This window comes from Vogesella fluminis (assembly GCF_014652335.1).
In the GTDB taxonomy this organism is placed as follows: Bacteria; Pseudomonadota; Gammaproteobacteria; order Burkholderiales; family Chromobacteriaceae; genus Vogesella; species Vogesella fluminis.
Genome location: NZ_BMYP01000004.1, coordinates 1 through 111,882 on the forward strand (window position 1 = coordinate 1; position 111,882 = coordinate 111,882).

A 111,882-nucleotide genomic window follows, 5' to 3' on the forward strand; every position below is an offset into this window, starting at 1 on the left:
GGACACTGCCAGACGCCCCTTAAACAAAGCCCAGCTCAATCGAGCTGGGCTTTGTGCTTTGCGGCGCGCGCAAAACGCGGAATACAGCAAGCCCGGCCTGGCGGCCGGGCTTGGCTTTGGGATAACTGCGGCCAACCTTGTGCTCCGCATTTCCCGTTGACGACCAATTCCCCTTGATAAGTAGCACCGTGGCGTGCTTCTGCCTGGCGGTTCGTGCCCGCTTCCTGTTGCTGGAAAGCGTTACAAAAGCCGGTTGAGCAGGCGGTCGAGGCGGATGCGTTTGAGGCGACCGAGCAGGGTTTTGACTGCGGCGGGATAGTCGCGCAGCGTTTCCAGCTGGCGATAGTGTTGCAGTAGCCGGGTGTGATGGCGGATGTTGTCGAGCTCGGCGGCGCTTTGCGGCGCCAGCTGTCCGGCGGGATCGTGCAGCAGCAGGCCGTTTTCGAGATCGAGACGGAAGGCGCGCGGGTTGAGGTTGTTGCCGGTGACCAGCTGCCAGTCCTGGTCGATCCAGACCCCCTTCAGGTGGTAGCTGTTGTGCTCGTGCTGCCACAGGCGTAGCTGCAGTTTGCCCTGTGCGATTGCGCTCTGGTTGCGTTTGGCGAAGCGGCGCAGATTGCTCTCGTACAGGTAGGGCAGCGCCGAAATGACGCGGAATGGCTCGCTGGGCGGGATGTAGAAGTCGTTGGCGGTCTTGTCGCCGACAATGATCTCGACCTGTAGTCCGTTCCTGATCTGCTTTTGCAGGATGCGCAGGATGCTCTTCGGCGGGTTGAAGTAGGGCGTGCACAGGATGATACGATGCTGGGCGCTGCTCAATAGCTGTTCGATGCGCTGGTTGAAGCGGTTGTCCTTGCCGACGCCGCTCAGCGGCGTGATGCTGATGCGGCCGCGCTCGGCTGTTGCCGGCGCCGGCAGGTAGTCGTAGCCGGCCAGCCGTTGTCGCAGCGACCTGATGTCTTCCTTGGCGGGACGTGGCAGACCGGGGAGATCCAGGCGCTGCACGCCGGGGGAGGGCAGCAGCTGCTGGCACAGGTAGTGCGAAAAGCTGTCGGCCAGCCCGCGATCCCTGATCAGGTGGTAACGGTCGAAGCGGTAGCGTTCGCCGACATGCAGATAGACGTTGTTGAGGCTGGCGCCGCTGTAAATCAGCCAGTCGTCGATCACGAAGCCCTTCAGGTGCAGCACGCCGAACAGCTCCCGTGTCTGTACCGGCACGCCGTAGATCGGGACCTGTTCGCGGCCGAAACGGGCGCTGACCTCCTGGTACCATTGCGCGTTGCCGGCTTGCTTGCCGGCGCCGATCAGGCCGCGTCGCGCACGGTGAAAATCGACAAACACGCGGATGTCCAGCTGTGGTCGTTGCTGCTTGGCTTGATGCAGTGCCAGTAGGATCGATTCGCCACCCTCGTCGTGCTGCAGGTACAGGCTACACAGGTGGATACGCTGCTGCGCCTGTGCAATCTGCAGCAGCAGTTGCTGATGAAAACTCTTGGCGTCGTGCAGCACATGGATGTTGGCCGCATCAACGGCAAAGCCGTTGCCGGCGGGGGCCGGACGGCGGGATGAAAAAAGCGGCATGCTGGCGAGTGGTGTCCGTGAAGATTGCAGTTGCCATTGTGAATGAAAAAAGGCCGGAATGTTCCGGCCTTTTTGCTTGTGTGGCGCTTATTTGCGGGTCTTGAATTCCTGCCACAGGCGGGTAGTCAGACGCTGGATTTTCGGATCCATCGGCAGCATCACGAAGCTCTTGGCCATCACTTCCTTGCTCGGGAAGATCGACGGGTTGGCCAGGTTGGCCTTGTCGATGAACTTGCGGGCCGGCAGGCTGCCCGGCGCGTAGGTCACGGCATTGGCGTTGGCCGCGGCCACCTTGGCGTCCAGGCTGTAGTTGATGAACTTGTAGGCGTTGTCGGCGTTCTTGGCGTCTTTCGGGATCACCATGCTGTCGATCCAGATGCCGACGCCTTCTTTCGGCACCAGTGCCTGCACCTTGACGCCGCTCTTCACTTCCACGGCGCGGGTACGGGCGATGTTGATGTCGCCGCCGTAGCCCAGCACCAGGCACAGCGAGCCACCGGACAACTCATTGATGTAGCCGGAGGAGGAGAAGCGGGTCACGTGCGGACGGATGGTTTTCAGCAAGTCGGCCGCGGCGCGGTAGTCGGCTTCGTTCTTGCTGGCCGGGTCCTTGCCCATGTAGTGCAGTACGATCGGGAATACTTCCGCCGGGGAGTCGAGCATGCTCACGCCACAGCTTTTCAGCTTGGCCGCGTGTTCAGGCTTGAACAGCATGTCCCACTGGTTGGCCGGCAGCTTGCCGCCCAGTGCCTTGGTGGCGCGGTCGGTGTTGATGCCGATGGTGTTGATGCCCCAGAAGTACGGTACCGCGAACTTGTTGCCCGGGTCGAACTTGGTCATCAGCTTCATCAGCTCCGGGTCCAGGTCCTTGTAGTTCGGCAGTTTGCTCTTGTCCAGCGGCAGGTACAGGTTGGCCTGGATTTGCTTGGCGAGGAAGGTGTTGGACGGCACGACGATGTCGTAGCCGGATTTGCCGGTCAGCATCTTGGCCTGCAGGATTTCGTTACTGTCGTAGACGTCGTAACGGACCTTGACGCCGGTTGCCTTCTGGAAGCCGGGGATGGTGCTTTCCGCGATGTAATCCGACCAGTTGTAGATGTTCAGTTCGTTGCTGGCAGCTACGGCGCTACCGGCGTAGGCGGCGCTGATGGCGCCCAGAAGCAGGGTGCGGGCAAATCGTTTCATTCAAGTTTCTCCTGGCGATGCGGTTCAGGTAATCGAACACGTTATTTTGACGGCAAAACGCTACTTAAAACCAGTGCTTATTAAACCCCCGCGGCCGGCCGGCCGGCAAGCCGCGACGCGAGGCTGCCGGCTCATGCCTGCTGTAGTAACTGCTGGCGTTCCCATGGTGTAATGGTACGCGCGAATGTCTGCCATTCAACCTCTTTCAGTGCACAGAAGCTGGCCACGAACTGCGGATGCAGCAGCGGGTGCAGAGCCACTTCGTCGCGCAGGGCGCTGATCGCCTGCGGCAGGCTGGTGGGCAGGGTGGCCGCCATGCCGTAGGCACTGCCGGATAGCGGCGTGCCGGGGGCGATGACCTGTTCCATGCCAAGCAAGCCGCAGGCCAGCGTGGCGGCGATGGCGAGGTAGGGATTGCAGTCCATGCCGGGCAGGCGGTTTTCCACGCGCCGCGCCGCCGGGCTGCTGTCCGGCACGCGCAGGCCGCAGCTGCGATTGTCGATACCCCACTCGACATTGATCGGCGCCGCGCTGTGCGGACACAGGCGGCGGTAGGCGTTGGGGTTGGCCGCCAGCAGCAGCATCGCCGCCGGCAGGTAGCGTTGCAGGCCGCCCAGGTAGTGCCAGAAGCACGGTGCGGCGCTGCCGTCCGGCTGGCTGAACAGGTTGTGGCCGTGGGCATCGACCAGGCTCTGGTGGATGTGCATCGCGCTGCCGGCGTCGTCGGCGAACGGCTTGGCCATGAAGGTGGCCAGCAAGCCGTGGCGTGCGGCCAACGTTTTGGCGCTGCGCTTGAACAGGAATACCTGGTCGGCCAGCGCCAGCGCGTCGCCGTGCTGCAGGTTGATCTCGAACTGGCCATTGCCGACTTCGCCGAGCATGGTGTCGCTGGCGATGTGCTGCTGTGCGCACAGCTGCTCCAGCTCGGCGAAGAAGGCGGCGTGGGCCGGCGCGTGAACCACGCTGTAGGGCTGGCGCGTGGCGTTAAGCGGCTGGCCGTCGGCGGCGAGCAGGTAGAACTCGATCTCGGGCGCGACCACCGGCTGCCAGCCGCGCTGCCGGTAGGCGGCCAGCACACGCTGCAGTACGTTGCGCGGCGCGAACGGGATCGGCTCACCGTCGGCGTCGAGACAGTCGTGGATCAGCTGCGCGACGCGCTGGCCGTTGCCGCTGTCCGGCTTCAGGCACAGGGTGCGCGGATCGGCGCGCAGGCGCATGTCGGGGTCGCTGTCGGCGACCAGTTGCTGTTGCGGATCGCCGTCCAGGGTCTGGATCAGGCTGACCTGTGGGAAGCGCTGTTCGGCGCTGTCGAGATAGCTGTGGCAGGGAATGAGTTTGCCGCGCACCTGGCCGTTGAGATCGGGAAACAGGCACTCGATGTGGCTGACGCGTTGCTCGCTCAGCCATTGCTGCAGATCGGACATGTCGGATACCTTTGCTGCGTGAGTTGTCGGGAAACGGACAATTCAGCGCGGGCGGCCGTAGGTACTGAGCGGCTGCTCAAAGACGCCCAGCGGCAGCCGGATCTGGCTGGCGGCAACGGGCGTGGTGCAGCAATAGGGCATCGTGGACTCCGGGCGGCGGGTCGTGTGTTTATTTTTTTAACCTAAAAATCGCAAAAACGTCAATTTTATTTAACGATGGCCTCCGACGATGGGCGCCGGCGCCACACCTTGCTCATGGCGGCTACCGGCAAAATGTGCAAAAATCCGGTCAACTAACGATATTGCAGGTTTTGTCATGCTGGACCGGGACGGATACCGCCCCAATGTCGGAATCATCCTCGTCAATCATCATAACGAGGTGTTCTGGGGCAAGCGCGTGCGCGAGCACTCGTGGCAGTTTCCACAGGGCGGCATCAAGCCGGGCGAAAGCCCGGAAGCCGCCATGTATCGTGAACTGGAAGAAGAAGTCGGCCTGTTGCCGCAGCACGTCAAGATTCTGGGGCGTACCCGCGACTGGTTGCGCTACGACGTGCCTACCAACTGGGTGCGCCGCGAGTGGCGCGGCAGCTATCGCGGCCAGAAGCAGATCTGGTTCCTGTTGCGGCTCACCGGCCGCGATTGCGACGTGTGCCTGCGCGCCACCAACCATCCGGAGTTCGACGGCTGGCGCTGGAGCGACTACTGGGAACCGATCGACAACGTGATCGAATTCAAGCGCGACGTGTACGAGCGCGCGCTCACCGAGCTGATGCGCTTCATCAAGGGCGTGGAAAGCCGTGGCGAATATCTGGGGCGGGTGGCTGGCAGCCGGCACCGGCAACCGGACGGGAGCTAATCCTTGAGCAATTCGATGCCTTCGCGGCCACGCACTGCATTTGCAGGCGTGGCCGTTGTTGCTGCCTGGTCGGCATGGCTGCCGGCCGACGTCGCGGTGTGGTGGATGGAAGCGCTGCCGGCGGTGGTCGGCCTGCCGCTGGTCTGGCTGCTGTGGCGGCGTTTTCCGTGGACAAGGTTGGCCGCATGGGCGATGGCGCTGCACGCGGTGGTGCTGCTGGTCGGCGCACACTACACCTACGCCGAAACCCCGCTCGGCTTCTGGCTGCAGGAGGCCTTCGACTTTAGCCGCAACCACTACGACCGCATCGGCCATATCGCGCAGGGCTTCTTCCCGGCGCTGCTGGCGCGCGAGGTGCTCAGCCGCAAGACGCCATTGCGTGGCGGCTGGCTGGCCTTTCTCGCTACCTGTTTCTGCCTGGCCTTCTCCGCGCTGTACGAGCTGATCGAATGGTGGGCGGCGCTGGCCCTGGGCGCCGGTGCCGATGCCTTTCTCGCCACCCAGGGCGACCCGTGGGATACGCAGTGGGACATGTTCCTGGCGCTGTGCGGCGCCGTGCTGGCGCAGCTGACACTGGCGCCGCTCCACAACCGACAACTCGCGACGCTGCAGGCGGCGCGTTACTGAATCTCTGAATAGAGCAACCATGACGCAACAGAATTACGACGAATCCTCGGTCCGGGTACTCAAGGGGCTGGAGCCGGTCAAGGAACGGCCCGGCATGTACACCCGCACCACCGACCCCACCCACATCTGCCAGGAAGTGATCGACAACGCCGCCGACGAGGCGCTGGGCGGCTTCGCGCGCAAGATCGCGGTCACCGTGCACCTGGACGGCTCGCTGAGCGTGGAAGACGACGGCCGCGGCATCCCGGTCGGCCTGCATCCGCAGGAAGGCGTGCCGGTGGTGGAACTGGTGTTCACCCGCCTGCACGCCGGCGGCAAGTTTAACAAGAAGGACGGCGGCGCCTACGCTTTCTCCGGCGGCCTGCACGGCGTCGGCGTGTCGGTGACCAACGCGCTGTCGACGCGGCTGGAAGTGGAGGTCAAGCGCGAGGGCGGCGTGCACCGACTGGTATTCGCCGGCGGCGATGTGATCGAAGCGCTGGCGCGCATCGGCGACTGCGGCCCGCGCACCAGCGGCACCCGCGTGCGGGTGTGGCCGGACGGCAAGTATTTCGAAAGCCCGCGCTACTCGATGCAGGAGCTGGAACGCCTGCTGCGCGCCAAGGCGGTGCTGCTGCCGGGCGTGGCGGTGACGCTGACGGTGGAGCGCCCGGGCGGCGACGAGGTCAAGGTGTGGCAGTACCCAGAAGGGCTAAAGAGCTATCTGGCCGAACTGTGCGGCGACGACGAGCCTATCGCGCCGCTGTTCGCCGGCGAAGCCTACATCGGCGACGACCACGAGCAGTTCGCCCGCGGTGAGGGCGTGCAGTGGGCGATGGCCTGGTTCGAGGACGGCGCCAGCGGCGAGAGCTACGTCAACCTGATCCCGACCCCGGTGGGCGGCACCCACGAGGCCGGCCTGCGCGCCGGCGTGTTCGACGCGGTGAAGAGCTTCATCGACCACCACAACCTGCTGCCGCGCGGCGTGAAAATCATGGCCGAGGACGTGTGGAGCCGCGTGCGCTTCGTGCTGTCCGCCCGTGTGCTGGACCCGCAGTTCCAGGGCCAGACCAAGGACAAGCTCACCAGCCGCGATGCGCTGAAGCTGATCTCGGGCCTGGCGCGCGACCCGGTGGAGCTGTGGCTGAACCAGCACGTGGAAGCCGGCAAAAGAATCGCCGAGCTGGCCATCCGCCAGGCGCAGAGCCGCCTGAAGTCGGTGAAGAAGGTGGAGAAGAAAAAAGGCTCCGGCGTGGCGGTGCTGCCGGGCAAGCTCACCGACTGTGAGAGCGAGGACATCGAGCGCAACGAGCTGTTCCTGGTGGAGGGCGACTCCGCCGGCGGCTCGGCCAAGCTGGCGCGCGACAAGGAATACCAAGCCATTCTGCCGCTGCGCGGCAAGGTGCTCAACAGCTGGGAGACCGACCGCGACCAGCTGTTCTCCAATGCCGAGATCCACGACATCGCCGTGGCCATCGGCGTGGACCCGCACGGCGTGGACGACACGCCGGACCTGTCCGGCCTGCGCTACGGCAAGATCGCCATCCTGTCCGACGCCGACGTGGACGGCTCGCACATCCAGGTGCTGCTGCTGACGCTGTTCTTCCGCCACTTCCCGCGCCTGGTCGACAACGGCAACATCTACATCGCCCAGCCGCCGCTGTTCCGCGTCGACGTGCCGGGCCAGGGCAAGAACCGGCCGCCGCGCAAGTTGTACGCGCTGGACGAGGGCGAGATGACCGCGATCCTCGACCGCCTGCGCAGCGAAGGGGTGAAGGAAAACGCGTGGAGCATCTCGCGCTTCAAGGGCCTGGGCGAGATGAACCCGGAGCAGCTGAAGGACACCACCATGAACCCGGACACCCGCCGCCTGTCGCGGGTGCGGGTGCGCGCCGGCGCCTTTGCCGAAACGCGCGACATGTTCGTGATGCTGATGGGCAAGGGTGAGGCCTCCAGCCGCCGCAGCTGGATGGAAGCCAAGGGCAACGAGGTCGAAGCCGACATCTGAGCCGTATCGGCGCCGCAAGGTTGGCCGCAAGCCCGTCCGGGCTGGCGGCCTTTTGGTTGCGGTCAACCTTGCGCGCCAGCGGCAGCAGGGCTGGCTACAATTCGGCTATAGCCACCACGAGAAGCATCATGTCCCGTCTGCTCTACTTGCAGTCCGGCGGCCCCAGCGCCGTGCTCAACAGCTCCGCCCAGGGCGTGATCGAGGCCGCGCGTGCGCGCGGCGTGGCGGTGTGCGCCGCCGCCGACGGCCTCGCCGGGCTGCGTGCCGGGCGGCTGCTGGATCTGGACGCCGCCGGCGCCGACGATATCGCCCGCCTCGGTAGCCTGCCGGGGGCGGCGTTCGGCAGCAGCCGCGACATCCTGGCGCCGTTCGAGGACGATGCCGCCGGCTGGCAACAGCTGGCCGAGGTGCTGCGCCGCTTCGACATCGGCCAGGTGCTGCTCAACGGCGGCAACGGCTCGATGGAGACGGCGCAGCTGCTGCAGCAGCTGGGCGAGCGTTTCGCGCTGTCGCTGCAGGTGGTCGGCATTCCGAAGACCATCGACAACGATCTGGAGGGCACCGATTTCAGCCCCGGTTTCCCGTCGGCGGCGAAGTATCTGGCCAGCAGCCTGCGCGAGGTGACGCTGGACGTGCTGAGCATGGCGCAGCAGCGGGTGTTCATCATGGAGACCATGGGCCGCCACGTCGGCTGGCTGACTGCGGCCTGCGCGCTGGCGGCGTTGCCGGGCGAGGAGGCACCGTTGTTGTTGCTGCCGGAGGTGGCGTTCGACGAGGCGCGGCTGCTGGCAGCGGTGCGGCAGCGGCTGGCGGCGCGCGGCTGCTGCGTGATCGCGGTGTCGGAGGGGCTGCGCCATGCCGACGGCCGTTTCGTGGCGCAACTGCAGGCCGATGCGGTGTACGGCCACGAGCACCTCGGCGGCGCCGGCATGTGGCTGGCGCAACGGCTGCAACAGCAACTGGGGGTGAAGGCGCACGTGGCGCTGGTGGACTGCCTGCAGCGCGCGGCGCGGCATCTGGTGTCGGCGGTCGATGCGCAGCAGGCTTACCGACTGGGACAGCAGGCGGTGGCGATGGCGCTGGCCGGGCAGGGCGGGGTGATGCTGGCGCTGCAGCGGCAGCAGGGCGCCGCCGGCGTCGACTGGCAAGTGTCGCCGCTGCCGCTGGACGAGGTTGCCAACCGCGAGCGCGCGCTGCCGGCGGACTTCATCGCCGCCGACGGCCTGTCGGTGACGCCGGCGTTCGACGCCTATTTGCGGCCGTTGCTGCAGGGCGAGCAGCCGCTGGCCTTTGTCGACGGCCTGCCGGACCTGCGCTGTCCGGCGTGGCCGCCGCTGCTGTCCTGACGCCCTGACTCCGGTCAGGCCTGTGCGGTGGCGTTCAGCTTCGCGCGCAGGCGCTTGGTGACGTTCACCATCGCCTGCAATGCGGCCTCGGTTTCCGGCCAGCCGCGCGTTTTCAGGCCGCAGTCCGGGTTCACCCACAGCCGCTCGGCCGGGATCACCTGCAGCGCCTTGTCCAGCAGCTTGTCCAGTTCGGCTTCGGTCGGAAGGCGCGGGCTGTGGATGTCGTAGACGCCCGGCCCGATCTCGTTCGGGTAGCGGAAGCTGCCGAAGTCGCGCAGCAATTCCATGTCCGAGCGCGAGGTCTCGATGGTGATCACGTCGGCGTCGAGCGCGGCGATGGCCGGCAGGATGTCGCCGAATTCCGAGTAGCACATGTGGGTGTGGATCTGGGTGCTGTCGTCGACGCCGGCGCAGGACAGGCGGAACGCCTCGCCGGCCCAGGCAAGGTAGCCGTCCCGGTCGCCGCGCTTGAGCGGCAGGCCCTCGCGCACCGCCGGCTCGTCGATCTGGATCACCTTGATGCCGGCGTTTTCCAGGTCCAGCACCTCGTCGTTGATCGCCAGCGCGATCTGCTTGCACACCGCGCTGCGCGGCAGGTCGTCACGCACGAAGCTCCACTGCAGGATGGTGACCGGGCCGGTGAGCATGCCCTTCACCGGGCGGCTGGTCAGACTCTGCGCGTACACCGCCCAGCTGACCGTCATCGGTGTCGGCCGTGCCACGTCGCCGTAGATCAGCGGCGGCTTCACGCAGCGGCTGCCGTAGCTCTGCACCCAGCCGTACTCGGTGAAGGCGAAACCGGCCAGCTGCTCGCCGAAGTACTCCACCATGTCGTTGCGCTCCGCCTCGCCGTGCACCAGCACGTCGATGTCCAGCTGCTCCTGCTTGCGGATCACCAGCTCGATCTCGGCCTGCATCGCCGCCTCGTAGCTGGCCGCATCGAGCTCGCCGCGCTTGAACGCGGCGCGCGCGGCGCGGATCTCGCTGGTCTGCGGGAAGGAACCGATGGTGGTGGTCGGCAGCAGCGGCAGCTTCAGCCACGCGTGCTGCTGCGCGGCGCGCTGCGCGAACGGGCTGGCGCGGCGGTCGCTGCCGGCCGGCAGTGCGGCCAACCTTTGCGCGACCTCGGCGCGGTGGATGCGCGGGCTGCTGCGGCGCTGCTCGCGGGCGTAGTTGCTGGCCGAGAGCTCGTTCTCGATGCTGGCGCGCCCCTGCTGCAGGCCGCGCTTGAGCAGCTTCAGCTCGTTCAGCTTCTGCACCGCGAACGCGAGCCAGCTCTTGAGATCCACGTCCAGCTTGATTTCCTGCGCCAGGTCGAACGGGCTGTGCAGCAGCGAGCAGCTGGGCGCGAGCCACAGCCTGTCGCCCAGCTGCGCGTGCAGCTGCTCGGCCTGCCGCAGCACCGCGTCGAGGTCGGCGCGCCAGATGTTGCGACCGTCGATGACGCCGGCGGACAGGATCTTGTCCTGCGGCCAACCCTGGCTGAATGCGGCCAGCTGTTGCGGCGCGCGCACCAGGTCCAGGTGCAGGCCGGCCACCGGCAGCGCCTTCAGCCATTCCGCGTGGGTGGAGACGTCGCCGAAGTAGGTGGCCAGCAGCAGCTTGAGCGGGCTGGCGGCCAGCTGTTCGTAGGCGGGGGCGAAGGCCGCCAGCCACTCGGCCGGCAGGTCCAGCGCCAGGATGGGCTCGTCCAGCTGCACCCAGTCCACTTTTGCGGCATTGAGGGCCGCGAGCAGGTCCTGATAGGTTTGCAGCAGCGCCGGCAGCAGGCTCAGGCGGTCGAAGGCACTGCCCTTGCACTTGCCCAGCCACAGCAGGGTCAGCGGCCCGATCAGCACCGGCTTGGCCTTGATGCCCAGCGCCTGCGCCTCGGCGATCTGCGCCAACAGCGGTGCCGGGTTGGCCGCAAACGCGGTGTCGGCGTGCCACTCCGGGACCAGGTAGTGGTAGTTGCTGTCGAACCACTTGGTCATCTCGATGGCGTGCTGGCTGCGGTTGCCGCGTGCCAGCTGGAAGTACTCGGCGCTGGAAAGGCTGGCCGCGTCGAAGCCGAAGCGGCGCGGGATGGCGCCGACCAGCACCTGCGCGTCGAGCACGTGGTCGTACAGCGAGAAGTCGCCGACCGGGCTGAGGTCGAGACCGGCGCCTTTCTGCAGCAGCCAGTGCTTCTGGCGCAGCTCGCGCGCGCCGGCCTGCAGCGCGGCGTCGTCGATCTCGTTTTTCCAGAACTGCTCGACCAGGAATTTCAGTTCGCGTTTGGCGCCGATGCGGGGGAAGCCGGCAAGATGAATGGTGCTCATGTTGGTGTCTTTCTGTATGAAATTTGTGCATTGATCATGCGATAATCATCGGCATGAGACAAATTCATTATTTTGCTACTTCACATGAGGCTGATTCATGACTCAGAGCCTGCTGGAACTACGCCACCTGAAGACGCTGCTGGCACTGGCCGAGACCGGCAGCGTGTCGCAGGCGGCGAAACGGGTGTTCCTGACGCAATCGGCGCTGTCGCACCAGATCAAGGCGTTGGAGGCGCACTACGGCCTCAGCCTGTTCGAGCGCAAGACGCAGCCGCTGCGGCTGACGCCGGCCGGCGAGCGCCTGCTGCTGCTGGCGCGCGAGGTGCACGCCAGCATCGGCGCCGCCGAGCGCGACCTGGCGCGGCTGCGCGAGGGCGAGGCCGGCGAGCTGCGCATCGCGGTGGAGTGCCACACCTGCTTCGACTGGCTGATGCCGGCGATGGACAGCTTCCGCCGGCACTGGCCGGCGGTGGAGCTGGACATCGTGTCCGGCTTCCATGCCGATCCGGTGGGCCTGCTGCTGACCGGGCGCGCCGATCTGGCCATCGTGGCCGAGGCGGAGGCGCACCCCGGCGTCACGCACCAGCCGCTGTTCGGCTACGAGATGGTGGTCATCGCCGCGCACGACCATCCGCTGGCGGCGCAGCCGGTGTGGCGGGCCGAGGATTTTGCCGCCGAGACGCTGATCAGCTACCCGGTGCCGGACACGATGCTGGACCTGGTGCGCAAGATACTGAAGCCGGCCGGCATCAACCCGGCGCGGCGCACCTCGGAACTGACCATCGCCATCATCCAGCTGGTGGCCAGCCGCCGCGGCGTGGCGGCGCTGCCGTTCTGGGCGGTGAAGCCCTATCTGGAACGCGGCTACGTCAGCGCCGCGCGCATCGGCGAGGCCGGCCTGCACAGCGAGCTGTACGCGGCGCTGCGCAGCGACGACGCCAAGCTGGCCTATATGCAGGACTTCCTCGCCACGGTGCGCGAGCAGAGCTTCGCCACGCTGCCGGGGCTGAGCGTGCTGGGGTGACATGCTTGCGGCCAACCTTGTGCCGGTCGCGCAAGGTTGGCCGCAAGATGGACAGGGTTCAGCGCCGCAGCAGCGCCTTTTCCGCCTCGATCAGCAGGAAGGCGAGCACGCCGCTGGCCGCGATCAGCCCCCAGTGCGCGAGCGCCGGCGACGCGGTGCCGAACAGGGTGTGCAGCCAAGGCAGGTAGCTGAACGCCAGCTGCAGCACGATCAGGATGGCCACGCACCACAGCGCGATGCGGTTGCCGCCCAGCACGCGCAGCGTCAGCGCGCTGCTGTGCTGGTGGCGGCTGTTGAACAGGTAGGCGATCTCGATCGCCACCATGCTGTTCACCGCCAGCGTGCTGGCCAGTGCCTGCGAGTGGCCGCCGTCCAGCGCCCACAGGTAGAGCGCGAACGGCAGCGTCACCATCAGCACGCCGACGAAGGCCAGCCGCCACACGAACAGCGCGTCGATCAGCCCGGCCCGTGGCGGCCGCGGCGGGCGCCGCATCACGCCATGCTCGGTCGGCTCGAAGGCGAAGGCCAGCGCCAGCGTCACCGCCGACACCATGTTCACCCACAGGATCTGCACCGGGCTGATCGGCAGCGCCACGCCGAACAGGATGGCGGCGATGATGATCAGCGCCTGGCCGACGTTGGTGGGCAGGATGAACAGGATGGCCTTTTTCAGGTTGTCGTACACGGTGCGGCCCTCGCGCACCGCCAGCGCCAGGGTGGCGAAATTGTCGTCGGTGATCACCATCTCCGCCGCCTCCTTGGCCGCCTCGGTGCCCTTGCCGCCCATGGCGACGCCGACGTCGGCCTGTTTCAGCGCCGGCGCGTCGTTGACGCCGTCACCGGTCATCGCCACCACCTCGCCGTTGTGCTTCAGCGCGGCGATCAGGCGCAGCTTGTGTTCCGGGCTGGCACGGGCGAACACGTCGATATCGCGTACCGCCTGCGCCAGCGCCGCGTCGTCCAGCGCGTCGATGTCGCTGCCGCTCAGCGCGCGCCGTCCGTCGCCGATGCCGAGGCGGCCGCCGATGGCGGCGGCGGTGCCGGCGTGGTCGCCGGTGATCATCTTGATGCGGATGCCGGCGCTCTGGCACAGCGCCACCGCCTGCGCCGCCTCCTCGCGCGGCGGGTCGATCAGGCCGACCAGGCCGAGCAGCAGCAGCTGGGCCTCGGTGTCGGCAAAGTCCAGCTCGCTGCTGCAGTGCGCCTGGCGCCGCTCGGCGATGGCCAGCACGCGGTAGCCGTCGGCGGCCAACGCTTGCGCCTGCTGCTGCCAGAACGCCGCCTCCAGATCGGCGATGCCGTGCTCATGCTGCTGGTGGCTGGCACGGGCCAGCAGCACCTCGGGCGCGCCCTTGAGCAGGATCAGGCGGTGGCCGTCGTGGTCGTGGTGCAGGGTGGCCATGAAGCGGTGTTCCGATTCGAACGGGATCGCGTCCTGCCGCGGCAGGCTGTGCAGCAGGCTGGCCAGCGGCAGCTGCGCCTTGTGCGCCAGCGTCAGCAGCGCGCCCTCGGTCGGGTCGCCGCTGAGCTGCCACTGGCCGGCAACGTGCTGCAGGCTGGCGTCGTTGCACAGCGCCGCCGCGCGCAGCAGCGCGTCCAGCGGCGCGTGCTGGCCGTAGTGCAGCGGCGCGTCGTCGTGGAACAGGCCGCCTTCCGGCGCGTAGCCGACGCCGCTGACGCGCAGCTGGCGCTCGCGGGTGACGATACGGCCGGCGGTCATCTCGTTGCAGGTCAGGGTGCCGGTCTTGTCGGAGCAGATCACCGTCACCGCGCCCAGCGTCTCCACTGCCGGCAGCTTGCGCATGATGGCGCGCTGGCGGGCCATGCGCTCGATGCCGATGGCCAGCGTGATGGTGACGATGGCGGGCAGCCCTTCCGGAATCGCCGCCACCGCCAGCCCGACACCGGCCATGAACATGTCCTGCCAGCCATAACCGCGCCAGTACACGCCCAGCAGCAGGGTGAGGCCGGCCACCAGCAGCGTGGCGCCGGTCAGCCAGCGCGCGAACTGGTCCAGCTGCCGCATCAGCGGCGTGACGTTGTCGCCGACCTGGTCGAGCATCGCGTTGATGCGCCCAAGCTCGGTGTCGCGACCGGTGGCGATCACCAGCCCGCGTGCCTGGCCGGAGCTGACCAGGGTGCCGGCGTAGGCCATGTTGCGGTGCTCGGCCAGCGGCGTCGCCGCCGGCAGCGCGGCAAAATCCTTGCTCACCGGCAGTGATTCGCCGGTCAGCGCCGCCTCGTCGAGGCGCAGCGAACGGCCGTCGAGCAGGCGCAGGTCGGCCGGCACCTTGTCGCCGCTTTGCAACAGCACGATGTCACCGGGCACCAGCATGCTGGCGTCGACATCGTGGCGTTCGCCGTCGCGGATCACCGTCGCCTGCAGCGCCAGCATGTTGCGGATCGCTGCCAGCGCGCTCTCGGCACGCCCTTCCTGGATGGTGCCGATCACGGCATTGATCAGCACCACGCCGAAGATCACCGCGCTGTCCACGTAGTCGGCCAGCAGCAGGGTGCCCAGCGCGGCGGCGAGCAGCACGTAGATCAGCAGGTTGTGGAATTGCAGCACAAAGCACAGCCACGGGCTCTTCGTGGCCGCCTGCGGCAGGCTGTTGCGGCCGTAGCGTTGCAGCCGCTGCGCCGCCGCCTGCCGGCTGAGACCGTCGTCGCTGCTTTGCCAGTACCGCATTGCCTCGGTGCTGTCCTGGGCATGCCAGTGCGGGGCGGGTGTTGCAGGCTTCATGGACAGGCTATCCTTGAGTGAACTGCACGCAGTGTAGAGTGGTGCAGCCGGTGCATGGTTTCCATGCCGGAGTATGTCTTGATGGATCGCAAAGATTGCCGCAAAACTTTCCGCAGCCGGTGGCGTCAATGAGATGATCTGCCCGCACGGGTAGGCAGCTTGCTGACGGCATGTCGGTGCCGGAGACTGCCGGCGTATTGAAACAAAAGGAATGCGGTGATGATGAAGAAGATTCTGCTGGTGCTCGATAGCGGCGACAGCGCCCTGCTGGCGCGTGACTATGCGCTGCAGCTGGCCAAACGGCACCAGTGTGCGCTGACGGCGCTGGCGCTGATCGACGGTGCCCCGCTGCTGGAAGGCGAGGCGATGCCGCCGGGGGCTTTCGCCTATCGCATGGCGCGCGATGCCAGCATGGAGCAGCGCTGGCTGGACAACGCGCGCGGCCTGCTCGACAGTGCGCGCGCGCAGGCCGGCGAGCTGGATATCGAACTGGCCAGCGTGCTGGCCGAGGACGGCCGCCCGGAGGACGAGCTGGCCAGGCACGCACCGCGGCACGACCTGCTGGTGGTGTCCACCGACAGCCACCTGGGCGAGAGCCAGCGCCCGCACGACAGCCGCTGGCTGGAAAACTACCTGCTGAATCCGGCGCGGCCGATGTTGCTGTTCTCGGCGGACACCGTGGTGCCCGAGCATCCGCGCTGCGTGGTGCTGGCCTACGACGGCAGCCCGTGCGCCGCCCGCGCGCTGCAGCAGTTCGTGTTCCTCGGCCTCGCCCACGATCTGCCGCGCAAGGTGATCGCCAACCACACCGATCCGCAGGAGGCAGAGCGCCTGGCCTGCGAAGGCGCCGCCTATCTCGCCGGCCACGGCCTGCCGGCGGAGCCGGTGGCGCTGACCGCGCGCGGCTCCACCTCGCAAACCCTGATCGCCGCCGCCGACAGCCACGGTGCCGCGCTGCTGGTGATGGGCGCCTTCGGCCACAACAGCTGGAAGGAGCGCCTGTTCGGCTCCACCACCCGCACGCTGATGAAGCATAGCCACGTGCCGCTGCTGATGTTCCACTGAGCCGCGAGGCGCAACAAAACGGTCAGCCGTCCATGCGACGGCTGGCCGTTTTGTTGTCGGCCGCGGCGGGCGGCGGCCTCAGTCGCCGCCGTGTTCCAGCCCCAGTTCCTGGATCTTGCGCGTCAGCGTGTTGCGGCCCCAGCCCAGCAGGTTGGCCGCTTCCACCTTGCGCCCGCCGGTGTGGGCGAGGCCGCTCCGGATACAGGTGCTTTCGAAGCGGGCGGTGAGGTCGTCGATGATGCCGGTTTCACCTGCGGCCAACCTTTGCGCCACCTCGCGCGCCAGCAGCATGGTCCAGTCGCCTGCCGGTTGCGGTGCAGGCCCGCCTTCTGCGGCGAGCGGCAGCTCGATGGTGCCGCCGCTGCCAGCGATCAGCTCGGGGCGGAATTCCGGTGGCAGGTCCTGCATCTCCACCGACTGCCCCGGCGCCATCACCGTGATCCACTGGCACAGGTTTTCCAGCTGGCGCACGTTGCCGGGAAAGGCGTAGTGCTGCACCAGCGCCATCGCCGCCTCGGACAGCCGCTTCGGCTCCACGCCAAGGTTGGCCGCACTGCGCGCGAGGAAGTGGCGCACCAGCAGCGGGATGTCCTCGTTGCGCTCGCGCAAGGGCGGCAGGCGCAGGCGGATCACGTTGAGGCGGTGGAACAGGTCTTCGCGGAACTGGCCGAGCTTGACGCGCTCTTCCAGATGCTGGTGGGTGGCGGCGATCACGCGCACATTGGCCTTGATCGGGGTGTGACCGCCGACGCGGTAGAAGTGGCCGTCGGACAGCACGCGCAAGAGCCGCGTCTGCAGCTCGGTCGGCATGTCGCCGATCTCGTCCAGGAACAGGGTGCCACCTTCAGCTTCTTCGAAGCGGCCGCGGCGGGTGCCCAGCGCGCCGGTAAAGGCGCCTTTCTCGTGGCCGAACAGCTCCGACTCCAGCAGGTCTTTCGGAATCGCCGCGGTGTTGAGCGCGATGAACGGTTTGGCCGAGCGTACCGAGTGGCGGTGCAGCGCCTCGGCGACGCGCTCCTTGCCGGTGCCGGATTCGCCGGTGATCAGCACCGTGACGCTGGATTGCGACAGGCGGCCGATGGCGCGGAACACGTCCTGCATCGCCGGTGCCTGGCCCAGCAGCGCCGGCATCGCCTCGGCGTCCTCGCTGGCCGCCTCGCTGCTGCGACTCTCCGCCAGCGCGCGCTCGATCAGCGCCACCGCCTGGTCGACGTCGAAGGGCTTGGGCAGGTATTCGAAGGCGCCGCCCTGGAATGCCGCCACCGCCGAGTCGAGATCGGAGTGCGCGGTCATGATGATCACCGGCAGCGCCGGATGCTCCTGCTTCACCTTGCCGAGGAATTTCAGGCCGTCGGTGCCCGGCATGCGGATGTCGCTGATGATCACGCTGGGGCAGGCGTCGTACAGCGCGTTGAGCGCGTCGTCCGCGCTGGAGAAGCTCTGGTAGGCGATACCGCTGCGCGCCAGCGATTTTTCCAGTACCCAGCGGATCGCCTTGTCGTCGTCAATGATCCAGACCGCTTGCGTCATGCTTGTTCGCCTTGAAGTAGTTTTATTGGTCCGGGCCGAATGGCATCAGTACCGTAAAGCAGGTGTTGCCCGGACGGGATTCGAATTCGATGGTGCCGCCGTGCTGGTGTACGAAGGTCTGCGCCAGCGTCAGGCCCAGGCCGGTACCCTCGGCGCGCCCGGTGACCAGCGGGTAGAACACGTGGTCGCGGATGTCGTCGGGGATGCCGGGGCCGTTGTCGATGACTTGCAATTTCAGTGCCAGGTTGTGGCGCTTGCGGGCGAGGGTGACCTGGCGCGCGACGCGGGTGCGCAGGATGATCTCGCCGCTGCCCTTCATCGCCTGCACCGCGTTCTTGGCGATGTTGAGCACCACCTGGATCAGCTGTTCCTTGTCGGCGGCCAGCATCGGCAGGCTGACGTCGTAGTCGCGGCGTACCGTCAGCCCCTGCGGGTACTCGGCCAGCAGGATGCTGCGTACCCGCTCCAGTACTTCGTGGATGTTGACGTCGCTGGCGATGTGGCGGCGGTGCGGCGCCAGCAGGCGGTCGACCAGATGCTGCAGCCGCAGCGCCTCCTCGCGGATCACGCCGGTGTATTCCAGCAGCTCGGGGCGGTCGGCGATCTCGTGCTCCAGCAGCTGCGCCGCGCCGCGGATGCCGCCGAGCGGGTTCTTGATCTCGTGCGCCAGGTTGCGGATCAGCTCGCGGTTGGCCTGTTGCTGCAGCAGCAGCCGTTCCTCGTTGGCGATGCGCAGCTGCTGGTCGATCGGGCGCAGCTCGACCAGCGCCAGGCGCGGCGGGCTGTCGATCGGGGTCACGGTGAGGCCGATGTGCAGCGGGATGCCGCCCTCCGGTACCAGCTCCAGATCGTGCTCGATATAGCTGCCGGCATGATCCAGCGCCATCTGCACCGCGTTCTTCAGCGCACGCGCGTCATGGAACAGCGCGTACAGCGAGTGCTTTTGCAGCTCCTTGCGGCCAACCTTGAGCAGGCTTTCGCAGGCCGGGTTGGCGAACAGCAGCCGGCCGTTGCGCTCGACGATCATCACCGGTGTTTCCAGCAACTCCAGACCGGCGTACTGCTGCGGATAGTTTGGGGGTGTCATGGGAGCATTCCACATTGCCTGTACCGGTATTAGCAAGAAACAAGCCCGGGCGGGAACGGTCTGGCGACCGCCATGCGATATAGTTTGCCCTGTTTTGGTGCGTCCGTGTCGTTTTGGTGCTAGTTGGCGTTGCCCAGTTCCTGCTTTAGCGCCGCGATATTGCGTTCGCGGTCGGTGACCGCATCGCGCAGGCGCTGCAATTGGGCGGGCGGAGTGCCGGCTTTCTTGCCGGCGTCCTGCAGGCTTTGCCGCGCTTCGCCCAGTGCGCGCTGCTCGTTGTCCAGCTCGGTCTGCAGGATGCGGCGGCGGCCGGCGTCACGCTGGCGCTGGGTGCCGCTGTCCACCGGCGGAATGTGCGCCGGGCCACTGTCTGCCCGCGGATTGCGGCTGCGGGGTGTCGCCGGGCGTACTGCAGTCGTGGCCGGGGTGAGCTGGATGGCGTGCGCCCCGCGCAGTGGCACATCGGTGAAGGTGACATGGCCATCCTTGTCGACATATTTGTAAATGGCGGCGGCGCTGGCCGCAGTGGCAGCGCTGCACAGCAGCAGTAAAGCGAAAAGCAGGCGCGGCATGACGTCACCAGGGAAAACGGACCAGTGCCGATGATAGTGAAAGTTGCGGGCCAAGTCAGCGTGATGGTGTCCTGCGCCGGCAGGCGTGCTGGCGGTTGCGGCCAACGTTGGCCGCAGGCCGTGGCCGCACAATGAAAAACCCGCAGCGCCGGTGGCGCTGCGGGTTGGTGCGGCAGGTTCCGGACGGCGCCGGAACGCGCGTCAGCTTACAGCGAGTAGTACATCGCGAATTCCACCGGGTGGGTGGTCATGCGGGTCAGGTTCACTTCCTTCATCTTCAGCTCGATGTAGGCGTCGATCCACTCGTTGGAGAACACACCGCCACGGGTCAGGAACTCGCGGTCTGCGTCCAGTGCAGCCAGCGCTTCGTCCAGCGACGCGCACACGGTCGGGATCAGCTTGTCTTCTTCCGGCGGCAGGTCGTACAGGTTCTTGTCGGCGGCATCGCCCGGGTGGATCTTGTTCTGGATGCCGTCGAGGCCCGCCATCAGCAGGGCGGAGAAGCACAGGTACGGGTTGGCCAGCGGATCCGGGAAGCGGGCCTCGATACGACGGCCTTTCGGGTTGGCCACGTGCGGGATGCGGATCGAGGCGGAACGGTTCTTGGCGGAGTAGGCCAGTTTCACCGGTGCTTCGTAGTGCGGAACCAGACGCTTGTAGGAGTTGGTGCCCGGGTTGGTGATCGCGTTCAGGGCCTTGGCGTGCTTGATGATACCGCCGATATAGTACAGGGCGATGTCGGACAGGCCGGCGTAGCCGTCACCGGCGAACAGGTTCTTGCCGTCTTTCCAGATCGACTGGTGCACATGCATGCCGGAACCGTTGTCGCCAACGATAGGCTTGGGCATGAAGGTCGCGGTCTTGCCGTAGCTGTGCGCCACGTTGTGTACCACGTACTTCAGGATCTGGGTCCAGTCGGCACGCTGGGTCAGGGTGCTGAACTTGGTGCCGATTTCGTTCTGGCCGGCGGTGGCCACTTCGTGGTGGTGGACTTCGACCGGTACACCCAGTTCTTCCAGCAGCAGCACCATGGCTGAGCGGATGTCTTGCGAGGAGTCAACCGGCGGAACCGGGAAGTAGCCGCCCTTCACGCCCGGACGGTGGCCGGTATTGCCGCCTTCGAATTCTTCAGCGGAAGCCCAAGCCGCTTCTTCGGCCTTGATCTTCACGAAGCAGCCGGACATGTCGGTGCCCCAGGTGATGCTGTCGAAGATGAAGAATTCCGGTTCCGGGCCGAAGAATGCAGTGTCACCGATGCCGGAGGCCTTGAGGTAGGCTTCGGCGCGCTTGGCCACCGAGCGCGGGCAGCGGTCATAACCCTTGCCGTCGGCCGGGTCGATCACGTCGCAGGACATGAATACAGTCGGCTCGTCGAAGAATGGGTCGATCTTGGCAGTGGCAGGGTCAGCCATCAGCAGCATGTCGGAGGCCTGGATGCCTTTCCAGCCGGCGATGGAGGAGCCGTCGAACGCGTGGCCGTTCTCGAACCATGCATCGGCATCGTCCAGCACGACGTGAGCAGGAATGGTCACGTGCTGTTCTTTACCCATTGTGTCGGTAAAGCGCAGGTCGACAAATTTTACGTCGTTTTCGGTGATGAGCTTGACTACGTCTGCAACCGCCATGGTGATCTCCTAAATGAGCTAGCTAAGTGCATCGATCTGGATGGCACAAATTTATGTGCCGGGATAAAAGCATGAAGCGTGCCAGCCGCAACCGGGTCTGGGAACGCCCATTTTGCCACATTTGCCGGCATCTGCCGTGCCGCGATTGCACGGGCATGGTGCCATTATTGTGCAGATTGCGCCATGTTGGTGCATTGTGTCGTTCGTGACTGCGCCGGGGCGTATTCACGGTACCGGCCGCGGGATGACAGTCATTGAACACTGCATTACTGTAGCGGTCTGATCATTATTGGCGCATGACGCAGGAGCCTCCTCATGACCGTAGAAACCATTTTGGCAACAGCGCAGGCGCGCGGCAGTGAACTGGGGCTGACCTATAGCGGCGCGCTGACACCGCCGGAGGCATGGGCGGTGCGCCAGTCGCTGCCGCAGGCGGTGATCGTTGATGTGCGCAGCGCGGCGGAGTGGCAGTTTGTCGGCGTGGTGCCGGAGGCGGTGCGCGTCGAGCTGCGTACCTACCCCGGCATGGTGCCGAATGCCGTCTTTGTCGAGCAACTGCAGCAGCAGGTCGGCAAGGACAAGGCGGTGCTGTTCATCTGCCGCTCCGGCGTGCGCTCGGACGAGGCGGCAAGGTTGGCCGCAGAGGCAGGTTATGCCGAGGTTTACAATATCCTGGAAGGTTTCGAGGGCGATCGCGACGCCGAGCAGCATCGCGGCCGCGTCAATGGCTGGAAGGCGCACGGCCTGCCGTGGATTCAGGGCTGAGCCACGGCTTGCAGTTTCCGGCCTGACAAGGCAAAGTGTGTTTCTGGCCGAGCGGCTGCCACCGGCTTTGCCTTATTCCTATCCTGAAAGATGTAAATCATGACTGATCGTTACGCCGTGATCGGCAACCCCATATCGCACAGCCAGTCGCCGTTCATCCATGCCGAGTTCGCCCAGGCCACCGGGCAGGACATGAACTACGAAAAGCTGTTTGCCGAGCTTGACCGGTTCGAGCCGGTGGTGCAGGCCTTCTTCGCCAATGGCGGCAAGGGGCTTAACGTGACGCTGCCGTTCAAGGGCGACGCCTTCCGCTTTGCCGACGAGGTGACCGAGGCGGCGCGTCTGGCCGAGGCGGTCAATACCCTGACGCTGCGCGACGGCAAGATCTACGGTGACAATACCGACGGTACCGGCCTGGTGCGCGACATCGCCGACAACCTCGACGTGCCGATTGCCGGCCAGCGCGTGCTGCTGCTGGGCGCCGGCGGTGCGGTGCGCGGCGTGCTGCAGCCACTGCTGGCACAGCAGCCGCAGGCGCTGACCATTGCCAACCGCACCGTGATCAAGGCGGAATCGCTGGCCTACCAGTTCCGCGCGCTGGGCGACATCGAGGCGGTCGGCTATGACGCGCTGCAGGGCCGCCAGTTCGACATCGTCATCAACGGCACCTCGACCAGCCTGTCCAACGAGCTGCCACCGATCCCGGCCGGCATCTTCAGCGGCCGTTCGCTGGCCTACGACATGGTGTACAGCCGCGGCCTGACCCCGTTCCTGCGCCGCGCACAGTCCGAGAATAGCGGCATGCTGGCCGACGGCCTCGGCATGCTGGTGGAACAGGCGGCGGAGTCGTTCCGCATCTGGCGCGGCATCCAGCCGGCCACGCGCAAGGTCACCAATATGCTGCGCGAGGTACTGGCCTGAGTCATGCGCTGGTTCCTTAAGATCGGAGCGGTCGTGCTGACCGCTCTTTTTTTGTACTACCTGTGGATCTTCGGTCATATCGTCTACTGGCGGCATGCCAATCCGTCGAGCAGTTCGTTCATGGACGCGCAGCTGTCGCGGCTGCAGGAAGACGATCCCGATGCCGAACTGCGCCATCGCTGGGTGGCGTATGACCGCATCTCCGGCAACCTGAAGCGGGCGGTGATCGCGGCCGAGGACGCCAGGTTTGTCGACCATGAGGGTTTTGACTGGGAAGGCATCGAGGTCGCCTTCGAGAAGAACCTGAAGCAGGGGCGCATCGTCGCCGGCGGCTCCACCATCAGCCAGCAGCTGGCGAAGAACCTGTTCCTGTCCAGCAAGAAGACGCCGTGGCGCAAGATAGACGAGGCGTTCATCACCGTGATGCTGGAGGCGGTGCTCGACAAGCGCCGCATCCTGGAGATCTACCTCAACGTGATCGAGTGGGGCGACGGCGTGTTCGGCGCCGAGGCTGCCGCGCGTCACTACTACCGCACCTCTGCCGCCCGGCTGTCGAGCGGCCAGGCGGCCAGGCTGGCGGCGATGGTACCCAACCCGCGCTACTACGACACCCACCGCAATGCCCAGGGTCTGGCCCGCAAGACCCGCATCATCCAGCGCCGCATGTCGCAGGCGCTTGCTCCCTGAGCCGGTGACGGCCGGCCGTCGCGGTGGCTGGCTGTCACATTCGCATGCTACAATTTCGGCTTCTTTCGTGATCGCTGCGAGACGCGCAGCTGAAACGCATGGACTTACCCAGTTATCTCATAACCACCACTACCTTTTTGGCTAGTCAATAACCCCGCCTGTTACCGGATTGCACTCACTCCGCCACGGGCGGCAGGAGACGTGCATGACGGTTATCGACAAAAAACAACCAACCGATCGTCTGCAGGATAACCTCAGCCAGGTGCAGCGCCTCATCGAGCGCCAGCGACTGGTCGAGGACCTCGTACATCGCCAGGACATGCCCAAGCATGACCTGGTGGAATCGCTCGTCCACAAGCAGAACCTGGTCGAGCTGGAACACAAGCTCGAATCGTTGCACCCGGCGGATATCGCCTACATCCTTGAAGCCCTGCCGCTGGACGACCGCCTGCTGGTGTGGGATCTGGTCGACAGCGAGGATGAAGGCGAAATCCTGCTGGAAGTGTCGGACGCGGTGCGCGAATCGCTGATCGAGTCGATGGAGCAGCACGAGCTGGTGGCCGCCGCCGAACAGCTCGACGCCGACGATCTTGCCGACCTCGCCCCGGACCTGCCGCGGCAGGTGGTGTACGAGGTGATGGGCGGCCTCGACGAAGAAGAGCGCCAGCAGCTGCAATCGGCACTATCCTATGAAGAGGGACAGGTCGGCGCGCTGATGGACTACGAGCTGGTCAAGATCCGCCCGGATGTCAGCTGCGAAGTGGTACTGCGCTACCTGCGCCGTTTCGACGAATTGCCGAGCCAGACCGACAAGATTTTCGTGGTCGACGAAGACGGCGTGCTCAAGGGTGTGCTGCCGGTGCGCCGCCTGCTGGTGTGCGATCCGGAGCGGCTGGTGGAGGAGGTGATGGCGACCGAGGTGGTCAGCTTCCATCCCGACGAGGACGCGGCCGATGCTGCGCTGGCGTTCGAGCGCTACGACCTGGTCACCGCGCCGGTGGTCGACGAGCACGGCATGCTGGTCGGCCGCCTCACCGTCGACGAGATGGTGGACGTGATTCGCGAGGAGTCGGAAACCGAGGCGCTGAACCTCGCCGGCCTGAAGGAAGAGGAAGACCTGTTCGCGCCGGTGATCGACTCGGTGAAAAACCGCTGGGCGTGGCTGGCGATCAACCTGTGCACCGCCTTCGTGGCCAGCCGCGTGATCGGCGCCTTCGAAGGCTCGATCGAGAAGCTGGTGGCACTGGCGGCGCTGATGCCCATTGTGGCCGGCATCGGCGGCAATTCCGGCAACCAGACCATCACCATGATCGTGCGGGCGCTGGCGATGGGGCAGTTGCAGCCGGGGCAGGCACAGCGCCTGTGGCGCAAGGAGCTGGGCGTCAGCGTCATCAACGGCCTGGTGTGGGGCTCGGCGCTGGGCGTGCTGGCGTGGCTGCTGTACGGCAATTTCTCGCTGGGGCTGGTGATGCTGGCGGCGACCACCCTCAACCTGATGCTGGCGGCGTCGATGGGGGTGCTGATCCCGACCATGATGGAGCGTTTCGGCAAGGATCCGGCAGTCGGCTCCAGCGTGCTGATTACCGCCTGTACCGATTCCGGCGGCTTTTTCATTTTTCTCGGCCTCGCCAGCCTGTTCCTGCTCTAGACGATGAAGACGATCAACGAGGCCTTGCGCCATTTCGAACTGCCCCGCCTGGAGGCGCGGCTGCTGCTGTCGGCGGTGACCGGCTTCAGTCACGCCGAGCTGGTGTCGTTCGCCACCGACGAGCTGACCTTGCAGCAGTGGCAGGCGTTTACCGCGCTGGCGCAACGGCGGCTGGCCGGCGAGCCGGTGGCCTATCTGCTCGGCGAGCGCGAGTTCTACGGCCGTGCGTTTCGCGTCAGCCCTGCGGTGCTGATCCCGCGCCCGGAAACCGAACACCTGGTCGAGGCGGCGCTGGACAAGGTTGGCCGCAACCGTCGTGCGCGGGTGGTCGATCTTGGCACCGGTAGTGGTGCCATCGCGGTGACGCTGGCGCTGGAGGCGCCGCAGTGGCAAGTCAGTGCCGTGGATCTGTCGCCGGCGGCGCTGGCGGTGGCGCAGCACAATGCGGCCAACCTTGGTGCCAGCGTCAGCTTCCATCTGGGCAGCTGGCTGGCGCCGCTGCCTGATGGGGCGATGTTCGATGCCATCGTCAGCAATCCGCCGTATATCGACGCGCAGGATCACCATCTGGACGAGGGCGACGTCCGCTTCGAGCCGCGCATGGCGCTGACCGACGGCAACGACGGCCTGGATTGCCTGCGCGAGATCGCGGCGCAGGCGCCGGCGCGGCTGGTCGCCAGCGGCTGGCTGCTGGTGGAGCATGGCTACGACCAGGGCGCGGCCTGCCGTGCGCTGTTTACCGCGGCCGGGCTGCAGCAGGTGGCGACGCTGCCGGATCTGGCCGGCAATGACCGTGTGACGCTGGGCTGCCGCGCGTGAGTCGCGGCTTTGTCGCCGTGTGCGCACTGCTGGCGCTGTTGCTATTGCTGAGCGGCGGCAACCAGGTGCTGTTTTTGCAGTTGCACCACGCCGGTGCGGTATTGCCGCCGGTCATGTGGCGCCTGCTCAGCATGTTCGGCGAGTGGTCGCTGGTGATCGCCGCCTTGCTGCTGCTGGCGCAGCGGCGTCCCTCGCGATTCCCATCGCTGGTGGTGGCGGTGCTGCTGGGCATCGCCAGTGCCATCCTGCTCAAGGCGGCGTTCGCCGTGCCGCGTCCGTTTCTGGTGTTGCCGGCGGGTAGCGTGCAGTTGCTGGATGTGCTGCCGGGCAACGGTGCCTTTCCCTCCGGCCATGCCATCGCCAGCGCGTTGCTGGCCGGCGTGCTGGCACAGGGGCGGCGCTGGTGGTGGCAGGCGGGGCTGATGGGCCTGGTGTTGCTGGTGTGCTGGTCGCGTATCGCCATCGGCGTGCACTGGCCGCTGGATGTGCTGGTCGGTGCCGCATTGGGCTGGGCCATCGCGCTGTTTTGCGTACGACGGCAGTGGCCGGCCTGGCCGGCTGCATGGACGCCGTCGCTGTTGCGCGGCCTGGGGTTGGTGCTGCTGCTGTATAGTGGCTGGAAACTGTGGAGCCAGTCCCCGAACGAGGCCTATGTGCTGTTCAATTTGCTGACATCGCTGACCGCGCTGCAATTGCTGCGGCCAAAGAAAAACGGGGCCTGAGCCCCGTTTTGTCGTGCACGTCAGGCGCGGCTTAGTGGTGGTGACCGTGCTCGCCGTGGGCGTGGCCGTGAGTCACTTCTTCTTCCGATGCCGGGCGTACTTCGGCCACGGTGGCAACGAAGCGGATGGTCAGACCGGCCAGTGGGTGGTTGCCGTCCAGGACTGCCTTGCCGTCGGCCACGTCGGTCACGCGGAACAGGATCACGTCACCGGTTTCCGGGTCGTCAGCTTCGAACATCATGCCGATTTCGACTTCTTCCGGCAGTACGTCCAGTGGCTCGATGCGAACCAGCTCTTCTTCCGGCTCGCCAAAAGCGTCGTCAGGAGTCATGGTGACGGTGATGGACTCGCCCACGTTCTTGCCGTGCAGCGCTTCTTCCACCAGCGGGAAAATGCCATCGTAGCCGCCATGCAGGTAGGCGATCGGCTCTTCCGTCTTGTCGAGCAGGTTGTTGTCAGCGTCGTACATTTCGTAGTGGATGGTGACAACGGAGTTTTTGACGATTTGCATGTGGCGGTACCGTAAAGATAAAAAATGATAGCGATGCCGAACCCGGCGCCGGACGCTGCCGGCATCAAGGGCCGTAATCGGCACTATTGTAAACCATTGCCAGAAGGCACAACGAGATTCTGACATGAGTACGCGGGTTGGCCGCATCCTGTTGTCGTCCGGCCCGGGTATTGTATGTCGCTGCCGTTTTTCGGGGTATTGACAGGCGGCACCGATGCCGTATCCGTTGTGTGAGGTTGTGGACAGATGACTCACGGCGGAGGCCGCTGCTGCGAAGGCCGGGGGCTGACAGTGTTGATTCTTTACGTTCATGACATGTTGTAGTGCAGCAATGGATTGCTGCCTGTACCGATAAACAATGTTGCCGGGTGGCAACAGCCAGCCTGCCGGCCCTGCCCATGGTCATGGCAGTGATGTCTTTATTATTAGAAGGTTATTCTGTGGGTGAGTGGCAGGTGGTCAGTGTGGGCGGGAAAAGGATATTGTCCGCAATGTTGCAGATGGTGGACAGGTTGTGTATATTGTTTTGTCTCTAAATTGTTCTGTTGTTGCATTGCCGCAGAACCATGTCCGATATCCGCAATAAATTATTGTTTACCCCCTTTTCAGCAAATTTTTTCGTGCTACAATTCGCGCACTGATTAAATCTGCACTACTTCCTCATCACACTTTTCTTGCTTGAGAAAGTAGTAGTTTAAACGTCTTGTTCAACACTCGCTTTCAAAGGTATTTACAAATGAAACAGTCGCTCCTCGTTGCTGCCCTGCTGGCCGTTGCTCTGTCCGCTTGCGGCAAAAAAGAAGAGGCTCCGGTTGAAGCTTCCGCTCCAGCTGTTGAAGCTTCCGCTCCTGAAGTTGTTGAAGCTTCCGCTCCGGCAGTTGACGCTTCCGCTGCTGACGCTTCGGCTCCAGCTGCTTCCGCTGCTCAGTAATTCTGAGTTGGCAAGAAAAACCGGCGCTAGCGCCGGTTTTTTTACGTCTGTCGCCGCTGCCATGTAGCGGACTGGCAAGCAAAAAGCCCGCAATTGCGGGCTTTTTGCTTGCCTGATGGTGCTTACTGCAGTTCGCTGAGCAGTTTCTGCTGTAGCGTCTGCAGCTGCTTGGCCGACAGCGGTGTGCCCTGGCTGTTGCGGATGCTGATCCGGGTGCCAGCATCGCTCGGCTTCAGTTCGATGCGCAACTGCTCGCGCATCGGCTCGGCCGCTTTTTCCTTATCCTGCCAGAAGGCCAGTGAGGACCAGATGCCGCCGCTGCTGTTCTCGGTCGCCTTCAGTGCTTCGTCCTGTACCGGGCTGACGAAGTAGATGCCCATCGAACGGTCGCGATCGACGATGGCCAGACCCTGGCGTTCCAGTGCTAGACCGACGCGGCGCCAGCTGCGCTCGAAGCTGTCGGCAAGAATGATGTCGCCGCCTTCGCTGCGAACCTTGCTGCTGGCGACCGGATTGGCGGTAGCCTCCAGCTTGCGGGCATTCTGCGCGACGGTGGCTTCATCCACGCCAAGGCGGACCAGGAAGCGCGACAGGAACACCGCTTCCAGCTCCGGATCGGCCGGGCGTGGCTGCCAGCGGGTGGCATCCTTCGCTTCGTTGATGTAGATCTCGTACATGCCGCGATGGGTGAAGAACACGTCGGTGCCGGTGGCGGACTGCTCGACGCGGATGCGGAAGCGGTCACGCTCCGGGGTGGACAGCACCGAACCCAGGCCGATGTTTTCCAGCAGGTTGCGCACCGGGTCGCGGCCCAGCTTGGCGCGGTTTTCCGCCCAGTCGGTTTCCATCAGGCCGATATCCGGCTCCTCGGTCTGGATCACGAAGCCGTTATCCTGCCAGAAGGCCTTCAGCAGCGGCCAGACTTGTGCCGGGCTTTTGCCTTCCACACTGATCCAGCGCTGGCTGCCGGCGCGTTCGATCTGCGCCTTGGCTTTCTGGTCGGCGCTGAGTACCACGTTGGCCGCAACCTTGTTGTTGAGGGCGACCTCGGCGGGGGCGGTGCTGCTGCCGTTGCTGTTGACTACCGGCAGCGGGTAACGGTCTTGCTGTTGCGGTGCGCTCAGGTCCGGCGGGACTTCCAGCGAGCGTTTGGCCGCCGGAGCATCGGACTTGTAGGCGATGGCACTGTCCGGACCGCTGCTGGCGCAGCCGGAGATCAGTGCCGAGGAGACGATTCCGGTGAGCAGGGCTTTCTTCATCATGGCATTCACGGCTTACAGCACCTCTGCTTGTTGCATCGCTTGTTCGACGAGTGGCGCGCTGGCGGCGGTGAGCGGCGTCAGCGGCAGGCGCAGGCCGGCCGGCATCAGGCCGAGGCGGTGCAGTGCCCATTTTGCCGGGATCGGGTTCGGTTCGACGAACAGGAACTTGTGCAGGCCCTGCAGCTTGTCATTGATGCGGCGTGCTCCGGCGGCATCGCCGGCAAGGGCGGCCTGGCACATGGCGCTCATCAGCTTGGGGGCCACGTTGGAGGTGACCGAGATCACGCCGTTGCCGCCGCACAGCATGAAGGCCATGCCGGTTGGATCGTCGCCGGAATAGAGGCCGAAGCCTTGCGGTACGCGCTTGATCAGGTCGCAGGCGCGGCCGATGTCGCCGGTGGCGTCCTTCAGGCCGACGATGTTGTCGATTTCGCTCAGGCGCAGCACGGTGCCGTTGCTCATGTCGGCCACGGTGCGGCCCGGTACGTTGTACAGGATGACCGGCAGTTCCACCGCTTCGGCGATCTTGCGGAAGTGCTGGTAGATGCCTTCCTGGGTCGGCTTGTTGTAGTAGGGGACGACTGACAGCGAATGGCTGGCGCCGGCCTGTTTGGCGAGGGCAGCCAGTTCGATGGCCTCACTGGTGGAGTTGCCACCCGTGCCGGCGATGACGGTGATGCGGCCGGCGGCGTGCCGGGCCACGGCCGCCACGACCTTGATGTGTTCTTCCACGCCCAGGGTGGCGGATTCGCCGGTGGTGCCCACGGCCACGATGCCGTCGGTACCGTTATCGATGTGGAAATCTACGAGACGTTTCAGCGATTCAAAATCGACCTGGCCGTCCTCGAACATCGGGGTGACCAGCGCAACGAGGCTACCGGTAAGCATAAGATCTGCCTATTCTGGTTAAGGGTTTAAATGGTGTCCGATTGTAGCGGAATTCCGTGGTAGCTGCGAAAGCAAAGATGTACCGGCCGCAAGGCCCTGATTGCAGAGGGTGTTTGTGGTAAAATGCCGGGTTTTCCGGTACATGCAGTGACTGGCTGAGGAATGATCGAGTGATTACGACAAGCAACATTACCATGCAGTTCGGCGCCAAGCCGCTTTTCGAGAAGGTTTCCGTCAAGTTCGGTGAAGGTAACCGTTATGGCCTGATCGGCGCCAACGGTTCCGGTAAATCGACTTTCATGAAAATTCTCGGGGGCGACCTCGAGCAAACCAGCGGCGAAGTGGCCATCGAGAACGGCCTGCGCCTGGGCAAGTTGCGCCAGGACCAGTTCGGCTATGAAGACCAGCGCGTGATCGATGTGGTGATGATGGGCCACACCGAGATGTGGGCGGCGATGAGTGAGCGCGACGCCATCTATGCCAACCTGGAGGCCACCGAAGACGATTACATGCACGCGGCCGAGCTGGAGGCCAAGTTTGCCGAGTACGACGGTTATACCGCCGAGGCACGCGCCGGCGAACTGCTGATGGGGGTGGGCATTCCGGTGGAGCAGCACTTCGGCCCGATGAGCGAAGTGGCCCCCGGCTGGAAACTGCGCGTGCTGCTGGCACAGGCGCTGTTCTCCAATCCGGACATCCTGTTGCTGGACGAGCCGACCAACAACCTGGACATCAACACCATCCGCTGGCTGGAGCACGTGCTGAACGAGCGCAACTCCACCATGATCATCATCTCGCACGACCGTCACTTCCTGAACTCGGTCTGCACCCACATGGCGGATCTGGACTACAACACCATCCGTATCTACCCGGGTAACTACGATGACTACATGCTGGCATCCACCCAGGCGCGTGAACGTCAGCTCAGCTCCAATGCCAAGGCCAAGGAGCGTATCCAGGAACTGCAGGAATTTGCCGCCCGCTTCTCCGCCAACAAGTCCAAGGCCCGCCAGGCCACCTCGCGCCTGAAGCAAGTCGACAAGCTGAAGTCGGAAATGGTGGAAGTGAAGCCTTCCAGCCGCCAGAGCCCGTTCATCCGCTTCGAGATGGACGAGCGCTTCAAGCTGCATCGTCAGGCAGTGGAAGTGCAGTCGCTGAGCAAGGCCTACGACAACAAGGTGCTGTTCAAGGACATGAGCTTCATCCTCGAGGCCGGCGCCCGCCTCGCCATCATCGGCCCCAACGGCGCCGGTAAGACCTCGCTGGTGAAAATGCTGGCCGGTGCCTTCGATCCGGCACTGGCGGAAGGCCTGACTGCGGATTACGGCACGGTGAAATGGGCGGAAAAGGCGCAGATCGGCTACTTTGCCCAAGATCACGAGGCCGAGTTCGACAGTGACCGCACGCTGACCGAGTGGATGCGCGAGTGGGGTCAGGACGGCGACGACGAGCAGGTGATCCGCGGTACCCTCGGCCGTCTGCTGTTCGGCGGTAACGATGTGGAAAAAGCGGTACGCGTGCTGTCCGGTGGTGAAAAGGGCCGCATGCTGTACGGCAAGCTGCTGCTGCAGAAGCCGAACGTGATGATCATGGACGAACCGACCAACCATATGGATATGGAGTCGATCGAAGCCCTGAACATGGCGCTGGAAAAGTACAAGGGTACACTGATTTTCGTGTCGCACGACCGCCAGTTCGTCAGCTCGCTGGCCACCCAGATCCTGGAACTGGACGGCAAGGGTGGTTACGACTACTACACCGGCGATTACGAGGAATACCTGTCCAGCAAGGGCCTGGAGTAATCTGTCGCAACTCCGTGCAAAACAGGTGGCTGATGCCGCCTGTTTTTTTTTATGTGCAGGTTGGCCGCAACAGCTGTTGCCGCCGGCGTCAGCTTCTTGGAGCGATTGCTTTACGTTGGCGGCAGCCTTGCGCTATATTGCAGCGCAAGATATTTTGCACTGCAAAACGGGATGCCGCAGTGCAACGTAATAACCATAACAAAAAGACAGAGAACGACAGGGACTTGAATCTCGAAGGTCGGTGGTGGAGGAATATCCGTTCGACAATCGGGTTGCCTGCAACCTAGCAAAGGAAAAATCATGCGCTTGAAAGGGAAAGTCTCCATCATCACCGGTGGTGCCAGTGGTATCGGTAAGGCCACTGCAGAGAAATTCATCAAGGAAGGCGCCATCGTAGCGGTTTGCGACATCAATATGGATGCCGTCAATGCCGTGGTGGCAGAGCTGAAAGCGCTGGGTGGCGAAGCCGTCGGCTATCAGGTGGACGTGACCAACAAGGCGCAGATCGCCGACATGGTTGGCGCACTGAAAGCGCAGTTCGGCCGTATCGATGTGCTGGTCAACAATGCCGGCATCGTGATGGATGCGCAGCTGATCAAGATGAGTGAAGACCAGTTTGACAAGGTAATTGATATCAACCTGAAGGGCGTTTACAACTGCACCAAGGCCGTGGTTGACACCATGATCGAGCAGGGTGCCGGTGTGATCCTCAACGCGTCCTCGGTCGTCGGCGTGTACGGCAACTTCGGCCAGACCAACTACGCCGCCTCCAAGTTCGGCGTCATCGGTTTCGTCAAGACCTGGGCCAAGGAGCTGGGCAAGAAGGGCATTCGCGCCAACGCGGTGTGCCCGGGTTTTGTCGCCACTCCGATCCTGAAGTCGATGCCGGAAAAGGTGATCCAGGCGATGGAAGACAAGGTGCCGATGAAGCGCATGGCGCAGCCGGAAGAAATCGCCAACGTCTACGCTTGGCTTGCTTCCGATGAGGCCAGCTACATCAACGGCGCCGCCATCGAAGTGACCGGTGGCCTGACACTGTAAGCCGCCTGCTGCGGCAGCCTGTCGCACGCAAAAAAGGTTGGCCGCAATTGCGGCCAACCTTTTTTCATGCCTCATGCCACATCAGGCAAGCTTAGGTCAGGCCTCGTGCTCCAGCATGGTGACGCCGCCCAGGCCAGAGCGGAACACCGCCTGCTGCAGCGTGTGGATTGCCTGCTTGCGGAAAAACTGCTTGCGGGTGACCAGTAGCACGCGACGCTGCGGCACCGGCGCGGCAAACGGGATGATGGATAGCAGACCTTCGTCTGCCGGCGACACCGAGGTCTGTGGCAGCACGGTAACGCCCATGCCGCTGGCCACCATGTGACGGACGGTGTTGAGCGAGCTGCCCTGCAGCGACGCGGCCAGACCATTGTTCTGGTGCTGGCGGCTGGCCACCTCGCTGCAGGCCTGCAGCACGTGATCGCGGAAACAGTTGCCCTGCGACAGCAGCAGCACGCTTTCGCTGGCCAGATCGGACGAGCGCACCGTGTCGCGCTTCTCCCACGGGTGGCCCTTGGGCGTGGCGACGACGAATTCTTCGTCGTACAGCGGCACCGCCACCGTGCCGGCTTCGTCGAACGGGTCGGCGACGATGATGGCGTCCACTTCGCCGCGCTTGAGCATTTCTGCCAGCCGCGCAGTGTAGTTTTCTTCCAGGATCAGCGGCATTTCCGGCGCCAGGATGCGCAGCGCCGGGATCAGCTTTGGCAGCAGATAGGGGCTGATGGTGAAGATCACGCCCAGCTTCAGCGGCCCGGCCAGTTCGTTCTGGTGTTCGCCAGCCAGGCGCTTCACCGTCTCCGCCTCTTCCAGCACCCGCTGCGACTGTTCGATGATGCGTTCGCCGATTTCGGTGACGCTCACCTCCTGGCCGCCGCGCTCGAACAGGGTGACGCCCAGCTCGTCTTCCAGTTTCTTGATCGCGATCGACAACGTCGGCTGGCTGACGAAGCAGCTCTGGGCCGCCCGCCCGAAGTGGCGCTCGCGCGCCACCGCGACGATATAACGCAGTTCGGTCAGGGTCATGGTGTCAGCGCTGGTGTTCCGGCAGGACGATGTTTACTTCCAGGACCTCGAAGTTATCTTGGCGTTCCAGGTGCACCTTGATGTCGTCCTTGTTGACGGCCACGTACTTGGAGATCACTTCCATCAGCTCGCGCTGCAGCGCTGGCAGGTAGTCCGGTGCGCCGGTCTTGCCGTCGCGTTCATGTGCCAGGATGATCTGCAGGCGTTCGCGGGCGATGGAGGCCGTTTTCTGGCGCTTGCCAAAAAGCATATCGATCAGGGACATGATTAGCCTCCAAACAGTCGTTTCAGGAAGCCGATTTTTTCTGCTTCCAGAAAGCGCATCGGACTGTCCTCGCCAAGGAAGCGGGCCACCACGTCACCGTAAGCCTCGGCGGCATCGGAACCCTTGATGTGGATCGCCGGGGTGCCGGAGTTGGATGCCTGCAGGATGGCCTGCGATTCCGGAATCACGCCGATCAGCGGGATGCGCAGGATTTCCTTCACGTCGTCTACCGACAGCATCTCGCCCTTGTCGACACGGGCTGGCGAATAGCGGGTAATCAGCAGGTGCTCCTTCACCGGCTCGCGGCCTTCTTCGGCGCGGCGCGATTTCGACGACAGGATGCCGAGAATGCGGTCGGAGTCGCGTACCGACGATACTTCCGGGTTGGTGACCACGATGGCTTCGTCGGCAAAGTACAGCGACATCAGCGCGCCTTTTTCGATGCCGGCCGGCGAGTCGCAAACGATGAACTCGAAGCCCATCTCGTCCAGGTTCTTCAGCACCGTTTCCACGCCTTCACGGCTGAGCGAATCCTTGTCGCGGGTCTGCGATGCCGGCATCACGTACAGGTTGTCGCAGTGCTTGTCCTTGATCAGTGCCTGGTTGAGGCTGGCTTCGCCATTGATCACGTTGATCAGGTCGTACACCACGCGACGTTCGCAGCCCATGATCAGGTCCAGGTTGCGCAGGCCGACGTCGAAGTCGATCACAGCGGTCTTGTGGCCGCGCAGGGCGAGGCCGGATGCAAAGCTGGCACTGGTGGTGGTTTTGCCGACACCACCCTTGCCGGAGGTTACAACGATGATTTTTGCCACAATATCGATCCTTGGAATAACAATGCCGGTTACTTGTCGAGCGGGATCATGACCACGCGCTCTTGTTCGAGATAAATCTGGGTCGGCTTGCCCTTGATGCTTTGCGGCAAGTCCTGTTCGATGGTGCGGTACACGCCGGCGATGGAAACCAGCTCGGCCTCCATGCTCTTGACGAAGATGCGTGCCGCGGTATTGCCGCGGGCGCCAGCCAGTGCCCGGCCACGCAGCGGCGCGTAGACATGGATGCTGCCGTCGGCGATCAGTTCCGCACCGGCGCTGACCATTTCCAGTACCACCAGATCGCCGCCTTTGGCGTAGATCTGCTGTCCGGCGCGCACCGGGCGGTCGATGATCATGGTCGGTGTTGGCAGGCTGCTGTCCACCACGGGTACCGCCGCTACCGGCGCGCTGACGCTGTCCGCGCTGCTCTTGCCGCTGCCACTGATGAACGGCAGGCCCAGGCGGTGGGCGAGGGCGGCGTACTGCGCGTCGCGGTGACGGACGGCGGCAAGGTGCAGGCCGTGCTGCTGCAGCATGGCGCAGACGGGGGCCAGCGTGTCGCTATCCGGCGCCGGCAGCTGCTCGATATCCAGCACGAACGGCTCGGGTTCGTGGCTGTTGAAGCGTTGCTGGATGGCGTCTTGCAGGGCGGGCAGCTCGGTGCTGCGCAGCACGATGGCCAGCAGGTCAAGACTGGCGGATTTGATGTCGAAAAGGTTGGCCGCAGGACTCATTGGTTTTATCGCCGGATGGATAGATTTATTTTATGGCTGGAGTGTATCGCTTTGTCCTGAGCCTTTCAATCAACAGCGAGGCCATCTGCTGTCGTACAAGGGGGAATCGTGAGTGGGATGGTGGGCGGTTACGGATGGTGACTGCGCTTTATCGGCCGGCGGTCGGGAAATTGACATGCGGATGTAATGCTTGGCTGTCATGATGAATGTGTTTGCTGTTGTAAAAATAGCGACTTAGAAATGTTGCGACGCAGCAAAATGATTGACATTGGTGCGGTGCAGCACAATAATGCGCCCTGTTGCAATGCGGCAACGACGAGTTTTCCAGACGATATTGCTGCTGAGTGTTTCATTTTTCGAAAAGGATTAATCATGTTTACTACTGCACAAGAGTTTTCCGCTTTCGGTCAGTCGCAGTTCGACAAAGCCGTTCGTTTTTCCGGCATCCTGCTGGCCAGCGCCGAGCGCCTGGCTACCCTGCAGCTGGAAATGTCGCGCAAGCTGCTGGCCGAGAACGCCCAGACGCTGAAACAGCTGTCGGCGATCAAGGACCCGAAAGCGCTGGCCGAATTCCAGACCAGCCTGACCCAGCCTAGCCTGGACAAGGCCTTCGCCGCGGCGCGTGAAGTCTACGATGTCACGCTGGCAACCCAGACCGAGCTGACTTCCTTCGTGGAAGAGCAGGTTGCCGAAACCAACAAGAATGTGCTGGATGTGATTGACCGTCTGGCGAAAAACGCCCCGACCGGTTCCGATGCTGCGGTGCAGGCACTGAAAAATATGGTGACCTCCAGTAATGCGGCCTTTGAGAGTGCGGCCAAGACTGCCAAGAAAGTCGGCTCCGAGTTTGCCGAGGCCAGCGTTGAAGCTGCGGAAACCTCGGCCAAGGCGGCCAGCGCTGCAGTCAGCCGCACCCGTAAGGCGACGCCGTCCGCTTCTGCCTGATTCCACACAGTCTCCTGCTTGACCGAAACCTCCCGTGCCGGCACGGGAGGTTTTCATTTCTGCTTTTCCCATGCGATTGACGGCATTGTTGTATCGCACTTGATGCTTATCAAAGCATTATTATCCCCAATGATTATGCTTACGGTATTGATTGCATTGGTGCAGCAATACCATTTGCTTGATTCGTCTTTGTTGACGGCGAGCAAGCCGGGTATCGGCCAGGGATGATCCGGGCTGTCTGGCAGGCAATGTTTCTCCTTTTGATGTGTGTGTTTGGGGTACGGTGGTGGGCCGTACCCCTTTTTTTTTTGCCTGCGGCAGATGCGGGTCGTGCATTGCGGCCAGCGTTGGGTGCAATGCCTGGGTGGCGAGCCTTTTTCCGGCCTGCACTGGTGGCATGGCAGATGCCGTCAGTGCTGTCAGTGGTATGCGGGCATCAGATTCATAAAATTTGAACGAAACGTTCAGTATCCTTCGCTATTAATTGAATTAGACCAGTCGTATAGTTACATCATTGCTCCTCTGGTCATTACCAACAAGGGTCCGGTTGAGTTCCTTGTCCATGAGCACCATAAGATAGCTATACAAATTATTCGAATTAAATGCTGGAACAATCAAAGCAACCAATTTAAGTAAAAGGATATTGATCATGAAAAAGCTGCTCATTACTGCCATCACTGTCGTACTGGCCAGTGCCGTTGCCCCGGTTTATGCCGCCCCCGCTGCCGTGCAACAGCAGGACGCCGAGATGATGGCTAAGCGTGAAGGCGGTGATGCGCCGTACATGGTCGCCCGCCGTGAAGGCGGTGATGCGCCGTACATGGTCGCCCGCCGTGAAGGTGGTGATGCGCCGTACATGGTTGCCCGCCGTGAAGGTGGTGATGCGCCGTACATGGTTGCCCGCCGTGAAGGTGGTGATGCGCCGTACATGGTCGCCCGCCGTGAGGGCGGTGACGCACCGTACATGGTTGTATAAGTTGTAGCGTGAGAAGCCCCGGTTGCCTGCTGTAACCGGGGCCGGGTTTCTGTTATCTGTGGCATTGTGTCTTTGCTCCGGGCAGGGTGGTTGGTGTGCCCACTGTTCCTGATGTTGTAGTTGCCCGCAATTCCCGAGTTGGCTATGGTGCGGTTTTCATTTTGCCGCGTCCGCCATGACCGCCCAGTTGCTTCCCCTTGATCACATCCCCGCCGATCTGGTTTCCACTGCCGATTACCAGCGTTACGCCGCGCACCACATGAGCGCCAATGCCCGCGCCTATGTCGACAGCGCTGCCGCGGATGAGCTGAGCCATGCGGCCAACCTTGCCGCCTTCGCGCGCCGGCAGCTGCAGACGCAGGTGCTGGCCGATGTCCGCGGCGGCCATTGTCGCAGCGAGCTGTTCGGGCTGTCGCTCAGCCATCCGCTGCTGCTGGCGCCGGTGGCGTACCAGAAACTGGTGCATGCCGACGGCGAGCGCGCCGCCGCCTATGCCGCCACTGCCATGGGCAGCAGCATGCTGGTCAGCACCCTGGCCAGCACGCCGCTGGAGGAGGTCGCCGCCGCGGCGCAGGGGCCGTTGTGGTTCCAGCTGTACTGGCAGCATGATCGCGCGGTGGTTGCCAGGCTGGTGCAGCGTGCCGAGGCCGCCGGTTATCGCGCAATCGTGCTGACGGTGGATGCACCGCTGGCCGGGGTGCGCAATGCCGAGGCCCGTGCCGGCTTCCAGCTGCCGCCGCAGGTGCAGGCTGTCAATCTGGCAGGCATGGCGCCGTACCAGCCCGCGTTGGCGGCGGGGCAGAGCATGGTGTTCGACGGGCTGATGGCGGTGGCGCCTGGCTGGGCGGATATCGACTGGCTGCGGCAGCAGACGCGCTTGCCGCTGCTGCTGAAAGGGGTGCTGGCGCCGCGCGATGCACGGCGTGCCGTGCAGCAGGGGGTGGATGGCCTGATCGTGTCCAACCATGGCGGGCGGGTGCTGGACTCGGTGCCGGCCAGTCTCGACGCGCTGCCGCGTATCGTGGCGGCGGTGGACGGTGCGCTGCCCTTGTTGCTGGACGGCGGCATCCGCCGCGGCAGCGACATCCTGAAGGCGCTGGCGCTGGGCGCCTCGGCGGTGCTGATCGGCCGGCCCTATCTCCATGCGCTGGCGACCGCCGGCGCGCTGGGGGTGGCGCACCTGCTGCGCACGCTGCAGGAGGAGCTGGAGGTGGCGATGGCGCTGACCGGCTGCCGCACGCTGGCCGATATCTCGCCGGAGGTGCTGTGGCCCGAGTGAGTGCTCGGTGCCGGCAGCGTTGCGGCCAACGTTGGCCGCAACCATGAATCACATCAAAACAAAGCGGCCCGCAATCGCGGGCCGTTTTGCCTGGCGCTTATTGACGATCGCGCGAGCTCACGCGAGACAGCGCTTAAGCGGAGATCATCTGCAGGGTGATGCCCGGTGCCGCCGTCGCACCATCCAGTACCGGGTAGGGGCGGGCGCTGTGCATGCGCAGCTCGCCGTCGATGAACAGGCGCACATCCACGGCGTAGCGCTGGCCGGCCTGGATGGCCTGCGGGTCGTAGCACAGCGAGAAGGTCGCCGGGAAGGCGATCTTCTCCAGTGATTGCTCGGCGATCACTGCCGCGGCATCCGTGCCGTCGCCCAGCGCCAGCAGGCGTACGCGCAGCAGGGTCTTGTCCTGCGGCCATAGCAGTTTCTCGCGGTATGACACCGTGCCGCTGAGATAGGCCAGGGTTGGCCGCAGCGGAGTGGCACAGGCAACCAGCAGGCCGGCCGACAGTGCCAGTAGCAGCTGGCGGCGGGGCAGGGGGGTGTGCATCATGGGTTTTGCTCCGTAGCAGTCTTGCCGAGGGTGATCATGGTGCCTTCTGCCGGTAGCCATTCGCTCTGTACCCGCCAGCGGCCCTGTGTATCTTGCAGCCGCACATACCAGTGATTGGTCTGGTCCGGTTTCATTACGCCCTGATACAGTTTGTCGCCGATGCGCTGCAGCACGATGCGCTGGTCGCCCTGCTGCCGGGTCGGGTGCAGCAGCAGCAGTTCCGGGGTGCCGGGCAGTGGCTTGCTGCTGGTGTCGACCACACGCACGCTGCGCATGTCGTCGCTGAACATCACCTGGGCACCGATGCCCAACGACCGCGCAGCCAGGTCGCGCTTCAGTTCCAGGTTGATGTCCTTGCCTTGCCTGTAGTAGTCGTCGTTGACCATGTCGTCGGCGCCGCGCACGATGATGCCGAAAGTGACAAAGCCGGCAATCACCACCAGCAGCGGCCCCGACATCAGGAGCCAGAACCAGCGCTCCTTGTACCAGGGGCGGCCGGTGTCCATCTGTTTCTGCATTGTCATTCCCCGATAAAACTCGATTTTTCTTCGATGGCAGAGCCGTCCGTCAGCGACTCGACCCGGAAGTAAATCTTGTGACTGCCCTTGGTCGCGTATTGCGGATCGGCCTGTACCCGCACGTCGATCTGTTCGTTCTCGGTGGCTTTGATCATGATCTCCTTGCGATCGACCACCAGTTTCAGGTCCGGCAGGCCTTCGACCGTAATGCGGAAGCGTTGTTCCTCTTCCGCGGTATTGATGATGCGTACGCTGTAGTTGTTCTCCAGCCAGCCGTCATCGGTCTCGCGTACCAACGAGGCGCGATCCTTCAGGATGTCGACCTTGAACGGCTTGCGCATGAGCAGTGATGTGACGGCGGCGCCAAAAATGATGGACAGCAGCAGCAGGTATAGCACCACGCGCGGCCGCTTCAGCCGTGACCAGAATTCACTTTCCGGGTACTTGCCTTCCAGTGCCGCCTCGGTGGTGTAGCGGATCAGGCCTTTCGGGCTGCCGACCTTGACCATCACCTCGTCACAGGCGTCGATACAGGCGGCACAGCCGATGCACTCGTACTGCAGGCCGTTGCGGATGTCGATGCCGACCGGGCACACCTGCACGCAGATGCCGCAGTTGATGCAGTCGCCGAGATTGGCATTGTCCTGGCCCTTCCTGCGCGCGCCGCGCGGTTCGCCGCGCTTTTCGTCGTAGGAGATGATCAGCGTGTCTTCGTCGAACATCGCGCTTTGGAAGCGGGCGTACGGACACATGTATTTGCACACCTGCTCGCGCAGGTGGCCGGCCAGCAGATAGGTGAAGCCGGCGTAGAAGAACATCCAGAAAAGTTCCCACGGGCCGTAGTCGAAGTCCGGCAGCGCGGCAAGCAGATCCGGCATCGGTGTGAAGTAGCCGACCAGGGTGAAACCGGTCAGCAACGAGAACACGATCATCAGCCCCTGGCTGGTGGCACGCAGGCGCAACTTGCGCAGGCCCCATGGTTCCTTGTCGAGCTTGAGGCGCTTGTTGCGGTCGCCTTCTACCAGTTGTTCGATCCAGATCATGATCTCGGTGTAGACGGTTTGCGGACAGGAGTAGCCGCACCATAGCCGGCCGGCGATCGCGGTCCAGGCGAACAGCGCAAAGGCGCTGCATATCAGCAGTGCGGCGAGGTAAACGAAGTCCTGTGGCCAGATGGTGAGGCCGAACAGGTAAAACTTGCGGCCAACCAGGTCGAACAGTACGGCCTGGCGCCCGTTCCACTGCAGCCAGGGCAGTCCGAAATAGACCAGTTGGGTCGCGACCACGAACAGGATGCGCCAGTTGTTGAACAGGCCGCTGACGCTACGCGGGTGGATTTTTTTCTGTGCCTCGTACAGCGACACGGTCTGCATTTCCGGCTTGGCGGGTTCGATCTTGACCGGGATGTCTTTCAGCTTTTGGTTCATGCTGCGGTTCCTGGCGGGACATTTCGCAAAATGCACAGGGCTGATGCACTGTGCGAACAGTCCTGAATGGCAATTTATTTTACCAACAAGTAGATTGTGTACCATAAAAGATACTGCCCGCTGATGCGGGCAGTATCGGGCAGCATCAATTACTCTGCACTGGCTTTATTGGAGAGGCTCCAGACATAGGACGTCAGCAGGTGAACCTTGCCGTCACCGAGAAAGTCTTTCCAGGCCGGCATCTGGTTGTTGCGGCCGTTGGTGATCGTTTCGATGATGGCCTTCTCGGTGCCGCCATACAGCCACACGTTGTCGGTCAGGTTCGGTGCGCCCAGCGCCTGGTTGCCCTTGCCGTCGGCACCGTGGCAGGCAGAACAAACCGCGGTAAAGGTTTCCTTGCCGCGTGCGGCACGGTCGGCATCGTGCTTCTTGCCGGACAGCGACATCGCGTAGTTGGCGGCATCCTTGACCTTTTCTTCACCGAAGGCCGCGCCGAAGGCCGGCATCTGGCCGTGGCGGCCATTATCCAGTGTGGTCTTGATGATTTCCGGCGTGCCGCCGTACAGCCAGTCGTTGTCGGTCAGGTTAGGGAAGCCCTTGGCGCCGCGTGCGTCGGAGCCGTGGCACTGTACACAGTAGGTCTGGAACAGGCGCTTGCCCATGGCCTGTGCCTCCGGGTTGGTCGCCACGGTTTTCACGTCCATTTTCATGAACTTGTCGTACAGCGGCTGATACTTGGCTTCCGCCTGGGCTTTTTCTTCCTTGTACTGGCCAACGGAGGTCCAGCCGCGGATACCTTGCCAGGAGCCCAGACCGGGATACAGCACCAGATAGACGGCGCCGAATACCAGGGTGATGTAAAACAGGAGCATCCACCAGCGCGGCAGCGGATTGTTGTACTCCTCGAGGTCGTCATCCCAGACGTGCCCCATGGTTTTTACTTCTTCCCCTTTTTGTACCGTGGTCTTCGACTGGCTAAGCAGCAGATACGTCAGACCGACGATACCTACGATCACGATCACCGTGATGTAGACACTCCAGAAATCACTCACGAAATCACTCATTTCTTCGCTCCGTTGACGGCGTCGATCCCTTGCTGCTCTTCCTCGTCGCCATTGAAGACAAGGTTGGCCGCATCGTCATAACGCCTCTGCGATTTTTTTTCGAAGGCACCGATCAGGATCACGATAAAGGCTACAAAGCAGAATACCGTGAACAGGATGCGGGCCAGATTGGTCAGGTCCATGACTTAGCGCGCGTTCTTCAGTGCAAGGCCCAGGCCTTGCATGTAGGCGATGAGTGCATCCATCTCGGACTTGCCTTCAACCATGGCCTGGGCTTCGACAATTTCCTTGTCGCTGTACGGCACACCCACCTTGCGCAGCGCGGTCATCTTGGCGGCGACACCCTCGGCATCGGCCAGGTTGCGCGCCAGCCACGGGAAGGCCGGCATGTTGGATTCCGGTACCACGTCGCGCGGGTTGATCAGGTGCACGCGGTGCCATTCGTCGGAGTAGCGGCCACCGACACGGGCCAGATCCGGGCCGGTGCGCTTGGAGCCCCACTGGAACGGATGGTCGTACACGGATTCACCGGCTACCGAGTAGTGGCCGTAGCGCTCGGTTTCGGCGCGGAATGGACGGATCATCTGCGAGTGACAGCCGTAGCAGCCTTCGCGGATATAGATATCGCGGCCGGTCAGCTGCAGCGCGTTGTACGGCTTGACGCCGGCGATCGGCTGGGTGGTTGATTTCTGGAACATCAGCGGCACGATCTCGACCAGTGCGGCGATGCTGATCACCAGCAGGGTCAGCACGATCAGGTAGGCGACGTTTTCTTCAATCAGTTTCTGGATTTTTTCCATGATGGTTCTTTCTGCCCCTTAGTGCGCGTGAGCGGCAACGGCCGGGATCCTGGCATCAACCGGACGACCGGCGGCAACGGTACGGAAGGTGTTGTACGCCATGATCAGCATGCCGGACAGGAACAGCAGGCCACCCAGCAGACGGACGAAGTGGTACGGATAGGTTGCTTTTACTGCTTCCACGAAGGCGTAGGTCAGGGTGCCGTCCGCGTTCAGCGCACGCCACATCAGGCCTTGCATCACACCGGAGATCCACAGTGCGGCGATGTACAGCACCACGCCGACGGTGGCCAGCCAGAAGTGGGCTTCGATCAGCTTGGTGCTGTGCATGCCGTCACGACCGAACAGGCGCGGGATCAGGTAGTACAGCGAGCCGATGGAGATGAAGGCAACCCAACCCAGGGCACCGGAGTGCACGTGGCCGACAGTCCAGTCGGTGTAGTGCGACAGCGCGTTGACGGTCTTGATCGACATCATCGGGCCTTCGAAGGTGGACATGCCGTAGAAGGACAGCGATACCACCAGGAACTTCAGTACCGGGTCGGTACGCAGTTTGTGCCACGCACCGGACAGGGTCATGATGCCGTTGATCATGCCGCCCCAGCTTGGCGCGAACAGGATCATCGAGAATGCCATACCCAGCGACTGGGTCCAGTCAGGCAGGGCGGTGTAGTGCAGGTGGTGCGGGCCGGCCCACATGTAGGTGAAGATCAGGGCCCAGAAGTGCACCACGGATAGACGATAGGAGTACACCGGGCGGCCGGCCTGTTTCGGTACGAAGTAGTACATCATGCCGAGGAAGGCGGCGGTCAGGAAGAAGCCCACCGCGTTGTGGCCGTACCACCATTGCACCATGGCATCGACGGCGCCGGCATAGATGGAGTAGGACTTCCACATCGATACCGGGATCGCCAGGCTGTTGACGATGTGCAGCAGGGCGACGGCCAGGATGAAGGCACCGTAGAACCAGTTGGCCACGTAGATGTGCTTGACCTTGCGCACGGCGATGGTGCCGAAGAACACGATGGCATAGGCGACCCATACCACGGTGATCAGCAGGTCGATCGGCCACTCCAGCTCGGCATATTCCTTGCCGGCGGTCAGGCCCAGCGGCAGGGTGATGGCGGCCAGTACGATGACGGTTTGCCAGCCCCAGAAAGTGAAGGCGGCCAGTTTGTCCGAGATCAGGCGGACGTTACAGGTGCGCTGCACCACGTAGTAGGACGTGGCGAACAGGGCGCAGCCGCCGAAGGCAAAGATCACGGCGTTGGTGTGCAGCGGACGCAGGCGGCCGTAGTGGAACCACGGCCCGAAATTGAGCTCGGGCCACACCAGCTGTGCCGCAATGATCACGCCTACCAGCATGCCGACAATGCCCCACACGACGGTCATGATGGCAAACTGCCGCACCACCTTATAGTTATAAGTGGATTGCGTTTCCATTTAAGGTTTTCTCCAAGGTTGCAAACTAGAACGTAAAACCGTAGCGACTTGAAGGCCGGATATGTAACTCCATGTGAAAATGGAGCCCGGCAAGTCGCAAGGATGATGGCGGGGCGGGGCAAGACCGGGTGGACCATTGTTCTGGAGTGTGGTGCCGGCATTGTCCGGTCCCGGTAAAGCATCCCGAATTCCCGTATTCGTATATTCAATTAGTTATTCTAAATCAAGGCGAGTATTGGTGGCCAGATCGGGACTCCATTGTCCCCGGTTTTTTGCATGGTTTGCCGTGTGTTGCAACCTGGAAAATCCCTTTTCGGGCATTGTTGATTATATTGTCATTGCCTCTGTCTGTCTTGACTTGGGTCAAGCCGTCACCCGGCCTGCTTTCGGCAGGACATGGTGCTAGAATCCCCCACTTTCCCTTCCTCGCTCCGGGTTCGTGTCATGACTGTTGCCGTCCGCTATTGCATTTGTCCGCTTGATCCGCAGGCGCACCTGTTTGAAGTTTCCCTGACCATTAGACAGCCGGCAGTTGCCGGGCAAGTGCTGCGCCTGCCGGCATGGATTCCCGGCAGCTATATGATCCGCGAGTTCGCGCGCCACATCGTGGCCATCCGTGCCGAGAGCGGTAAGAAGGCGGTGGCGCTGCAGAAACTGGACAAGCACAGCTGGCAGGCAGCACCGGTCAAGGGCGTGCTGACCGTGCACTACACCGTGTACGCCTTCGACCTGTCGGTGCGCGGCGCCTACCTGGACCAGCAGCGCGGCTTCTACAACGGCACCAGCGTGTTCCTGCAGGCCGACGGCTTCGAGCACGCGCCGTGCGAGGTGGATATCCTGCCGCCGGCGGACAAGGCGCTGGCCAAGTGGCAGGTGGCGACCAGCCTGCCGGCGCTTGACGTCAAGAAATCCGGCTTCGGCCGCTACCGTGCGGCCAACTACGACGAGCTGATCGACCACCCGGTGGAGCTGGGCGAGTTCGAGCGCATCACCTTCAAGGCCTGTGGCGTACCGCACGAGTTCATCGTCTCCGGCCACTGCCAGGCCGACCTGAAAAGGTTGGCCGCAGACAGCAAGCGCATCTGCGAGTGGCAGATCCGTTTCTTTGGCGAGCCGGCGCCGTTCGAGCGCTATGTGTTCATGCTGTTCGTCGGCGGCGACATCTACGGCGGGCTGGAGCACCGCGCCTCCACCGCGCTGGTGGCCAGCCGCGACGACCTGCCGGCACCAGGGTTGGCCGCAGGCGAGATCGGCGACGGCTACCTCAAGCTGCTGGGCCTGATCAGCCACGAATACTTCCACAGCTGGAACGTCAAGCGCATGAAGCCGGCGGCGTTCACCCCTTATGACCTGAACCGCGAGGGCCACACCACGCTGCTGTGGGCATTCGAGGGCATCACTTCCTATTACGACGACCTTACGCTGCTGCGCTGCGGCCTGATCGACGACAAACGCTACCTCGGCCTGCTGGCCAGGACCATCAGCGGCGTGGCGCGTGGCAATGGCCGTAGCAGGCAGACGCTGGCCGACTCCAGCTTCGACGCGTGGACCAAATACTATCGCCAGGACGAAAACAGCCCCAACAGCATCGTCAGCTACTACACCAAGGGCGCATTGGCGGCGCTGGCGCTGGACCTGCACATCCGCCGCGAAAGCGGCGGCGCCAAGAGCCTGGACACGGTGATGCGGGCGCTGTGGCGGAAGTGGCTGGCCGACGGTCAGGGCCTGGCGGAAGACGAGTGGGAGCGTGTGGCCGAAGAGGTGACCGGCCTCAAGCTCGGCCAGTTCTTCGACATGGCGATCCGTTCCACCGCCGATTTGCCGCTGGCGGAACTCCTCGCCACGCAGGGGGTTCAGATGCAGATGGTGGCGGCCGACAGTGCCAGCGACAGCGGCAGCGTGGTCGACGAATTCCGTGCCGCGCCGTTGCGGCCAACCCTGGGGGTGAAAACCGCCGGCGATGCGCTGGGTGTCAAGCTGGTGTCGGTGCTGGATAGCGGTGCGGCGCAGGCGGCCGGGCTGGCTGGCGGTGATGTCGTCATTGCCGTCAACGGCGTGAAAGTCGCCGATCTGGACAAGGCGCTCGGCCGCTGCCGTATCGGCGATACGGTGAAAATCCACGCCTTCCGCCGTGATGAACTGAACAGTTACAAGGTAACGCTGGCTGCGATGGCTGCCGATACCTGCCGCCTGCGCCTGCAAGACGGTGGCGCCGGCTGGCCGATGCATTAACCGGGGACGCTTTCGCGTAAACAATAAGGAGGGCGGGCAGTGCGCTGATCCGTCCCGTACCCTACACAGGAAACACGGCATGAGCCAACAAGCCCAAATCAAGTACCGGCAAGACTATCAAGTACCGTCCTATCTGGTGGACAAGATCGACCTGACCTTCGACATCCTCGACGACAATCTGGTGCGTGTGCGCTCGCGCCTGATCGTGCACCGCAATCCGGCAGCCACTGCGGCCAACGTGCTGCGGCTGGACGGCTCGGCCACGCTGCTGTCGCTGCAGCTGGATGGCGAGGCACTCGGTGCCGATGCCTACCAGCTGGATGCTGACGGCCTCAGCATCGGCAACGTGCCGGACAGCTTCATCCTCGACGTGGAAACCGAGATCGATCCGGTGGCCAATACCAGCCTTAACGGCCTGTATGCTTCCGGCGGCAGCAACTTGTATACCCAGTGCGAGCCGGAGGGCTTTCGCAAGATCACCTTCTATCCCGACCGCCCGGACGTGATGGCCAAGTTCACCACCACCATCATCGCTGACAAGCAGAAGTATCCGGTGCTGCTGTCCAACGGCAACAAGGTGGGCGAGGGCATGGCCGACAAGAAGCGGCACTGGGTGAAGTGGGTCGATCCGTACAAGAAGCCGTCCTACCTGTTCGCGCTGGTGGCCGGCAAGCTGTCGGCGCTGAAGGACAGCTACATCACCGCCAGCGGCCGCCGTGTGGCACTGGAAATCTGGACCGTGCCGGCCGACCAGGACAAGGTCGAGTTCGCGATGGGTGCGGTCAAGCGCTCGATGCAGTGGGACGAAGAGCGCTTCGGCCTGGAGTACGACCTCGACATCTACATGATCGTCGCCGTCGGCGACTTCAACATGGGGGCGATGGAGAACAAGGGCCTCAACATCTTCAACACCTCGGCGGTGCTGGCGCGGCAGGACACCGCCACCGACGCCGACTTCGAGCGCGTCGAAGCCATCATCGGCCACGAGTACTTCCACAACTGGACCGGCAATCGCGTCACCTGCCGCGACTGGTTCCAGCTATCGCTGAAGGAAGGCCTGACCGTGTTCCGCGACCAGGAGTTCAGCTCCGACCTGCACAGCCGCGCGGTGCAGCGCATCCAGGATGTGAAGAACCTGCGCCAGCTGCAGTTTCCGGAAGACGCCGGCCCCACCGCGCACCCGATCCGTCCGGACAGCTACATCGAGATGAACAATTTCTACACCATGACGGTGTACGAAAAGGGGGCCGAAGTGGTGCGCATGTATCACACCCTGCTCGGTGAAGAAGGCTTCCAGAAGGGCATGGAACTGTATTTCAAGCGCCACGACGGCCAGGCGGTGACCTGCGACGACTTCCGCGCCGCGATGGCCGACGCCAATGGCGTGGACCTCACCCAGTTCGCGCTGTGGTACAGCCAGGCCGGCACCCCGCGGCTGACAGTGCGCGGCGACTACGATCCGGTCGCGCTCAGCTACACCCTGCACCTGACGCAGCACTGCCCGGCGACACCGGGGCAGGACGACAAGCAGCCGTTCCACATTCCGCTGGCGCTGGGCCTGGTTGGCCGCGACGGCCAGGACCTGCCGCTGCAACTGCAGGGCGAGGCCGAGGCGGGCGCCACCACCCGCGTGCTGGACGTGCGTGCCGCCGGGCAGCACTTTACCTTCGTCAACGTCGCGCAGCAGCCGGTGCCGTCGCTGCTGCGCGGTTTCTCGGCACCGGTAAAGCTGGTGTTCGACTGGCGCGACGACGAGCTGGCCTTCCTGATGGCCAAGGACAGCGACCCGTTTGCGCGCTGGGAGGCCGGCCAGGCCTACGCCGAGCGCCTGTTCAAGCAGCTGATCGCCGAGCACGCCGCCGGCACGCCGCTGCAGCTGGCTGAAGGTTTTGTCGAGGCCTTCCGGGCGGTGCTGCACGACCACGAGGCCGATGCCGCATTCAAGGCGCTGATGCTGACGCTGCCGTCGGAAGCCGAGATCCTGGAAATGGTCGACGTCGCCGATCCGGCACGCATCCACGCGGTGCGCGAATTCGTGCTGGCATCGCTGGCGCAGGCGCTGCGCGGCGAGTGGCACGAGGCCTTCGACATCAACCAGTGTGGTATCTACCAGCCGGACGATGCCGGCCGCCGTGCGCTGAAGAACCTGGCGCTGGCGATGCTGACGCGCCTCAGCGACGCCTGGCCGGAGGAAGCGGCCGGGCAGCAGTGCATGAATGCCGACAACATGACCGACCAGATGGGCGCGCTGCTGGCGCTGCGCGACCGCGACGGCGATGTCCGCACCGACTGCTATCTCGCCTTTGCCGAACGCTGGCAGGACAACGCGCTGGTGATGGACAAGTACTTCAGCCTGCTGGCCAGCAGCCAGCTGCCGTGCACGCTGGACCACGTGAAAGCCGCGATGACGCACCCGGCGTTCACTCTCAAGAACCCGAACAAGGCGCGCGCGCTGCTGGGCAGCTTCGGCCGCAACATGCTGCATTTCCATGCTGCAGACGGCTCCGGCTACCAGTTCCTCGCCGGGCAGATCATGCTGCTGGACGACATCAACCCGCAGGTAGCCAGCCGGCTGGTAACGGCCTTCAACCGCCGCCGCAAGCTGGAGCCGCAACGCCAGCAGCTGATGACCTCTGTCCTGCAGCAGATCCTGGCCAAGCCGGGGCTGTCGAACGACGTGTTCGAGATTGTGTCGAAAAACCTGACGGCATAAAGCGTACAATGCTGTCCTGACGCGGGCCGGATGCTTCCGGCCCGTTTTTGTTTCCTGTTTTCTTGCGGCCAACCTATCCATCATGTCTGTCGTTTCCGACCGTACTGCCAGCGTATTGATGCTGCTGGCGCTGTGGTTCGCCTGGGGGACCAACTGGGTGGTCACCAAGCTCGGCCTGGCCTACGCCAGCGCCTTCCAGCTCGGCCTCGGCCGTACCGTGCTCGCCATCGCCACGCTGGCGCTGATCATGCACGCCACCGGCCGCCGCTTCACGCCGACGCCGTTGCGGCCAACCTTCTGGCTGGGGCTGACGCAGACCGCCGGCTTTGTGGTGTTCACCAATCTGGCGCTGGTGGCCGGTGGGGCCGGCAAGGTGTCGGTGCTGTGCTACACCATGCCGTTCTGGACGCTGCTGCTGGCGCGGCTGTTCCTGCACGAAAAGCTGGCGCCGCTGCAGTGGCTGGGCGTGGCGCTGGCCCTGGTCGGGCTGCTGGCGATCCTCGAACCGTGGGATCTCGGCGGCAACTGGCTATCGGACGCACTGGCGATCAGCGGCGGCCTGGTGTGGGCCGGCTCGGCGATCATCGCCAAGAAGCTGCGCGCGCAGCACCAGGTCGATACCCTGGCGCTGACCTTCTGGCAGATGGTGTGGGGCACGCTGGTGCTGGCGCTGCTGCTGCCGCTGTTCCCCGGGCGCGACATCCAGTGGGGCTGGCCGCTGCTGGGCGTGCTGCTGTTCTCCGGCGTGCTCGCCGGCGGCCTGGGCTGGCTGGTGTGGATGCTGCTGCTGTCCCGGCTGTCGGCCGGCATGGCCGGGATGAGCATCCTGGCGATACCGGCGGTGGCGGTGCTGATGGCGTGGCTGCTGCTGGCCGAGGTGCCCAGCCACGCCGAGGCGCTGGGCATGCTGCTGATCGCCGCCGCGCTGATCCTGATCTCGCTGTCCGCGCTACGGCGCGAGTGGCGGCGCTAGCTGCCAGGACACAGGGCGTTACAGCGGTCTGCGCGCCTTGTCGGCAGGGTTGGCCAGTTGCAGCAGTCGCTCGACGCCGATCGGCTCCTGCTTCAGCAACGGCACCACGGCATGGCGTGTGGCATGGTGCGTGGCTACGGCATCGATTTCCTTCAGCTCGTTTTGCGCGCGCTGACGCAGCAAGGCGGCACCGGGCCGACTGGCGGCCACACTGTTGTTGATCACCCACGCCCAGGGTTCGATGCCGGCGCGACGCAAGTCCTGCTGCAGGTTGACCGCTTCCAGCACCGGGGTCGTTTCGGCCAGGGTGGCGATCAGGACCTTGGTCTGCTTGGGATCCTGCAGCTGCATCATCGGGGTGGTGAAGTGCAGGCCCTTGCTCCCCATCTGCCGGGACACCTCGCGGTGATAGGCACCGGTGGCATCCAGTAGCAGCAGCGTGTGACCGGTGGGCGCGGTATCCATCACCACGAACTTCTTGCCGGCTTCGCGGATGGTGCGCGAGAAGGCCTGAAACACCGCGATCTCTTCAGTACACGGTGAACGCAGATCTTCCTCCAGCAGCGCCCGGCCTGCGGCATCCAGCCTGGCGCCCTTGCTGGCCATCACTTCCTGGCGATAGCGCTCGGTTTCGTCATGCGGGTCGATACGGCTGACCGCCAGATCGGGCAACGAACCTTCCAGTGTTTCGGTCAGATGCGCGGCGGGGTCTGAGGTGGTCAGATGGACAGGCAGGCCGCGATGCGCCAGCTCGACAGCGACGGCTGCGGCCAACGTGGTCTTGCCGACGCCGCCTTTGCCCATCAGCATCACCAGCCCGTGACCGTCGGCGGCAATGTCGTCCACCAGGGCAGACAGGCTTGGCGCACTCAACAGGACGGCGGGTGGGAGCGTGACCTGTTCCGTCGCCGGATTGTCGTCCACCAGCAATAGCCGCAAGGCATCCTGCCCGACCAGGTTGAATGGCTTGAGGGCCACATAATCGATAGGCAGGGACTGCAGTACCGCCGGCATGGCCGCCAGTGCCAGTTGCTCGCGCTGTGCAATGGCAGCCGCCAGTTCATCCTGTTCGATCGCCGACTGCGGCAGCTGGCCGTTGATGATCAGGTACTGTTGCGACAGGCCAATCGCAGCCAGCTCCTCGTGTGTGCGTGCCACTTCGCGCAGCGTGGCGCTCTGGGCTCGCGCCACCAGTACCAGCCGGGTACGCAGCGGGTTGGCCAGTGCATCCACCGCCGCCTTGTACTGCACCCGCTGTTTTTCCAGACCGGCGAGCGGCCCCAGGCAGGAGGCATCGCCTTTACCGGCCTCCAAAAAGCCACTCCAGGCCCCCGGCAACTGCAGCAGGCGGATGGTGTGGCCGGTGGGGGCGGTGTCGAAGATGATGTGGTCAAAATCTGCTGTCAGCGGTGATTCGATCAGCAGCGCGGTGAATTCGTCAAAGGCGGCGATCTCGGTGGTGCAGGCCCCGGACAGTTGCTCCTCGATGCCCTTGACCACCGCTTCCGGCAGCACGCCTCGCACCGGGCCGACGATGCGGTCGCGGTAGGCCTGCGCCGCGCCTTGCGGGTCGATCTCCAGTGCCGACAGCTTGGGCACGGCTGGTATCGCGGTGATGTGGTTGCCGATGGCGATGCCGAACACCTGGCCCACGTTGGAGGCCGGGTCGGTGCTGACCAGCAGCACCTGCTTGCCGTCTGCGGCCAACTGTACGGCCGTGGCGCAGGCAATCGAGGTCTTGCCGACCCCGCCCTTACCGGTAAAGAACAGGAAACGTGGCGGTTGATCGAGGACGCGCATGCGGAGCCTCCCGCTTAGCAGCAGCTGCTGCCGGAGCAGCAACTACCGGTTGACTGCGAGGTAGCGATCTCTATGATGCCGGCCCAGTGTGCCAGTTCCTTGCGGGTCGGGTAACGGCCCGCCATGGCCACTTCGCCGTCGACCAGCACCAGCGGCAAGCCCTCCTGGCCGGAGCGCTCCAGAAAGCCTTTTACTACGGCATTGTCAGCAAACGCCAGCGGTTGCTGTGCGAGGTTGAAGCGCTCGATCTGTGCACCGTTCTGCCTGGCCCAGTCCACGTCGGCGGAAAAATTCACCAGCGCCTGGTCAATGTCTACACCACAGACACCCGTGCTGCAGCACAGTGCCGGATCAAAAATCTGGATGGTTTTCATGGCAATCCTTTCTCACATTCCGTGTGGCAAGCCGATCAGGCTTGCGGGTATAGCTGCTGTAATGCCGCACGCTGGGCAGGTTTCATGCTGATGACCGGACGGATCGCCTTGGCCCTGGCCTCGGCCTCATCCAGGGTCTGGCACAGGCCCAGCTCCAGCAGCACGCCAACGGCGACGGTGCCGGTGCGGCCCTTGCCGCCGCCACAGTGGAAACCCACCTTCCGACCCGCACGATAGGCGGCCACCACCGCGTCGATGGCGGCCTTGAACAGGGCTACCTGATCCTGGGCGGGATCATCGCCCAGGGGAATCCTGGTCCAGGTCACGTTGGCCGCGGCGCAGCCGGTGGATTCTTCGCGCAGGTCCACAATCACTTGCACGCCATCCTGCTCCACCATGGCGGCAACGTCGCCCGCCCCGCCCAGGTAGACATGACCGGCAATCAGCTGGTGGTAGCTTTTTTCTTCGCTCATTTGCTTCATCCTCACGGTAGCAGGCTGCCGATACGATCCAGCTCGGCCTTGAGGCGGGCGCGATCTTGCTGTAGCTCGTCCAGCGGCAGCGCCAGGAAGGCCTCGATACGGGTGCGCAGGATGCGATAGGCGGTCATGAACGCGGCATCGATTTCCTCGTCGGAGCCGGTGGCGTGGGCCGGATCTTCCACCCCCCAATGGGTGCGCAGCGCCGGTCCCAGGTAGGCCGGGCAGGTTTCGCCGGCGGCACTGGCGCAGACCGTGATCACGATGTCGGGCGTGGCCGGCAGCTTGTCCCAGGACTTGCTGGCGTAGCCCCCGGTCGACATCCCTTCACGCGCCAGCAAGGCCAGCGAACGCGGATGTACCTGGCCGGTCGGCTGACTACCGGCACTCATGGCCTTCCAGCCGGCGGGAGCCAGATGGTTGAAGGTAGCTTCGCCCAGGATGGAGCGACAGGCGTTACCGGTACACAGAAAAAGCACGTTCATGAGGTCAACTTTCCGTTTCAATCTTGGGTAATGGAGGGAGAACGGCTTCCGGGCAGCAGGAGTCGGTACGGATCTCGGCGCATTGCTCGGGATGACCCGCACAGCACTCTTCGGTCAGGTAGGCGATCAGCTCCAGCATCAAGGGCAGATTGGCGTGGTAACGCTGGTAACGCCCTTCCTGCGCCACCGATACCAGTCCGGCATGCGTCATGCCCTTCAGGTGGAAGGACACATTGTTGGGGGGCAAGTCGAGCGCGCTGGCGATCTGGCCGGCCACCATGCCTTCCAGGCCGCGCTTGACGAGCAGGCGATAGATGTCCAGCCGGATGCCGGAAGACAGCGACTCGAATACCTGGGTGGCGGTTTGTTTTTCCATGCATCAACTATACAAGAATTGTTGAAATATACAAGAATACCCCTGCCGCATGACCGGGCCGTCTGCCATCTGTTTGCTGCCGATGCGAAAGCGCACTGCCTCCGGCCCCGTCGTACCGGCGCCTATCCGTACTCCGGAGCGGGCCGCTTGCTGGGCCGCGGCGCGCCAAAAGTGGCAGGCCGCCTGGCCTAGCGCCGCTCCGGCAGCGGCAGGCGTGTGGTGTGCTTGATCGGCTCCAGCGCTACCGTCGATTTCACGCTGCGCACCAGCGGCAGCGTCATCAGCTTGTTCATCACGAAACGCGACAGCGACGGCAGGTCCGGCACCACGATGCGCAGCCAGTAGTCGGCCTCGCCGGCCACCGCGTAACACTCCAGCACTTCCGGCAGGTCGGTGATGGCGCCGGCGAATTCGCGGATGGACGCCTCGCCGTGACGTTCTAGACTGACATTAGCGAAGGCCGTTACCGACAGGTCGAGCAGGTCGGGACGCAGCGCCAGATGGTAGCCCTGGATCACGCCGCATTCTTCCAGTCGCTGGATGCGGCGGCCGATCTGCGATGGCGACAGTGCGATGTCCTGCGCCAGCTTCTGGTGGGTGGCGCGTGCGTCTTTCTGCAGCGCCTCCAGAATCTGGTAATCGAAACGGTCGAAGTCGATATTGCGCATTTTGTGCATATTCCGGTTTTTGGTGCGGAAAGTATGCAAATAAACCGTGTCGATGGCAAATATTGCGGCCAGCCCGCAGTATAGTGCGTTTACAGTGCAGGTTCCGGCCTTACTGCCGCCCATACAGGAAGACCGATGATGGAGACAACCCCGTTTACCGTGCCGGACATCACCGCCCGCAAGAATGTCGGCCTCGACCACGCCGCCGACTTCACCCTGCCGCAACCGCTGGAACGCTACAGCGCCGAGGATCACCAGACCTGGGCCACGCTGTATCGCCGCCAGTGCGAGATGCTGCCCGGCCGCGTCTGTGACGAATTCCTCGCCGGTCTGGAGGCGCTGGTCATCGATGCCGACCGCGTGCCGGACTTTGCGCGCCTGAACCTGAAACTGGCCGCCGCCACCGGCTGGCAGATCGTGGCGGTGCCGGGGCTGATTCCGGACGAGGTGTTCTTCGAGCACCTGGCCAACCGCCGCTTCCCGGTGACCTGGTGGCTGCGCGAGCCGCAGCAGCTGGACTACCTGCAGGAGCCGGACGTATTCCACGACCTGTTCGGCCACGTGCCGCTGCTGATGAACCCGGTGTTTGCCGACTACCTGCAGGCCTACGGCCTGGGCGGCATGAAGGCGAAAGACCTCGGCGCGCTGCCGCTGCTGGCGCGGCTGTACTGGTACACGGTGGAGTTCGGCCTGATCGACACGCCGCAGGGGCTGCGCATCTACGGCGCCGGCATCGTGTCCAGCAAGTCGGAATCGGTGTACTGCCTGGACAGCGACAGCCCGAACCGCATCGGTTTCGACCTGCTGCGCATCATGAACACGCGCTACCGCATCGACACCTTCCAGAAGACCTACTTCGTGATCGACAGCTTCCAGCAGCTGTTCGACGCCACCGCGCCGGACTTCACCGCCTACTACCGGCAGCTGCAGGGCGTGGCGGCGCACGGCGCCGGCGACGTGTTGCCGCAGGACCGGGTGTTCCACCGTGGCTCGCGCGCCGGCTGGGCGGAGACCGGCGACATCTGAGCAAGGTTGGCCGCAACGCGCGCAAAAAAAGCCACGACCCTGGCCGTGGCTCTTTGCTGGTGTACCGCGTTCAGCGGATGTTGGTCACCTTGTGCGTCTGCACCGACAGCCGCCACTTTGGGTGCGCCATGCACCAGGCGATGGCTTCCTGCGTGTTCTGCCGCTGCAGCGGGCTGTCCATCGGCTGCAGGTAGTAGTGCTCGAACTGCAGGTCGTCCGGCAGCTCCGGCGGCAGCAGCGTCGGCTGCGGGAACACCAGTTTCAGCTCGTGGCCGCTTTTCTGTACCCAGTCGGCGCCGGCCTTGGGGCTGACGCAGATCCAGTCGATGCCGGCCGGTGCCGGCAGGCTGCCGTTGGTTTCCACGGCCACTTCGAAACCCTGCGCGTGCATGGCGTCGACCAGCGCATCATCCAGCTGCAGCAGCGGCTCGCCGCCGGTGAACACCACGTAGGGTTGGCCGCCGACGCCGTGCCATTCGGCGGCGATGCGTGCGGCCAGCGTGGCGGCACCGGCAAACTTGCCGCCGTCGTCGCCGGTACCGACAAAGTCGGTATCGCAGAACCGGCAGATGGCCTTGCTGCGGTCTTCCTCGCGGCCGGACCACAGGTTGCAGCCGGAAAAGCGGCAGAACACCGCGGCGCGGCCGGCCTGGCGGCCTTCGCCCTGCAGCGTGTAGAAGATTTCCTTGACGGTATAGATGGTCATGGCCGCCTCCTTATAGCAGCGGCCACTGCATGTCGCCGCGGAAGGTCTGCGACACGCCGCGTTGCGGGGTTTCCATCAGGTCGATGCGGGACAGCTCCGGCACCAGCAGCTTCAACTCGCCGTGTACCCATTCGGCAATGCTGGCAGCGTCGGCGGCACGGATGCCGGGCAGCCTGTCCAGCGGGTTGTGATCCAGCTGGCGATAGATGGGCTTGAAGCGATCCTTGACATCGCCGAAGTCCAGCACCCAGCCCATCACCCGGTCCACGCTGCCCTGCAGCAGCAGGCGGATCAGGTAGCTGTGGCCGGTGTAGTTGCCGGCGGCGTCGAACGGCACCGCGCTCTCGAAGTGCTGTTCCTTCCAGATGCGGAACGTTTCGCCATCGAACTGGCTGCCGGCAGTGTGCGTTTCGCGCACTTCCACCCAGGCCAGACCGGCAAGGTTGGCCGCAAGCTCGCGGTACAGCCATGCTGCCATCACTTCGCTGGTCGGGTTGTCGAGGCCCGCGATTGCGTTCAGGTATTTGTGGTTCAGCCGTGCGAACAGCGGCGGCCACGCTTTGAACAGGATGTCGTCGAGGCTGTTCTGGCCGGCGTCGGCGACGATGCGCACGCCGAAGCCGTGGCCGTGCAGGCGGCCGCACTTGTGGCCGGGGCCGACGTGCGGCAGCTGGTGCGCGGCCTCGAAGCGGGTGTCGGCATAAACGTATTCATTGCCGTCTTCATCCAGCAGCACGCCGCGATCGGCGGCGCTGGCCAGCTGCAGGCTGACCGGCTGGCCGCACTGCGAAGCGAGGTAGCGTGCGATCGACAGGTCGCTGCCGTCGGCCAGCGTGGCATTGACGTGGGCGTAGTGGAACGGTGCCACCGCGGCGGCCAGCTCGGCATGCAGTGCCGCCTCGCTGCCGGGGTGAGCGTCGGCGCGCACCAGCACGCGGAAGCTGTGGCCGTGCTCGCCGATACCGGCGAGGTGACGCGCCGCCTCGAAGCTGGCACCGGCCAGGATATGGCTGCTGTTCATGTCAGTGTCCCCCGCTGCGCACGACGAGCGGGTCGGCGACGCCGGCTTCGGCAAAGCCCCTGGCGCGCAGCTCGCAGGCGGCGCAGTGGCCGCAGGGCGGCACTTCGCCGTTGTAGCAGGTGTGGCTCCAGGCCAGCGCGTCCATGGCGCCGACCTGCTGCGCCAGCTGCACCGTTTCCGCCTTGCTCATGAACATCAGCGGCGTGTGCAGGGTGACGCGGCTGTCCATACCCAGGCGCAGCGCCAGCTCCAGCGCCTTCAGCGTGTTCTCGCGGCAGTCCGGGTAGCCGGAGTAGTCGGTCTGCGCCACGCCGGTGACCACGTGTTCGATGCCGCGGGTGTAGGCGAGGGCGGCGGCGAAGCTGAGGAAGATCAGGTTGCGGCCGGGCACGAAGGTGTTGGGCAGCGTGGTGTCGGCGTCGTCGCGGGCGCCCTGTTCCGGGGTGATGGCATCGTCGGTCAGCGCGTTGCCACCGATGGCGGCGAAGGTGTCGATCGGCAGCAGGGTCTGGCGCACGCCGGCCATGGCAGCCACTTTGCGGGCGGAGTCCAGCTCGATGCGGTGGCGCTGGCCGTAGTCGAAGGTCACGGCCTCGACGTTGGCCGCACCGAATTCGCGCAGCGCCCAAAACAGGCAGGTGGTGGAGTCCTGGCCGCCCGAGAGGACGACCAGGGCTTTGGAGGTCTTGTTCATGATTCCGTCGAGAAACAGTCGAGGTGAATTAGGGATGGCACACACGGGATCGGTCTCTCCCGGCATGGTTAACCCGTCATCTTAACTCACTATAAGCTGTTTTTGCGCAGCATTTTGCCAGGCGGCCGCGGCTGGTGCCTGGTGCCGTAAGGTTGGCCGCAACAAAAAAGCCGCCAGCAGGCTGGTGACTTTGTCGACTCCCTTGCGCTTTGGCGCGGGCCGGCTTAATCGGCCTTGCCCGCTTCCAGCGCGATGCTCAGCTTCACTTCATCGCTGACGGCCGGGATGAAGGCCTTCATGCCGAACTCGCTGCGTTTGATGGTGGCTACCGCATTGGCGCCCCAGCTGTCCTTGCCGGTCATCGGGTGCTTGGCCTTGTTGACGTTGACCAGTTGCAGGGTGACCGGCCTGGTCACGCCCAGCAGGGTCAGCTTGCCTTCTACCGCGGCCGGCTTGTTGCCCTTGAACAGCACCTTGTCCGACTTGTAGGTCAGCGTCGGGAACTGCTCGACGTTGAAGAAATCGGCGCTCTTCAGGTGCTTGTCGCGATCGGCGAGGAAGGTCTGCAGCGAGGCGGCGTCGATGCTGATGTCGACGTTGCCGCTCTTGGCCGCTTCGTCCACGCTCAGCTTGCCACTGATCTTGGTGAACACGCCGCTCTGGCTGGACAGGCCGAGGTGGCCGACTTCGTAGGCGGCGTAAGTGTGGCCCGGGTCGATGGTGTAGCTGACCGGGGCGGCAAAGGCCAGACCGGCAGAAGCAATAAGGGTCGCAAACAGGGTGGTACGGATCATGGTTATCACTCCGGGGTGGATCAAGGGTTGGCTACGACAAGACGGAAACGCAGGTCGACAGTGTCGGCAACGGTGCCGGTGTCGCTCCAGCTGCCTTCACCGATCCTGAAGGCGAGCCGGGAAATCGGCAGGGAGCCGTCGATGCTGACGGCCTTGCCTTGGGCTGTGGCGGTGAATGGTGCGCTCAGCTCGCGGGTGATGCCTTTCAGCGTCAGCTTGCCGCTGACCTGGTAACGGTTGCCGCCCAGCGGCTTGATGCTGCTGGATACGAAACGGGCCTGGGCGAACTGGGCGGTGTTGAACCAGTCCTTCTTGCGGGCTTCGGCGTTGGCGTCGGCGGTGGGCAGGCTGATGCTGTTCATGTCGATGCTGATGTCGGCGCTGCCTTGCTCGGCCTTGGCCGGGTCGAAGCTGACCTTGGCGGCGAATTTCTTGAAGCTGCCGGATACCGGCACGCCCATCTGTTTCATGGTGAACACGAGCTGGCTTTTGCCAAGGTCGACATTCTGGGCAAACACCGGGCTGGCCAGCAGCAGGCCGGCGGAAATCAACAGGGCTTTCATCGGGGGCTTTCGTCCTTCGGGTTAACGACGCAGGCTCATGCGTTGCAGCAGACCGTCGCGGTCAATAAAGTGGTGTTTCAGTGCCGCCAGCACGTGAAGGATCACGGTGATCAGCAGCAGCCGGTTGAGCAGCTCGTGCACTTCGCCCAGCTGTTCCGCGAGCGCAGGGTTGGCCGCAATCAGGTCCGGCAGCGGCAGCACGCCGAACAGCACCACCGGGAAACCGTAGGCCGAGCTCATCAGCCAGCCGGACAGCGGCACCGCCAGCATCAGCACGTACAGCGCCAGGTGGGCAGCGTGGGCGGCCAGCCTGGCCAGTGGCGACATGGTGGCCGGCAGCGGCGGCGCACCCTTGAGCAGGCGCAGCACGATGCGCAGCACGACCAGCAGCAGCACCAGCATGCCGCCCCACTTGTGGTAGCTGATCAGCTGGAACTTGGCCGGTGACAGCGGCAGGCCGGCCACGTACTTGCCGAAGGCAAAGGTCAGCACGATCAGCAGGCCGATCACCGCGTGAAGCAGGATCTGGCTAGGGTGGTAACGTTGCTTCATGTTCATTCAGGACTCCAGTTTTGCCGTAATGGCCAAACGCAGGCCGGCCAGCGTGGCCGTGATCTGCTTCAGTTCTTCTTCACTCATCGCATCGAATGCGCCATCGCAGTGGCCGGTGACGTCCGGGAAGGTGGCACGGAACACGCTGTCACCCTCGGCGGTCAGCGCCACGAACAGGCTGCGCCGGTCATTGGCATCGACACGGCGGCTGATCAGCCCCTTGTCCAGCAGCCGGTCCAGCACACCGGTCAGCGTGCCCTTGGTGATCAGGGTGCGGCTGGAGAGTTCCTTGCAGCTCATGCCCGGGGTGTTGCCCAGCGTCGCAATCACGTCGAATTGCGGCGGTGTCAGGCCGTGGCTGCGGATGCGGCTGCTGCTCAGCTGCTCGAACGCCTGGTAGGTGCGTACCAGTTCGCGTACCAGCGCCATCGAACGGGTCACACTGCGCTGTTGCATGGAAGTGGTCATCGCGGATTTGGTTCTCGTCAGGATAGTTTTAGTTAGTACAAAATAAAACACAGCATTTCTGAGTATCTATTCAGAAAAACTGAATGAGTGAGCAGGGCGGGGCGTTGCGGCCAACCTTGGCCGCAACGGGGTGGGGCTTAGCCCTGGGTGCGCTGTGCGCGTTCTTCGCGCGGCGTGATGTTGAAGTGGCTGCGGTAGGTGCTGGAGAAGTGCGGGCCGCTGGAGAAGCCGCAGGCGAGGCCGATCTGCACGATGGACTTGCTGGTCTGCTGCAGGAGCTGGCGCGCGCGATTCAGGCGCAGCTCCAGATAGTACTTGGACGGCACGGTGCCGAGGTACTGTTTGAACAGCCGCTCCAGCTGGCGCCGCGACACGCCGACGTAGTAGGCGATGTCATCGGTGGTCAGCGGTTCCTCGATATTGGCCTCCATCAGGCTCACCGCCTCGGTCAGCTTCGGCTGGCTGCCGCCGATGCGGGTGGCCAGCGGGACGCGCTGCCGTTCGCTGCCTGGGCGCAGCCGTTCCATGCTGAATACTTCCGACAGCTGCGCGGCGAATTCCTGGCCAAGGTTGGCCGCAACCAGCGCCATCATGAAGTCGAAGGTGGCGGCGCCGCCGGTGCTGGTCAGGCGGTTGCCGTCGATCTCGTACAGGTTGGACGATACGATCACGTCGGGGAATTCGTCCGACAGGCGGCTGATTTCCTGCCAGTGGATGGTGGCGCGGTGGCCGGCCAGCAGCCCGGCACGCGCCAGCCAGTAGCTGCCGCAGTTGATGCCGGCGAGCATGGTGTGTTCGCCAAGCTGGCTGCCGATCACGCGCGCCAGCTCGTCGGCGGCGATGTCGATGCCGACTTCATCGGCCAGCACCACCAGCACGTCCAGCTTGGGCGCGTGGGCCAGCGGCAGGTCCACCGCCAGGCGCAGGCCGTTGCTGAGCGTGACCGGCAGGCCGTCCAGCGACAGCGGCAGGAACTCGTAGCACTTTTTTTCCGCCAGCTGGTTGGCGCGGGTCAGTACCTCGGTGGCGATGGCAAAATCGGCCATCGACGCGTTGGGCAGCAGCAGGAAGCCGTAGCGGACGGGTTTGGTGCCGGAAGTTACGTTGACCATGTTCAGCAATCTGGAATAAGAAGGCGCCATGCCGAGTTTATCGTCAGCATGGCGCTTGCTTGTCAAGCGGCGATTGTACGGCTTATTTCAGGCTGCCGGACAGGAATTGTGCCAGACGTTCGCTTTTCGGCTTGGCCAGCACCTCCTTCGGATGGCCCTGTTCTTCGATGCGGCCCTGGTGCAGGAAGATGACATGGTTGGACACCTCGCGGGCGAAGCCCATCTCGTGGGTCACCACCACCATGGTGCGGCCTTCGCGCGCCAGGTCCTGCATCACGCGCAGCACTTCGCCAACCAGTTCCGGGTCCAGCGCCGAGGTCGGCTCGTCGAACAGCATCACTTCCGGCTCCATCGCCAGCGCGCGGGCGATCGCCACGCGCTGCTGCTGGCCGCCGGACATGTGCGACGGGTACTTGTCTTCCACGCCCTTGAGGCCGACCTTTTCCAGGTACTTGCGGGCACGGGCGATGGCTTCATCCTTGGGCACGCCCAGTACGTGGATCGGCGCCTCGATGATGTTTTCCAGCACCGTCATGTGCGCCCACAGGTTGAAGTGCTGGAACACCATCGCCAGCTTGGTGCGCAGGCGCGCCAGCTGTTTCGGGTCTTCCGCCTTCAGCGCACCGTTGCGCTTGTCGGTGACCAGCTTCAGCGTTTCGCCGGTGACGGCGATGGTGCCGCTGTGCGGCTGTTCCAGCAGGTTGATGCAACGCAGGAAGGTACTCTTGCCGGAGCCGGAAGAGCCGATGATGCTGATCACGTCGCCGGCACGGGCGGTGAGCGAGACGCCCTTGAGCACCTCGTGGCTGCCGTAGCTCTTGTGTAGGTCGATGACGTTCAGTTTGGTGTTGCCATCAGCGGCGGCGCCGACGGCGAGATCGTGTTCTAGCGGTTTCATGCTGATAGCAACTTTCCGGTTTTAAAGGATTCAGGGGTGGCCACCTTGGCCAGCCACTGGCCGGTAATGGCGTAGTGGCGGCTTTCGGTGGCGTAGAGCATGCCGGGACGGCTGGCGCGCAAGGTGGTGACGCGGTCGTTGACCGGGTCGATGATATCGGCGATGGTATCGCCGGCGGCCACGATGGTGCCGGACTGCAAGTGGTAGTGCACCACGCCGGGATGCGGCGCCAGCAGGCTGTCGGAGCCGGCCAGCGGCGTTGCCGGGTAGCGCAGCTCCGGCAGCGCCGGGGCGGTGCCGGCAATCACGCCGCGGTGCTGCAGGAAGGCGATGATGGCGTCGGCATCCTGTGCCGCCAGCGCGTGGCTGACGTCGGCCTGGCCGCGCAGCTCGATGGTGACGGCGAGGCAGGCCATGTCGATGGCGGCGTCAAGGTTGGCCGCAGTCGCCATGTCGCGCAGTTGCCACCACAGCTGGCTGCAGGCCTCGTCGAACGGGTTGTCGCCGGATTCCTCGGCCAGCAGCGTGGCGGCGGCACCGATATAGCGTGCCAGCGGTTCGCACTGTTCCCACAGCGGCGTGCCGGTGTACAGGTGCATCGCCGCGGCGCAGTCGCAGTGCAGGTCCAGCACCACGTCGGCGTCACAAGCCAGCGCCATCAGTGTCTTGCGCTGCGCGGCCAGCTCGCTCGCAGGCGCAATGGCGGCGACCTTGCTGCGTAGCCGCTCGCGGATCAGGCGGGTGTTGGCGCGGGCGTCCTGGCCCAGTTCCGCTTTCAGCTCGTGAAAAATGTCGGCGGCAAAGGCCGGGTAGTGGCGGTTGAAGTTCTGGCCGCTGGCCAGCTCGAAGCGGCCCAGCATCACGCTGTTCAGGTTCTGGTCGAGGCCGATCGGGTTGGCGACCGGCACCAGCACCACTTCGCCCTGCAGGTGGCCTTCGGCCTCCAGTGCGGCCAACCTTTGTTTCAGCTGCCAGGCGGTGAGCATGCCCGGCAGTTCGTCGGCGTGCAGGCTAGCCTGGATGTAGACCTTCTCGCCCTGTCCGGCGCGGCCAAAGTGAAAACTGCTGATCTGGCGCGCAGTGTTCAGGCTGATGGGCGGCAGCGGATGATCGATTCTGTGCATGACGACTCCTTAGTGCTTGCGCGGCGCCAGGTAGGCCAGCCAGCGCTGTTCGGCCTTCTTGAACAGCCAGACCAGGGCAAAGGTCATCACCAGATAGATGCCGGCCACGGTCAGGAACGGCTCGAACGGCATGTAGGTATCACTGAACACGCGGCGGGCGACACCGGTCAGGTCGGCGAGGGTCACCAGGCCGGCGATCGAGGTCGACTGCATCATCATCACCACTTCGTTGCTGTAGGCCGGCAGTGCGCGGCGCAGCGCGGACGGGATCACGATGCGGCGCATCATCAGCCACTTGCCCATGCCCATCGCCTTGGCCGCCTCGATTTCACCGTAGTGGGTGTTGCGGATCTGGCCGGCGAGGATCTCGGTGGTGTAGGCGGCGGTGTTCAGCGTGAACGCCAGGATGGCGCAGACGTAGGCTTCGCGCAGGTATTCCCACGCCCAGCTGTCACGTACCCAGTCGAACTGCGACAGGCCGTAGTAGATGATGAACAGCTGCACCAAGAGCGGGGTGCCGCGGAACACGTAGGTGTACAGCCACACCGGGCGCGCAACCCACTTGTTGCGCGATACCAGCATCAGCGCCATCGGCACCGCCAGCAGCAGGCCGAAGGCCAGCGACAGGCCGAGCAGTTCCAGCGTCAGTTGCAGGCCGTCGGAGGTGGACATGATCGGGGCGCCGTCAGTGCCGCCGAGGAAGGCCGGGAAGCGTTCGATAATCAGGTTCAGGTCGATCACAGTTCAGTCTCCCGTACGCCGGTGGAGTAGCGCTTTTCCAGACGCTTGAGGGCAAGATCGGACACGCTGGTGATGGCCAGGAAAATACAGCCGACCACGGCGTAGACGGTAAACGGCTCCTGGGTGATGGATTTGGCGGTATCGGCGCGGTACATCACGTCGTTGAGGCCGATCACCGACACCAGGGCGGTGGATTTCACCAGCACCAGCCAGTTATTGGAGAAGCTCGGCAGCGCGAAGCGCACCATCTGCGGGAAGGTGATGCGCAGGAACACGCGCAGCGGGCTCATGCCGTAGGCGAGGCCGGCTTCCATCTGGCCTTTGGGCACCGCCATGATGGCGCCGCGGAAGGTCTCGGTCATGTAGGCACCGAAGATGAAGCCGATGGTCATCACGCCGGCGAAGAAGGAGTTGATCTCCGGTGCTTCCCAGCCCATCTGCGCAAACAGCTCGTTGATCAGCATCTGCACGCCGAAGAACAGCAGCAGCATCCACACCAGGTCGGGTACGCCGCGCACCACGGTGGAATAGACTTCTGCCAGCCACGCGAGCGGCTTGGATGGCGACATCTTGAACATCGCTCCGATCAGGCCCAGTACCACGGACACCAGCAATGCCGACACTGCAACCTGCAGGGTCAGAATGGTGCCTTCCATGATGCTGGGCAGGTAGCCCTGTAGAAACATGGTATTACTCCGTTTTTTGCGTCTGGACGCTGCGGCCAACCTTGGGGTTGGCCGCAGCAGCACGGTATTGCCCGCTGGCGCTTACTTGCCGTAGATGTCGAAGCTGAAGTACTTCTTCTGGATCTTGTCGTAGCTGCCGTCGGCACGGATCTGCTTCAACGCACCGTTGATGCGTGCCAGCAGTGCCTTGTCGCCCTTGCGCACGGCAATGCCGGAGCCGACGCCGAAGTATTTCGGATCGTTGTAGTCGGGGCCGACCAGGGCAAAACCCTTGCCGTTCGGGGTCTTGACGAAGTCGGTGTCACCCACCGCGGCATCGACGAAGGCGGCGTCGACACGACCGGCCTTCAGGTCCATGAACGATTCCGGGGCCTTGCCGTAGCTCACCAGCTGCGCACCCTGCTTGGCAAAGGTGTCGCGCGCGTATTTTTCCTGGATCGAGGACCGCAGCACGCCGATCTTCTTGCCCTTGAACCAGGCCGCGTTGATCTGGGCGCCTTGTTTGGCCACCAGGCGGCTGGCCATGTTGTAGTACTTGTCGGAGAAGTCGACCGCCTTCTTGCGCTCTTCGGTGATGTTCATCGACGCGATCACGGCGTCGAATTTCTTCGCGTTCAGTGCCGGGATGATGCCGTCGAAATCCTGGGGCACGATCTCGCATTTCGCCTTCATCACCGCGCACAGCGCCTGGGCGATGTCAGGATCGAAGCCGGTCATCTTGCCGTCGGCACCCTGTTTCGAAAACGGCGGGTAGCTGGCATCGGTGGCAAAACGCAGGGTTTCTGCGGACACGGTTGCGGACAGGGCAAGGGCAAGCGTGCCTAGCGCGAGCAAAGGCTTCTTCATGGATTCTCCGACAGGATATTTTTATAGGTGTGAAAACCCCGCCTTCGGCTGAGGGCGGGGTAGGGGTGGCTTAGTTGCCGTACACGTTAAAGCTGAAGTACTTGTCCTGTACTTTCTTGTAGCTGCCGTCCTTGCGGATCTGGGCGATGGCCTGGTTCAGGCGCTCGGTCAGCTGCTTGTTGCCTTTTTTCACGGCAATGCCGGCACCGTAGCCGAAGTACTTGCTATCGCTGTATTCCGGGCCGACGAAGGCAAAGCCCTTACCTTGGGCGGATTTCAGGAAGTCGGTTTCACCTACCACCGAATCGACGAACATGCCGTCGATACGGCCGGATTTCAGGTCGAGGAAACCTTCTGGTGCCTTGCCGTAGGAAACGATGGTGGCGCCGCTCTTGCCCCAGAAATCCTTGGCGAATTTTTCCTGGGTGGATGCGCGCAGCGCACCGATCTTCTTGCCCTTGAATGCGGCCTGGTCGACCTTGGTGCCGGCCCTGGCGATCATGCGGCTGGGCGTGTTGTAGTACTTGTTGCTGAAATCGACCGCCTTCTTGCGCTCATCGGTGATCGACATCGACGACAGGATGGCATCGAACTTGTTGGCGTTCAGTGCCGGGATCAGGCCGTCCCAGTCCTGCGGCACGATCTGGCAGGTAACTTTCATTGCGTTGCACAGCGCGTAGGCGATGTCCACGTCGAAGCCCTGCAGCTTGCCGTCGGCACCCTGCTTGGCGAACGGCGGGTAGTTGCCGTCGATGCCGAAGCGGACGGTGTCGGCGTGGGCGGTGACGGCAGTCATGGCGAGTGCAGCCAGAACAAATGCTTTTTTCATGTGTTTCTATCTCTCTGAAAGTGAAGGCTTCCCCGGGCAGGAGCATGGCACCCGGGTTGTCACGTGCTGCCGTGCAAACCCCGGTATTTCGAGCCGGTCGCGGCCCTTCCCTTTGGTGCTGGATAACGTTTTGTTGTTTTGCCGCCTCCTCTGTCGGGAGGCAGGCAAATGTTGGCACGCAACGCTGCGACGTACAATCCACCACCCGTCATACCCGGGGTCTGCACGATGAGGGGGCGCATTCTACCGGTTTTTTGTTTGCTTTGGAAATGCGTTTGATATCAATGAGTTGTTGGGTTATTTCGGCAAAAAAGGTAATGAATGTCCTATGGTCATTCTGTAATTTGCCGTCGCATTGTTGTAATGGAAAATGTGCAACTGGCACCCTGTCCGACAATCCCCCGCCTTTTGTTTTGTGCAGTGCAGCCAATGAATATGTACGGGGATGTCGCAAAATGGAAATGCCTTGTCTGTGGCGGCTCTTACAATGCGTCCACACAACACCTGTGTCCTCATAACAAACGAGAAGCAACATGTCGCTTACGAATAAGACCGAATTTGTTGGCCTGATCGCCGATATCCAAGCTGTGGCAGAGCAAAAACTGGCCGATACGGAAAATGCCCGCCTCAGTAGTTTTATTCCCCTCTACTTTGAAGAGACCGAATCGGAAGATCTGAAGATCTTCTCCGCCCTGGATTTGTTCGGTGCGGCCAATGCACATCTGGAGTTTGCGCTCAAGCGTGCGCCGGGCCAGATAAAGTCCCGTATCTATAATCCCGATTTCGAGCGGGATGGCTGGCAGAGTACGCACAGCGTGATCGAGATCGTGAACGACGACATGCCGTTCCTGATCGACTCCATCGCCATGCTGCTGACCCGTCACAACCTGCACCTGCACCTGCTGGTGCATCCGGTGCTGTCGGTCGGTCGCGACGCGAACGGCGTGATCGATGCGCTCAAGCGTACCGAAGACCGCTCACTGCCGCTGGAATCCTTCATCCACGTGCAGGTTGACCGCATCAGCGACCCGGATGCGCTGCGCGCCTTGCAGCGGGACCTGGAACAGGTGTTGACTTACCTGCGCTGCGTGGTAAACGACGAGCCGAAAATGCGCGAGGTGCTGGCACAACTGCGTGCCGACCTTGGCAACGTCAAGGGCGAGCGTGCGGCCGAAGCGGCCGAAGCCGTCGCCTTCCTCGACTGGATGGGCACCAACCACTTCATTTTCATGGGCTATTGCGACTACGACCTGGTCAAGCGCGACGGCCAGGACAGCCTGAAGATCGTCAAGGACTCCGGGCTCGGCTTCCTGAAGGATCAGGGCGGCAAGGAATACTCGGAGAGCTTCGAGGCCCTGCCACCAAGCTTGCGCGAGCTGGCGCACCAGCCGCAGCTGATCATCCTCAACAAATCGCAATCCCGCTCCGTGCTGCACCGTCCGGCCTACATGGACTTTGTCGGCATCAAGCGTTTCAACAGCAAGGGCGAAGTGATCGGCGAGCGCCGCTTCCTCGGCCTGTATACCGCCAGTGCCTACCAGGCGGCGCCGAAGGACATCCCGCTGCTGCGCCAGAAGGTGACATCGGTGATCAATGCCTGCGACTACGTCGACAACAGCTACAAGGCCAAGACCCTCGGCTTCGTGCTGGAAAGCTACCCGCGCGACGAGCTGTTTGAGATTCCGGTGGAAACGCTGCAGCCTATCGTGGAAGGCATCGTCAGCCTGCAGGAGCGCCCGCGCGTGCGCCTGTTCACCCGTGCCGACCGCTACCACCGCTACGTCAGCAGCCTGGTGTATGTGCCGCGTGACAGCTTCAACACCGAAATCCGCCTCAAGATCGAAAAAGTGCTGATGAGCGCCTTCAACGGTGCCGCCGCCGAGTTCAGTGTACAGATCAGCGACAGCCCGCTGGCCCGCGTGCACTACATCATCCGCGTGCCGGCCGGCCAGCTGCCGCAGTTCCACGAGCACGAGCTGGAAAAAGACATCGCCCGCGTGGTGCGCGGCTGGGAAGAAGAGCTGCATCAGCTGCTGCTGGAGGCGCACGGCGAAGAGAAGGGCAACCTGCTGTTCAACCGTTACCGTGGTGCCTTCCCGGTTGCGTACCGTGAAGAATTCGCGGCACGCAACGCGGTGCTGGACATCCAGCTGATCGAGGATGCCGCCGAGGTGCACGGTCTGGGCATGAAACTGTACCGCACCTTCCATCGCGGTCAGGGTTACAACCTGAAGCTGTTCCGCTGCGGTGAACCGCTGGGCCTGTCCGCCAGCCTGCCGATCCTGGAAAACATGGGCGTGCAGGTGCGCGACGAGCATCCGTACCGCATCGAGCGCAACAATGCCACCGTGTGGATCAGTGATTTCGGTCTGGAGCTGGGGGCCGCCGCTGAGGCGATGCAGGACGAGCTGGTGCAGCAGAACTTCCAGACGCTGCTCTCCCGCGTATTTGCCCGCGACGTGGAAAACGACGGCTTCAACCGTCTGGCACTGGTAGCCGGCCTCGACTGGCGCGAAATCACGCTGGTGCGCGCACTGGCGAAATACCTGCGTCAGGGCGGCCTTACCTTCAGTCAGGCCTACATCGAAAACTGCGTTGCGCACTACCCGCAGATCACCAGCCGTCTGGTGAAACTGTTCACCGCGCGCCTGCACCCGGCCGCATTTGACGACGCCGCTGCGGCCAACCTGCAGGCTGAGCTGAAGGACCTGCTCAATGACGTTGCCAACCTCGATGAAGACCGTATCCTCAACGGCTTCCTGCAGGTGATCCTGGCTACGCGCCGTACCAACTTCTGGCAGAAGGATGCCCGGGGCGCGTTCAAGTCCTATGTCTCCTTCAAGCTGGAATCCGGCGCCATTCCGTTCCTGCCGCAGCCACGCCCGCTGTTCGAGATCTGGGTGTACAGCCCGCGTGTCGAAGGCGTGCACCTGCGCGGTTCCAAAGTCGCCCGTGGCGGCCTGCGCTGGTCCGACCGCATGGAAGACTTCCGCACCGAGGTGCTGGGTCTGGTCAAGGCGCAGATGGTGAAGAACTCGGTAATCGTGCCGATGGGCTCCAAGGGCGGTTTCGTCGGCAAGCAACTGCCGGCGCCATCCGACCGCGAAGCGTTCATGGCCGAAGGCATCGCCTGCTACAAGATCTTCATCTCGGCGCTGCTGGACGTGACTGACAACCTGGTGACCGGCCAGATCATTCCGCCGCAAGACGTGCGCCGCCTGGACCCGGATGATCCTTACCTAGTGGTGGCTGCCGACAAGGGCACCGCGACCTTCTCCGACATCGCCAACGGCATCTCCGAAGCCTACAACTTCTGGCTCGGCGACGCCTTCGCCTCCGGCGGCTCCGCCGGCTACGACCACAAGGGCATGGGCATTACCGCCCGCGGCGCGTGGGAGTCGGTGAAGCGCCACTTCCGTCACCTGGGTATCAACACCCAGGAGCAGGACTTCACCGTGATCGGCATCGGCGACATGGCCGGCGACGTGTTCGGCAACGGCATGCTGCTGTCCGAGCACATCTGCCTGAAGGCCGCGTTCAACCACCTGCACATCTTCCTGGACCCGAACCCCAACGCGGCGGCAAGCTTCGCCGAGCGCGCGCGCCTGTTCAACTTGCCGCGTTCCAGCTGGGCCGACTACAACCGCGAGCTGATCTCGGAAGGCGGCGGCATCTTCGAGCGCTCCGCCAAGTCCATCCCGCTGTCGCCGCAGGTGAAGGCGTGGCTGGAAACCGACAAGGACAGCATGGCGCCGAACGAGCTGATCCACGAAATCCTGAAGGCCCGCGCCGACCTGCTGTACAACGGCGGTATCGGTACCTACGTCAAGGCCTCGGCGCAGAGCCATGCCGATGCCCGCGACCGCGCCTGCGACCCGGTGCGTGTCGATGGTCGCGATCTGCAGGTGCGTGTGGTGGCCGAAGGCGGCAACCTGACCTGCACCCAGCTGGGCCGTGTCGAATTCGCGCTGTCCGGTGGCCGCATCTGCACCGACGCCATCGACAACTCCGCCGGCGTGGACTGCTCCGACCACGAAGTCAACATCAAGATCCTGATGGGCGCGGTGATGCAGGCCGGCGACATGACGTTGAAGCAGCGTAACGACCTGCTGGCCGAGATGACCGAAGAGGTCGGCCACCTGGTACTGCGCAACAACTACCTGCAGACCCAGGTACTGGCGATCAACCGCAGCCACGCCGCGTCGATGCTCAGCGCCCACTCGCGCATGATCAGCCACATGGAGAAAACCGGCGAGCTCAATCGCGAGATCGAGTACCTGCCATCGGAAACCCAGATCAACGAGCGTCGCCTCGCGCGCCAGGGCCTGACGTCGCCGGAAGTGGCCGTACTCCTGGCCTACGGCAAGATCTCGCTGGATCAGGCGATCCTGGCCACCGACGTGCCGGACGATGCCGACTTCCTGCCGGTGCTGGTCAACTACTTCCCACAGCCGCTGCAGCAGCGCTTCGGGGAAGAGATGCAGCGTCACCACCTGAAACGCGAGATCATCGCCAACCAGCTGGCCAACCAGATCATCAACCGCATGGGCGTGACCTTCGTGTTCCGCCTGCAGGAAGAGTCGGCGTTCTCCGCCGCCGACATCACCCGCGCCTTCTGGATCGCCAGCCGCGTGTTCGACGCCGACAGCCTGTGGACGCAGATCGAGGCGCTGGACAACAAGGTATCGGCCGACCTGCAGGTCGACATGATGGTGATGGTGCGTACCCTGGTGGAACGCGTGGTGCGCTGGGTACTGCGCAACCGCCGTCCATCCGGTTCGGTCAACGCGGTCATCGCCCAGTACGGGGCCAAGGTACAGGCGCTGCTGCAGCAACTGCCGCAGCTGATCAGTGCCGAGGTTTATCCGCAGGTTGCCCGTCTGGAAGCCCGCTTCGCCCAGCCGAACGTTCCGGCCGAACTGGCCAGCGTGCTGGCGCGTCTGGAGTTCGCGGTACCGCTGATGGATATCATCGAGATCGGTGAGGGCAGCGAACTGGCGCTGGACACGATTGCGGCCAACTACCTGCAGCTGGGCCGCGACCTGCAACTGGACTGGCTGCGTGCTGCCATCACCCAGCTGCCGCGCGACAACCGCTGGCAGTCGCTGGCACGCTCGGCACTGCGTGACGACCTGTACCGCCAGCACCGCGAGCTGACACGTCGGGCACTGCACGAGGCCAGCGAGACCGCCTTCGTCGATGCCTGGCTGGCACAGCGCGCTGCCGATGTCGAGGCTTGCCAGCAGATGTTCGTCGAGCTGCAGTCGTTCGACGTGCTGGACCTGGCGATGTTGTCTGCCGGCATGCGCGAGCTGAATACCCACTTGCTTGATTAAGTTTCCGTTTCACTACTCCCTTTGAAGCCGACCGTAAGGTCGGCTTTTTTTGTTGCCGCTTTACGACAAACGACCGTTTGAATATATGGTGCGGAATAAGGGCGATTGCGGTGCACCATATTCCATTTTTTGTGCATATCGGCAGATTTGTTGCCAGAAGCAGTGGATCTTGCGCATCGGCAAGGTGCTGTTTATTCCGATGTCTTGGGGAGAAGGATGTCTGTCGCAGGAGGAACCGATAATTTTTGCTTGTTTTATTAAACGGTGCGGTTAAATTAATAGACGCTGGTTGAGCACAGATTAGCCATCCCGGTATGCATAATAAAAGCGCTTTACAGCCCAAGCGATGCTGGCTAATCTGAATAAACTGAAACGCAATTCCGCATTGCGGAACTACAAAATGGAGAATACTGGATGGGCATCTCGACACCGGCCAGTGACGCACTGGTCAGCTTTCGTGGCGTGCAGAAGAGCTACGATGGCGAGTCTCTGATCGTCAAGCATCTCGACCTCGACATCCGTCGCGGGGAATTTCTTACCATGCTCGGCCCCTCCGGTTCCGGCAAGACCACCTGCCTGATGATGCTGGCCGGTTTTGAAACCCCGACCCACGGCGAAATCCGCCTTGACGGCCAGTTGCTCAACAACGTGCCGCCGCACAAGCGCAACATCGGCATGGTGTTCCAGAACTACGCACTGTTCCCGCACATGACGGTGGCGGAAAACCTCGCCTACCCGCTGACCATCCGCAAGATGAACAAGAGCGAGATCGCCGAACGCGTGAAAAAGGCGCTGGGCATGGTCAAGCTGGAAGCCCTTGCCAACCGCTATCCGGGCCAGATGTCCGGTGGCCAGCAGCAGCGCGTGGCACTGGCGCGGGCGCTGGTATTCGAACCGCAGCTGGTGCTGATGGACGAGCCGCTGGGCGCACTGGACAAGCAGCTGCGCGAACACATGCAGTTGGAGATCAAGCACATCCACGAAAGCCTGGGCATCACCGTGGTCTACGTGACCCATGACCAGGGCGAGGCGCTGACCATGTCCGACCGTGTGGCGGTATTCAAGGACGGCGTGATCCAGCAGATCGATGCGGCCAACGTACTGTACGAGGCACCGGTCAACTCCTTCGTTGCCAACTTCATTGGCGAGAACAACACCCTGCACGGCGAAGTGATCGATGTTGCCGGCCAGCAGTGTGCAGTGCGTCTGGCCAGCGGCGAAGTGGTCAAGGCTTCGGCGATCTGCATTGGCCGCAGCGGTGAGCCGACCTCGATGTCCATCCGTCCGGAGCGCGTGCGCCTCAACCGTCTGGCCGATGCCTGTGAAAACCGTCTCAAGGCCAAGCTGTCGGAATTCATCTATTTCGGCGATCACGTGCGCCTGCGCCTTGATATTGCCGGCCAGAGCGGTTTCATGGTCAAGGTACCGGTCGGCGAGCTGGACAGCAGCTGGAAAACCGGCGACATGCTCGATGTCGGCTGGATGGCGCGCGATATCCGCGCCCTTGATTCCGCTGTCGTCAGCCACTAAAAACAAGCCTGCCTACAGGCGAAAAAACCCCATGTAGTGCAAATGAGCAATACCCCCAGAGGAGAATGACAATGACCAAGAAATACCTGCCACGCGTTGCTGTATTGTCGGTTGCCATGGCGCTGGCCGCCCCGGCAATGGCCAAGGACCTGACCGTGATCTCGTTTGGTGGCGCCAACAAGGACGCCCAGGTTGCGGCCTACTACCAGACCTTCGAAAAGGCCACCGGCCACAAGATCACCGCCGGTGACTACAACGGCGAAATGGCCAAGATCAAGGCCATGGTCGATACCAGGAAAGTCAGCTGGGATCTGGTGGAAGTCGAATCGCCGGAACTGTTGCGTGGCTGCGAAGAAGGCATGTTCGAGAAGATCAACTGGGCGAAAGTGGGCAACAAGGCCGACTTCGTGAAACCGGCAGTGACCGAATGTGGCGTCGGCATGTTCGTGTGGTCCACCGCGATGGCCTACAACGCCGACAAGCTGAAAGTGGCACCGAAGAGCTGGGCCGATTTCTGGGACGTGAAGAAATTCCCGGGCAAGCGCGGCCTGCGCAAGGGCGCCAAGTACACCCTGGAATTCGCGATCCAGGCTGACGGCGTGAAGCCGGCCGATGTGTACAAGGTACTGTCGACCAAGGCCGGTGTGGACCGTGCCTTCAAGAAACTGGACCAGCTGAAGCCGAACATCCAGTGGTGGGAGGCCGGCGCGCAGCCGCCGCAGTTCCTGGCCTCCGGTGACGTGGTGATGAGCTCGGCCTACAACGGCCGTATCGATACCGCACAGAAGGAAGGCAAGAACCTGAAAGTGGTGTGGACCGGCAGCGTGTACGACGTCGACTCGTGGGCGATTCCGAAGGGCTCGCCGAAGCTGAAGGAAGCGATGGACTTCATCGCCCACGCCAGCAAGCCGGAATACCAGGCCATTTACTCCAGCAAGATCGCCTACGGCCCGACCAATATGAAGGCAATCCAGAAAGTCGATCCGCGCTCGGCATCCAACCTGCCGACCTGGCCGGCCAACCTGCGTAGCGCGCTGGCTCTGGACGTGAACTTCTGGGTTGAGAACGGCGAAGAGCTGGAAGAGCGTTTCAACGCCTGGGCTGCACGCTAACCGCTGTCCTGGCGGCCGGATCCCGTTGCGGCCAACGTTGGCCGCAACGGGGGACGGTTGCCGTTGTCTGCTGCCATGCGGCCCGGTCCTGACCGGGTTGCACTCATCAAGTGTTTGCCCATGTCCGAGACCATGACCATGAATGCGCCACTGACTGCCGCCGACGGCGAATCCCTGAAAGTCAAGCTGGCCCGCGAACGTCGCAACAAGCAGCTGAAGGCTATCGCGCTGGTTGCGCCACTGGCGCTGTTCCTGTTGCTGACCTTCCTGGTGCCGATTGCCATGCTGCTCAAGCGCAGCGTGGATAACCCGGAAGTCATTACCTATCTGCCGCAGACCTCGGCCGAGATCGCCGGCTGGGATCGCCGCGGCCTGCCATCGGAAGCGGTGTTTGCCGCGATGGCACGAGACCTGACCATCGCCAAGGAGCAGAAAACCGTTTCCGAAATCTCCAAGCGCCTGAACATGGACATCAGCGGCTTCCGCTCGCTGATCCAGCGCAGCGCGCGCAAGATGCCGCTGGAAGTGGCTGCCGGTGAATCGGTGCGCGACCAGTTCATCGCGATGGATGAACGCTGGGGCGACCCCGAGCACTGGCACGTGATCGCCAAGAACGCCAAGTCGTGGACGCCGTACTACCTGTACAGCTCGCTGGACCTGCGTGAAACCAAGGCCGGCACCCCGGAGCTGGCGCCGGAAGAAGAACGCGCCTTCCTCAGCATCTTCGGCCGCACGCTGTGGATGAGCATGTGGATCACGCTGATCAGCGTGCTGCTGGGCTACCCGGTTGCTTACTGGCTGGCCAACCTGCCGGCGCGCAAGAGCAACCTGCTGATGATCCTGGTGCTGCTGCCGTTCTGGACCTCGGTGCTGGTGCGGGTGGCATCGTGGATCGTGCTCTTGCAACAGGAGGGTCTGATCAACTCCGCGCTGATGGGGCTGGGCATCATCGGTGAGCCGCTGCAGCTGGCGTTCAACCGCACCGGCGTCTACATCGCCATGGTGCACATCCTGCTGCCGTTCGTGATCCTGCCGGCCTACAGCGTGATGAAGAGCATTCCGCCGACCTATATGCGCGCCGCCATCTCGCTGGGCGACCACCCGTTCGCCGCGTTCTGGAAGATCTACTTCCCGCAGACGGTAGCCGGTGTTGCCGCCGGCGCCCTGCTGGTGTTCATCATGTGCATGGGCTACTACATCACCCCGGCCCTGCTGGGCGGCCCGCAAGAGCAGATGGTCAGCTACTACGTCGCGTTCTACACCAACGTCACCATCAACTGGGGCATGGCCGCGGCACTGGGCTCGCTGCTGCTGGTTGCCACCATGACGCTGTACGCGGTGTACAGCAAGCTGGTGGGTGCTAACAAACTGAGTCTGGGGTAAATCATGCTGCCAAACTACGCTTCCCCGATCGAGCGCATCTGGTTCTGGACGTTCCGCATCCTGTGCGTGTCGGTCCTGATCTTCCTGGTGTCGCCGCTGCTGGTGATCATTCCGCTCTCGTTCTCGGACAACACCTTCCTGCTGTACCCGATCGAGAACTTCTCGCTGCGCTGGTACCACGAGTTTTTCGGTAACGAGGTGTGGCTGAATTCGTTGAAGAACAGCTTCATCGTGGCACCGGTCGCCACCCTGCTGGCAATGGTGCTCGGCTCGCTGGCCGCGGTCGGCCTGACTTCCAGCGACTTCCCCGGCAAGTCGCTGCTGATGAGCATCCTGATCTCGCCGATGGTGGTGCCGGTGGTGATCGTCGGTGTCGGTGCCTACCTGTTCTTCGCACCGCTGGGGCTGACCAGCAGCTACCTCGGCCTGATCCTGGTGCATACCGCGCTGGGCGTGCCGTTCGTGGTGATCACCGTATCGGCGACACTGGGCAACTTCAACGCCAACCTGATCAAGGCCAGCGCCAACCTCGGTGCCAACCCGCTGACCACCTACCGCCGCGTGGTGTTCCCGCTGATCGCGCCGGGCGTGATCTCCGGCGGCCTGTTCGCCTTCGCCACCTCGTTCGACGAAGTGGTGGTCACCCTGTTCCTGGCCGGTCCGGAACAGTCGACGCTGCCACGGCAGATGTTCGGCGGCATCAAGGAAAACATCAGCCCGGCGATCGCCGCCGCGGCCACGGTGCTGATCCTGTTCTCCATCGCGCTGCTGCTGACGCTGGAATGGCTGCGCGGCCGTGCCGAAAAGATGCGCACCGCAGCCGTACACTGATCCCGACGCTTTGTCGCGGCCACGCCCGTACCTGCCGGTACGGGCGTTTTTGTTGTGGATGTCCTATGTTTGGTGTTGCGGCCAACCTTGTTGCGGTATGGCGCCGGCCGCGGTGCGGGCAAGCCGCCGCCCGCCTGTGGCACCCCTCACGGCCGCAGGGTTGGCGCTGGCCGGTGGGCACGCCATAATCGGCAGCTTGCCGGCATTGCCGCGCCCGCGCTGGCGCGGGGCGGCAGCGCAATCGCCATCGTCTCGTCACGGGTCCGTCACCATGCGCCGAATGCTTGCCCTGCTACTGTGTTGCCTCAGCCTGCCCGCGATGGCGTTGTCGGTGACCTTCATCAATCCCGGCAAGCGCGACGAGGTGTACTGGCTGACCGCGACGCGGGCGATGGAGGCGGCAGCAAGCGATCTCGGCATCCGGCTGCGGGTGCTGTACGCCGAGCGCGAGCATCCGCGCGTGCTGGTCTTGGCACGGCAGATCATCGCGCTGCCGGCGGCGCAGCGGCCGGACTACGTGGTGTTCAGCAACGATTACGGCACCGCGCCGGAGCTGCTGCGCCTGTTCGAGGCCGCCGGCATCCGCAGCTTCATGGCCTTCAGTGGCCGCGACGACCAGCCGGGCCAACCGGCAATCGGCCTGCCGCGCATGCACTTCCGCCACTGGCTCGGCTCGCTGGTGCCGCGTGCCGAGGATGCCGGCTACCTCACCGCGCGGGCGTTGATCGAGCGCGGCCGCCGTGCCGGCCTGCCGCGTATCAATGGCAAGCTGCCGCTGCTGGCCATCGGCGGCGACCGCTCGACGCCCAGTTCCCTGCTGCGCAGCGAAGGCATGCGCCGCGCGGTGACCGAGGCCGGCGACGTGGTGCTGCTGCAGGAGGTCCACGCCGGCTGGGACCGGCAGCGTGCACAGGAGCAGGGCGGCTGGCTGTTCCGGCGCTATCCGCAGGTGCGGCTGCTGTGGGCCGGCAACGACCTGATGGCCTTCGGCGCGATGGACGCCTGGCGCCAGCGCGGCGGCACGCCGGGCAAGGATGCCTTCTTCAGCGGCATCAATACCTCGGCGCAGGCGCTGGCGGCGCTGCGCGACGGCAGCCTCAGCGTGCTGGCCGGCGGCCACTTCATCGCCGGTGCCTGGTCGCTGGTGATGCTCTACGATTACCATCATGGGCGCGACTTTGCCGACGAGGGGCTGGAGCTGGTGCGGCCGATGTTCACCCTGTTCGACGACCGCAGCGCGGCGCGCTTCATGCAGCGCTACGGCAAGCTGGATTTCAGCCGCGTCGATTTCCGCCGCTACAGCAAGCAGCACAACCCCGGGCTGCGCCGCTACAACTTCGATTTCCGCCAGCTGCTGTAATGCCAGAGGAGTCATGGTGACCGCTGCCTACCGTCCGCTCGCCCACGTGCTGATCCGCCGCATCATGCTGCTGGCGACCGCCTGCGCGCTGCTGCTCTGCGCGGTGCAGGGCGTGCTGACCTACCGCCAGGTGCAGCAGCGCTTCGAGGCCACGCTGCAGGACATCGTCAGCAGCAACCTGCCGATGCTGTCGGTCGGCATCTGGGACATCGAAGCCGAGGCGGTACGGCGCCAGCTGGAAACCATCGCCGCCAAGCCGGAGATCGGCTACGCGCGGCTGAATGTCGCCACCGGCCAGGTGTTCGAGGCCGGCGACGCCGCGCTGCTGCGGCAGCAGCCCGGCCGCCGCTTCGACATCCCGCCGCCGCGCGGCAGCGGCGAGGCGCTGGGCACGCTGCTGATCGCGGTGCAGCCGGCGCTGCTGTACCAGGCGCTGACGCAGGCGCTGCTCGCCGTCTTCCTCGGCTACCTGCTGCTGACGCTGCTGATCTGCGGCCTGGTCGCCTACGTACTGCGCCGTGAGGTGGAGCGTCCGCTGCGCGACATGGCCGACTTTGCCGGCCGGCTGGCGCCGTCATCGCTGACTGCGCCGCTGCAGCTGTCGCGGCCGGCGCGGCCGCATCACGACGAGATCGACCTGGTGGCGCGCGGCTTTGCCACGCTGCAGGCGGCGATCAGCCGCCACATCGACACCCTGGACCAGCAGGTGGAGGAGCGCACCCGGCAGCTGGACGCCGCGCTCAGCGACATCCGCGAGCTGTCGATCCGCGACGGGCTGACCGGCTGCTACAACCGCGCGCTGCTCAGCGAGCGGCTGCCGTCGGAGCTGGAGCGCGCGCAGCGCTACCAGCGGCCGCTGGCGGTGGTGTTCTGCGACGCCGACCACTTCAAGCCGGTCAACGACCGTTTTGGCCACCTCGCCGGCGACGAGGTGCTGCGCGCCATCGCACAGCGCCTGGGCAGCCAGCTGCGGCAGGACATCGACTGGGTGGTGCGCTTCGGCGGCGAGGAGTTCGTCATCGTGCTGCCGGAAACCGGCCTTGCCGCGGCGCTGGTGACGGCGGAGCGGCTGCGCGCGGCGATCAGCACCTCGGTGATCCTCGCCGACGGCCGCACGGTGCGGATCACCGCCAGCCTGGGGGTGGCCGCGTTCCAGGGCGGGGAGGACGTGGAGAGCCTGCTCAATCGTGCCGATACCCAGCTGTACCTGGCGAAGCAGGGCGGCCGCAACCGGGTGATGGGTTAGCCGCCGTCACCGCCATCACCACTTAGTACCGCCACCGTCGTCGCCATTGCGGCCAACCTTGTCTCAAGGTTGGCCGCAGTGTTTGGTGGGGCGGTGTTTGCTGGGGCGTTGCGAGAAACAGGGCGGCCGGCGGCAACTTGTCATATACCCTGCTGGGGTATACTATGGATCAGTATCGACCATCCCCGGAGCCGTGCCATGTCTGCCACCCGCATCACCCTGCCTGTCGAGGGCATGACCTGCGCCGCCTGCGCGCTGCGCATCGAGAAAGTGCTGTCGCGGCAACCGGGGGTCAGCGCCAGCGTCAGCTTTGCCAGCGAGAGTGCACAGATCAGCTACGACCCGCAGCAGCACAATGTCGGCCAGCTGGTGGCGGCGATCGAGCAGGCCGGCTTCAGCGTGCCGCCGCAAATACTGCAGCTGGAGATCGAGGGCATGACCTGCGCTGCCTGCGCCGCGCGCATCGAAAAGGTGCTCAACCGCCAGCCGGGGGTGAGCGCGACGGTCAATTTCGCCAGCGAAACGGCGCGGCTGCAGCTGGCGCCGGGCGCACCCGACAGCGCGCAGCTGCTGGCGGCGGTGAGCCAGGCCGGCTACGGCGCCCGCATTGCCGAGGAGCAGGGCGGCGATAGCCGCGAGCAGCGCGCCGCCGCGCGCTACCGGCACGAGTTGCGCTGGTTCTGGCTGGCGGCGGCATTGACGCTGCCCTTCCTGCTGGAAATGGTGACTATGCTGCTGGGCAACCATCACGGCTATCTGCCGCGTTACTGGCAGCTGCTGCTGGCCACCCCGGTGCAATGGCTGGTCGGCTGGCGCTTCTACCGCGGCGCCTGGCACGCGCTGCGCGGCGGCGGTGCCAATATGGACGTGCTGGTGGCGCTGGGCACCGGCATGGCGTGGGCGTGGTCGGCGTGGGTGACGGTGGCCGGCTGGTCGCAGCAGCACGTCTATTTCGAGGCCAGCGCGGCGGTGATCACGCTGGTGTTGCTGGGCAAGCTGCTGGAGGCGCGCGCCAAGGGCCGCACCGCCGGTGCCATCCGCAGCCTGCTGGCGCTGACCCCGAAAACCGCGCGCGTCGAGCAGGACGGCGTGGTGCTGGAAAAGCCGCTGTCGGCGCTGCAGGCGGGCGACGTGGTGCTGGTGCAGCACGGCGAACGGGTGGCGGTGGACGGTACCGTGATCGACGGCGCGGCGGTGCTGGACGAGAGCCTGCTCACCGGCGAAAGCCTGCCGGTGGAGCGCCGCGCGGGCGACAGCGTCTACGCCGGCACCCACAACCAGGGCGGCATGCTGAAGGTGAGCGCCACCGCGGTCGGCAACCGCACCCAGCTTGCCGCCATCGTGCGTCGCGTGGCCGAGGCGCAGGGCAGCAAGGCGCCAATCCAGCAGCTGGCTGACCGCATCTCGGCGGTGTTCGTGCCGGTGGTGGTCGCCATCGCCACGCTGACCTTCACCGCTACCGGGCTGCTGACTGGCGACTGGCAACAGGCATTGATTCACGCGGTGGCAGTGCTGGTGATCGCCTGCCCCTGCGCGCTGGGGCTGGCGACGCCGACCGCGGTGATGGTCGGCATGGGCAACGGCGCGCGTCGCGGCGTACTGTTCCGCAATGCCGCGGCGCTGGAGCACGCGGCGGCGATCCGGCTGCTGGTGGTGGACAAGACCGGCACCCTCACCGAAGGCAAGCCGCAGCTCAGCGACCTGCTGCCGCTGGCGGCGGTGGACGAGAACGGCCTGCTGGCGCTGGCCGCCGCCGCCGAGACCGGCTCCGAACACCCGCTGGGGCGTGCGGTGGTGGCCGAGGCCGGCGCCCGTGGCCTGTCCCTGCCGGCGGTGAGCGACTTCCGGGCGCACGTCGGGCAGGGCGTCAGCGTCACGCAGGGTGACAGTACGCTGCGGGTCGGGGTGCCGGACTGGGCGCTGGGCAGCGTGCCGGTGGCGGCGCAGCCGTGGTACGCGCAGGGCAAGACGGTGCTGGCGGTCAGCCGCGACGGCGTGGCGCTGGGGCTGATTGCGCTGGCCGACCAGCTGCGCGCCAGCTCGGCGCAGGCGGTGGGTGCGCTGCAGGCGCAGGGCATCCGCGTGGTGATGCTGACCGGCGACAAGCTGGCCAGCGCCGGACACATCGCCGCGCAGGCCGGCATCGCCGAGGTGCACGCCGCGCTGCGGCCGGAGGACAAGGCGGCGCTGGTCAAACAGTGGCAGGCGCAGGGTCAGGTGGTGGCGATGGTCGGCGACGGCGTCAACGACGCGCCGGCGCTGGCGGCGGCCAACGTCAGCTTTGCCATGGGCGCCGGTTCCGATGTCGCCATCGACACCGCCGACGTGACGCTGATGGCCGGCGACCTGCTGCACCTGGTCGACGCCATCCGCCTGTCGCGCGCCACGCTGCGCAAGATCCGCCAGAACCTGTTCTTCGCCTTCATCTACAACGTGCTCGGCATCCCGCTGGCGGCGCTGGGGCTGCTCAATCCGGTGATCGCCGGTGCGGCGATGGCGATGAGCTCGGTGTCGGTGGTCAGCAACTCGCTGCTGCTGCGCCGCTGGCGCTAGCTGGCGGCTGGTGAGCGACCGGCAGTCCGGCTGCTTTCTTCATCTCAGTCCAGCGGCACGAACCACTCCGCGTGCCGCGCCAGCGCGGCCAGCAGCGGCCGCGTCGCCAGCGCGTCTTGCAGCGCCTGCTGCAGCGCGTCGGCGTCGGCCACCGCCTCGTACACCTCCATCCAGGTCTGATCATCGTCGCGGCGTCGCAATAATCTGCCCTTGATGCCGATTATTTTTTCGATTTCTGCCAGTAGTGTCTCTGCCTGCTGCCGGATTGGCAGAATGTTGTCCTGCACGCAGTAGTAGAGGTAAAGCGCGGCGGCCATGTTTACTCCTTTTGCAGTGCAAAAATAAGGTTATGATAGCCGCTTCGATAGCGACAGAACGGGACGGTAGCATGCAGGCGGGTGAGGGCAAGTTGACCCTGGTGGTGATCGGCGTCGGCCTGATTGGCGGCTCGTTTGCGCTGGCACTGAAGCGTGCCGGCAAGGTTGGCCGCGTGATCGGGGTCGGGCGCTCGGCGGCCAACCTGGAGCGCGCCATCGAACTGGGCGTGATCGACGAGGCCAGCCACAGCGCCGCCGACGCGGTGCGCCACGCCGACATCGTGCTGGTGGCGACGCCGGTGGGGCAGATGGCGCGCGTGTTCGCCGACATCGCGCCGCAGCTGCCGGCGCACTGCGTGGTCACCGACGGCGGCAGCACCAAGAGCGACGTGGTGGCGCTGATGCGCGCGCACCTCGCCGGCCACCTGGCGCAGTGCGTGCCGGCGCACCCGATTGCCGGTTCCGACCTGTCCGGTGCCGTCGCCGCGCAGTACGGCCTGTACGACAACCGCCGCATCGTGGTGACGCCGCTGCCGGAAACGGCCGCCGCCGCCGCCGCCCTGGTGCGCGAGCTGTGGCAGGCCTGTGGCGCGCGGGTGTACGAGATGAGCGCCGCCGAGCACGACGCGGTGTTCGCCACCGTCAGCCACCTGCCGCACCTGCTGGCCTTCGCCTATGTCGACATGATTGTCGCCAAGCCGGATGGCGAGCGCTGTTTCGATTTTGCCGCCACCGGTTTTCGCGATTTCACCCGCATCGCCGGCAGCCATCCGGAGATGTGGCGCGACATCGCGCTGGCCAACCGCGACGCGCTGCTGGCAGAGCTGGACGGCTACCGCGCGGCGCTGGACAGCCTGCGCGATGAGCTGGCCAGCGGCGATGCCGCGGCGTTGACCTCGCGTTTCGAGCGCGCGCGCGAGGCGCGTCATGGCTGGCACCAGAAGTTCCTGCGGGGCAATGCATGAGCGCGCCGCACGCCACCACCATCTGGGTCGACGCCGACGCCTGTCCGGCGGTGATCAAGGACATCCTGTTCCGCGCTGCCGATCGCACCGCCACCCGCACCGTGCTGGTCGCCAACCAGCTGCTGCGCGTGCCGCCGTCGCCGCACATCCGCGCGCAGCAGGTGCCGGCCGGCTTCGACGTCGCCGACAACCACATCGCGCAGCAGGCGCAGCCGGGCGATATCGTGGTGACGGCGGACATCCCGCTGGCGGCGCAGGTGGTGGCCAAGGGTGCGCTGGCGCTCAATCCGCGCGGCGAGCTGTACAGCGACGCCACCATCCGCGAGGCGCTGACGCTGCGCAATTTCATGACCGAGCTGCGCGACAGCGGCGTGCAGACCGGCGGCCCGGCGGCGTTCAGCCAGCGCGACCGCCAGGCATTCGCCGCGCAGCTGGACAGGCTGCTGCAAAGGTTGGCCGCAAGGCGCTAGCCACCGCTGGCGCGAATCACGCTTTCCTTGTCCGCCGGCAGCCAGCCGGCCGGTTTCAGGATCTTGCCGTCTTCGCGGCGCACCACCTTGCCGTCCACGCACTTGGCCAGGTTGGCGGCATGGATGGCGGCGAACATCTGCTCCAGCGGCAGCCCCTGCGACAACAGCAGGCCGATCAGCACATTGAGCACATCCACGCCCTCGGCCGCCAGTTCGGCGCGCAGTCGTGTCTGTTCCGCTGGCGCGGCCTGCTGGATGCGCTGGTAGTCCTGCAGCGCGACGGAAAACTCCTGCCACTCTTCCTGCAGCATGGTTTGCCACATCGCGAGGGCGGCGGTGTCGAATTGCGGCGTGGCCGGCGGGTTCATGTCGAAACGCGCCATGAAGTCGCGGCGCAGGGTGAACGGATTGCTCATTTTGTGTTTCTCTATGTGTGGCATGCGACGGGCGTGCAAAAGGCCGCTATATGGCAGCGGCCTTGTCGTGGCTGGCAGGGGTCAGTTGGCGGCCAGCTTGCCCAGTACCTCGAAGTAGTCCGGGAAGGTCTTGGCCACGCACTTCGGGTCGTTGATGATCACCGGGGTGCCGAGCAGGGCCACCAGCGAGAAGCACATCGCCATGCGGTGGTCGTCGTAGGTGTCGATCTCGGCATTGGCGGTCAGCTGCGCCGGCGGCGTCACGCTGATGCTGTCCTGCGTTTCCACCACCGTGGCGCCGACCTTGCGCAATTCGGTGGCCATCGCCGCCAGGCGGTCGGTTTCCTTCACGCGCCAGCTTTCCACGTTGCGGATGGTGGTGGTGCCGTTGGCGGCCAGCGCGGCCACCGCGATGGTCATCGCCGCGTCCGGGATATGGTTCAGATCCACGTCGATGGCCTGCAGGCCGCCTTGCGGCGCGCGCGCCTCGATCCAGTTGTCGCCGATGCTGATCTCGGCGCCCATCAGCGCCAGCGCGTCGGCGAATTTCACGTCGCCCTGGATGCTGCTGCGGCCAACCCCTTCCACCCGTACCGGGCCACCGGCCAGGGCGCCTGCCGCCAGGAAATAGGACGCGCTGGAGGCGTCGCCCTCGACGTGGATTTCGCCCGGCGACTGGTAACGCTGGCCGGCGGTGATGCTGAAGCGCTGCCAGCCGTCGCGCTGCACGGTCACGCCGAAGCGCGCCATCAGGTTGAGGGTGATCTCGATATAGGGCTTGGAAATCAGCTCGCCCACCACCTCGATGGTGACGCTCTCGCCGGTCAGCGGCAGCGCCATCAAGAGCGCGGTCAGGAACTGGCTGGAGACATTGCCCTTCACCGGAATCACCTTGCCGCTGTTGACGACTGCCGGCTTGATCTGCAGCGGCGGGTAGCCGTCGTTGCCGAGGTAATCGATGTCGGCGCCGGCCACGCGCAGCGCGTCGACCAGGTCGCCGATCGGGCGTTCGTGCATGCGCGCCACGCCGTGCAGGTGGTAGTGGCCCTGCATCAGCGCCAGCGCGGCGGTCAGCGGGCGGAAGGCGGTGCCGGCGTTGCCCAGGAACAGGTCGGCGTCCTTCACCGCGAAGGCGCCGCCGGTGCCGTGCACCAGAAAATCGCGGCTGTCGCCTTGCTGTTCCACGTTCACGCCCAGCGTGGCGAGGGCCTCCAGCATGCGGCGGATGTCGTCGGAATCGAGCAGCTCGCGCACCAGGGTGCTGCCGTCCGCCAGCGCGGCCAGCAGTAGGGTGCGGTTGGAAATGCTCTTCGAGCCGGGCAGTTTGACGGTGCCGGCGAGGCGGGGAATCGGGTGCAGCGTGAGTTGTTCCATGGCGGTCTTGTTCGTTGATTCTGTTCGGGGTGCGGCGCTGGCCGCAGTCTGCGCCGGTCGCGCGCGTGGCGTGCCGGCATCGGGTGATCTCTGTACCGACTGTACCGTTATTGTGCATTGCCGCGCAAACATCCGCTGTGGCGGCGGCTGCGTTACAATATCGGGTTTTCAGTCAGGCTTTACTGTCATGCCCATGCTCCGACCCGTTATTACCATCGATGGCCCGTCCGCGTCCGGCAAGGGCACCGTGGCGGCGCTCGTTGCCCGCGAACTGGGTTTCCATTATCTCGATTCCGGCGCGCTGTACCGCCTGGCCGCGCTGTACGCGCTGCGCGAGGGGGTGAGCTGGGAGGATGAAAACCAGGTCGCCAGGTTGGCCGCACAGCTGCCGGCGGCCTTTACCGACGACAAGGCGTGGCTGGATGGCCACGACGTCAGCGCCGCGATCCGCGCCGAGGATATCGGCATGGGCGCCTCCAGAATCGCCGCGCTGCCGAGTGTGCGCGCCGCGCTGCTCGAGCGCCAGCGTGCCTACCAGCAGACGCCGGGGCTGGTGGCCGACGGCCGCGACATGGGCTCGGTGGTGTTCCCGCGTGCCGAGCTCAAGGTTTTCCTGACTGCCAGCGCCGAAGAACGTGCCGCGCGGCGCTATAAGCAGTTGATCGCAAAAGGGGAATCTGCTAATCTCCTTCAGATTCAGCAGGATATTTGTGATCGTGACGCGCGCGACGCGGCACGGAGCGTTGCCCCGTTGAGACAAGAACCGGATGCCCGTTTGCTGGATACCTCCGCCCTGACCATTGACCAGGCGGTCAATCAGGTGCTGCAGTGGTTTCGCGAACGATAAAGGCGCCCGGTTGTTCATTTTTGTAGCACGCTGCTTCGGTTTCCTTGCACCGGCAGCCCCCAAACCTGACCCTGCGTGACGCAAGGCATGCAACAAGAGTAAATCTGATGACTAACCTCGTAATGGATAGCTTCGCCGCCCTGTTTGAAGAGAGCCTGGCTCTGCAAGAAATGCGCGCCGGTGAAGTAATCACTGCTGAAGTCGTGTCCATCGACTCCAACTTCGTTACCGTTAACGCCGGTCTGAAGTCCGAGTCCCTGATCCCTGTTGAAGAATTCAAGGGTGACAATGGCCAGGTTGAAGTGGCAATCGGCGATTTCGTCACCGTTGCCATCGACTCCCTGGAAAACGGCTTTGGCGAAACCAAGCTGTCCCGCGAAAAAGCCAAGCGTCTGGCTGCGTGGATTGACCTGGAAGAGGCTCTGGAAGCTGGCAAGATCCTGTCTGGCGTGATCAGCGGCAAAGTCAAGGGTGGCCTGACCGTCATGGTTAACGGCATCCGCGCCTTCCTGCCGGGTTCGCTGGTGGATGTACGCCCGGTGAAAGACACCACTCCTTACGAAGGTAAGGAAGTTGAGTTCAAGGTTATCAAGCTGGATCGCAAGCGCAACAACGTGGTTGTTTCGCGCCGTGCGGTTCTGGAAGAAACCCTGGGCGAAGAGCGCAAGGCACTGCTGGAAACCCTGCGCGAAGGCCTGGTGGTCAAGGGTATCGTCAAGAACATCACCGACTACGGTGCGTTCGTTGACCTGGGCGGTATCGATGGCCTGCTGCACATCACCGACCTGGCATGGCGCCGTGTCAAGCACCCGTCCGAAGTTCTGGCCGTTGGTGACGAAGTGGAAGCCAAGGTTCTCAAGTTCGACCAGGACAAGAACCGCGTTTCGCTGGGTCTCAAGCAGCTGGGCGAAGATCCGTGGGTGGGCCTGTCCCGCCGTTACCCTGCCGGCACCCGCCTGTTCGGCAAGGTAACCAATCTGACCGACTACGGTGGCTTTGTTGAAATCGAACAGGGTATCGAAGGTCTGGTTCACGTGTCCGAAATGGACTGGACCAACAAGAACGTACACCCATCCAAGGTAGTTCAGGTGGGCGACGAAGTTGAAGTCATGATCCTCGAGATCGACGAAGACCGTCGTCGTATCAGCCTGGGCATGAAGCAGTGCCAGGCCAACCCATGGAACGCCTTCGCTGACGACTTCAAGAAGGGTGACAAGATCAAGGGCGCCATCAAGTCGATTACCGACTTCGGCGTGTTCGTTGGTCTGCCAGGCGGCATCGACGGCCTGGTTCACCTGTCCGACCTGTCCTGGAACGAGACCGGCGAAGAAGCCGTTCGCCGCTTCAAGAAGGGCGACGAAGTTGACGCTGTGGTTATGTCCATCGACGTTGAGAAAGAGCGCATCTCCCTCGGCATCAAGCAGCTGGAAGGCGATCCGTTCAACAACTACGTTGCCATGAACGACAAGGGCGCGCTGGTCAAGGGCGTGGTGAAGTCTGCTGACGCCAAGGGCGCCGTAATCCAGCTGGATGGCGACGTCGAAGGCTACCTGCGCGCTTCCGAAGTGTCGCGTGACCGCGTTGAAGACATCCGCACCCACGTCAAAGAGGGTGATGAGGTTGAAGCTGTGATCATCGCCGTTGACCGCAAGGCCCGCTCCATCAGCCTGTCGATCAAGGCGAAGGACATGCAGGAAGAGAAAGCGGCCCTGGGCGCGATCTCCGCTGATGCCAGCGCGAACGTGTCGGCCGGTACTACCAGCCTGGGCGCCCTGCTCAAGGCCAAACTGTCCGGCGGCAACGAATAAGTGATGGATATGACCAAATCTGAGCTTATTGCGAGGCTTGCCGAGCGTTATCCTCAGTTGGTCGCCAAAGATGCTGAGCTGGCCGTCAAAACCATTCTGGATGCGATGGCCGGCAGCCTGGCAAAAGGGCAGCGAATCGAGATTCGCGGCTTCGGTAGCTTCGATCTGAACTACCGTCCGCCGCGGGTTGGCCGCAACCCCAAGTCCGGCTCCAGCGTTGTCGTTCCTGAGAAATACGTGCCTCACTTCAAGGCAGGCAAAGAGCTGCGCGAACGCGTGGATCTTGCCCCAGGGGCTTCCGAGTAAGCGTCCGATGTGCCTGTCTGCAAAACGCTGCGGTTTACCGCAGCGTTTTTTTATTCCGCTTCCGGCTTGGGGGGGCGCACGCTTTCGTTTAAACTTGCCATAATTTTTGCCTAGGCCGGAGTCGTTATGCGTTACCTCGTTCGCTTGCTGGAGCTGGTGCTGCTGGTGCTGCTGGTGGCGGTAACCGTGCAGAACAGTGCCATCGTCGAGTTCAAGCTGTTTTTCGGGCAAAGCTGGAATGCGCCGCTGATCCTGCTGTTGCTGGTGTTCTTTGTTGCCGGCGTGCTGATTGCGATGCTGGCCACCTTTACCTATTCCCTGCGTGTCCGTCGCGAGCTGTCGCAGCTCAAGAAGGAATTGCGCTCCAGACAGGCCAGCAGCCGGGTCACCAAAGACCCGAGCGACGCACTGGCTGACTGATTTGCTTCTGCCGTTTGCCGGCATTCCCGTACCGAGGTTGGATTTTGGATATTGATCTGTGGTGGCTGTTGCTGTTCCCGGCATTTTTCGGTCTGGGCTGGCTGGCTGCGCGCGTCGACATGCGCGCCGTACTGAAACAGGCGCGCGAAGTGCCGGCTGGTTTTTACAAGGGGCTGGACGCGCTGGTCGATGACAGGACCGATGTCGCCGCCCGCTCGCTGGCGGAAGTGGCACGCGCCCATCCACAGGCGCTGGAAGTGCAGCTGAGCCTGGGCAAGCTGTACCGCCGCCGCGGCGAGAACGACCGCGCCATCCGCCTGCACCAGCAGGTGCTGGAGCAGCCCGACCTCAGCAACGAGCAAAAGGCGCTGGTGCGTTTCGAGCTGTCGCAGGACTTTCACAAGGCCGGGCTGGTCGATCGGGCCGAGGAAATCCTGGTCAAGCTGCTGCCCAGCCAGACCATGGGCCGCGCCGCGCGCGAGCAGCTGCTGAGCATCTACCAGCAGGACCGCGACTGGGAGAAGGCGGTCGCCACCGCGCGCGAGCTGCGCAGCGACGCCCACTCCTTCCAGCACGAAGTGGCGCAGTTTTTCTGCGAGCTGGCGCAGGGCGCGCTCTACCAGTCCGACTACGACAAGGCGCGACGCTACGTGCAGGAAGCGTTTGCCGCCAACCGCAAGTGCGTGCGCGCCAGCATCCTGCTCGGTGACATCGAGGTCGCCACCGGCCAGCCGGACGCCGCCATCGCCGCGTGGCAGGCGATCGAGAAGCAGAACTACGAATACCTGGCGATGGCCGCCGAGCGCCTGTTCGACGCCTACGAGTCGCTGGGCAAGGCGGCGGAAGGCATTGCGCTGCTGCGCGGCTACCAGCGCACCTTTTCGCAGCTGGAACTGACCGACCTGCTGTACCAGAAGGTGGCCACCTACGAAGGCGAGGCCAAGGCGCTGGAGGCGGTGCGCGAAGCGGTGCACGCGCGGCCGAACCTGCTCGGCGTCTACCGCTTGGTGGAAGCGCAGATGGACGAACTGAGCCCGGAAGGGCGCATGGATGCCGAAGTGGCACGCGCACTGATCATGAAGCATGCGCAGCGCCTGACCGTGCATCGCTGCAAACGCTGCAATTTCCGCTCGCGGGCCTTCTTCTGGCACTGCCCGGCCTGCGGCGAGTGGGAGAGCTTCACCCCCAACCGCTCGGAAACCCATTGATTTCAAGCATTGAAGACTGGAACGACATGAATCCCCTGATGGCGCCTGGCCTTGCGGCCAACGTTACCTCGCCGGTGCTGGTGGCACTGGATTTTGCCACCGCCGATGCCGCGCTGGCCTTTGCCTCCCGTCTTGACCCGCTGCAGTGCCGGCTGAAGGTCGGCAAGGAGCTGTTTACCGCCGCCGGCCCGCAGCTGCTGCAACAGTTGCAGGCGCGCGGCTTCCAGGTATTCCTGGACCTGAAATTCCACGACATTCCCAATACCGTGGCCCACGCCTGCAAGATGGCGGCCGAAGCCGGGGTGTGGATGGTCAACGTGCACGCCTCCGGCGGCCGCCGCATGATGACCGCCGCCGCCGAGGCGCTGGCGCAGTACAGCCAGCGCCCGCTGCTGATCGCGGTCACGGTGCTGACCAGCATGGAGGCCAGCGATCTGGCCGAGATCGGTATCACCGTGCCGCCGCAGGAGCAGGTGCTGCGCCTGGCGCGGCTGACGCGCGACAGCGGCCTGGACGGCGTGGTGTGCTCGGCACAGGAAGCGCCGCTGCTGAAGGCCGAGCTGGGCCGCGACTTCAAGCTGGTGACGCCGGGTATCCGCCTCGCCGACAGCGCCGCCGACGACCAGCGCCGGGTGATGACGCCGGTGGCCGCGCTGCAGGCCGGCGCCGACTACCTGGTGATCGGCCGTCCGATCACCCAGGCCGCCGATCCGCTGGCCGCGCTGGCCGCGATCAACGCCGACATTCAATCCTACCGGGCGACACAAGCATGAACATCACCGTAATCGGATCGGGCTATGTCGGCCTGGTCACCGGCACCTGCCTCGCCGAAGTGGGCAACCACGTACTGTGCCTGGACGTGGATCCGGCCAAGATCGCCATGCTGCAGGCTGGCGGCATCCCGATCTACGAGCCGGGGCTGGAGGAGATGGTCAAGCGCAACGTTGCCGCCGGCCGCCTCAGCTTCACCACCGACGTGGCCGCGTCGGTGGCGTTTGGCGACATCCAGTTCATCGCCGTCGGCACGCCGCCGGACGAGGACGGCTCCGCCGACCTGCAGTACGTGCTGGCTGCCGCGCGCAATATCGGCCAGCACATGAACGGTTACAAGGTCATCGTCGACAAGTCGACGGTGCCGGTCGGCACCGCCGACAAGGTCAACGCCGCGATCGCGGCAACGTTGGCCGCACGCGATACCAGCATCGACTACAGCGTGGTGTCCAATCCGGAATTCCTGAAAGAGGGCGCCGCGATCGAGGACTTCATGAAGCCGGACCGCATCGTGGTCGGTGCCGGGGACGAGCGTGCCATCGACATGATGCGCCGCCTGTACGCACCGTTCCAGCGCAACCACGAGCGCATCCTGTTCATGGACGTGCGCTCCGCCGAGCTGACCAAGTACGCCGCCAACGCGATGCTGGCGACCCGCATCTCGTTCATGAATGAGCTGGCCAACCTGGCGGAAACGCTGGGCGTCGACATCGAGCTGGTGCGCAAGGGCATCGGCTCCGATCCGCGCATCGGTTACCACTTCCTGTATCCGGGTACCGGCTACGGCGGTTCCTGCTTCCCGAAAGACGTGAAGGCGCTGGTGGCTACCGGCCGCGACAACGGCCACGCGATGCGCGTGCTGACCGCGGTGGAAGCCGCCAACGATGCGCAGAAGCTGCGGCTGGTGGAAAAAGTGGTCGCCAGGTTCGGCGCCGACCTGAGCGGTCGCCGTTTCGCACTGTGGGGCCTCGCGTTCAAGCCGAACACCGACGACATGCGCGAGGCGCCGAGCCGCGTGATCGTCGACGAGCTGACCCGTCGCGGCGCGCAAGTGCTCGCCTTCGATCCGGTGGCGATGCACGAAGCGTCGCGCACCATGGCCGACATCGCCGGTTTTAGCTTCGCCGACGACATGATGAGCCCGTTGCATGGCGCCGATGCGCTGCTGATCGCCACCGAATGGAAGGCGTTCCGCAGCCCGGACTTTGCCGAACTGAAACGCCTGCTGCAGCAGCCGCTGATTTTCGACGGCCGCAATATGTACGATCCGGCCTGGCTGCGCGCGCAGGGCTTCGAATACCACGCCATCGGCCGTTGAGGTGAGCATGAACCTGTTGAACACGCTGGGCCTCGCGCCCGCAACGTTGGCCGCACAGCTGGCTGCAGCCAAGGTCTTGGTAGTCGGCGACGTGATGCTGGACCGCTACTGGTTCGGCGATGTCAGCCGCATTTCGCCGGAGGCGCCGGTGCCGGTGGCCAGGATCAGCCGCATGGAAGAGCGCGCCGGCGGTGCGGCCAACGTGGCACGCAATATCGCCAGCCTTGGCGGCCGGGCCACCATCCTGTCGGTGGTCGGCGACGACGAGGCCGCGACCGCGCTGGAGCGGCTGCTGGCAGCCGATGGCATCCGCGCTTCGCTCAAGCGTGATGCCGGCATCGCCACCACGGTGAAACTGCGCGTCGTGGCGCGGCAGCAGCAGCTGATCCGCCTCGATTTCGAGGACGCGCCCAGCCATGAAATCCTCGCCGACAAGCTGGACGAGTACGCCGCCATCGTCGCCGAACACGACGTGGTGATCCTGTCCGACTACGGCAAGGGCGGCCTGACCCACGTCGCGCGCATGATCGAGCTGGCGCGCGCTGCAGGCAAGCCGGTGCTGATCGACCCGAAAGGCGACGACTACAGCAAGTACGCCGGCGCCACGCTGCTGACGCCGAACCGCAGCGAGTTCAAGCAGGTGGCCGGCAGCTGGCAGAACGAGGCGCAGCTCAGCGCCAAGGCCGAAGCCTTGCGCGGCGAGCTGAACCTCGACGCCTTGCTGGTGACGCGTAGCGAAGAGGGCATGACGCTGTACCGTGCCGATGGCGCGGTGCACGAGCCGACGCTGGCGCAGGAGGTGTACGACGTGTCCGGTGCCGGCGATACCGTGATCGGCACCCTGGGCCTGATGTTGGCCGCAGGCCTGCCGCTGCCGCTGGCGATGCGGCTGGCCAATGCCGCCGCCGGCATCGTGGTGGCCAAGCTGGGCACCGCGGTGTGCCATCAGCGCGAACTGTTTGCACTGTGATTCAAGGCGAGGCGGCGATGACGGACTGGGCGGCGCAGGTACTGCAGTTCTGGTTTGACGGCACGGACGACGCGCAGCTGGCCGCGAGCCGCAGCGCCTGGTTCCGCAAGGATGCCGCCTTCGACGACGCCATCCGCCAGCGTTTCCTGCCGCTGTGGCAGCGCGTCGCCGACGGCGAGCTGCTGCCGGATGCGGCCGACGCGCACGCGGTGCTGGCGTGGCTGATCGTGGCCGACCAGTTCTCGCGCAACCTGTTCCGCGGCCAGGCGCAGGCGTTCGCGCTGGATGCGGCGGCGCGGACGGTGGCCAAAGCGGCGCTGGCCAGCGGGCTGGAGCAGCAATTGCCGCCGGTGGCGCGCTGGTTCTTCTACCTGCCGCTGGAGCACAGCGAAGTGCTGGCCGACCAGGATGAATCCATCCGCAGCTTCGACAGCCTGCCGCCGGACAGCCCGGAGCGCGCCGGTGTCGTCGACTACGCCGAAAAGCATCGGGCCATCATCGCCCGCTTTGGCCGTTTTCCCCACCGCAATGCCGCGCTGGGGCGCCCCTCTACCGCGGACGAGCTGCAGTTTCTGGCGCAGCCGGGCAGCTCGTTCTGACTTCCTAAAGGAAATGCTATGACCATCGTGGTGACCGGCGCAGCCGGCTTTATCGGCTCCAACATCGTCAAGGCGCTCAATGCGCGCGGCGAAACCGACATCATCGCCGTCGACAACCTGACCCGCGGCGACAAGTTCGTCAACCTGGTGGATTGCGAGATCAGCGACTACCTCGACAAGCAGGACTTCATCAGCCTGATCGGCAGCGGCGATTTCGACGGCGAGATCCGCGCCATCCTGCATCAGGGTGCCTGCTCGGACACCATGAACCACGACGGCAAGTACATGATGGAGAACAACTACCAGTACACACTGGAGCTGTTCGAGTTCTGCCAGGCCGAGGAAATCCCCTTCTTGTACGCGTCCAGCGCCGCTACCTACGGCAAGGGCAGCGTGTTCAAGGAGGAGCGCCAGCATGAAGGCCCGCTCAACGTCTACGGCTACTCCAAGTTCCTGTTCGACCAGGTGTTGCGTCGCCGCATGAAGGAGGGCCTCACCGCGCAGGTGGCCGGCTTCCGCTACTTCAACGTCTACGGCCCGCAGGAGCAGCACAAGGGGCGCATGGCCTCGGTGGCGTTCCACAACTTCAACCAGTACCGCGAATCCGGCAAGGTCAAGCTGTTCGGTAGCTACGACGGTTACGCCGACGGTACCCAGAGCCGCGACTTCGTGTCGGTGGAGGACGTGGTCAACGTCAACCTGTACTTCCTCGACAATCCGGACAGGAGCGGCATTTTCAACCTCGGCTCCGGCCGCGCGCAGCCGTTCAACGACGTGGCGGTGGCCACCGTCAACGCCTGCCGCCGCCACGAAGGCCTGCCTGCACTGACGCTGGCCGAACTGGTGCAGCAGGGCATCCTGGAATACATCGACTTCCCCGACGCGCTGAAGGGCAAGTACCAGAGCTTCACCCAAGCCGACATCGGCAAGCTGCGTGCCGCCGGCTACAGCGGGCCCATGCTCACCGTGGAGCAGGGCGTCGACCGCTACGTGGACTGGCTGATCGCGCGCCAGGGCTGAGCCCCGCGCCTTGCCACCCGCCAGCCCCGCTCCTTGGACGGGGCTTTGTTGTTTGTGATTGTCATGATGCTGTCACGGTGTTGTCACGACACTGGGCTAGTGTAGTGCTGCGTTCTTGATGGAACTTGAAATCAGCTTGAAACCCGCATGGATATTGGTTTTCATATGTTTCAAATAGCGTGAAACACTACACTAGCGTGACGTCTTTCTGACGATGCCGGATGGGATTCTTTATGCGCCGTTCTCTTGCTGTGCTGTTTGCCGGGCTTGCCTTGCCGGTGCTGGCCGCGCCGTTCACCCTGTTGCCGGTATCGCATCCGGCGGTGGCGGCGGTGGAGCGCTACGAGGTCAGCGCACCGGCGCTGGCCTATCGCGGTGCCGATGCCGCGGCCTTCGATGGCAACCTGCCGCTGGCGGTGGGCTCGGGGCTGAGCTTCAAGGGCCATGAAAAGGGCAGTGCAGCGCTGGAGTTCTGGGCGGTGACCGATCGCGGTCCGAATGCCGACTCGCCCGAGGTGCTCAATGGCGGCAAGCGCTACGCCAGCAAGCTGTTTCCGCTGCCGGACTTCGTGCCGACGGTGGTGCAGTTGCGCGTATCGCTGGCAGAGGCTGCCAAGGTTGGCCGCATGCTGCCGCTGCGCGAAGCCGGGAGGGCCATCAGCGGCCGGCCGCTGCCGCAGGGGGCGGTGGGGGCCAGTGGTGAAATCGGGCTTGATGAGAAGCTGCAATCCTTGCCGTATGACCCGCTGGGTCTTGATCCGGAGGGCATCGCCGCCGACAGGCAGGGCAACCTGTGGCTGGTGGACGAGTATGGCCCGTTTATCGTCCGGGTTGATGCCGCCAGCGGCGAGATCCGGCAGCGCTACGCACCCGGCAGCGGCCTGCCGGCCATCCTCGCCGCGCGGCAGCCCAACCGCGGCTTTGAAGGCGTTACCGTGACCCCGTCCGGCAAGGTGGTTGCCATCGTGCAGAGCACGCTGGATGTCGATGGCCGCACCCGCCACGGCGCGCGCTTCAGCCGCATCGTCGAGCTGGACCCGGCCAGTGGCGCGGTACGCCAGTTCGGCTATCCGGTGCCGGCACACTTCAGCAAGGCCGGCGACATGAAGCTGGGCGACATCGTGGCACTGTCCGACAGCCGCTTTGCGGTGATCGAGCAGGGCAAGGACCAGGACAAGCGTATGCACAACGACATCACGCTGATCGACCTTGCCGATGCCACGGCCCTGGGCGGCAAGACGCTGGCAGACGGCCGCGCGCTGGAGTATGGCGACGACACGATGCTGGCGGCGGCCGGCATCAGGCTGGCCCGGCGCACGCTGGCGCTGGACCTGCGCGCACTGGGCTGGACGGCGGAAAAGGCAGAAGGGTTGGCACTGGTGGAGAACAACCAGCTGGCGCTGATCAATGACAACGATTTCGGCATCAGCAGTAAAGTGCAGGGCAGCACGGCCAAGCTGTCGCAGTTGCAGGTTGCCGCCGGTCGGCTGCAGGACCCGGCGGGGCTGCGCCAGGACGGTGCCCGCATCGCCATCACACCCAGCCGCGAGGCCACCGAACTGTGGCTGATCACACTGCAGAAGCCGTTGCACGCACTGCCCTGAGCGCCCCCGGCGTGAATGCCAAAACCGCACCAGCTGATGGTGCGGTTTTTTGCGGCTGCTGCATCCGGTTATATTCAAGGTAGCCGAAATTCCAAAAGCCGTGGCCTGTGCAAGTTGCTGATTTGTATGGTACTTGCCGGGAATGTCATGGCGGGCCTGGCTGCGGGGCGGCGACAGCGGGGTGCAAGCCGGTATAATGCGGCGCACTAGGAGACGCCAATGACCCTGCCCGTATTCAAACATCTCGAAGATTTCGTCGGTAATACCCCGCTGGTGCGCCTCAAGCGCATGCCGGGCAACAGCAGCAACGTGGTGCTGGTCAAGCTGGAGGGCAACAACCCGGCCGGCTCGGTAAAGGACAGGCCGGCACTATCGATGATCCGCCACGCCGAGGCGCGCGGCGACATCCGCCCCGGTGATACCCTGATCGAGCCGACCAGCGGCAACACCGGCATCGCGCTGGCGATGGCCGCGACCATGATGGGCTACCGGATGATCCTGGTGATGCCGGACAACTCCAGCCAGGAGCGTATCGACACCATGCGCGCCTACGGCGCCGAAGTGATCCTGACGCCGAAGGCGGCATCGATGCCCGGCGCCATCGACGAGGCGCGCCGGCTGCAGGCCGCCGGAGTTGGCCGCATCCTCGACCAGTTTGGCAACCCGGACAATCCGCTGGCGCACATTGAGGGCACCGGCCCGGAAATCTGGCGCGACACCGCCGGTACGGTTACCCACTTCGTGTCCAGCATGGGCACCACCGGCACCATCATGGGCACCAGCACCTACCTCAAGCAGCAGAATCCGGCCATCCGGATCATCGGCGTGCAGCCGCAGCCCGGCAGCCAGATTCCCGGCATCCGCAGGTGGGAGGACGAATACCTGCCCAGGATCTGCGATTTCTCGCGTATCGACCAGCTAGAACTGGTAGATCAGCAGACCGCCGAGGAAACCGCCCGCAGCCTGGCGCGTGAGGAGGGCATCCTCGCCGGGCCGTCATCCGGCGGCGCGCTGGCGGTGGCGCTGCGTCTCAACCAGCAGTTGGAAAATGCGGTGATCGTGTCCATTGTCTGCGACCGCGGTGACCGCTACCTGTCTACCGGCCTGTTTTCCTGAGCCAACGTTGGCCGCATGCTGCGGCCAACCCTGAAGCGGAACGATTATGGCGCAGCATGTTTTCTCGCCGTCGGCGGACGGCCCGATCAGCCCCAAAGCCTGGTACCAGGATGTCAGCCGGCAGCCCGGCTTCATCCATGATGCCGCCCAGGCGGCCGCCATTGAGCGGCTGGACGAACTGTGGCAGGCGCTGCTGGAGTTCAAGGACAAGCGCAACCGTTTTCTCGGCCGCAGCCTGAGGAGTCCCGAGGTGCCGCGCGGGCTGTATTTCTGGGGTGGCGTCGGCCGTGGCAAGAGTTTCCTGATGGATGCCTTTTTCGGCTGCGTCCCCTATACCCGCAAGCGCCGCGTGCACTTCCACCATTTCATGGCAGAGATACACAAGCAGCTGCGCACGGTATCGAGCGAGGCCGACCCGCTGAAAACGGTGGCGGCACGCATCGCCCGCGATGTGCGCCTGCTATGCTTTGACGAATTCCACGTCAGCGACATTGCCGACGCCATGATCCTCGGCCGCCTGTTCACCGAGCTGTTCGGCCACGGCATCATCTGCGTGATGACATCCAACTACCCGCCGGACAAGCTGTATCCGAACGGCCTGATGCGCAGCAACTTCCTGCCCACCATCGAGCTGCTGAAGGCCAACCTGGATGTGTTGAATGTGGACGGCGGCAACGACTACCGGCTGCGCGAGTTGACGCGCGAGCCGCTTTTCCACGTGCCGGCCGACGTCGTCGCCGAGCAGAAGATGACCGCCATGTTCGAGCGGCTGGCCGGTGCCTCCAGCGAGCTGGAGCACTCGCTGACGGTGCTGGGCCGCGATATTCCGCTCAAGCGCCACGTCCCGGGGGTGATCTGGTTCGATTTTCGCGCCATCTGCGACGGCCCGCGGGCGCAGACCGACTACCTGGAAATCGCCAGCGAATACCATACCGTGTTCGTGTCCGGCATTCCGCAGCTGGCGGTACGCGACGCGTCGATGGCGCGGCGCTTCACCTGGCTGGTGGACGTGTTCTACGACCACCGCGTCAAGCTGGTGGCATCCTGCGCGGTGGCGCCGGAGCTGATCTACACCGAAGGACCGCAGGCCAGCGAGTTTTTCCGCACCGCCAGCCGCCTCACCGAGATGCAGTCGCGCACCTATCTGGAACTGCCGCACCTGGTAGACGACTTCAAGATCGCCGACGGCATTACCGAGACCTGAGCCGCAGTTGCCGCGTGCCATGAAAAAAGGTTGGCCGCAGTGTTGCGGCCAACCTTTTGTTTGTCTGGCAAGTGAGCGGTTAGTGCTGGCCGGCCGGAATCAGCAGCGGCTGGTAGCCGAGGGCGCGCAAGCGCTGCATCGCTTCTTCTGCCTCGGCACGGGTGCGGAACGGGCCCAGCTGGACGCGGGTTTCGGTGCGCGCGGTAATGCCGTGTCTTTTCAGGTCGGTCACCAGCTTCTCGGCATTGTCCGGGCTGGAGAACAGGCCCAGCTGTACCTGGTAACCGAAGGAGCTGCCTTGCGGGGCGATGCCGGGGGGGGGCAGGCGCGGCAGTACGGGTGGTTTTTCGGCCAGTGGCACGCGGATGGCGGGTGCGGCGGTAGTAATGGCCGGTGCCGGAGTGGCGCGGTCGCGGCGTGGTGGCATGCTGCGCGGTGGCTCGGTCGTGCTGCTGCTCTTGGCGGTGCTGTCCGGTAGTGCTTTGCTGCTGGCGACGGCCGGCGTGCGCGGCTGGGGCACCTGGATCTGCGGCGGGCTGAGAGGGGTAGCGGCTGCCGGGCTGCCGGGTAGCGGTGCCAGCGGCGAGCTGCCGGCGGTGGTGCCGGAGGCCGGCTCACTGGCGCTGACGGCACTGGCGTCCAGTGGCGCGCTGCTGTCGATGGCACTGAGGCTCAGCGAGGCGCTGTCGCTGCTGTCTTTCTGGATGATGCGGCCGGAGCTGATCGGGGTGCTGGTCGGAGTCGGTGGGGTTGCCGGCGTATTGAAACTGTCGATGACCGGTATCGCCGCCAGTGCCACCAGAACCAGGCCGCTGGCAATCGCAATCCGTTTCTTGATCTGGGGCGACAGCCCGCTGTCGCCGCCGGGGGCGCGCTGTTGTGGCGTTGGATTCATCTCGGTTTACATTCTGTACAGCAAACGCTGGTGAACACTGCTAAAATAACGGGTTCCTCAAAATTGGGTGACCCGTCAGGCCGGAAAACGGCTTGGCAAGTGTAACCATTTCGCTTGTAAACAGGGAGAATTTATATGGCAATCGAACGTACTCTTTCCATCATCAAACCGGATGCAGTTGCCAAGAACGTTATCGGCAAGATCTACGACCGTTTCGAATCCGCCGGCCTGAAAGTCGTGGCCGCCAAGCTGAAACAACTGTCGCGCGCCGAAGCCGAAGGCTTCTACGCCGTGCACAAAGAGCGTCCTTTCTTCAACGACCTGGTGAGCTTCATGATCTCCGGTCCGGTGATGATCCAGGCGCTGGAAGGCGAGAACGCCGTCCTGAAAAACCGCGAACTGATGGGTGCGACCGATCCGAAGAAGGCCGACGCCGGCACCATCCGCGCCGATTTCGCCGATTCCATCGATGCCAATGCCGTTCACGGCTCCGACAGCCTCGAAAATGCCGCGATCGAAGTCGCCTACTTCTTCGCCGCGACCGAGATCTGCGCACGCTAAGCTGTACCCGGCGGCTGCTTTGCGGCGGCCGCCATTTCCAGAGATTGCCATGAAGACCAACCTGCTCGACTTCAACCTTCCCCAGCTCACCGATCACTTTGCCGCGATGGGCGAAAAGCCGTTCCGCGCCAAGCAGATCATGCGCTGGATGCACCAGATGGGCGAAGCCGACTTCGACGCCATGACCGACATCGCCAAGAGTCTGCGTGCCAAGCTGCATGACGGCGCCGTGGTTGGCGTGCCGGACCTGATGGTGTCGCAGGAATCGGAAGATGGTACCCGCAAGTGGCTGCTGGACGTCGGCACCGGTAACGGTGTGGAGACCGTATTCATCCCCGAGGATGACCGCGGCACCTTGTGCATATCATCTCAGGTCGGCTGTGCGCTGGAGTGCACCTTCTGCTCCACCGGCCGCCAGGGCTTCAACCGCAACCTCAGCACCGCCGAGATCATCGGTCAGCTGTGGTGGGCAAACAAGGCGATGGGGGTAACGCCCAAGAACGAGCGCGTGATCTCCAACGTGGTGATGATGGGCATGGGCGAGCCGCTGGCCAACTTCGACAACGTGGTGTCGGCGCTGCAGATCATGCTGGACGACCACGGCTACGGCCTGTCCCGCCGTCGCGTGACGGTGTCCACCTCCGGCATGGTGCCGCAGATGGACCGCCTGAAAGAGGCCTGTCCGGTGGCGCTGGCGGTGAGCCTGCACGCCTCCAACGATCGCATCCGCGACGAGATCGTGCCGCTGAACAAGAAATACCCGCTGAAGGAGCTGATGGCCGCCTGCCAGCGCTACCTGGTGAAGGCGCCACGCGACTTCATCACCTTCGAGTACGTGATGCTTGATGGGGTCAACGACAGACCGGAACATGCGCGGGAGCTGATCGCGCTGGTGCGCGACGTGCCGTGCAAGTTCAACCTGATTCCGTTCAACCCGTTCCCGAATTCCGGTTACGAGCGTTCCAGCAACAACGCGATCCGCAATTTCCGCGAAATCCTGCAGGAAGCCGGCTTCATCGTCACCGTGCGCAAGACGCGCGGCGACGACATCGACGCCGCCTGCGGCCAGCTGGCCGGCCAGGTGCAGGACAAGACCCGGCGCCAGGAAAAGTGGATACGCATCGCCGAGGAAAAAGACCAATGAAGCGAACCCGTGTCGTCATCCTGTTGGCCGCCCTGCTGGCCAGTACGCTGACATTCGCCGACGGCGCTACCCCGCGCGAGCTGGCACAGACACGGGCCCTGTTGGCAATCGAGTACATGAAGATCGGCAACATGCGCGTGGCGCTGGAAAACGCCGATCAGTCCATCAAGTTTGATCCTACCTTTCAGGCCGGCTACCTCGCCCGCGCCCTGATCTACATGCAGCTGGGGGTCGATGCCGAGGCGGAAGCCGCCTTCAATCGCGCGCTGAAGCTGGATGCGAGCAACCCCGAGGTCAACAATAATTTCGGCTGGTACCTGTGCAGCCGCGGCCGTTACGAAGAGGCGATCACGCGCTTCGATCGCGCGCTGGCCGACCCGCTGTACCAGTCGCCGCAATCGGCGATGGTGAACAAGGCGGCCTGCCTGGTGCGCATGGACCAGCGCCCGCTGGCCAACCAGTGGCTGCTGGCCGCGCTGCGCCGGGCGCCGAATGACGGCGCCGCGTTGCGCGAACTGCTGAACTTGTCTTTGTTGGATAAAAATGTCACGCTGGCGACCTTTTATTACGAACGCCTGAAGTTTGACGAGCGTCGCATGTCGCCAGCGGAATTGATGATGGGGATTCGTCTGGCACGTTTAAAACAGGATCGGGCGATGGAGACACGCCTGGCCGATTATCTGAAAACGCGTTTTCCCGACACCGGGGAAGCCCAGATGTTGCTTAGCGGAAACTGAAAAGCATGGAAGCGGATAACCAACAACAAGACAGCACTGCCGTGGCTATCGGGCAGGAGTTGCGTGCTGCCCGAGAGGGCAAGGGCCTGAGCATTGGCGAGGTGGCCGATCGCCTGAAACTGTCGGTCAAGCAGCTGAACGCCATCGAGCGCGGCGATTTCGCCAGCCTGCCGGGGGCGACCTTTGCCCGCGGCTTCGTGCGCAGTTACGCCCGTTACATGGAAGTGGATGCCGATGCGCTGGTGGCGCGTCTGGACCAGTGCGTGCCGCTGGATACGCCGCCGGCGGCGCTGGTACCGGTGAACGAGGAGCCGGCCAAGGCCTCGCTGGCCTTGCCACTGTCGCTGGGGGCGCTGCTGGTGATTGCCGGCGGCTGGTTCCTGCTGCCGGGCGCCGCCGAGCCGGAGGTGCAGTCCTCGGTGCCGCTGGCCCTGGTGCCGACGGTGGCCGATCCCGACGCCAGCGCCATGCAGCCGACGACCTCCGATGTGGTGGCGGTCACGCCACCGCTGGTGGCTGCATCGGCGCCGCAGCCGGCCGCACCGGCGGTGACGGCGCCGGTCGCCGTGGCGGCCTCGGCGCCAAGTGCCGCCGCGCCGGTCGCCGGGCAGGGGCGCATCGAATTGCGCGTGCGCCAGGAGGCCTGGGTGTCGATCACCGATGCCGACGGCAAGAAACTGGTGTACGCCACGCTGGCCGCCAACGACAGCCGCCAGCTACAGGGCCGGCCGCCATTCCGCGTGGTGATCGGCAATGCGGCCAACGCCGAGCTGGCCTATAACGGCCAGCCGGTCGATCTGGCCGGCAAGATTCGCGGGACTACCGCCAAACTGGAATTGAACTAACACGCAGATGGACGCAACGATCAAACGTCGTCAAACCCGTCAGGTGGCCATCGGCCACGTGATGGTAGGTTCCGCGCACCCGGTGATGGTGCAGTCGATGACCAATACCGACACCGCCGACGCCGCTGCCACCGCGCAGCAGGTACAGTCACTGGCGCAGGCCGGCTCCGAGGTGGTGCGCATTACCGTCAACAGCCCGGAGGCCGCCGCCCGCGTGGCGGAAATCCGCCAGCGGCTGGACGACTTCGGGTGCGACGTGCCGCTGGTCGGCGATTTCCATTTCAACGGCGACCGTCTGCTGAAAGACTATCCGGACTGCGCGCGTGCGCTGGCCAAGTACCGCATCAATCCCGGCAATGTCGGCAAGGGAGCCAAGGGCGACGACAAGTTCGCGTTCATGATCCGCACCGCGATTGAGTACGACAAGCCGGTACGCATCGGCGTCAACTGGGGCAGCCTGGACCAGGCGCTGCTGGCACGAATGCTGGACGCGAATAATCATGCGGCCAACCCCAAGGCGCTGGACGTGGTGATGCGCGAGGCGTTGATCGTGTCGGCGCTGGAATCGGCTGACAAGGCAATGGAGCTGGGCCTGCCGGCCGATCACATCCTGTTGTCGTGCAAGGTCAGCAACGTGCAGGACCTGATCACCGTGTATCGCGATCTGGGCAGCCGCTGCGATTTCCCGCTGCACCTGGGCCTGACCGAGGCCGGCATGGGCAGTAAGGGCATCGTCGCCTCCAGCGCCGCATTGGCGGTGCTGCTGCAGGAAGGCATCGGCGACACCATCCGCATCTCGCTGACCCCGCAACCGGGCGAGGCACGCACCAAGGAAGTGGTGGTGGCGCAGGAGCTGCTGCAGACCATGGGTCTGCGCTCGTTCACGCCGCTGGTCACCGCCTGTCCCGGCTGTGGCCGCACAACCAGCACCTTTTTCCAGGAGCTGGCGGACAGCATCCAGACCTACCTGCGCGAGCAGATGCCGATCTGGCGTCTGCAGTATCCGGGGGTGGAAGACATGAAGGTGGCGGTGATGGGCTGTGTGGTCAACGGCCCGGGCGAGTCCAAGCTGGCCGACATCGGCATCAGCCTGCCCGGTACCGGCGAGGTGCCGGTGGCGCCGGTCTACGTCGACGGCCACAAAAACGTGACGCTGAAGGGCGATCATATCGCGCAGGAATTCCGCGCCATCGTTGAGAACTACGTGCAGACCCGTTACGGCGAGGGTGGTGCCAAGCGTCGCGAAGTGGTGGCGCGCACCATCCCGATCAAGTCCATGTAGGGCTTGCGGCCAACTTTTAGAATCGAATCCACGGAATTTCGGAAGAACAATCGTAATGGCTCAAAAGTTGCAAGCGATTCGCGGCATGAATGATGTGCTGCCGGCCGAGTCGCACCAGTGGGAGTATTTTGAAAACACGTTGCGCGGCTGGCTGGCGGACTACGGCTACCAGAATATCCGCACTCCGATCGTGGAGCCCACGCCGCTGTTCGTGCGCTCCATCGGCGAAGTGACCGACATCGTCGAGAAGGAGATGTACTCCTTCACCGACAGCCTGAACGGCGACTCGCTGACGCTGCGTCCGGAAGGCACCGCCGGCACCCTGCGTGCGGTGGTCGAGCACAACCTGCTGTACAACACCACGCAGAAGCTGTGGTACATGGGCCCGATGTTCCGCCACGAACGGCCGCAGAAAGGCCGCTACCGCCAGTTCCACCAGATCGGGGTCGAGGCGCTGGGCATGAACGGCCCGGACATCGACGCCGAGATCATCGCGATGACCGCCGAATTGTGGCGTCGCCTGGGTCTGGCCGACAGCGTGCAGCTGGAAATCAACACCCTGGGTAACAAGGAAGAGCGTGCCGCGCATCGCGAGGCGCTGATCGCCTACCTGGAGCAGCACGTCGCCATCCTGGATGAGGACGGCAAGCGTCGCCTGTACAGCAACCCGTTGCGGGTGCTGGACACCAAGAATCCGGCGCTGCAGGAAATGGCCAATGCCGCGCCGCGGCTGAGCGACTATCTCGGCGACGCCTCGCGCGCGCACTACGAGGGCTGGAAGGCGCTGATCGACGCGCTGGGCATCCGTTATGTGGAAAACCCACGCCTGGTGCGCGGTCTGGACTACTACAACCAGTCGGTCTTCGAGTGGGTGACCACCGAGCTGGGCGCGCAGGGCACAGTGTGTGCCGGCGGCCGCTACGACGGCCTGATCGAGCAGCTGGGTGGCAAGCCGGCGCCGGGCATCGGTTTCGGCATGGGCATGGAGCGCGTGCTGCTGTTGCTGGCCGAAAAGGGCTTGCTGCCGGCGCGTCGCAGCGTCGACGTGTTCATCGTCAACCAGGGGCAGGGCGCCACCGCCTACGCCATGCTGCTGGCCCAGTCGCTGCGCATGGCCGGTCTGAGCGTGATCCAGCACATGGGCGATGCCAGCTTCAAGTCGCAAATGAAAAAGGCCGATGGCAGCGGCGCCGCCGTGGCGCTGATCATCGGTGAAAACGAGGTGGCAACGGCGCAGGTGGTGATCAAGCCATTGCGTGCCGACGCCGCGCAGGAAACCGTTGCTGCGGCCGACGTGGCCGCGGCGGTTTCCCGCTTCAAGTCTTGACGAGGGGGATGCATGGCTTTCGATTTGCAGGAACAGGAACAGATAGACTGGATCAAGACCTTCTGGGCACAGTGGGGCAAGCTGCTTTCCGCGGTCGTGCTGGCGGTGTTGCTGTCCTATCTGGGTTACAAGGGCTGGCAGATGTACCGCGCGGCGGAAAGCGCCAAGGCGGCCACCATCTATACGCAGCTGGAACAGCAGGTACAGGCCGGCGCGCTCGACAAGGTCAAGGCCACCGCTGCCGCGTTGCAGAGCGCGCATCCTGGCTCCGCCTATGCCGCCAATGCGGCGCTGCTGGCGGCCAAGGCTGCCTTCGACAAGGGCGACCTCGCCTTTGCCCGTGCCCAGCTGAAGTGGCTGCTGGCCAGCGGCCAGCAGGACGAATCGTTGCAGGCGGTCGCCCGCCTGCGTCTGGCGACCGTGCTGCTCGACGAGAGGCAGTACGATGCGGCACTGGCCGAGCTGGCACAGGCGCATCCGGCCAGCTTCGATACGCTGTTCCTGGACCTGAAGGGCGATGTGCTGGTGGCACGTGGCGATGCGTCCGGCGCCCGTGACAGCTACAAGGCCGCTCTGGCCAAGGCGTCGCCGGATGCAACTTTGCGCGACTTTATCCAGACCAAGCTCGACTCCCTGGGAAACTGATCATGAAGCGACGTCTCATTTGTGCCGCCCTTGTCTTGCCGCTGCTGAGCGGTTGCGCCAGCTGGTTTGAAGGTTCCGTCGGTTTCGAGCCGACCCCATTGCAGCCGCTTGCGCAGCAAAGCGCGCTGAAAGTGCAGTGGCAGGCCAGCGTACCGGCGGCGGAAGGCGGGCTGTTCACGCCGTTCTACGACCAGGGCCTGCTGTGGGTGGCCGGTGGCGATGGCAAGGTCAGCGCCATCAACGTGCTGAACGGCAGCCAGAGCCGCTGGTTCGACTTCGAGCAGAAGCTCAGCGCCGGCGTCGCCATCGCCGACAAGCTGATTTTTGCCGGCAACGACCAGGGCAAGCTGATTGCGGCCAACCTTGATACCGGCAAGATCGTGTGGGAACAGACGCTGACCAGCGTGCTGGCCGAGCCGCCGCAAGTCGGCGGCAAGGCGGTGGTGACGCGCAGCAACGACGGTCGCATCAGTGCTTTTGACATCCAGAGCGGTCGCCAGTTGTGGACCGAGTGGCAACCATTGCCGGCGCTGACCGTCAAACAGACCACGCCGCAGCTGAAGGTGGAAGGTGACGACGTGCTGCTGGTCGGCTCCGCCTCCGGCAAGCTGGCGGTGTATGCCCTGGAGCAGGGGCGCATGCTGTGGGAAGCGGTGGTCGCTTCGCCGCGTGGCGCCAGTGAACTGGAACGGGTGACGGACGTGGTCAGTCAGCCGGTTTTTGATGGCCGCCGCGTTTGCGCCGTGGCCTATCAGGGGCGGATCGGCTGCTTCGAGGCCCGTGGTGGCGAGCAGGCGTGGGCGCGCGAGCTGGCCAGTAGCCGCGGCCTGTCGATGGATGCCAAGGGCGTGTATTCCACTGCCGATGACGGCTCGATCTGGGCGTTCGACCCGGATACCGGCCGCAACCTGTGGAAACAGGATGCACTGCGTTATCGCAACGTGACCGCCCCGGTCAAGCTGGGTAATAACTTACTGGCAGTAGATGGCGAGGGCTATGCACATTTGCTCTCGCCTGTTGATGGACAAATCGTTGGCCGCAGCCAGCTGAAGGTCGAAGGAACCATGGCACGCCCGCTCGTGCTCGGCAATATTGCCTACGTTCTCGACACCAACGGCACCTTGTCGGCGGTCACACTCTAAAAGCAGTGCTGAATGAAACCGACTATTGCCCTGGTAGGGCGCCCCAATGTGGGCAAATCGACCCTGTTCAACCGTCTGACCCGTTCGCGCGATGCGCTGGTAGCGGATCAGCCGGGTCTTACCCGTGACCGTCACTACGGCCACGGCCGTGTCGGCAGCAAGCCGTACCTGGTGATCGATACCGGCGGCTTCGAGCCGGTGGTGGACGAGGGCATCCTGTTCGAAATGGCCAAGCAGACGCTGCAGGCTGTGGACGAGGCCGACGCCATCGTGTTCCTGGTGGATGGCCGTACCGGCATCACGCCACAGGACAAGATCATCGCCAACCGCCTGCGCCGCAGCAACCAGCCGGTTTACTTGGTGGTGAACAAGGCCGAAGGCATGCGTAGCGCGGTCGCCACCGCCGAGTTCCACGAGCTGGCGCTGGGCGAGCCGCTGTCGATCTCCGCCTCGCACGGTGACGGCGTGCGCGAACTGATTGAGATGGTGCTGGAGCACTTCCCGGATGCCGAGGAAGAGCCGAAGGTCAACCATCCCAAGTTCGTCATCATCGGCCGCCCCAACGTCGGCAAGTCGACGCTGGTGAATGCGGTGCTGGGTGAAGACCGCGTGATCGCCTTTGACCAGGCCGGCACCACCCGCGACAGCATCTACATCGATTTCGAGCGCGAAGGCCGCCAGTACACCATCATCGATACCGCCGGCGTGCGTCGTCGCGGCAAGGTGGACGAGGTGATCGAGAAGTTCTCGGTGATCAAGACCATGCAGGCGATCGAAGACGCCAACGTGGCGGTGCTGGTGCTGGACGCGCAGCTCGACATTTCCGAGCAGGATGCCACCATCGCCGGTTTTGCGCTGGAGGCCGGCCGGGCGCTGGTGGTCGCGGTGAATAAGTGGGACAACCTCGACAATCACCAGAAGGAAACCATCAAGCACGAAATCGCACGCAAGCTTGGTTTCCTTGACTTCGCCAAGTTCCACTATATCTCGGCGCTGGAGCGCAAGGGGGTTGCCGATCTGTTCAAGTCGATTGATGATGCCTACCGTGCGGCCATGACCAAGCTGCAGACACCGAAGCTGACCCGCATCCTGCAACTGGCCGTCGAGCGCCAGCTGCCACCGAGGACCGGCCCGATCCGTCCCAAGTTGCGCTATGCGCACCAGGGCGGCATGAACCCGCCGATCATCGTGGTGCACGGCAATGCGCTGAGCAAGATTCCGGACAGCTACACCCGTTATCTGGAGAATATGTTCCGTAAAGCTTTTCAGCTGCAAGGCACGCCGCTGCGGGTACAATACAAGTCCAATACCAACCCCTTTGAGAAGGAAGCAACAGGCACCAAGCCGAGTTTGCTGGTTCACAAGGGCCGAAAATAGTACGGCGGTTTTTTTTATGCTAAAAAGAGTTTTGGCACCGCTTGCTAGTAACGAAATCACAATTCCATGAAATCGGAGAACAAAATGAGCTCTAAAGGGCAAATGTTACAAGACCCGTTCCTTAATATCCTGCGTAAGGAGCATGTGCCGGTTTCCATCTACCTCGTCAACGGCATCAAGTTGCAAGGACAGATCGAGTCGTTCGACCAGTATGTGGTGCTGCTGAAAAACACGGTGACCCAGATGGTTTACAAGCATGCCATTTCTACCGTGGTACCAGCGCGCCCGGTAAACATTCCGCATGACAATCACGGCGCCAAGTCCGACGCTGCCGACGCTTGAGTCACTACCTGTTCCGCCTGAATGCCGGTCCGGCAAGCGATTGCCGACCGGTTTTCCCTCTCAGAAAGATCTTTCGTGTTTGATCGCCCGGATCTAGGAGACATCGCCGTACTGGTCTGTCTCGACTTTGGCGCGCCCGACTATGACGAGGGTGTGCAGGAATGCGTTGACCTGGTGCGCAGTGCCGGTGTCACCGTTGCCGGGACCATCCATGGCAAACGCCAGCGTCCCGATGCCGCGCTGTTCGCCGGCAAGGGCAAGGTTGAGGAGATTGCCGCCCTGGTCAAATCGGTGGCGGCCAACGTGGTGATCTTCAATCATGCCCTTGGGCCTGGGCAGGAACGTAATCTGGAGCGCGTGCTGCAGTGCCGCGTCATCGATCGCGTCACCCTGATTCTGGATATTTTTGCCCAGCGCGCCCGCAGTCACGAAGGCAAGCTGCAGGTCGAACTGGCACAGTTATCCCATATGTCGACCCGTCTCGTGCGTGGCTGGACTCACCTTGAACGGCAAAAAGGGGGTATCGGCCTGCGCGGGCCGGGCGAGACCCAGCTGGAGACCGACCGACGCCTGCTAGGTTTGCGCGTAAAAATGCTGAAGGATCGTCTGGCTGCGGTTGCCCGTCAGCGCAAGACGCAGCGCCGCAGTCGCGAGCGCTCCGGATTGCAGTCGGTGTCGATTGTCGGCTATACCAATGCAGGCAAGTCCACCCTGTTCAATGCGATGACCAAGGCGCAAGCCTATGCGGCGGACAAGCTGTTTGCGACACTGGATACCACCAGCCGCAAGCTGTACCTTGGTCCGGCACTGTCCATCGTATTGTCCGATACCGTGGGCTTCATCCGCGATCTGCCGCACTCGCTGGTGGCTGCATTCCGCGCCACTCTGGAAGAGACAATCCAGGCCGACATGCTGCTGCATGTGGTCGATTCGGCGTCACCTGACAAGGACCGCCAGATCGAGGAGGTAGACAAGGTACTGGCCGAGATCGGTGCCAGTAATACACCCCAGCTACTGGTGTGGAACAAGACCGACCTGCGCGGTCTGCCGCCGCAGATCGAGCGTGGCGAACATGGCGAGCCGGTGGCGGTTCGTGTTTCGGCACTGACTGGTGAGGGGCTGGAACTCTTGCGACAGGCCATTGCCGAACGGCTGCACGGCTTTGATAATGACCATAACATAGAAGATCGAGACGGCTATGGCACAGAATGATCCTAACTGGGGTGGCAAACGACCGAACGATGGTCCGCCTGATCTGGATGAAATTTTCCGCAAGCTGAACCAGCGCCTGTCACGTCTGCTGGGCAACCGCGGCCCGGGTGAAGAACTGCCGGCTGGTAACGGCGGTGGCGAATCGCCGCGCGGCATGCGCTTTGGCGCTGCCGGTGTGCTGGCGGCACTGGCTGGCCTGTGGCTGCTGAGCGGTTTTTATATCGTCGATGCCCGCGAGCAGGGTGTGGTGCTACGCATGGGCAGCTTCAACCGCACGACCGACTCGGGCCTGCAGTGGCGCGCACCGTATCCGTTCGAAACGGTGGAAATCGTCAATCTGACCGAGGTGCGCAGCATCGAGGTCGGCTATCGTGGCAGTGCCAAGAACCGCATCAATGAAGAATCGCTGATGCTCACCGAAGACCAGAACATCATCGACGTGCAGCTGTCGGTGCAGTACGACGTCAAGGACGCGCGCGACTTCCTGTTTAACAACCTGGCCACCGAGGCGGATGCCCGCGATGTGGTGAAACAGGCAACGGAGACGGCAATTCGCGAGGTGGTTGGCCGAAACAAGGTCGATTTCGTGCTGAACGAGGGGCGGGCCCAGATCGCGGCCGATACCCAGCGCATCATTCAGGCGATCCTGGATCGCTACAAGCTGGGCGTGCGGGTGGCCAAGGTCAACATCAACGGTGTGCAGCCGCCGGAACCGGTGCTGGCTGCGTTCGATGACGCGGTAAAGGCTGGTCAGGACAAGGAAAAACTGCGTAACGACGGTGTCGCTTATGCCAACGACGTGGTGCCGAAGGCCAGGGGTATGGCGGCGCGGCTGCTGGAAGAGGCCGAGGGCTATCGCCAGAATGTGGTGGCTACCGCCGAGGGTGATGCCGCACGTTTCAACAGTGTGTTGTCCGAGTACGCGAAGGCACCGAAGGTGATGCGTGACCGCCTGTACTTCGACATGATGCAGCAGGTGATGAGCAATACCACCAAGGTGCTGGTTGACCAGAAGGGTGGCAACAATCTGCTGTACCTGCCGCTGGACAAACTGATCCAGCAATCCGGTGCTGCCGCGCCGTCGCTCCCGTCCGGCAGTACCGCACAGCCTGCCGAGGCACCGCCGGTGGTGGCCCCCGTCGCGCCGTCTTCGTCCGGTTCCACCAGCCGCGATGTGACTCGCGGGCGTAACTAATAACAGGAGCCCCCATGGAACGACTTCTTCCTTCTTTGATCGGTGTGGCCGTGCTGTTGCTGATTGCCTCATCGTCGCTGTTTACCGTAGACCAGCGCCAGTTCGCGATGGTGTTCCAGTTTGGCGAGGTGGTGCGGGTTATC

107 protein-coding genes (1 of these 107 only partly in view) are annotated in these 111,882 nt (G+C 64.0%); 59 read left to right on the forward strand and 48 right to left on the reverse strand.

Annotated features, from left to right (window positions below):
- Positions 1-240: 240 nt before the first annotated feature.
- The 3 genes from pssA to IE083_RS02020 all read right to left on the reverse strand — a co-directional run bounded on the left by pssA (position 241) and on the right by IE083_RS02020 (position 4,190).
- A complete protein-coding gene (gene pssA, locus IE083_RS02010) occupies positions 241-1,581 on the reverse strand; it encodes a CDP-diacylglycerol--serine O-phosphatidyltransferase (protein ID WP_189351977.1) in 1,341 nt (446 codons plus the stop codon).
- Positions 1,582-1,668: 87 nt separating this feature from the next.
- Positions 1,669-2,766 carry a polyamine ABC transporter substrate-binding protein gene (locus IE083_RS02015; protein WP_189351978.1) on the reverse strand — a complete coding sequence of 366 codons (1,098 nt, stop codon included), beginning with the start codon at positions 2,764-2,766 and terminating at the stop codon, positions 1,669-1,671.
- Between the two features lie 131 nt (positions 2,767-2,897).
- Entirely contained in the window at positions 2,898-4,190 is a 1,293-nt protein-coding gene (locus IE083_RS02020; protein ID WP_189351979.1) for a glutamine synthetase family protein, read from the reverse strand.
- 316 nt (positions 4,191-4,506) lie between these two features.
- Here IE083_RS02020 and IE083_RS02025 point away from each other — a divergent pair, with 316 nt between their 5' ends.
- The 4 genes from IE083_RS02025 to IE083_RS02040 all read left to right on the forward strand — a co-directional run bounded on the left by IE083_RS02025 (position 4,507) and on the right by IE083_RS02040 (position 9,006).
- Positions 4,507-5,046: an RNA pyrophosphohydrolase gene (locus IE083_RS02025; RefSeq protein WP_047968362.1), complete on the forward strand. Its 540-nt coding sequence runs from the start codon at positions 4,507-4,509 to the stop codon at positions 5,044-5,046.
- A gap of 15 nt (positions 5,047-5,061) precedes the next feature.
- A complete protein-coding gene (locus tag IE083_RS02030) occupies positions 5,062-5,673 on the forward strand; it encodes a DUF2238 domain-containing protein (RefSeq protein WP_189352074.1) in 612 nt (203 codons plus the stop codon).
- Positions 5,674-5,692: 19 nt separating this feature from the next.
- Positions 5,693-7,660, forward strand: coding sequence for a DNA topoisomerase IV subunit B (parE, locus tag IE083_RS02035; protein WP_189351980.1), 1,968 nt, complete (start codon positions 5,693-5,695; stop codon positions 7,658-7,660).
- 128 nt (positions 7,661-7,788) lie between these two features.
- Positions 7,789-9,006 (forward strand): 6-phosphofructokinase, encoded by a 1,218-nt coding sequence (locus IE083_RS02040; protein WP_189351981.1) that lies wholly within the window; start codon positions 7,789-7,791, stop codon positions 9,004-9,006.
- Positions 9,007-9,020: 14 nt separating this feature from the next.
- Here IE083_RS02040 and metE read toward each other — a convergent pair whose 3' ends face one another.
- Complete coding sequence (metE, locus tag IE083_RS02045; RefSeq protein ID WP_189351982.1) at positions 9,021-11,306, reverse strand: 5-methyltetrahydropteroyltriglutamate--homocysteine S-methyltransferase; 2,286 nt, start codon at positions 11,304-11,306, stop codon at positions 9,021-9,023.
- Positions 11,307-11,403: 97 nt separating this feature from the next.
- Here metE and IE083_RS02050 point away from each other — a divergent pair, with 97 nt between their 5' ends.
- Positions 11,404-12,330, forward strand: coding sequence for a LysR family transcriptional regulator (locus IE083_RS02050; RefSeq protein ID WP_189351983.1), 927 nt, complete (start codon positions 11,404-11,406; stop codon positions 12,328-12,330).
- A gap of 58 nt (positions 12,331-12,388) precedes the next feature.
- Here IE083_RS02050 and IE083_RS02055 read toward each other — a convergent pair whose 3' ends face one another.
- Positions 12,389-15,073, reverse strand: coding sequence for an HAD-IC family P-type ATPase (locus IE083_RS02055; RefSeq protein WP_189351984.1), 2,685 nt, complete (start codon positions 15,071-15,073; stop codon positions 12,389-12,391).
- A gap of 219 nt (positions 15,074-15,292) precedes the next feature.
- On the opposite strand from IE083_RS02055, the gene IE083_RS02060 reads away from it, so the two are divergent.
- Complete coding sequence (locus IE083_RS02060; RefSeq protein WP_189351985.1) at positions 15,293-16,138, forward strand: universal stress protein; 846 nt, start codon at positions 15,293-15,295, stop codon at positions 16,136-16,138.
- Positions 16,139-16,216: 78 nt separating this feature from the next.
- On the opposite strand, the gene ntrC is transcribed toward IE083_RS02060, so the two are convergent.
- The 4 genes from ntrC to glnA all read right to left on the reverse strand — a co-directional run bounded on the left by ntrC (position 16,217) and on the right by glnA (position 20,952).
- Positions 16,217-17,668 carry a nitrogen regulation protein NR(I) gene (gene ntrC, locus IE083_RS02065; RefSeq protein WP_189351986.1) on the reverse strand — a complete coding sequence of 484 codons (1,452 nt, stop codon included), beginning with the start codon at positions 17,666-17,668 and terminating at the stop codon, positions 16,217-16,219.
- Positions 17,669-17,690: 22 nt separating this feature from the next.
- Positions 17,691-18,755: a nitrogen regulation protein NR(II) gene (gene glnL, locus IE083_RS02070; protein WP_189351987.1), complete on the reverse strand. Its 1,065-nt coding sequence runs from the start codon at positions 18,753-18,755 to the stop codon at positions 17,691-17,693.
- 119 nt (positions 18,756-18,874) lie between these two features.
- The gene (locus tag IE083_RS02075; RefSeq protein WP_189351988.1) at positions 18,875-19,327 is read right to left on the reverse strand and encodes a DUF4124 domain-containing protein; all 453 of its coding nucleotides are present in this window, start codon (positions 19,325-19,327) and stop codon (positions 18,875-18,877) included.
- A 206-nt stretch (positions 19,328-19,533) separates the two neighbouring features.
- Positions 19,534-20,952, reverse strand: a complete 1,419-nt coding sequence (gene glnA / locus IE083_RS02080; protein WP_229799554.1) for a type I glutamate--ammonia ligase — start codon at positions 20,950-20,952, stop codon at positions 19,534-19,536.
- Positions 20,953-21,267: 315 nt separating this feature from the next.
- On the opposite strand from glnA, the gene IE083_RS02085 reads away from it, so the two are divergent.
- The 6 genes from IE083_RS02085 (at position 21,268) to IE083_RS02110 (ending at position 26,514) form a co-directional block, all read left to right on the forward strand.
- Complete coding sequence (locus tag IE083_RS02085; protein ID WP_189351989.1) at positions 21,268-21,717, forward strand: rhodanese-like domain-containing protein; 450 nt, start codon at positions 21,268-21,270, stop codon at positions 21,715-21,717.
- Positions 21,718-21,816: 99 nt separating this feature from the next.
- On the forward strand, positions 21,817-22,638 hold the full coding sequence (aroE, locus tag IE083_RS02090; RefSeq protein WP_189351990.1) for a shikimate dehydrogenase: 822 nt from the start codon (positions 21,817-21,819) through the stop codon (positions 22,636-22,638).
- A gap of 3 nt (positions 22,639-22,641) precedes the next feature.
- On the forward strand, positions 22,642-23,325 hold the full coding sequence (gene mtgA / locus IE083_RS02095) for a monofunctional biosynthetic peptidoglycan transglycosylase (RefSeq protein WP_189351991.1): 684 nt from the start codon (positions 22,642-22,644) through the stop codon (positions 23,323-23,325).
- Positions 23,326-23,530: 205 nt separating this feature from the next.
- On the forward strand, positions 23,531-24,973 hold the full coding sequence (gene mgtE / locus IE083_RS02100) for a magnesium transporter (RefSeq protein WP_189351992.1): 1,443 nt from the start codon (positions 23,531-23,533) through the stop codon (positions 24,971-24,973).
- A gap of 3 nt (positions 24,974-24,976) precedes the next feature.
- Complete coding sequence (prmC, locus tag IE083_RS02105) at positions 24,977-25,792, forward strand: peptide chain release factor N(5)-glutamine methyltransferase (protein ID WP_189351993.1); 816 nt, start codon at positions 24,977-24,979, stop codon at positions 25,790-25,792.
- A complete protein-coding gene (locus tag IE083_RS02110; protein ID WP_189351994.1) occupies positions 25,789-26,514 on the forward strand; it encodes a phosphatase PAP2 family protein in 726 nt (241 codons plus the stop codon). The genes prmC and IE083_RS02110 overlap by 4 nt, the downstream gene beginning before the upstream one ends.
- Before the next feature lie 31 nt (positions 26,515-26,545).
- Here IE083_RS02110 and IE083_RS02115 read toward each other — a convergent pair whose 3' ends face one another.
- On the reverse strand, positions 26,546-27,025 hold the full coding sequence (locus IE083_RS02115) for an FKBP-type peptidyl-prolyl cis-trans isomerase (RefSeq protein ID WP_189351995.1): 480 nt from the start codon (positions 27,023-27,025) through the stop codon (positions 26,546-26,548).
- Between the two features lie 736 nt (positions 27,026-27,761).
- Between IE083_RS02115 and IE083_RS02120 the strand changes: the two genes are divergently transcribed.
- Positions 27,762-27,956, forward strand: a complete 195-nt coding sequence (locus IE083_RS02120) for a hypothetical protein (protein WP_082133648.1) — start codon at positions 27,762-27,764, stop codon at positions 27,954-27,956.
- Positions 27,957-28,078: 122 nt separating this feature from the next.
- On the opposite strand, the gene bamC is transcribed toward IE083_RS02120, so the two are convergent.
- Both bamC and dapA read right to left on the reverse strand, forming a co-directional pair.
- A complete protein-coding gene (gene bamC / locus IE083_RS02125; RefSeq protein WP_229799555.1) occupies positions 28,079-29,218 on the reverse strand; it encodes an NlpB/DapX family lipoprotein in 1,140 nt (379 codons plus the stop codon).
- 12 nt (positions 29,219-29,230) lie between these two features.
- Positions 29,231-30,106: a 4-hydroxy-tetrahydrodipicolinate synthase gene (gene dapA, locus IE083_RS02130; protein ID WP_189351996.1), complete on the reverse strand. Its 876-nt coding sequence runs from the start codon at positions 30,104-30,106 to the stop codon at positions 29,231-29,233.
- Positions 30,107-30,276: 170 nt separating this feature from the next.
- On the opposite strand from dapA, the gene IE083_RS02135 reads away from it, so the two are divergent.
- Together IE083_RS02135 and fabG are read left to right on the forward strand one after the other, a co-directional pair.
- Complete coding sequence (locus IE083_RS02135) at positions 30,277-31,908, forward strand: ABC-F family ATPase (protein WP_189351997.1); 1,632 nt, start codon at positions 30,277-30,279, stop codon at positions 31,906-31,908.
- Positions 31,909-32,208: 300 nt separating this feature from the next.
- Positions 32,209-32,949, forward strand: a complete 741-nt coding sequence (fabG, locus tag IE083_RS02140) for a 3-oxoacyl-ACP reductase FabG (protein WP_189351998.1) — start codon at positions 32,209-32,211, stop codon at positions 32,947-32,949.
- Between the two features lie 96 nt (positions 32,950-33,045).
- Here the strand turns inward: fabG and IE083_RS02145 are convergent, their stop codons facing one another.
- From IE083_RS02145 to IE083_RS02165, 5 genes are all read right to left on the reverse strand, one after another.
- Positions 33,046-33,975, reverse strand: coding sequence for a LysR substrate-binding domain-containing protein (locus IE083_RS02145; RefSeq protein WP_189351999.1), 930 nt, complete (start codon positions 33,973-33,975; stop codon positions 33,046-33,048).
- 4 nt (positions 33,976-33,979) lie between these two features.
- Positions 33,980-34,240, reverse strand: a complete 261-nt coding sequence (minE, locus tag IE083_RS02150) for a cell division topological specificity factor MinE (protein WP_189352000.1) — start codon at positions 34,238-34,240, stop codon at positions 33,980-33,982.
- A 2-nt stretch (positions 34,241-34,242) separates the two neighbouring features.
- Complete coding sequence (gene minD / locus IE083_RS02155) at positions 34,243-35,055, reverse strand: septum site-determining protein MinD (protein WP_189352001.1); 813 nt, start codon at positions 35,053-35,055, stop codon at positions 34,243-34,245.
- A 29-nt stretch (positions 35,056-35,084) separates the two neighbouring features.
- Positions 35,085-35,789, reverse strand: a complete 705-nt coding sequence (gene minC, locus IE083_RS02160; protein ID WP_189352002.1) for a septum site-determining protein MinC — start codon at positions 35,787-35,789, stop codon at positions 35,085-35,087.
- A 197-nt stretch (positions 35,790-35,986) separates the two neighbouring features.
- Complete coding sequence (locus IE083_RS02165) at positions 35,987-36,163, reverse strand: hypothetical protein (RefSeq protein WP_189352003.1); 177 nt, start codon at positions 36,161-36,163, stop codon at positions 35,987-35,989.
- Here IE083_RS02165 and IE083_RS02170 point away from each other — a divergent pair.
- The 4 genes from IE083_RS02170 to IE083_RS02185 all read left to right on the forward strand — a co-directional run bounded on the left by IE083_RS02170 (position 36,162) and on the right by IE083_RS02185 (position 38,989).
- Positions 36,162-36,734 carry a phasin family protein gene (locus IE083_RS02170; protein WP_189352004.1) on the forward strand — a complete coding sequence of 191 codons (573 nt, stop codon included), beginning with the start codon at positions 36,162-36,164 and terminating at the stop codon, positions 36,732-36,734. The two genes, IE083_RS02165 and IE083_RS02170, sit on opposite strands and share 2 nt — an antisense overlap.
- A gap of 18 nt (positions 36,735-36,752) precedes the next feature.
- Positions 36,753-36,962, forward strand: coding sequence for a hypothetical protein (locus IE083_RS02175; RefSeq protein ID WP_189352005.1), 210 nt, complete (start codon positions 36,753-36,755; stop codon positions 36,960-36,962).
- A 421-nt stretch (positions 36,963-37,383) separates the two neighbouring features.
- Positions 37,384-37,710, forward strand: a complete 327-nt coding sequence (locus IE083_RS02180) for a hypothetical protein (protein WP_189352006.1) — start codon at positions 37,384-37,386, stop codon at positions 37,708-37,710.
- Positions 37,711-37,885: 175 nt separating this feature from the next.
- A complete protein-coding gene (locus IE083_RS02185) occupies positions 37,886-38,989 on the forward strand; it encodes an alpha-hydroxy acid oxidase (protein ID WP_189352007.1) in 1,104 nt (367 codons plus the stop codon).
- A 133-nt stretch (positions 38,990-39,122) separates the two neighbouring features.
- Here the strand turns inward: IE083_RS02185 and IE083_RS02190 are convergent, their stop codons facing one another.
- From IE083_RS02190 to ccoN, 7 genes are all read right to left on the reverse strand, one after another.
- A complete protein-coding gene (locus IE083_RS02190) occupies positions 39,123-39,539 on the reverse strand; it encodes a YbaY family lipoprotein (protein WP_189352008.1) in 417 nt (138 codons plus the stop codon).
- Positions 39,536-40,057 carry a FixH family protein gene (locus tag IE083_RS02195; RefSeq protein ID WP_189352009.1) on the reverse strand — a complete coding sequence of 174 codons (522 nt, stop codon included), beginning with the start codon at positions 40,055-40,057 and terminating at the stop codon, positions 39,536-39,538. The genes IE083_RS02190 and IE083_RS02195 overlap by 4 nt, the downstream gene beginning before the upstream one ends.
- Positions 40,058-40,059: 2 nt before the next feature.
- Positions 40,060-41,484: a cytochrome c oxidase accessory protein CcoG gene (ccoG, locus tag IE083_RS02200; protein ID WP_189352010.1), complete on the reverse strand. Its 1,425-nt coding sequence runs from the start codon at positions 41,482-41,484 to the stop codon at positions 40,060-40,062.
- Positions 41,485-41,633: 149 nt separating this feature from the next.
- The gene (ccoP, locus tag IE083_RS02205; protein WP_189352011.1) at positions 41,634-42,548 is read right to left on the reverse strand and encodes a cytochrome-c oxidase, cbb3-type subunit III; all 915 of its coding nucleotides are present in this window, start codon (positions 42,546-42,548) and stop codon (positions 41,634-41,636) included.
- Complete coding sequence (locus IE083_RS02210) at positions 42,545-42,730, reverse strand: cbb3-type cytochrome oxidase subunit 3 (RefSeq protein ID WP_189352012.1); 186 nt, start codon at positions 42,728-42,730, stop codon at positions 42,545-42,547. Before IE083_RS02210 ends, ccoP begins: the two co-directional genes overlap by 4 nt.
- Before the next feature lie 3 nt (positions 42,731-42,733).
- Positions 42,734-43,348, reverse strand: coding sequence for a cytochrome-c oxidase, cbb3-type subunit II (ccoO, locus tag IE083_RS02215; RefSeq protein ID WP_189352013.1), 615 nt, complete (start codon positions 43,346-43,348; stop codon positions 42,734-42,736).
- Between the two features lie 18 nt (positions 43,349-43,366).
- Positions 43,367-44,791, reverse strand: a complete 1,425-nt coding sequence (ccoN, locus tag IE083_RS02220; RefSeq protein WP_189352014.1) for a cytochrome-c oxidase, cbb3-type subunit I — start codon at positions 44,789-44,791, stop codon at positions 43,367-43,369.
- Positions 44,792-45,235: 444 nt separating this feature from the next.
- On the opposite strand from ccoN, the gene IE083_RS02225 reads away from it, so the two are divergent.
- From IE083_RS02225 to IE083_RS02235, 3 genes are all read left to right on the forward strand, one after another.
- Positions 45,236-47,023, forward strand: coding sequence for a M61 family metallopeptidase (locus IE083_RS02225; protein ID WP_189352015.1), 1,788 nt, complete (start codon positions 45,236-45,238; stop codon positions 47,021-47,023).
- A gap of 79 nt (positions 47,024-47,102) precedes the next feature.
- On the forward strand, positions 47,103-49,736 hold the full coding sequence (gene pepN, locus IE083_RS02230) for an aminopeptidase N (RefSeq protein ID WP_189352016.1): 2,634 nt from the start codon (positions 47,103-47,105) through the stop codon (positions 49,734-49,736).
- A gap of 82 nt (positions 49,737-49,818) precedes the next feature.
- The gene (locus IE083_RS02235; protein ID WP_189352017.1) at positions 49,819-50,709 is read left to right on the forward strand and encodes a DMT family transporter; all 891 of its coding nucleotides are present in this window, start codon (positions 49,819-49,821) and stop codon (positions 50,707-50,709) included.
- Positions 50,710-50,727: 18 nt separating this feature from the next.
- Here IE083_RS02235 and arsA read toward each other — a convergent pair whose 3' ends face one another.
- The 6 genes from arsA to IE083_RS02265 all read right to left on the reverse strand — a co-directional run bounded on the left by arsA (position 50,728) and on the right by IE083_RS02265 (position 54,891).
- On the reverse strand, positions 50,728-52,509 hold the full coding sequence (arsA, locus tag IE083_RS02240; RefSeq protein ID WP_189352018.1) for an arsenical pump-driving ATPase: 1,782 nt from the start codon (positions 52,507-52,509) through the stop codon (positions 50,728-50,730).
- Between the two features lie 14 nt (positions 52,510-52,523).
- Positions 52,524-52,883, reverse strand: coding sequence for an arsenite efflux transporter metallochaperone ArsD (arsD, locus tag IE083_RS02245; protein ID WP_189352019.1), 360 nt, complete (start codon positions 52,881-52,883; stop codon positions 52,524-52,526).
- Positions 52,884-52,918: 35 nt separating this feature from the next.
- The gene (locus IE083_RS02250) at positions 52,919-53,356 is read right to left on the reverse strand and encodes a protein-tyrosine phosphatase family protein (RefSeq protein ID WP_229799556.1); all 438 of its coding nucleotides are present in this window, start codon (positions 53,354-53,356) and stop codon (positions 52,919-52,921) included.
- Positions 53,357-53,367: 11 nt separating this feature from the next.
- The gene (locus tag IE083_RS02255) at positions 53,368-53,847 is read right to left on the reverse strand and encodes an arsenate reductase ArsC (RefSeq protein ID WP_189352021.1); all 480 of its coding nucleotides are present in this window, start codon (positions 53,845-53,847) and stop codon (positions 53,368-53,370) included.
- 4 nt (positions 53,848-53,851) lie between these two features.
- A complete protein-coding gene (locus IE083_RS02260; RefSeq protein WP_189352022.1) occupies positions 53,852-54,223 on the reverse strand; it encodes an ArsR/SmtB family transcription factor in 372 nt (123 codons plus the stop codon).
- 188 nt (positions 54,224-54,411) lie between these two features.
- Positions 54,412-54,891 carry an Lrp/AsnC family transcriptional regulator gene (locus IE083_RS02265; RefSeq protein ID WP_229799557.1) on the reverse strand — a complete coding sequence of 160 codons (480 nt, stop codon included), beginning with the start codon at positions 54,889-54,891 and terminating at the stop codon, positions 54,412-54,414.
- A gap of 135 nt (positions 54,892-55,026) precedes the next feature.
- On the opposite strand from IE083_RS02265, the gene phhA reads away from it, so the two are divergent.
- Positions 55,027-55,917 carry a phenylalanine 4-monooxygenase gene (gene phhA / locus IE083_RS02270; protein WP_189352024.1) on the forward strand — a complete coding sequence of 297 codons (891 nt, stop codon included), beginning with the start codon at positions 55,027-55,029 and terminating at the stop codon, positions 55,915-55,917.
- 70 nt (positions 55,918-55,987) lie between these two features.
- Here the strand turns inward: phhA and queE are convergent, their stop codons facing one another.
- The 14 genes from queE to aotJ (IE083_RS02340) all read right to left on the reverse strand — a co-directional run bounded on the left by queE (position 55,988) and on the right by aotJ (IE083_RS02340) (position 66,951).
- Complete coding sequence (gene queE, locus IE083_RS02275; RefSeq protein WP_189352025.1) at positions 55,988-56,623, reverse strand: 7-carboxy-7-deazaguanine synthase; 636 nt, start codon at positions 56,621-56,623, stop codon at positions 55,988-55,990.
- A gap of 10 nt (positions 56,624-56,633) precedes the next feature.
- On the reverse strand, positions 56,634-57,644 hold the full coding sequence (locus IE083_RS02280; RefSeq protein ID WP_189352026.1) for a 6-pyruvoyl trahydropterin synthase family protein: 1,011 nt from the start codon (positions 57,642-57,644) through the stop codon (positions 56,634-56,636).
- 1 nt (position 57,645) lies between these two features.
- Positions 57,646-58,338, reverse strand: a complete 693-nt coding sequence (gene queC / locus IE083_RS02285) for a 7-cyano-7-deazaguanine synthase QueC (RefSeq protein ID WP_189352027.1) — start codon at positions 58,336-58,338, stop codon at positions 57,646-57,648.
- A gap of 224 nt (positions 58,339-58,562) precedes the next feature.
- The gene (locus tag IE083_RS02290) at positions 58,563-59,132 is read right to left on the reverse strand and encodes a YceI family protein (protein WP_189352028.1); all 570 of its coding nucleotides are present in this window, start codon (positions 59,130-59,132) and stop codon (positions 58,563-58,565) included.
- A gap of 20 nt (positions 59,133-59,152) precedes the next feature.
- On the reverse strand, positions 59,153-59,695 hold the full coding sequence (locus IE083_RS02295; protein ID WP_189352029.1) for a YceI family protein: 543 nt from the start codon (positions 59,693-59,695) through the stop codon (positions 59,153-59,155).
- Between the two features lie 21 nt (positions 59,696-59,716).
- Positions 59,717-60,253 (reverse strand): cytochrome b, encoded by a 537-nt coding sequence (locus tag IE083_RS02300; protein ID WP_189352030.1) that lies wholly within the window; start codon positions 60,251-60,253, stop codon positions 59,717-59,719.
- A complete protein-coding gene (locus IE083_RS02305; protein WP_189352031.1) occupies positions 60,254-60,703 on the reverse strand; it encodes a MarR family winged helix-turn-helix transcriptional regulator in 450 nt (149 codons plus the stop codon).
- A gap of 149 nt (positions 60,704-60,852) precedes the next feature.
- A complete protein-coding gene (locus tag IE083_RS02310) occupies positions 60,853-61,827 on the reverse strand; it encodes a GlxA family transcriptional regulator (protein WP_189352032.1) in 975 nt (324 codons plus the stop codon).
- Positions 61,828-61,909: 82 nt separating this feature from the next.
- Positions 61,910-62,725, reverse strand: a complete 816-nt coding sequence (locus IE083_RS02315; protein WP_229799558.1) for an ABC transporter ATP-binding protein — start codon at positions 62,723-62,725, stop codon at positions 61,910-61,912.
- Entirely contained in the window at positions 62,722-63,849 is a 1,128-nt protein-coding gene (locus IE083_RS02320; protein ID WP_189352033.1) for a succinylglutamate desuccinylase/aspartoacylase family protein, read from the reverse strand. Before IE083_RS02320 ends, IE083_RS02315 begins: the two co-directional genes overlap by 4 nt.
- Positions 63,850-63,858: 9 nt before the next feature.
- The gene (locus tag IE083_RS02325) at positions 63,859-64,590 is read right to left on the reverse strand and encodes an ABC transporter permease (protein ID WP_120812007.1); all 732 of its coding nucleotides are present in this window, start codon (positions 64,588-64,590) and stop codon (positions 63,859-63,861) included.
- A complete protein-coding gene (locus IE083_RS02330; protein WP_189352034.1) occupies positions 64,587-65,276 on the reverse strand; it encodes an ABC transporter permease in 690 nt (229 codons plus the stop codon). The genes IE083_RS02325 and IE083_RS02330 overlap by 4 nt, the downstream gene beginning before the upstream one ends.
- An 81-nt stretch (positions 65,277-65,357) precedes the next feature.
- Positions 65,358-66,122 carry an L-arginine-binding protein AotJ gene (gene aotJ / locus IE083_RS02335; RefSeq protein ID WP_189352035.1) on the reverse strand — a complete coding sequence of 255 codons (765 nt, stop codon included), beginning with the start codon at positions 66,120-66,122 and terminating at the stop codon, positions 65,358-65,360.
- A gap of 70 nt (positions 66,123-66,192) precedes the next feature.
- Positions 66,193-66,951, reverse strand: coding sequence for an L-arginine-binding protein AotJ (gene aotJ / locus IE083_RS02340; RefSeq protein ID WP_189352036.1), 759 nt, complete (start codon positions 66,949-66,951; stop codon positions 66,193-66,195).
- A gap of 533 nt (positions 66,952-67,484) precedes the next feature.
- On the opposite strand from aotJ (IE083_RS02340), the gene IE083_RS02345 reads away from it, so the two are divergent.
- From IE083_RS02345 to IE083_RS02380, 8 genes are all read left to right on the forward strand, one after another.
- On the forward strand, positions 67,485-72,287 hold the full coding sequence (locus IE083_RS02345) for an NAD-glutamate dehydrogenase (RefSeq protein WP_189352037.1): 4,803 nt from the start codon (positions 67,485-67,487) through the stop codon (positions 72,285-72,287).
- Between the two features lie 414 nt (positions 72,288-72,701).
- Positions 72,702-73,817, forward strand: a complete 1,116-nt coding sequence (locus tag IE083_RS02350) for an ABC transporter ATP-binding protein (protein ID WP_189352038.1) — start codon at positions 72,702-72,704, stop codon at positions 73,815-73,817.
- Between the two features lie 71 nt (positions 73,818-73,888).
- Positions 73,889-74,929, forward strand: coding sequence for an ABC transporter substrate-binding protein (locus tag IE083_RS02355; protein ID WP_229799559.1), 1,041 nt, complete (start codon positions 73,889-73,891; stop codon positions 74,927-74,929).
- A 120-nt stretch (positions 74,930-75,049) separates the two neighbouring features.
- A complete protein-coding gene (locus tag IE083_RS02360) occupies positions 75,050-76,312 on the forward strand; it encodes an ABC transporter permease (protein WP_189352040.1) in 1,263 nt (420 codons plus the stop codon).
- 3 nt (positions 76,313-76,315) lie between these two features.
- Complete coding sequence (locus tag IE083_RS02365; RefSeq protein WP_189352041.1) at positions 76,316-77,143, forward strand: ABC transporter permease; 828 nt, start codon at positions 76,316-76,318, stop codon at positions 77,141-77,143.
- 271 nt (positions 77,144-77,414) lie between these two features.
- Positions 77,415-78,503: an ABC transporter substrate-binding protein gene (locus IE083_RS02370; protein WP_189352042.1), complete on the forward strand. Its 1,089-nt coding sequence runs from the start codon at positions 77,415-77,417 to the stop codon at positions 78,501-78,503.
- A 13-nt stretch (positions 78,504-78,516) separates the two neighbouring features.
- Complete coding sequence (locus IE083_RS02375; RefSeq protein WP_189352043.1) at positions 78,517-79,749, forward strand: GGDEF domain-containing protein; 1,233 nt, start codon at positions 78,517-78,519, stop codon at positions 79,747-79,749.
- A gap of 198 nt (positions 79,750-79,947) precedes the next feature.
- Positions 79,948-82,302, forward strand: a complete 2,355-nt coding sequence (locus IE083_RS02380; RefSeq protein ID WP_189352044.1) for a heavy metal translocating P-type ATPase — start codon at positions 79,948-79,950, stop codon at positions 82,300-82,302.
- A gap of 44 nt (positions 82,303-82,346) precedes the next feature.
- Here the strand turns inward: IE083_RS02380 and IE083_RS02385 are convergent, their stop codons facing one another.
- Positions 82,347-82,619: a DUF4936 family protein gene (locus IE083_RS02385; protein ID WP_189352045.1), complete on the reverse strand. Its 273-nt coding sequence runs from the start codon at positions 82,617-82,619 to the stop codon at positions 82,347-82,349.
- Between the two features lie 71 nt (positions 82,620-82,690).
- Here IE083_RS02385 and IE083_RS02390 point away from each other — a divergent pair, with 71 nt between their 5' ends.
- Positions 82,691-83,584, forward strand: coding sequence for a prephenate dehydrogenase (locus IE083_RS02390; RefSeq protein ID WP_189352046.1), 894 nt, complete (start codon positions 82,691-82,693; stop codon positions 83,582-83,584).
- On the forward strand, positions 83,581-84,054 hold the full coding sequence (locus IE083_RS02395; RefSeq protein ID WP_189352047.1) for a YaiI/YqxD family protein: 474 nt from the start codon (positions 83,581-83,583) through the stop codon (positions 84,052-84,054). The genes IE083_RS02390 and IE083_RS02395 overlap by 4 nt, the downstream gene beginning before the upstream one ends.
- Here IE083_RS02395 and IE083_RS02400 read toward each other — a convergent pair.
- Positions 84,051-84,470: a pyrophosphohydrolase domain-containing protein gene (locus IE083_RS02400; RefSeq protein WP_189352048.1), complete on the reverse strand. Its 420-nt coding sequence runs from the start codon at positions 84,468-84,470 to the stop codon at positions 84,051-84,053. The genes IE083_RS02395 and IE083_RS02400 overlap by 4 nt on opposite strands.
- Before the next feature lie 81 nt (positions 84,471-84,551).
- The gene (gene aroA / locus IE083_RS02405; RefSeq protein ID WP_189352049.1) at positions 84,552-85,844 is read right to left on the reverse strand and encodes a 3-phosphoshikimate 1-carboxyvinyltransferase; all 1,293 of its coding nucleotides are present in this window, start codon (positions 85,842-85,844) and stop codon (positions 84,552-84,554) included.
- A gap of 193 nt (positions 85,845-86,037) precedes the next feature.
- Between aroA and cmk the strand changes: the two genes are divergently transcribed.
- The 13 genes from cmk to zapE all read left to right on the forward strand — a co-directional run bounded on the left by cmk (position 86,038) and on the right by zapE (position 99,035).
- Positions 86,038-86,691: a (d)CMP kinase gene (cmk, locus tag IE083_RS02410; RefSeq protein ID WP_189352079.1), complete on the forward strand. Its 654-nt coding sequence runs from the start codon at positions 86,038-86,040 to the stop codon at positions 86,689-86,691.
- Between the two features lie 107 nt (positions 86,692-86,798).
- The gene (gene rpsA, locus IE083_RS02415) at positions 86,799-88,499 is read left to right on the forward strand and encodes a 30S ribosomal protein S1 (protein ID WP_229799560.1); all 1,701 of its coding nucleotides are present in this window, start codon (positions 86,799-86,801) and stop codon (positions 88,497-88,499) included.
- A gap of 9 nt (positions 88,500-88,508) precedes the next feature.
- Positions 88,509-88,805, forward strand: coding sequence for an integration host factor subunit beta (locus tag IE083_RS02420; RefSeq protein WP_047966245.1), 297 nt, complete (start codon positions 88,509-88,511; stop codon positions 88,803-88,805).
- Between the two features lie 126 nt (positions 88,806-88,931).
- Positions 88,932-89,225 (forward strand): lipopolysaccharide assembly protein LapA domain-containing protein, encoded by a 294-nt coding sequence (locus tag IE083_RS02425; protein ID WP_047966126.1) that lies wholly within the window; start codon positions 88,932-88,934, stop codon positions 89,223-89,225.
- Positions 89,226-89,269: 44 nt separating this feature from the next.
- A complete protein-coding gene (gene lapB, locus IE083_RS02430) occupies positions 89,270-90,433 on the forward strand; it encodes a lipopolysaccharide assembly protein LapB (protein WP_189352050.1) in 1,164 nt (387 codons plus the stop codon).
- A 26-nt stretch (positions 90,434-90,459) separates the two neighbouring features.
- Positions 90,460-91,206 (forward strand): orotidine-5'-phosphate decarboxylase, encoded by a 747-nt coding sequence (gene pyrF / locus IE083_RS02435; RefSeq protein WP_189352051.1) that lies wholly within the window; start codon positions 90,460-90,462, stop codon positions 91,204-91,206.
- Positions 91,203-92,522 (forward strand): UDP-glucose dehydrogenase family protein, encoded by a 1,320-nt coding sequence (locus IE083_RS02440; protein WP_189352052.1) that lies wholly within the window; start codon positions 91,203-91,205, stop codon positions 92,520-92,522. Before pyrF ends, IE083_RS02440 begins: the two co-directional genes overlap by 4 nt.
- Before the next feature lie 7 nt (positions 92,523-92,529).
- Positions 92,530-93,492 (forward strand): D-glycero-beta-D-manno-heptose-7-phosphate kinase, encoded by a 963-nt coding sequence (rfaE1, locus tag IE083_RS02445; protein WP_189352053.1) that lies wholly within the window; start codon positions 92,530-92,532, stop codon positions 93,490-93,492.
- A gap of 17 nt (positions 93,493-93,509) precedes the next feature.
- Positions 93,510-94,091 (forward strand): DUF924 family protein, encoded by a 582-nt coding sequence (locus IE083_RS02450; protein WP_189352054.1) that lies wholly within the window; start codon positions 93,510-93,512, stop codon positions 94,089-94,091.
- Positions 94,092-94,109: 18 nt separating this feature from the next.
- Positions 94,110-95,111, forward strand: coding sequence for an ADP-glyceromanno-heptose 6-epimerase (gene rfaD, locus IE083_RS02455; protein ID WP_189352055.1), 1,002 nt, complete (start codon positions 94,110-94,112; stop codon positions 95,109-95,111).
- 233 nt (positions 95,112-95,344) lie between these two features.
- Positions 95,345-96,715, forward strand: coding sequence for an esterase-like activity of phytase family protein (locus IE083_RS02460; RefSeq protein ID WP_189352056.1), 1,371 nt, complete (start codon positions 95,345-95,347; stop codon positions 96,713-96,715).
- 219 nt (positions 96,716-96,934) lie between these two features.
- Positions 96,935-97,831 carry a cysteine synthase CysM gene (gene cysM / locus IE083_RS02465; protein ID WP_189352057.1) on the forward strand — a complete coding sequence of 299 codons (897 nt, stop codon included), beginning with the start codon at positions 96,935-96,937 and terminating at the stop codon, positions 97,829-97,831.
- A 46-nt stretch (positions 97,832-97,877) separates the two neighbouring features.
- Entirely contained in the window at positions 97,878-99,035 is a 1,158-nt protein-coding gene (gene zapE, locus IE083_RS02470) for a cell division protein ZapE (protein WP_189352058.1), read from the forward strand.
- Positions 99,036-99,114: 79 nt separating this feature from the next.
- On the opposite strand, the gene IE083_RS02475 is transcribed toward zapE, so the two are convergent.
- A complete protein-coding gene (locus IE083_RS02475; RefSeq protein ID WP_189352059.1) occupies positions 99,115-99,930 on the reverse strand; it encodes an SPOR domain-containing protein in 816 nt (271 codons plus the stop codon).
- A gap of 135 nt (positions 99,931-100,065) precedes the next feature.
- On the opposite strand from IE083_RS02475, the gene ndk reads away from it, so the two are divergent.
- From ndk to hflC, 13 genes are all read left to right on the forward strand, one after another.
- On the forward strand, positions 100,066-100,491 hold the full coding sequence (gene ndk, locus IE083_RS02480) for a nucleoside-diphosphate kinase (RefSeq protein WP_189352060.1): 426 nt from the start codon (positions 100,066-100,068) through the stop codon (positions 100,489-100,491).
- Between the two features lie 49 nt (positions 100,492-100,540).
- Positions 100,541-101,635, forward strand: coding sequence for a dual-specificity RNA methyltransferase RlmN (gene rlmN / locus IE083_RS02485; RefSeq protein WP_189352061.1), 1,095 nt, complete (start codon positions 100,541-100,543; stop codon positions 101,633-101,635).
- Complete coding sequence (pilW, locus tag IE083_RS02490; RefSeq protein ID WP_189352062.1) at positions 101,602-102,372, forward strand: type IV pilus biogenesis/stability protein PilW; 771 nt, start codon at positions 101,602-101,604, stop codon at positions 102,370-102,372. The genes rlmN and pilW overlap by 34 nt, the downstream gene beginning before the upstream one ends.
- Positions 102,373-102,377: 5 nt before the next feature.
- Positions 102,378-103,217, forward strand: a complete 840-nt coding sequence (locus IE083_RS02495; RefSeq protein ID WP_189352063.1) for a RodZ domain-containing protein — start codon at positions 102,378-102,380, stop codon at positions 103,215-103,217.
- Positions 103,218-103,224: 7 nt separating this feature from the next.
- Positions 103,225-104,499, forward strand: coding sequence for a flavodoxin-dependent (E)-4-hydroxy-3-methylbut-2-enyl-diphosphate synthase (ispG, locus tag IE083_RS02500; protein WP_189352064.1), 1,275 nt, complete (start codon positions 103,225-103,227; stop codon positions 104,497-104,499).
- Positions 104,500-104,554: 55 nt separating this feature from the next.
- Positions 104,555-105,826 carry a histidine--tRNA ligase gene (gene hisS, locus IE083_RS02505; protein ID WP_189352065.1) on the forward strand — a complete coding sequence of 424 codons (1,272 nt, stop codon included), beginning with the start codon at positions 104,555-104,557 and terminating at the stop codon, positions 105,824-105,826.
- 12 nt (positions 105,827-105,838) lie between these two features.
- Positions 105,839-106,471, forward strand: coding sequence for a YfgM family protein (locus tag IE083_RS02510; RefSeq protein WP_189352066.1), 633 nt, complete (start codon positions 105,839-105,841; stop codon positions 106,469-106,471).
- A gap of 2 nt (positions 106,472-106,473) precedes the next feature.
- Positions 106,474-107,613 (forward strand): outer membrane protein assembly factor BamB, encoded by a 1,140-nt coding sequence (bamB, locus tag IE083_RS02515; RefSeq protein ID WP_189352067.1) that lies wholly within the window; start codon positions 106,474-106,476, stop codon positions 107,611-107,613.
- 12 nt (positions 107,614-107,625) lie between these two features.
- Positions 107,626-108,990: a ribosome biogenesis GTPase Der gene (gene der / locus IE083_RS02520; protein WP_189352068.1), complete on the forward strand. Its 1,365-nt coding sequence runs from the start codon at positions 107,626-107,628 to the stop codon at positions 108,988-108,990.
- An 84-nt stretch (positions 108,991-109,074) separates the two neighbouring features.
- A complete protein-coding gene (gene hfq / locus IE083_RS02525; protein WP_047966110.1) occupies positions 109,075-109,332 on the forward strand; it encodes an RNA chaperone Hfq in 258 nt (85 codons plus the stop codon).
- 75 nt (positions 109,333-109,407) lie between these two features.
- On the forward strand, positions 109,408-110,544 hold the full coding sequence (hflX, locus tag IE083_RS02530; protein WP_189352081.1) for a ribosome rescue GTPase HflX: 1,137 nt from the start codon (positions 109,408-109,410) through the stop codon (positions 110,542-110,544).
- Positions 110,531-111,739, forward strand: a complete 1,209-nt coding sequence (hflK, locus tag IE083_RS02535) for an FtsH protease activity modulator HflK (protein ID WP_189352069.1) — start codon at positions 110,531-110,533, stop codon at positions 111,737-111,739. Before hflX ends, hflK begins: the two co-directional genes overlap by 14 nt.
- 14 nt (positions 111,740-111,753) lie before the next feature.
- A protein-coding gene (hflC, locus tag IE083_RS02540) for a protease modulator HflC (RefSeq protein WP_189352070.1) crosses the window boundary here: on the forward strand, positions 111,754-111,882 show its 5' portion. The gene runs 747 nt beyond the window's last position; only the first 129 of its 876 coding nucleotides appear in the window; it begins with the start codon at positions 111,754-111,756; its stop codon lies beyond the right edge, outside the window.

Excerpts from the sequence above, each read along its gene's own strand:
- IE083_RS02310 (WP_189352032.1), bottom strand. The coding sequence starts at position 61,827 with ATGGTCAACGTAACTTCCGGCACCAAACCCGTCCGCTACGGCTTCCTG.
- pssA (WP_189351977.1), bottom strand. The coding sequence starts at position 1,581 with ATGCCGCTTTTTTCATCCCGCCGTCCGGCCCCCGCCGGCAACGGCTTT.
- hflK (WP_189352069.1), top strand. The coding sequence starts at position 110,531 with ATGGCACAGAATGATCCTAACTGGGGTGGCAAACGACCGAACGATGGT.
- aotJ (WP_189352036.1), bottom strand. The coding sequence starts at position 66,951 with ATGAAAAAAGCATTTGTTCTGGCTGCACTCGCCATGACTGCCGTCACC.
- der (WP_189352068.1), top strand. The coding sequence starts at position 107,626 with ATGAAACCGACTATTGCCCTGGTAGGGCGCCCCAATGTGGGCAAATCG.
- ndk (WP_189352060.1), top strand. The coding sequence starts at position 100,066 with ATGGCAATCGAACGTACTCTTTCCATCATCAAACCGGATGCAGTTGCC.
- IE083_RS02350 (WP_189352038.1), top strand. The coding sequence starts at position 72,702 with ATGGGCATCTCGACACCGGCCAGTGACGCACTGGTCAGCTTTCGTGGC.
- fabG (WP_189351998.1), top strand. The coding sequence starts at position 32,209 with ATGCGCTTGAAAGGGAAAGTCTCCATCATCACCGGTGGTGCCAGTGGT.
- glnA (WP_229799554.1), bottom strand. The coding sequence starts at position 20,952 with ATGGCGGTTGCAGACGTAGTCAAGCTCATCACCGAAAACGACGTAAAA.
- glnL (WP_189351987.1), bottom strand. The coding sequence starts at position 18,755 with ATGACACCCCCAAACTATCCGCAGCAGTACGCCGGTCTGGAGTTGCTG.
- IE083_RS02145 (WP_189351999.1), bottom strand. The coding sequence starts at position 33,975 with ATGACCCTGACCGAACTGCGTTATATCGTCGCGGTGGCGCGCGAGCGC.
- arsA (WP_189352018.1), bottom strand. The coding sequence starts at position 52,509 with ATGCGCGTCCTCGATCAACCGCCACGTTTCCTGTTCTTTACCGGTAAG.
- IE083_RS02250 (WP_229799556.1), bottom strand. The coding sequence starts at position 53,356 with ATGAGCGAAGAAAAAAGCTACCACCAGCTGATTGCCGGTCATGTCTAC.
- phhA (WP_189352024.1), top strand. The coding sequence starts at position 55,027 with ATGATGGAGACAACCCCGTTTACCGTGCCGGACATCACCGCCCGCAAG.
- pepN (WP_189352016.1), top strand. The coding sequence starts at position 47,103 with ATGAGCCAACAAGCCCAAATCAAGTACCGGCAAGACTATCAAGTACCG.
- IE083_RS02330 (WP_189352034.1), bottom strand. The coding sequence starts at position 65,276 with ATGTTTCTACAGGGCTACCTGCCCAGCATCATGGAAGGCACCATTCTG.
- IE083_RS02225 (WP_189352015.1), top strand. The coding sequence starts at position 45,236 with ATGACTGTTGCCGTCCGCTATTGCATTTGTCCGCTTGATCCGCAGGCG.
- IE083_RS02185 (WP_189352007.1), top strand. The coding sequence starts at position 37,886 with ATGACCGCCCAGTTGCTTCCCCTTGATCACATCCCCGCCGATCTGGTT.
- IE083_RS02040 (WP_189351981.1), top strand. The coding sequence starts at position 7,789 with ATGTCCCGTCTGCTCTACTTGCAGTCCGGCGGCCCCAGCGCCGTGCTC.
- ccoN (WP_189352014.1), bottom strand. The coding sequence starts at position 44,791 with ATGGAAACGCAATCCACTTATAACTATAAGGTGGTGCGGCAGTTTGCC.
- ccoO (WP_189352013.1), bottom strand. The coding sequence starts at position 43,348 with ATGGAAAAAATCCAGAAACTGATTGAAGAAAACGTCGCCTACCTGATC.
- IE083_RS02260 (WP_189352022.1), bottom strand. The coding sequence starts at position 54,223 with ATGGAAAAACAAACCGCCACCCAGGTATTCGAGTCGCTGTCTTCCGGC.
- minE (WP_189352000.1), bottom strand. The coding sequence starts at position 34,240 with ATGTCCCTGATCGATATGCTTTTTGGCAAGCGCCAGAAAACGGCCTCC.
- IE083_RS02375 (WP_189352043.1), top strand. The coding sequence starts at position 78,517 with ATGGTGACCGCTGCCTACCGTCCGCTCGCCCACGTGCTGATCCGCCGC.
- rlmN (WP_189352061.1), top strand. The coding sequence starts at position 100,541 with ATGAAGACCAACCTGCTCGACTTCAACCTTCCCCAGCTCACCGATCAC.
- IE083_RS02360 (WP_189352040.1), top strand. The coding sequence starts at position 75,050 with ATGTCCGAGACCATGACCATGAATGCGCCACTGACTGCCGCCGACGGC.
- IE083_RS02305 (WP_189352031.1), bottom strand. The coding sequence starts at position 60,703 with ATGCAACAGCGCAGTGTGACCCGTTCGATGGCGCTGGTACGCGAACTG.
- IE083_RS02050 (WP_189351983.1), top strand. The coding sequence starts at position 11,404 with ATGACTCAGAGCCTGCTGGAACTACGCCACCTGAAGACGCTGCTGGCA.
- IE083_RS02290 (WP_189352028.1), bottom strand. The coding sequence starts at position 59,132 with ATGATCCGTACCACCCTGTTTGCGACCCTTATTGCTTCTGCCGGTCTG.
- IE083_RS02265 (WP_229799557.1), bottom strand. The coding sequence starts at position 54,891 with ATGCGCAATATCGACTTCGACCGTTTCGATTACCAGATTCTGGAGGCG.
- IE083_RS02235 (WP_189352017.1), top strand. The coding sequence starts at position 49,819 with ATGTCTGTCGTTTCCGACCGTACTGCCAGCGTATTGATGCTGCTGGCG.
- IE083_RS02190 (WP_189352008.1), bottom strand. The coding sequence starts at position 39,539 with ATGATGCACACCCCCCTGCCCCGCCGCCAGCTGCTACTGGCACTGTCG.
- IE083_RS02025 (WP_047968362.1), top strand. The coding sequence starts at position 4,507 with ATGCTGGACCGGGACGGATACCGCCCCAATGTCGGAATCATCCTCGTC.
- IE083_RS02115 (WP_189351995.1), bottom strand. The coding sequence starts at position 27,025 with ATGCAAATCGTCAAAAACTCCGTTGTCACCATCCACTACGAAATGTAC.
- IE083_RS02085 (WP_189351989.1), top strand. The coding sequence starts at position 21,268 with ATGACCGTAGAAACCATTTTGGCAACAGCGCAGGCGCGCGGCAGTGAA.
- aroA (WP_189352049.1), bottom strand. The coding sequence starts at position 85,844 with ATGGAACAACTCACGCTGCACCCGATTCCCCGCCTCGCCGGCACCGTC.
- IE083_RS02315 (WP_229799558.1), bottom strand. The coding sequence starts at position 62,725 with ATGAAACCGCTAGAACACGATCTCGCCGTCGGCGCCGCCGCTGATGGC.
- IE083_RS02030 (WP_189352074.1), top strand. The coding sequence starts at position 5,062 with ATGCCTTCGCGGCCACGCACTGCATTTGCAGGCGTGGCCGTTGTTGCT.
- IE083_RS02165 (WP_189352003.1), bottom strand. The coding sequence starts at position 36,163 with ATGATTAATCCTTTTCGAAAAATGAAACACTCAGCAGCAATATCGTCT.
- IE083_RS02020 (WP_189351979.1), bottom strand. The coding sequence starts at position 4,190 with ATGTCCGATCTGCAGCAATGGCTGAGCGAGCAACGCGTCAGCCACATC.
- IE083_RS02170 (WP_189352004.1), top strand. The coding sequence starts at position 36,162 with ATGTTTACTACTGCACAAGAGTTTTCCGCTTTCGGTCAGTCGCAGTTC.
- cysM (WP_189352057.1), top strand. The coding sequence starts at position 96,935 with ATGACCCTGCCCGTATTCAAACATCTCGAAGATTTCGTCGGTAATACC.
- aroE (WP_189351990.1), top strand. The coding sequence starts at position 21,817 with ATGACTGATCGTTACGCCGTGATCGGCAACCCCATATCGCACAGCCAG.
- IE083_RS02385 (WP_189352045.1), bottom strand. The coding sequence starts at position 82,619 with ATGGCCGCCGCGCTTTACCTCTACTACTGCGTGCAGGACAACATTCTG.
- mtgA (WP_189351991.1), top strand. The coding sequence starts at position 22,642 with ATGCGCTGGTTCCTTAAGATCGGAGCGGTCGTGCTGACCGCTCTTTTT.
- parE (WP_189351980.1), top strand. The coding sequence starts at position 5,693 with ATGACGCAACAGAATTACGACGAATCCTCGGTCCGGGTACTCAAGGGG.
- bamB (WP_189352067.1), top strand. The coding sequence starts at position 106,474 with ATGAAGCGACGTCTCATTTGTGCCGCCCTTGTCTTGCCGCTGCTGAGC.
- IE083_RS02365 (WP_189352041.1), top strand. The coding sequence starts at position 76,316 with ATGCTGCCAAACTACGCTTCCCCGATCGAGCGCATCTGGTTCTGGACG.
- IE083_RS02395 (WP_189352047.1), top strand. The coding sequence starts at position 83,581 with ATGAGCGCGCCGCACGCCACCACCATCTGGGTCGACGCCGACGCCTGT.
- IE083_RS02475 (WP_189352059.1), bottom strand. The coding sequence starts at position 99,930 with ATGAATCCAACGCCACAACAGCGCGCCCCCGGCGGCGACAGCGGGCTG.
- queE (WP_189352025.1), bottom strand. The coding sequence starts at position 56,623 with ATGACCATCTATACCGTCAAGGAAATCTTCTACACGCTGCAGGGCGAA.
- IE083_RS02075 (WP_189351988.1), bottom strand. The coding sequence starts at position 19,327 with ATGCCGCGCCTGCTTTTCGCTTTACTGCTGCTGTGCAGCGCTGCCACT.
- IE083_RS02015 (WP_189351978.1), bottom strand. The coding sequence starts at position 2,766 with ATGAAACGATTTGCCCGCACCCTGCTTCTGGGCGCCATCAGCGCCGCC.
- IE083_RS02355 (WP_229799559.1), top strand. The coding sequence starts at position 73,889 with ATGACCAAGAAATACCTGCCACGCGTTGCTGTATTGTCGGTTGCCATG.
- ispG (WP_189352064.1), top strand. The coding sequence starts at position 103,225 with ATGGACGCAACGATCAAACGTCGTCAAACCCGTCAGGTGGCCATCGGC.
- hisS (WP_189352065.1), top strand. The coding sequence starts at position 104,555 with ATGGCTCAAAAGTTGCAAGCGATTCGCGGCATGAATGATGTGCTGCCG.
- IE083_RS02210 (WP_189352012.1), bottom strand. The coding sequence starts at position 42,730 with ATGGACCTGACCAATCTGGCCCGCATCCTGTTCACGGTATTCTGCTTT.
- hfq (WP_047966110.1), top strand. The coding sequence starts at position 109,075 with ATGAGCTCTAAAGGGCAAATGTTACAAGACCCGTTCCTTAATATCCTG.
- IE083_RS02495 (WP_189352063.1), top strand. The coding sequence starts at position 102,378 with ATGGAAGCGGATAACCAACAACAAGACAGCACTGCCGTGGCTATCGGG.
- rfaE1 (WP_189352053.1), top strand. The coding sequence starts at position 92,530 with ATGAACCTGTTGAACACGCTGGGCCTCGCGCCCGCAACGTTGGCCGCA.
- IE083_RS02055 (WP_189351984.1), bottom strand. The coding sequence starts at position 15,073 with ATGAAGCCTGCAACACCCGCCCCGCACTGGCATGCCCAGGACAGCACC.
- IE083_RS02390 (WP_189352046.1), top strand. The coding sequence starts at position 82,691 with ATGCAGGCGGGTGAGGGCAAGTTGACCCTGGTGGTGATCGGCGTCGGC.
- IE083_RS02300 (WP_189352030.1), bottom strand. The coding sequence starts at position 60,253 with ATGAACATGAAGCAACGTTACCACCCTAGCCAGATCCTGCTTCACGCG.
- IE083_RS02120 (WP_082133648.1), top strand. The coding sequence starts at position 27,762 with ATGAAACAGTCGCTCCTCGTTGCTGCCCTGCTGGCCGTTGCTCTGTCC.
- IE083_RS02450 (WP_189352054.1), top strand. The coding sequence starts at position 93,510 with ATGACGGACTGGGCGGCGCAGGTACTGCAGTTCTGGTTTGACGGCACG.
- IE083_RS02255 (WP_189352021.1), bottom strand. The coding sequence starts at position 53,847 with ATGAACGTGCTTTTTCTGTGTACCGGTAACGCCTGTCGCTCCATCCTG.
- mgtE (WP_189351992.1), top strand. The coding sequence starts at position 23,531 with ATGACGGTTATCGACAAAAAACAACCAACCGATCGTCTGCAGGATAAC.
- dapA (WP_189351996.1), bottom strand. The coding sequence starts at position 30,106 with ATGCTTACCGGTAGCCTCGTTGCGCTGGTCACCCCGATGTTCGAGGAC.
- IE083_RS02460 (WP_189352056.1), top strand. The coding sequence starts at position 95,345 with ATGCGCCGTTCTCTTGCTGTGCTGTTTGCCGGGCTTGCCTTGCCGGTG.
- IE083_RS02180 (WP_189352006.1), top strand. The coding sequence starts at position 37,384 with ATGAAAAAGCTGCTCATTACTGCCATCACTGTCGTACTGGCCAGTGCC.
- IE083_RS02510 (WP_189352066.1), top strand. The coding sequence starts at position 105,839 with ATGGCTTTCGATTTGCAGGAACAGGAACAGATAGACTGGATCAAGACC.
- pyrF (WP_189352051.1), top strand. The coding sequence starts at position 90,460 with ATGAATCCCCTGATGGCGCCTGGCCTTGCGGCCAACGTTACCTCGCCG.
- IE083_RS02345 (WP_189352037.1), top strand. The coding sequence starts at position 67,485 with ATGTCGCTTACGAATAAGACCGAATTTGTTGGCCTGATCGCCGATATC.
- IE083_RS02280 (WP_189352026.1), bottom strand. The coding sequence starts at position 57,644 with ATGAACAGCAGCCATATCCTGGCCGGTGCCAGCTTCGAGGCGGCGCGT.
- IE083_RS02370 (WP_189352042.1), top strand. The coding sequence starts at position 77,415 with ATGCGCCGAATGCTTGCCCTGCTACTGTGTTGCCTCAGCCTGCCCGCG.
- cmk (WP_189352079.1), top strand. The coding sequence starts at position 86,038 with ATGCTCCGACCCGTTATTACCATCGATGGCCCGTCCGCGTCCGGCAAG.
- IE083_RS02195 (WP_189352009.1), bottom strand. The coding sequence starts at position 40,057 with ATGCAGAAACAGATGGACACCGGCCGCCCCTGGTACAAGGAGCGCTGG.
- rpsA (WP_229799560.1), top strand. The coding sequence starts at position 86,799 with ATGACTAACCTCGTAATGGATAGCTTCGCCGCCCTGTTTGAAGAGAGC.
- ntrC (WP_189351986.1), bottom strand. The coding sequence starts at position 17,668 with ATGACGCAAGCGGTCTGGATCATTGACGACGACAAGGCGATCCGCTGG.
- rfaD (WP_189352055.1), top strand. The coding sequence starts at position 94,110 with ATGACCATCGTGGTGACCGGCGCAGCCGGCTTTATCGGCTCCAACATC.
- IE083_RS02060 (WP_189351985.1), top strand. The coding sequence starts at position 15,293 with ATGATGAAGAAGATTCTGCTGGTGCTCGATAGCGGCGACAGCGCCCTG.
- IE083_RS02440 (WP_189352052.1), top strand. The coding sequence starts at position 91,203 with ATGAACATCACCGTAATCGGATCGGGCTATGTCGGCCTGGTCACCGGC.
- bamC (WP_229799555.1), bottom strand. The coding sequence starts at position 29,218 with ATGATGAAGAAAGCCCTGCTCACCGGAATCGTCTCCTCGGCACTGATC.
- prmC (WP_189351993.1), top strand. The coding sequence starts at position 24,977 with ATGAAGACGATCAACGAGGCCTTGCGCCATTTCGAACTGCCCCGCCTG.
- arsD (WP_189352019.1), bottom strand. The coding sequence starts at position 52,883 with ATGAAAACCATCCAGATTTTTGATCCGGCACTGTGCTGCAGCACGGGT.
- IE083_RS02425 (WP_047966126.1), top strand. The coding sequence starts at position 88,932 with ATGCGTTACCTCGTTCGCTTGCTGGAGCTGGTGCTGCTGGTGCTGCTG.
- IE083_RS02295 (WP_189352029.1), bottom strand. The coding sequence starts at position 59,695 with ATGAAAGCCCTGTTGATTTCCGCCGGCCTGCTGCTGGCCAGCCCGGTG.
- zapE (WP_189352058.1), top strand. The coding sequence starts at position 97,878 with ATGGCGCAGCATGTTTTCTCGCCGTCGGCGGACGGCCCGATCAGCCCC.
- IE083_RS02320 (WP_189352033.1), bottom strand. The coding sequence starts at position 63,849 with ATGCACAGAATCGATCATCCGCTGCCGCCCATCAGCCTGAACACTGCG.
- ccoG (WP_189352010.1), bottom strand. The coding sequence starts at position 41,484 with ATGAACCAAAAGCTGAAAGACATCCCGGTCAAGATCGAACCCGCCAAG.
- aotJ (WP_189352035.1), bottom strand. The coding sequence starts at position 66,122 with ATGAAGAAGCCTTTGCTCGCGCTAGGCACGCTTGCCCTTGCCCTGTCC.
- IE083_RS02400 (WP_189352048.1), bottom strand. The coding sequence starts at position 84,470 with ATGAGCAATCCGTTCACCCTGCGCCGCGACTTCATGGCGCGTTTCGAC.
- ccoP (WP_189352011.1), bottom strand. The coding sequence starts at position 42,548 with ATGAGTGATTTCGTGAGTGATTTCTGGAGTGTCTACATCACGGTGATC.
- IE083_RS02380 (WP_189352044.1), top strand. The coding sequence starts at position 79,948 with ATGTCTGCCACCCGCATCACCCTGCCTGTCGAGGGCATGACCTGCGCC.
- IE083_RS02420 (WP_047966245.1), top strand. The coding sequence starts at position 88,509 with ATGACCAAATCTGAGCTTATTGCGAGGCTTGCCGAGCGTTATCCTCAG.
- minC (WP_189352002.1), bottom strand. The coding sequence starts at position 35,789 with ATGAGTCCTGCGGCCAACCTTTTCGACATCAAATCCGCCAGTCTTGAC.
- queC (WP_189352027.1), bottom strand. The coding sequence starts at position 58,338 with ATGAACAAGACCTCCAAAGCCCTGGTCGTCCTCTCGGGCGGCCAGGAC.
- metE (WP_189351982.1), bottom strand. The coding sequence starts at position 11,306 with ATGAGCACCATTCATCTTGCCGGCTTCCCCCGCATCGGCGCCAAACGC.